This window comes from Psychrobacter sp. 1044, from assembly GCF_904846525.1.
Classification (GTDB): Bacteria; Pseudomonadota; Gammaproteobacteria; order Pseudomonadales; family Moraxellaceae; genus Psychrobacter.
Map to the genome: position 1 here is coordinate 1 of NZ_CAJHAZ010000004.1, position 115,343 is coordinate 115,343.

Annotated in this window: 93 protein-coding genes and 2 tRNA genes (1 of these 95 running past the window's edge); 67 read left to right on the top strand and 28 right to left on the bottom strand. The window is 43.3% G+C overall.

What is annotated here, in order from left to right; genetic code table 11:
• Window positions 1-228 precede the first annotated feature (228 nt).
• The 4 genes from JMX82_RS03535 to JMX82_RS03550 all read left to right on the top strand — a co-directional run bounded on the left by JMX82_RS03535 (window position 229) and on the right by JMX82_RS03550 (window position 2,972).
• On the top strand, window positions 229-1,182 hold the full coding sequence (locus JMX82_RS03535) for a toll/interleukin-1 receptor domain-containing protein (protein ID WP_201539504.1): 954 nt from the start codon (window positions 229-231) through the stop codon (window positions 1,180-1,182).
• Between the two features lie 102 nt (window positions 1,183-1,284).
• Window positions 1,285-1,695, top strand: coding sequence for an OsmC family protein (locus JMX82_RS03540; protein WP_201539505.1), 411 nt, complete (start codon window positions 1,285-1,287; stop codon window positions 1,693-1,695).
• A gap of 84 nt (window positions 1,696-1,779) precedes the next feature.
• Window positions 1,780-2,244 (top strand): flavodoxin family protein, encoded by a 465-nt coding sequence (locus tag JMX82_RS03545; RefSeq protein ID WP_201539506.1) that lies wholly within the window; start codon window positions 1,780-1,782, stop codon window positions 2,242-2,244.
• 74 nt (window positions 2,245-2,318) lie between these two features.
• Window positions 2,319-2,972, top strand: a complete 654-nt coding sequence (locus JMX82_RS03550) for a DUF938 domain-containing protein (RefSeq protein WP_201539507.1) — start codon at window positions 2,319-2,321, stop codon at window positions 2,970-2,972.
• A 94-nt stretch (window positions 2,973-3,066) separates the two neighbouring features.
• Here JMX82_RS03550 and ppc read toward each other — a convergent pair whose 3' ends face one another.
• Complete coding sequence (gene ppc, locus JMX82_RS03555; RefSeq protein ID WP_201539508.1) at window positions 3,067-5,856, bottom strand: phosphoenolpyruvate carboxylase; 2,790 nt, start codon at window positions 5,854-5,856, stop codon at window positions 3,067-3,069.
• A gap of 94 nt (window positions 5,857-5,950) precedes the next feature.
• Window positions 5,951-6,742, bottom strand: a complete 792-nt coding sequence (locus JMX82_RS03560) for a dienelactone hydrolase family protein (RefSeq protein ID WP_201539509.1) — start codon at window positions 6,740-6,742, stop codon at window positions 5,951-5,953.
• A gap of 312 nt (window positions 6,743-7,054) precedes the next feature.
• Here JMX82_RS03560 and JMX82_RS03565 point away from each other — a divergent pair, with 312 nt between their 5' ends.
• Window positions 7,055-9,142 (top strand): catalase, encoded by a 2,088-nt coding sequence (locus tag JMX82_RS03565; RefSeq protein ID WP_201539510.1) that lies wholly within the window; start codon window positions 7,055-7,057, stop codon window positions 9,140-9,142.
• 212 nt (window positions 9,143-9,354) lie between these two features.
• The gene (locus JMX82_RS03570; RefSeq protein WP_201539511.1) at window positions 9,355-10,143 is read left to right on the top strand and encodes an MBL fold metallo-hydrolase; all 789 of its coding nucleotides are present in this window, start codon (window positions 9,355-9,357) and stop codon (window positions 10,141-10,143) included.
• Between the two features lie 63 nt (window positions 10,144-10,206).
• On the opposite strand, the gene JMX82_RS03575 is transcribed toward JMX82_RS03570, so the two are convergent.
• From JMX82_RS03575 to JMX82_RS03590, 4 genes are all read right to left on the bottom strand, one after another.
• A tRNA-Lys gene (locus JMX82_RS03575) sits at window positions 10,207-10,282 on the bottom strand.
• A 160-nt stretch (window positions 10,283-10,442) separates the two neighbouring features.
• Window positions 10,443-10,518, bottom strand: a tRNA-Lys gene (locus tag JMX82_RS03580).
• A 334-nt stretch (window positions 10,519-10,852) separates the two neighbouring features.
• Window positions 10,853-12,802 carry a MacB family efflux pump subunit gene (locus JMX82_RS03585; RefSeq protein WP_227676310.1) on the bottom strand — a complete coding sequence of 650 codons (1,950 nt, stop codon included), beginning with the start codon at window positions 12,800-12,802 and terminating at the stop codon, window positions 10,853-10,855.
• A gap of 192 nt (window positions 12,803-12,994) precedes the next feature.
• A complete protein-coding gene (locus JMX82_RS03590; RefSeq protein ID WP_201539513.1) occupies window positions 12,995-14,335 on the bottom strand; it encodes an efflux RND transporter periplasmic adaptor subunit in 1,341 nt (446 codons plus the stop codon).
• A 153-nt stretch (window positions 14,336-14,488) separates the two neighbouring features.
• On the opposite strand from JMX82_RS03590, the gene JMX82_RS03595 reads away from it, so the two are divergent.
• Window positions 14,489-14,902 (top strand): Imm63 family immunity protein, encoded by a 414-nt coding sequence (locus JMX82_RS03595; RefSeq protein WP_201539514.1) that lies wholly within the window; start codon window positions 14,489-14,491, stop codon window positions 14,900-14,902.
• Between the two features lie 45 nt (window positions 14,903-14,947).
• On the opposite strand, the gene holA is transcribed toward JMX82_RS03595, so the two are convergent.
• The 3 genes from holA to leuS form a co-directional block, all read right to left on the bottom strand.
• On the bottom strand, window positions 14,948-16,021 hold the full coding sequence (gene holA / locus JMX82_RS03600) for a DNA polymerase III subunit delta (protein WP_201539515.1): 1,074 nt from the start codon (window positions 16,019-16,021) through the stop codon (window positions 14,948-14,950).
• Between the two features lie 58 nt (window positions 16,022-16,079).
• Window positions 16,080-16,799, bottom strand: a complete 720-nt coding sequence (locus JMX82_RS03605; RefSeq protein ID WP_227676280.1) for a hypothetical protein — start codon at window positions 16,797-16,799, stop codon at window positions 16,080-16,082.
• A gap of 73 nt (window positions 16,800-16,872) precedes the next feature.
• Window positions 16,873-19,560: a leucine--tRNA ligase gene (gene leuS / locus JMX82_RS03610; protein ID WP_201539516.1), complete on the bottom strand. Its 2,688-nt coding sequence runs from the start codon at window positions 19,558-19,560 to the stop codon at window positions 16,873-16,875.
• 226 nt (window positions 19,561-19,786) lie between these two features.
• Between leuS and JMX82_RS03615 the strand changes: the two genes are divergently transcribed.
• Window positions 19,787-20,158, top strand: a complete 372-nt coding sequence (locus JMX82_RS03615; protein ID WP_201539517.1) for a Spx/MgsR family RNA polymerase-binding regulatory protein — start codon at window positions 19,787-19,789, stop codon at window positions 20,156-20,158.
• Window positions 20,159-20,189: 31 nt separating this feature from the next.
• On the opposite strand, the gene JMX82_RS03620 is transcribed toward JMX82_RS03615, so the two are convergent.
• From JMX82_RS03620 to JMX82_RS03645, 6 genes are all read right to left on the bottom strand, one after another.
• Window positions 20,190-20,423: a hypothetical protein gene (locus tag JMX82_RS03620; protein ID WP_193007142.1), complete on the bottom strand. Its 234-nt coding sequence runs from the start codon at window positions 20,421-20,423 to the stop codon at window positions 20,190-20,192.
• A gap of 12 nt (window positions 20,424-20,435) precedes the next feature.
• The gene (gene argB, locus JMX82_RS03625; protein ID WP_055124537.1) at window positions 20,436-21,350 is read right to left on the bottom strand and encodes an acetylglutamate kinase; all 915 of its coding nucleotides are present in this window, start codon (window positions 21,348-21,350) and stop codon (window positions 20,436-20,438) included.
• Between the two features lie 82 nt (window positions 21,351-21,432).
• Window positions 21,433-23,211, bottom strand: a complete 1,779-nt coding sequence (locus tag JMX82_RS03630) for a phosphomannomutase/phosphoglucomutase (protein WP_201539518.1) — start codon at window positions 23,209-23,211, stop codon at window positions 21,433-21,435.
• Window positions 23,212-23,301: 90 nt separating this feature from the next.
• Window positions 23,302-23,766 carry a dUTP diphosphatase gene (gene dut, locus JMX82_RS03635; protein WP_045444733.1) on the bottom strand — a complete coding sequence of 155 codons (465 nt, stop codon included), beginning with the start codon at window positions 23,764-23,766 and terminating at the stop codon, window positions 23,302-23,304.
• Window positions 23,767-23,891: 125 nt separating this feature from the next.
• Window positions 23,892-25,295 carry a magnesium transporter gene (mgtE, locus tag JMX82_RS03640; RefSeq protein ID WP_083475673.1) on the bottom strand — a complete coding sequence of 468 codons (1,404 nt, stop codon included), beginning with the start codon at window positions 25,293-25,295 and terminating at the stop codon, window positions 23,892-23,894.
• A gap of 112 nt (window positions 25,296-25,407) precedes the next feature.
• Window positions 25,408-27,441, bottom strand: a complete 2,034-nt coding sequence (locus JMX82_RS03645; protein WP_201539519.1) for a UvrD-helicase domain-containing protein — start codon at window positions 27,439-27,441, stop codon at window positions 25,408-25,410.
• 901 nt (window positions 27,442-28,342) lie between these two features.
• On the opposite strand from JMX82_RS03645, the gene ndhC reads away from it, so the two are divergent.
• The 14 genes from ndhC (at window position 28,343) to JMX82_RS03715 (ending at window position 45,784) form a co-directional block, all read left to right on the top strand.
• Window positions 28,343-28,966 carry an NADH-quinone oxidoreductase subunit A gene (gene ndhC, locus JMX82_RS03650; protein ID WP_055124534.1) on the top strand — a complete coding sequence of 208 codons (624 nt, stop codon included), beginning with the start codon at window positions 28,343-28,345 and terminating at the stop codon, window positions 28,964-28,966.
• Window positions 28,967-29,086: 120 nt separating this feature from the next.
• Window positions 29,087-29,755 (top strand): NuoB/complex I 20 kDa subunit family protein, encoded by a 669-nt coding sequence (locus JMX82_RS03655; RefSeq protein WP_201539520.1) that lies wholly within the window; start codon window positions 29,087-29,089, stop codon window positions 29,753-29,755.
• Window positions 29,756-30,001: 246 nt separating this feature from the next.
• Window positions 30,002-31,777: an NADH-quinone oxidoreductase subunit C/D gene (nuoC, locus tag JMX82_RS03660; RefSeq protein ID WP_201539521.1), complete on the top strand. Its 1,776-nt coding sequence runs from the start codon at window positions 30,002-30,004 to the stop codon at window positions 31,775-31,777.
• A gap of 172 nt (window positions 31,778-31,949) precedes the next feature.
• Complete coding sequence (nuoE, locus tag JMX82_RS03665; RefSeq protein WP_109592522.1) at window positions 31,950-32,459, top strand: NADH-quinone oxidoreductase subunit NuoE; 510 nt, start codon at window positions 31,950-31,952, stop codon at window positions 32,457-32,459.
• Complete coding sequence (gene nuoF / locus JMX82_RS03670; RefSeq protein WP_201539522.1) at window positions 32,456-33,880, top strand: NADH-quinone oxidoreductase subunit NuoF; 1,425 nt, start codon at window positions 32,456-32,458, stop codon at window positions 33,878-33,880. The genes nuoE and nuoF overlap by 4 nt, the downstream gene beginning before the upstream one ends.
• A 10-nt stretch (window positions 33,881-33,890) precedes the next feature.
• On the top strand, window positions 33,891-36,971 hold the full coding sequence (gene nuoG / locus JMX82_RS03675; RefSeq protein ID WP_201539523.1) for an NADH-quinone oxidoreductase subunit NuoG: 3,081 nt from the start codon (window positions 33,891-33,893) through the stop codon (window positions 36,969-36,971).
• A 52-nt stretch (window positions 36,972-37,023) separates the two neighbouring features.
• On the top strand, window positions 37,024-38,016 hold the full coding sequence (nuoH, locus tag JMX82_RS03680) for an NADH-quinone oxidoreductase subunit NuoH (RefSeq protein WP_045445151.1): 993 nt from the start codon (window positions 37,024-37,026) through the stop codon (window positions 38,014-38,016).
• A gap of 55 nt (window positions 38,017-38,071) precedes the next feature.
• Window positions 38,072-38,620 carry an NADH-quinone oxidoreductase subunit NuoI gene (nuoI, locus tag JMX82_RS03685; protein WP_045444743.1) on the top strand — a complete coding sequence of 183 codons (549 nt, stop codon included), beginning with the start codon at window positions 38,072-38,074 and terminating at the stop codon, window positions 38,618-38,620.
• Window positions 38,617-39,363 (top strand): NADH-quinone oxidoreductase subunit J, encoded by a 747-nt coding sequence (gene nuoJ, locus JMX82_RS03690; RefSeq protein ID WP_201539524.1) that lies wholly within the window; start codon window positions 38,617-38,619, stop codon window positions 39,361-39,363. The genes nuoI and nuoJ overlap by 4 nt, the downstream gene beginning before the upstream one ends.
• A gap of 98 nt (window positions 39,364-39,461) precedes the next feature.
• Window positions 39,462-39,770, top strand: coding sequence for an NADH-quinone oxidoreductase subunit NuoK (nuoK, locus tag JMX82_RS03695; protein ID WP_045445153.1), 309 nt, complete (start codon window positions 39,462-39,464; stop codon window positions 39,768-39,770).
• Between the two features lie 4 nt (window positions 39,771-39,774).
• Window positions 39,775-41,649: an NADH-quinone oxidoreductase subunit L gene (gene nuoL, locus JMX82_RS03700; protein WP_060490575.1), complete on the top strand. Its 1,875-nt coding sequence runs from the start codon at window positions 39,775-39,777 to the stop codon at window positions 41,647-41,649.
• Between the two features lies 1 nt (window position 41,650).
• The gene (nuoM, locus tag JMX82_RS03705) at window positions 41,651-43,276 is read left to right on the top strand and encodes an NADH-quinone oxidoreductase subunit M (RefSeq protein WP_201539525.1); all 1,626 of its coding nucleotides are present in this window, start codon (window positions 41,651-41,653) and stop codon (window positions 43,274-43,276) included.
• Window positions 43,277-43,279: 3 nt separating this feature from the next.
• On the top strand, window positions 43,280-44,758 hold the full coding sequence (gene nuoN / locus JMX82_RS03710) for an NADH-quinone oxidoreductase subunit NuoN (RefSeq protein ID WP_193007134.1): 1,479 nt from the start codon (window positions 43,280-43,282) through the stop codon (window positions 44,756-44,758).
• A gap of 183 nt (window positions 44,759-44,941) precedes the next feature.
• Window positions 44,942-45,784, top strand: coding sequence for a ferredoxin--NADP reductase (locus JMX82_RS03715; RefSeq protein WP_201539526.1), 843 nt, complete (start codon window positions 44,942-44,944; stop codon window positions 45,782-45,784).
• A gap of 141 nt (window positions 45,785-45,925) precedes the next feature.
• Here JMX82_RS03715 and JMX82_RS03720 read toward each other — a convergent pair whose 3' ends face one another.
• Window positions 45,926-46,705 (bottom strand): hypothetical protein, encoded by a 780-nt coding sequence (locus JMX82_RS03720; RefSeq protein WP_201539527.1) that lies wholly within the window; start codon window positions 46,703-46,705, stop codon window positions 45,926-45,928.
• 532 nt (window positions 46,706-47,237) lie between these two features.
• Here JMX82_RS03720 and JMX82_RS03725 point away from each other — a divergent pair.
• Window positions 47,238-48,122: an energy transducer TonB gene (locus JMX82_RS03725; RefSeq protein ID WP_201539528.1), complete on the top strand. Its 885-nt coding sequence runs from the start codon at window positions 47,238-47,240 to the stop codon at window positions 48,120-48,122.
• A gap of 165 nt (window positions 48,123-48,287) precedes the next feature.
• A complete protein-coding gene (locus JMX82_RS03730; protein WP_045451667.1) occupies window positions 48,288-49,163 on the top strand; it encodes a mechanosensitive ion channel family protein in 876 nt (291 codons plus the stop codon).
• A gap of 16 nt (window positions 49,164-49,179) precedes the next feature.
• Here JMX82_RS03730 and ybeY read toward each other — a convergent pair whose 3' ends face one another.
• Window positions 49,180-49,794: an rRNA maturation RNase YbeY gene (ybeY, locus tag JMX82_RS03735; protein WP_201539529.1), complete on the bottom strand. Its 615-nt coding sequence runs from the start codon at window positions 49,792-49,794 to the stop codon at window positions 49,180-49,182.
• Between the two features lie 152 nt (window positions 49,795-49,946).
• Window positions 49,947-51,041, bottom strand: a complete 1,095-nt coding sequence (locus JMX82_RS03740; RefSeq protein ID WP_201539617.1) for a PhoH family protein — start codon at window positions 51,039-51,041, stop codon at window positions 49,947-49,949.
• A 632-nt stretch (window positions 51,042-51,673) separates the two neighbouring features.
• On the opposite strand from JMX82_RS03740, the gene JMX82_RS03745 reads away from it, so the two are divergent.
• The 6 genes from JMX82_RS03745 (at window position 51,674) to JMX82_RS03770 (ending at window position 59,005) form a co-directional block, all read left to right on the top strand.
• Window positions 51,674-52,981, top strand: coding sequence for an FAD-dependent monooxygenase (locus tag JMX82_RS03745; RefSeq protein WP_227676283.1), 1,308 nt, complete (start codon window positions 51,674-51,676; stop codon window positions 52,979-52,981).
• Window positions 52,982-53,054: 73 nt separating this feature from the next.
• Entirely contained in the window at window positions 53,055-54,323 is a 1,269-nt protein-coding gene (locus JMX82_RS03750; protein ID WP_201539530.1) for an FAD-dependent monooxygenase, read from the top strand.
• Between the two features lie 38 nt (window positions 54,324-54,361).
• A complete protein-coding gene (locus JMX82_RS03755; RefSeq protein ID WP_201539531.1) occupies window positions 54,362-55,081 on the top strand; it encodes an OmpA family protein in 720 nt (239 codons plus the stop codon).
• Between the two features lie 12 nt (window positions 55,082-55,093).
• Entirely contained in the window at window positions 55,094-55,750 is a 657-nt protein-coding gene (locus JMX82_RS03760; protein WP_201539532.1) for an OmpA family protein, read from the top strand.
• 60 nt (window positions 55,751-55,810) lie between these two features.
• Window positions 55,811-57,007 carry a hypothetical protein gene (locus JMX82_RS03765; RefSeq protein ID WP_201539533.1) on the top strand — a complete coding sequence of 399 codons (1,197 nt, stop codon included), beginning with the start codon at window positions 55,811-55,813 and terminating at the stop codon, window positions 57,005-57,007.
• 81 nt (window positions 57,008-57,088) lie between these two features.
• Window positions 57,089-59,005 carry a DUF262 domain-containing protein gene (locus JMX82_RS03770; protein WP_201539534.1) on the top strand — a complete coding sequence of 639 codons (1,917 nt, stop codon included), beginning with the start codon at window positions 57,089-57,091 and terminating at the stop codon, window positions 59,003-59,005.
• Between the two features lie 96 nt (window positions 59,006-59,101).
• Here the strand turns inward: JMX82_RS03770 and JMX82_RS03775 are convergent, their stop codons facing one another.
• On the bottom strand, window positions 59,102-60,013 hold the full coding sequence (locus tag JMX82_RS03775) for a lysine exporter LysO family protein (RefSeq protein ID WP_201539535.1): 912 nt from the start codon (window positions 60,011-60,013) through the stop codon (window positions 59,102-59,104).
• A 269-nt stretch (window positions 60,014-60,282) separates the two neighbouring features.
• Between JMX82_RS03775 and JMX82_RS03780 the strand changes: the two genes are divergently transcribed.
• The 3 genes from JMX82_RS03780 to JMX82_RS03790 are packed head-to-tail and all read left to right on the top strand — an operon-like array spanning window position 60,283 to window position 65,134.
• Entirely contained in the window at window positions 60,283-63,078 is a 2,796-nt protein-coding gene (locus tag JMX82_RS03780) for an alpha/beta fold hydrolase (protein ID WP_201539536.1), read from the top strand.
• Window positions 63,079-63,092: 14 nt separating this feature from the next.
• Complete coding sequence (locus JMX82_RS03785; RefSeq protein ID WP_201539537.1) at window positions 63,093-64,298, top strand: patatin-like phospholipase family protein; 1,206 nt, start codon at window positions 63,093-63,095, stop codon at window positions 64,296-64,298.
• An 8-nt stretch (window positions 64,299-64,306) separates the two neighbouring features.
• Window positions 64,307-65,134, top strand: coding sequence for an SDR family NAD(P)-dependent oxidoreductase (locus tag JMX82_RS03790; RefSeq protein WP_201539538.1), 828 nt, complete (start codon window positions 64,307-64,309; stop codon window positions 65,132-65,134).
• A 7-nt stretch (window positions 65,135-65,141) separates the two neighbouring features.
• Here JMX82_RS03790 and JMX82_RS03795 read toward each other — a convergent pair whose 3' ends face one another.
• The 3 genes from JMX82_RS03795 to nadA form a co-directional block, all read right to left on the bottom strand.
• Entirely contained in the window at window positions 65,142-66,035 is an 894-nt protein-coding gene (locus tag JMX82_RS03795; RefSeq protein ID WP_201539539.1) for a phosphatidate cytidylyltransferase, read from the bottom strand.
• A 77-nt stretch (window positions 66,036-66,112) separates the two neighbouring features.
• Entirely contained in the window at window positions 66,113-68,029 is a 1,917-nt protein-coding gene (nadB, locus tag JMX82_RS03800) for an L-aspartate oxidase (RefSeq protein ID WP_201539540.1), read from the bottom strand.
• Between the two features lies 1 nt (window position 68,030).
• On the bottom strand, window positions 68,031-69,170 hold the full coding sequence (nadA, locus tag JMX82_RS03805) for a quinolinate synthase NadA (protein ID WP_201539541.1): 1,140 nt from the start codon (window positions 69,168-69,170) through the stop codon (window positions 68,031-68,033).
• Window positions 69,171-69,455: 285 nt separating this feature from the next.
• Here nadA and JMX82_RS14215 point away from each other — a divergent pair, with 285 nt between their 5' ends.
• The 4 genes from JMX82_RS14215 (at window position 69,456) to JMX82_RS03825 (ending at window position 74,172) form a co-directional block, all read left to right on the top strand.
• Entirely contained in the window at window positions 69,456-70,544 is a 1,089-nt protein-coding gene (locus tag JMX82_RS14215) for an NUDIX hydrolase (protein ID WP_227676284.1), read from the top strand.
• A gap of 170 nt (window positions 70,545-70,714) precedes the next feature.
• Window positions 70,715-71,575 (top strand): carboxylating nicotinate-nucleotide diphosphorylase, encoded by an 861-nt coding sequence (gene nadC, locus JMX82_RS03815; protein ID WP_201539542.1) that lies wholly within the window; start codon window positions 70,715-70,717, stop codon window positions 71,573-71,575.
• Between the two features lie 278 nt (window positions 71,576-71,853).
• Window positions 71,854-72,495, top strand: coding sequence for a MarC family protein (locus JMX82_RS03820; RefSeq protein WP_083475671.1), 642 nt, complete (start codon window positions 71,854-71,856; stop codon window positions 72,493-72,495).
• 294 nt (window positions 72,496-72,789) lie between these two features.
• Complete coding sequence (locus tag JMX82_RS03825) at window positions 72,790-74,172, top strand: NAD(P)-binding domain-containing protein (RefSeq protein WP_109592572.1); 1,383 nt, start codon at window positions 72,790-72,792, stop codon at window positions 74,170-74,172.
• A gap of 134 nt (window positions 74,173-74,306) precedes the next feature.
• Here JMX82_RS03825 and JMX82_RS03830 read toward each other — a convergent pair whose 3' ends face one another.
• A complete protein-coding gene (locus JMX82_RS03830) occupies window positions 74,307-74,909 on the bottom strand; it encodes a LysE/ArgO family amino acid transporter (RefSeq protein WP_201539543.1) in 603 nt (200 codons plus the stop codon).
• Between the two features lie 167 nt (window positions 74,910-75,076).
• Between JMX82_RS03830 and JMX82_RS03835 the strand changes: the two genes are divergently transcribed.
• From JMX82_RS03835 to JMX82_RS03845, 3 genes are all read left to right on the top strand, one after another.
• Window positions 75,077-75,820, top strand: a complete 744-nt coding sequence (locus JMX82_RS03835; RefSeq protein ID WP_201539544.1) for a hypothetical protein — start codon at window positions 75,077-75,079, stop codon at window positions 75,818-75,820.
• Between the two features lie 239 nt (window positions 75,821-76,059).
• Window positions 76,060-76,749: a hypothetical protein gene (locus JMX82_RS03840; protein ID WP_201539545.1), complete on the top strand. Its 690-nt coding sequence runs from the start codon at window positions 76,060-76,062 to the stop codon at window positions 76,747-76,749.
• 40 nt (window positions 76,750-76,789) lie between these two features.
• Entirely contained in the window at window positions 76,790-77,347 is a 558-nt protein-coding gene (locus tag JMX82_RS03845) for a hypothetical protein (RefSeq protein WP_201539546.1), read from the top strand.
• 145 nt (window positions 77,348-77,492) lie between these two features.
• On the opposite strand, the gene rluB is transcribed toward JMX82_RS03845, so the two are convergent.
• The gene (gene rluB, locus JMX82_RS03850; RefSeq protein WP_201502936.1) at window positions 77,493-78,440 is read right to left on the bottom strand and encodes a 23S rRNA pseudouridine(2605) synthase RluB; all 948 of its coding nucleotides are present in this window, start codon (window positions 78,438-78,440) and stop codon (window positions 77,493-77,495) included.
• A 589-nt stretch (window positions 78,441-79,029) separates the two neighbouring features.
• Here rluB and JMX82_RS03855 point away from each other — a divergent pair.
• From JMX82_RS03855 to JMX82_RS03935, 17 genes are all read left to right on the top strand, one after another.
• Window positions 79,030-80,121 carry a polysaccharide biosynthesis/export family protein gene (locus tag JMX82_RS03855; protein ID WP_201539547.1) on the top strand — a complete coding sequence of 364 codons (1,092 nt, stop codon included), beginning with the start codon at window positions 79,030-79,032 and terminating at the stop codon, window positions 80,119-80,121.
• Window positions 80,122-80,130: 9 nt separating this feature from the next.
• On the top strand, window positions 80,131-80,607 hold the full coding sequence (locus JMX82_RS03860; protein WP_201539548.1) for a low molecular weight protein-tyrosine-phosphatase: 477 nt from the start codon (window positions 80,131-80,133) through the stop codon (window positions 80,605-80,607).
• A gap of 31 nt (window positions 80,608-80,638) precedes the next feature.
• The gene (locus tag JMX82_RS03865) at window positions 80,639-82,900 is read left to right on the top strand and encodes a polysaccharide biosynthesis tyrosine autokinase (RefSeq protein ID WP_227676290.1); all 2,262 of its coding nucleotides are present in this window, start codon (window positions 80,639-80,641) and stop codon (window positions 82,898-82,900) included.
• Between the two features lie 49 nt (window positions 82,901-82,949).
• The gene (locus JMX82_RS03870) at window positions 82,950-84,953 is read left to right on the top strand and encodes a nucleoside-diphosphate sugar epimerase/dehydratase (RefSeq protein ID WP_201539550.1); all 2,004 of its coding nucleotides are present in this window, start codon (window positions 82,950-82,952) and stop codon (window positions 84,951-84,953) included.
• 66 nt (window positions 84,954-85,019) lie between these two features.
• Window positions 85,020-86,336, top strand: a complete 1,317-nt coding sequence (locus JMX82_RS03875; RefSeq protein WP_201539551.1) for a lipopolysaccharide biosynthesis protein — start codon at window positions 85,020-85,022, stop codon at window positions 86,334-86,336.
• A 69-nt stretch (window positions 86,337-86,405) separates the two neighbouring features.
• Complete coding sequence (locus tag JMX82_RS03880) at window positions 86,406-87,422, top strand: glycosyltransferase family 2 protein (protein WP_201539552.1); 1,017 nt, start codon at window positions 86,406-86,408, stop codon at window positions 87,420-87,422.
• A complete protein-coding gene (locus tag JMX82_RS03885) occupies window positions 87,415-88,605 on the top strand; it encodes a hypothetical protein (RefSeq protein ID WP_201539553.1) in 1,191 nt (396 codons plus the stop codon). The genes JMX82_RS03880 and JMX82_RS03885 overlap by 8 nt, the downstream gene beginning before the upstream one ends.
• A 13-nt stretch (window positions 88,606-88,618) precedes the next feature.
• Window positions 88,619-89,701 (top strand): polysaccharide pyruvyl transferase family protein, encoded by a 1,083-nt coding sequence (locus JMX82_RS03890; RefSeq protein WP_201539554.1) that lies wholly within the window; start codon window positions 88,619-88,621, stop codon window positions 89,699-89,701.
• Entirely contained in the window at window positions 89,698-90,711 is a 1,014-nt protein-coding gene (locus tag JMX82_RS03895; RefSeq protein WP_201539555.1) for a glycosyltransferase family 2 protein, read from the top strand. The genes JMX82_RS03890 and JMX82_RS03895 overlap by 4 nt, the downstream gene beginning before the upstream one ends.
• Before the next feature lie 46 nt (window positions 90,712-90,757).
• A complete protein-coding gene (locus JMX82_RS03900) occupies window positions 90,758-91,852 on the top strand; it encodes a glycosyltransferase (RefSeq protein WP_227676292.1) in 1,095 nt (364 codons plus the stop codon).
• Window positions 91,853-92,035: 183 nt separating this feature from the next.
• The gene (locus JMX82_RS03905; RefSeq protein WP_201539556.1) at window positions 92,036-93,076 is read left to right on the top strand and encodes an EpsG family protein; all 1,041 of its coding nucleotides are present in this window, start codon (window positions 92,036-92,038) and stop codon (window positions 93,074-93,076) included.
• Window positions 93,076-93,939: a glycosyltransferase family 2 protein gene (locus tag JMX82_RS03910; RefSeq protein ID WP_201539557.1), complete on the top strand. Its 864-nt coding sequence runs from the start codon at window positions 93,076-93,078 to the stop codon at window positions 93,937-93,939. The genes JMX82_RS03905 and JMX82_RS03910 overlap by 1 nt, the downstream gene beginning before the upstream one ends.
• A gap of 56 nt (window positions 93,940-93,995) precedes the next feature.
• On the top strand, window positions 93,996-95,165 hold the full coding sequence (locus JMX82_RS03915; protein ID WP_201539558.1) for a glycosyltransferase: 1,170 nt from the start codon (window positions 93,996-93,998) through the stop codon (window positions 95,163-95,165).
• Entirely contained in the window at window positions 95,162-95,773 is a 612-nt protein-coding gene (locus tag JMX82_RS03920; protein WP_201539559.1) for a sugar transferase, read from the top strand. Before JMX82_RS03915 ends, JMX82_RS03920 begins: the two co-directional genes overlap by 4 nt.
• 10 nt (window positions 95,774-95,783) lie before the next feature.
• Window positions 95,784-96,983 carry a DegT/DnrJ/EryC1/StrS family aminotransferase gene (locus tag JMX82_RS03925; RefSeq protein WP_201539560.1) on the top strand — a complete coding sequence of 400 codons (1,200 nt, stop codon included), beginning with the start codon at window positions 95,784-95,786 and terminating at the stop codon, window positions 96,981-96,983.
• 311 nt (window positions 96,984-97,294) lie between these two features.
• Window positions 97,295-98,173 carry a bifunctional methylenetetrahydrofolate dehydrogenase/methenyltetrahydrofolate cyclohydrolase FolD gene (folD, locus tag JMX82_RS03930; protein WP_201539561.1) on the top strand — a complete coding sequence of 293 codons (879 nt, stop codon included), beginning with the start codon at window positions 97,295-97,297 and terminating at the stop codon, window positions 98,171-98,173.
• 99 nt (window positions 98,174-98,272) lie between these two features.
• Complete coding sequence (locus tag JMX82_RS03935; RefSeq protein WP_045451736.1) at window positions 98,273-98,791, top strand: phosphate-starvation-inducible protein PsiE; 519 nt, start codon at window positions 98,273-98,275, stop codon at window positions 98,789-98,791.
• Window positions 98,792-98,873: 82 nt separating this feature from the next.
• Here the strand turns inward: JMX82_RS03935 and JMX82_RS03940 are convergent, their stop codons facing one another.
• From JMX82_RS03940 to JMX82_RS03955, 4 genes are all read right to left on the bottom strand, one after another.
• Window positions 98,874-100,340 (bottom strand): di-heme oxidoredictase family protein, encoded by a 1,467-nt coding sequence (locus JMX82_RS03940; RefSeq protein WP_201539562.1) that lies wholly within the window; start codon window positions 100,338-100,340, stop codon window positions 98,874-98,876.
• A gap of 234 nt (window positions 100,341-100,574) precedes the next feature.
• Window positions 100,575-102,353 (bottom strand): chromosome condensation regulator RCC1, encoded by a 1,779-nt coding sequence (locus tag JMX82_RS03945; RefSeq protein WP_227676294.1) that lies wholly within the window; start codon window positions 102,351-102,353, stop codon window positions 100,575-100,577.
• A gap of 222 nt (window positions 102,354-102,575) precedes the next feature.
• Window positions 102,576-103,790, bottom strand: coding sequence for a magnesium/cobalt transporter CorA (gene corA, locus JMX82_RS03950; protein ID WP_201539563.1), 1,215 nt, complete (start codon window positions 103,788-103,790; stop codon window positions 102,576-102,578).
• Between the two features lie 74 nt (window positions 103,791-103,864).
• The gene (locus JMX82_RS03955; RefSeq protein WP_045451983.1) at window positions 103,865-104,254 is read right to left on the bottom strand and encodes a DUF2237 family protein; all 390 of its coding nucleotides are present in this window, start codon (window positions 104,252-104,254) and stop codon (window positions 103,865-103,867) included.
• Between the two features lie 479 nt (window positions 104,255-104,733).
• On the opposite strand from JMX82_RS03955, the gene JMX82_RS03960 reads away from it, so the two are divergent.
• The 10 genes from JMX82_RS03960 to JMX82_RS04005 all read left to right on the top strand — a co-directional run.
• Window positions 104,734-106,041, top strand: coding sequence for an ATP phosphoribosyltransferase regulatory subunit (locus JMX82_RS03960; RefSeq protein ID WP_201539564.1), 1,308 nt, complete (start codon window positions 104,734-104,736; stop codon window positions 106,039-106,041).
• 138 nt (window positions 106,042-106,179) lie between these two features.
• Window positions 106,180-107,469 carry an adenylosuccinate synthase gene (locus JMX82_RS03965; protein ID WP_045444847.1) on the top strand — a complete coding sequence of 430 codons (1,290 nt, stop codon included), beginning with the start codon at window positions 106,180-106,182 and terminating at the stop codon, window positions 107,467-107,469.
• Window positions 107,470-107,790: 321 nt separating this feature from the next.
• Entirely contained in the window at window positions 107,791-108,207 is a 417-nt protein-coding gene (locus JMX82_RS03970) for a lysozyme inhibitor LprI family protein (protein ID WP_060490620.1), read from the top strand.
• Between the two features lie 440 nt (window positions 108,208-108,647).
• Window positions 108,648-109,079: a nucleoside-diphosphate kinase gene (gene ndk, locus JMX82_RS03975; protein ID WP_201539565.1), complete on the top strand. Its 432-nt coding sequence runs from the start codon at window positions 108,648-108,650 to the stop codon at window positions 109,077-109,079.
• A gap of 331 nt (window positions 109,080-109,410) precedes the next feature.
• The gene (gene rlmN, locus JMX82_RS03980) at window positions 109,411-110,652 is read left to right on the top strand and encodes a 23S rRNA (adenine(2503)-C(2))-methyltransferase RlmN (protein WP_060490621.1); all 1,242 of its coding nucleotides are present in this window, start codon (window positions 109,411-109,413) and stop codon (window positions 110,650-110,652) included.
• Between the two features lie 213 nt (window positions 110,653-110,865).
• Complete coding sequence (gene pilW / locus JMX82_RS03985; protein ID WP_227676298.1) at window positions 110,866-111,816, top strand: type IV pilus biogenesis/stability protein PilW; 951 nt, start codon at window positions 110,866-110,868, stop codon at window positions 111,814-111,816.
• Window positions 111,813-112,625: a helix-turn-helix domain-containing protein gene (locus JMX82_RS03990; protein ID WP_109591647.1), complete on the top strand. Its 813-nt coding sequence runs from the start codon at window positions 111,813-111,815 to the stop codon at window positions 112,623-112,625. The genes pilW and JMX82_RS03990 overlap by 4 nt, the downstream gene beginning before the upstream one ends.
• Window positions 112,626-112,758: 133 nt before the next feature.
• On the top strand, window positions 112,759-113,874 hold the full coding sequence (gene ispG / locus JMX82_RS03995) for a flavodoxin-dependent (E)-4-hydroxy-3-methylbut-2-enyl-diphosphate synthase (protein ID WP_201539566.1): 1,116 nt from the start codon (window positions 112,759-112,761) through the stop codon (window positions 113,872-113,874).
• Window positions 113,875-113,938: 64 nt separating this feature from the next.
• Complete coding sequence (gene hisS / locus JMX82_RS04000) at window positions 113,939-115,228, top strand: histidine--tRNA ligase (RefSeq protein ID WP_201539567.1); 1,290 nt, start codon at window positions 113,939-113,941, stop codon at window positions 115,226-115,228.
• A gap of 55 nt (window positions 115,229-115,283) precedes the next feature.
• Window positions 115,284-115,343 carry the 5' end (the start) of a YfgM family protein gene (locus JMX82_RS04005; protein WP_201539568.1) on the top strand. It continues 726 nt past the right edge of the window, so only the first 60 of its 786 coding nucleotides appear in the window; the start codon lies at window positions 115,284-115,286; the stop codon falls past the right edge of the window.

Sequence of the window (115,343 nt, forward strand, 5' to 3'; positions counted from 1 at the left end):
AGAAGTGAAACATCATTGCGCCAATGGTAGTGTGGATTCGTCCATGTGAGAGTAGGTCATCGTCAGCTCTCTATTCTAAAGTAACCCCCTTCTGCATAAGCAGAAGGGGGTTTTCTTTTGGCTGCGGTTAGTGTGCTAATCTAAATTTCCAGATATTTTTTGCATATCTTCAATAAAGATATATTATGGTACGAGATTTCTATCTTAAATTAAAAACTAGGAGTAGTGATGTCTTGGACTGATTATACTAGAGCTAAACATTTTGGTAATGGCATCTTTTTGCCTTATTCTGATTTGATAGCTGATATTGCTTTTAACCTTGATAACCTACTCTCTACAAACCCTATTTTAGCTCATAACGTAATACCTATTCCAAATAGAGATATAGTATTAGTTAAAGGAAAGAAAATATCCTTATTAGCTTTTTCATCCAACGCATATAGACATTTACCATTATTTCAAACTTATGAATGGGAGGATTTTCTTAGCATAGATGAAGAGCTCTTCATCAAGGATCATCCAAGTATAATTATAGACTCTTTAGTTTTAAATGCTGATAATTTGTATGATTTTCTATCAAAAAATTATTCAATGTTAGATCCAATTTTAATTATGTTTCCTTCTGTTTTTCAAGCACCTAAAGATAGTGTAGAAGAACGAATCAAGATTGACATTACTTATAAAATAGCTCAATCCATTCTAGACAAAGAAATTAAAAATTATGAGGAAAAAAAGGAAATGGAAAACAATACAGAAGTATTTTTAAGTCATAAATCAAACGATAAATCTCTAGTTAGAGAAATAGCTTTAACATTATCATCTATTGGGTATAGTCCATGGTTAGACGAGGATAAGATGAAGGCTGGTGCAAATTTAGAACGTTCTATACGCAGTGGGTTTGAAAACTCTTGTGCTGCAGTCTTTTTTATAACTCCAAACTTCAAAGACGAAGGTTATCTCGCTTCAGAGATAGATTATGCAATTGCTGAAAAAAGAGAGAAAGGCGACAAGTTTGTTATTATAACCCTACTTATTCCTGATGATAAAGGTAGTTATGGAGAGGTTCCTAAATTATTAAAATCATACGTATGGAAAGAGATTGAACCTATACAAGCTATAAGAACTATTGTAGAAGCTTTACCTATAAAGCTTAATAAAGTTAGTTGGAAAAGTGATTTATAAAAAATAAAGTATGAAATTAATTGAAGTTCTAATAAGAAAAGCAAAATATAATATTCTTATTAAGAATTTTTTAACTATAATTATTTTATATAAAGGAAGAATATGACAACATCAAAAGTCACCTATCAAGGCGATTTGCGTACCACTGCCATACACTTGCAATCAAACAATGAAATCATTACCGATGCGCCAGTTGATAATCAGGGCAAGGGCGAAGCGTTTTCACCGACTGATTTATTGGCAACTAGCTTAGCCAGTTGTATGTTGACGATTATCGGTATCAAAGCTCGTGATATGGATATCGATATTTCAGGCACTACAGCTGAAGTGACCAAAATAATGGCTGCTGATCCAAGACGAGTCAGTGAAGTACATGTTGTTATTACTTTTAATCAACCATTAGATGATAAAACGCAAAAGATATTCTATAACACCGCGCTTACTTGTCCAGTTGCGAAAAGTATCCATCCTGATATCATTCAAAAAGTGACTATTCATTCCAGAAGCCATTAATTCTAAGAGCTTTTAATTCTAAGAACTACTGATTCCAAGAATTGTTAATTCCAAAAACCAGTGACCTTTATAAGGATGGTTGAGATGGCTAGCAAAACCTTACTTATTGTTGCGCATGCGCCATCACCTAATACTAAGAAGTTGGCGCAAGCGGCTTATTATGGTGCCAATCATCCTGAGTTAGACATTAATGTCATATTGAAGTCACCGCAAGATACCCAGCCTGAAGATGTATTGGCAGCTGACGCACTATTATTAGGAACGACTGAAAATCTAGCATATATGGCAGGGCTGACCAAAGACTTTTTTGATCGTTGTTATTATCCTGTGCTAGAAGAGAAGCAAGGCATGCCATTTGCACTATACATTCGTGCAGGACATGATGGTACGGGTACTAAGCTTGCTATCAAGACGATTACTACTGGATTGCGCTGGTCATGGATTCAAGAGGCGCTGATTTTGCAAGGTGATTGGCACGAAAATTTTACTGAGCAAGTCGAAGAGCTTGCGATGACACTGGCAGCTGGGGTAGAAGCGGGTATTTATTAGTTTTTTCGACGCTTTGCTTGTCGCCATTATTAATATCAAAGCTACAGTAATGAAGATATATAAGGATATTAGCAGTGTTGAATGATGATTTAGATAATAGCCAATCGATTGCTCCTGCTGGCATAGCATTTTCTCAAGCGTGTGAAAATAATAAACAGCCGATTTTAGAAGTTTTACAGCAAGAGTTGCAAGATTCTATTCATGTGTTAGAGGTTGGGTCGGGTACGGGTCAGCATAGTGTGTATTTCGCACCAAGATTGACTCATTTAACATGGCAGACTAGTGATATGTTTGTCAATCACGCCACCATCAATGCTTGGCATGCTGATTATCCTGCCCCTAATTTATATGCACCGCTTACTTTTGATGTATCGCGTGATTCAGTGCCAGTCAATGAGGTTGCCGATGCGCCTTATGATGCAGTATTTACCGCCAATAGCTTGCATATTATGTCGTGGACTTTAGTAGCTAAATTATTCCAATTGGTCGGTGATATGCTACCTTTAAATGGTAAATTCATCGTTTATGGCCCATTTAACGAAAATGGCAGTTATAGCAGCGCAAGCAATCGTCAGTTTGACCATAGCTTGCGCCAGCGCGATGCTAACAGTGGCATCCGTCATTTAGAAGATGTTATAGATTTGGCAAATGCACATCATTTAATGTTAAGTAAGCGTTATGAGATGCCATCTAACAATCAAATATTAGTATTCGAAAAACTCTATTAACGTAAAAAACTGAGTTAATTCACTGTGATAACACCATGAGTTAACTCAGCTTTATGTAAGTTCGAATGCGTAAAGACCAACCTATTTATAAATACTAACCCGTATTGCGTAGCCCTGCTGCCAAAGCATTGATACTACGAATTAATGCATCTTCGACAGCAAGTCTATCATTATTTTCCAGATTGTCATTGCCAGTGTTATCAGATTGGCGCATACGTTTGAGTAGCTCAATCTGAATATAGTTAATAGGGTCTAAATAGGCGTTACGCCATTCCAATGAATGAGCTAAGTCTTGTTGGTTTGAGAGTAAAGACGCTTGTGCTAGCAAGGAATTGAGACCTGCGTGCGTCAGTTCATGCTCATCAATCACTGCCTGCATGACTTGCTCACGCAAGCTTTCGTCTTTACACAGTTGACTGTATGCACGGGCGATATTCATCTCGGATTTTGTAAAAGCCATTTCGATATTACTGATAAAGACATTGAAAAATGGCCAGTTTTTATTCATCTCTTTCATTAACGCTTCGTCTTTTTTGACGCTATCTAAAGCACTGCCCACGCCATACCAAGCGGGAAGGGTAAAGCGCGCCAATGACCAGCCAAATACCCACGGTATCGCCCGAATCGTCGATTTGCTCGGCAGTCCTTTTTTACGGTGAGCAGGACGCGAGCCAATATTGAGCAATGAAATCTCTTGTACTGGTGTGGCCTCAGAATAAAACTGATAGAAGCCCTCTGTATTATCCGTCAGCTCTCGATATTGCTGTTCGCCTGCATCTGCCAAATCAGCAAACAACGCTTCATAGCTATCTAGCTGTTTGGGTTGTTCGACAAATCGTGACGAGCTGGCTTTTAGCGCCCCCGTGATTCCCATGGTTAATTCAAATACGGCAGTATCTGGATTGGCATACTTGGCGTAAAGTACTTCGCCTTGTTCGGTGAATTTGATCTGTCCATGTAAAGTGCCAGCAGGCTGAGCAGCGATGGCTTGATGGGTTGAGCCACCACCACGACTGACGGAACCACCACGACCATGGAACAGGCGGGTGGTGATACCATATTGATTGGCGATATCGGTGATGGTTTGCTGGGCACTATATAACTGCCAAGCGGAGGTAATAATGCCGCCGTCTTTAGAAGAGTCTGAGTAGCCAAGCATAATCTCTTGAATGTTTCCTGAGTGCTCAAGTAGCTCCCGATACAGCGGATTGTCCAACACCATTGGCATAATCTTATCGATATTTTTTAAATCTTCGATGGTTTCAAACAGTGGCGCAACCGGTAGGGCAGAAAATAAATGCCCATTCTTATCAATACCCGATAAGCCTGCAAAACGCATCAGTAGCAGCACCTCTAATAGCTGACTGGCGTTGTTGGTCATCGAAATTACATAGCTACCAAAAGTATCGTCGCCGACCAGTTTGCGCAGTTTAGCGACAGAATTCATCAGAGCAAGCTGTTCATGTGTTTGCGCGCTTAAATTGTCGGTATAAATCAGCGGTGCACCGGGCTTTTCTAGCAAACGCGTTAGCCATTGTTGGCGCTCTGTTTCGCTGAGGGTGTGATAGTCGGGCAGATTCGAGGCGCTAGCAAAAATATCTGCAATAACTTCGCCGTGATAGCCTGAATCTTGACGAATATCCAGCGCAGCCAAATGAAAGCCGCAGGTTTTGACTAGGCGAATGGTATCAAGCAGTAAGCCTTCGCCATGTGCTTTGTCATGAGTATTGACACTTTTGCGAATGAGTCGTAAATCATCTAGCAAGGCCGTCGGTGTTGAGTAAGCATCTTGTGCAGCCTCGCCATCTGTGCCTTGGCTTTGGATATGCTGGTTGGTCGCTTTTATTTTAGCCAGAATAATGGATAGCAGTCTTCGGTACGGCTCATTATTGTAATCATCAGGATTGTAGCAAAAGACTTTTTGATCGAGTGTGCTGTAGTCTTTGATACGGGTATAAATCTCTGGCGCGATATCGACGATAGTATCGCTATGAATCAGCTCACGACGCAATTTTCTGACTAATACTTGGTAATGGCGTAGCACGGTATTGGCATGCATCAATACCGCCATTTCAGTGGTTTCGTGGGTGACGAATGGATTGCCATCTCTATCGCCGCCAATCCAAGAGCCAAAACTGACAAAGGCGGGTAAAGGGTAGTCGATTAACTCAGGATAGATATCGACGATAGCGTCTTTTATATTACGATATACTTTGGGAATGGCAGTGAATAAGCTGGCATCAAAATAGTGTAAGCCGTTGTTTATTTCATCATAAACCAAAGGTTTTCGGCTGCGAACTTCGTCTGATGACCATAGCAAATCAATGGTTTCAGCCGTCTTTTGCTTAGCTTGCATAAAGGCTAGGCTACCTTCGGGATAGTCGCTCATGGCATCGGTATGCTCATAGAGGGTCTGCAAAATATTCATGGTGGTGCGTCTACGGGCTTCGGTAGGATGAGCCGTAAAAACAGGAATAAATTTAAGGTGATCAATAAGCTCTTTGATTTGCGCAGGTTCGATTTGCCGCTCACGGCATTCTAACAAGGTGCGGCGAAAGGATCCTTCCCAGCTTTGATTGGACTGAGCACGCATAGTACGGCGTTGCTCACGCAGATAGTTTTCTTCCGTTAAATTGGCGAGGAAAAAGTAAATAGAGAATGCGCGAATGACGTTTTTTAAGGTTTGATTGTCTAATGAGGCAATAAGATCGATCAGCTGCTGTTTGTGTGCTGGATTATACTCACGGCGCTCCTGAATAAAGCCTTTGCGTAATGTTTCGATAGTACGTAGGGTGTCCTCCCCAGATTGGCGAGAAATGGCCTCACCTAAAAATGCGCCTAACAATCTAACACGCGCACGCAATACGTCGTTTTTCAATAACATAATTGGCTTCCTTGGCTTTTAATCGACTCATTTATCAATGAGATAGGCTGGTTAATAATTAAGGGTCGCTGTTCTTATAGGATATGAATTAAAGTTATTTATATTCATTTGCTAAAAAATCCAAATAGCGTTTCCACGAGCGCTCATCGGCACGTGCATCATATCTATCACTGCCGAACACGCTAAAGGCATGTGGTGCACCACTATATGTCACCATCTCATGCGGTACGTTGGCGGCTTCTAATGTCTTACCCAAATTGGCGAAGCTCTCTAGAGAGACAGATTCATCAGCAGAGCCATGGAATACTAAGATTTCTCCAGTTGTCTTGTCATAACTTTGACCTGTTGGAATATCAAAGGCACCATGGAAGGGTACAAACGCTTTTTGCTCAAATCCTGAGCGCGCCAGCTCCAGAGCAACGGTACCGCCAAAACAATATCCCATAGTAGTGCCTTTACGCACATCATTACCTTGTAGTCTTCCAGCATTCAACGCACCTTGAAGTATGCGGCGCATTTTATTGCGATCATCGTATAACTCGCCAGTTAAGCGTTTGTTTTCTTCAATAGAAGTAGGGCGAACGCCTTGCCCGAACATGTCTGCTGCCAATACGTTGTAGCCCTCGCCTGCTAACATGTCAGCACGTTTGCGCTCATAGTCTGTCAATCCATCCCAATCATGAATGAGTAGGATAAAAGGCGCATTCGCTTTGTCGGCTTTGGCGTAATAGCCTTCGTATGCTTGATCATCCACGGTATAGGTAATATTTTTGGTCGTAATAGCGGCAGCTGTTTGGCTAAAAGTGAGTGCCATTAGTCCGATTGACGCACCCATTAGCAATGAGTGATAAGGTTTTTTGGACGTAGTCTTTAAAGTTGATAACATGGTAGGTCGCCTTATAATTGTATAAAAAAGATAAATAGTTGGCTAAAACCATGCCCATTTTATTTATCAACTGTTTTAATGCTTCCTAAGAGCATACCTTAAAAAATCACTACATGACAAGAATCTATCGTCAACGTTAAAGCTCTCTTTAAATACGCTGAAATTACGGCTTTATCACGGCTTCAAACTTTAACCAAATATCAACAAGGAGTGCCATGAATTAGTCATATTTTTTGGCTAACATTAAAGGTAGCTCTATACAAAGGTTCTAAAGAAATAGAGCTTACTTTTACTTACTAGCTAGGATGCATAATGAAAAATAATATTGATCATACTGACCCCGCTAAAGATATGAATACGGAACGTGGCAATGGCGGTGAGACTCACCAGCGCGCAGGGGATGACACTAAAGTGCTAACGACCCAACAAGGTGTCGTCATCTCTGACAATCAAAATTCTCTAAAAGCAGGCGCACGTGGGCCAACCTTATTAGAGGACTTTGTATTACGGGAAAAAATTCATCATTTTGACCATGAGCGTATTCCTGAGCGTATCGTCCATGCGCGTGGTAGTGCTGCACACGGTTATTTTGAGCTGACAGAATCATTAGAAGAATATACCACGGCGAAAATTTTGACCGAGACGGATAAGCAGACGCCTTTATTTACCCGTTTTTCTACGGTTACTGGTAATAAAGGCTCAAAAGATACGCCACGTGATGTGCGTGGTTTTGCCGTAAAGATTTATACCGAAGAAGGCAATTGGGACATCGTTGGTAACAACATGCCGATTTTCTTTATTCAAGATGCGATGAAGTTTCCAGACCTCATTCATGCGGTCAAACCAGAGCCTGATCGTGGCTTTCCGCAAGCCGCTTCGGCGCACGATACCTTTTGGGACTTTGTGTCATTAAGTCCCGAGACCATGCATAATTTAATTTGGTTGATGAGTGATCGTGCACTACCACGCAGTTTACGTATGATGGAAGGCTTTGGTATTCACAGCTATCGTTTAATCAACAAAGAAGGCAAGAGTACCTTTGTCCGTTTCCATTGGAAACCTGTACTCGGTGTACAATCGACCACATGGGATGAAGCTGTGAAAATCTCGGGCGCTGATCCTGACTACCATCGCCGCGACTTGTTTGAGTCAATCAATAATGGTGACTACCCTGAATGGGAGTTTGGCGTACAGTTATTCACCGAAGAAGAAGCCAATGCATTCCCGTTTGACCATCTCGATGCGACCAAACTTATTCCAGAAGAGCTAGTACCTGTAAAAGTCGTGGGTAAGATGGTACTTAACCGCTATCCTGATAACTTCTTTGCTGAGACTGAGCAAGTGGCCTTCTGTCCGTCGCATTTGCCACCTGGTATCGATTTCAGTAATGATCCGTTGTTACAAGGTCGCTTGTTCAGCTATCTAGACACGCAGTTATCACGTCTAGGGTCGCCAAACTTTTCGCAGCTGCCTATCAATGCGCCAAAATGCCCGTTTGCGAACAATCAGCAAGATGGCCATATGCAGATGCAAGTACCTAAAACTCGTGTGCTCTATGAGCCGCAGAGCTTAGATCCTACTAGACCTCGCGAAAGTGCCAAGCGCGGTTTTAATTCGTTCCATGAGCAATTAGATGATGGCGTAAAAGGTCGCGTGCGTGATGAGAGCTTTGCTGATCATTATAGTCAGCCGCGTATGTTCTATCGTAGCCAGACTGCTACTGAGCAAGCGCATATTGCCACGGCTTATGCATTTGAGCTCGGTAAAGTCGATACCGCACATGTCCGTGCTCGCACATTGAGTCATTTGATTCATATCGATGAAGACTTGGCCAATCGTGTGGCAACTGCGCTAGGTATGGAATTGCCAGAGCCTGCGGATGCCGCTGCTCCTGTACAGGATATGGCGACATCGAAAGCAGTACAAACGATTGGTCTAACGCCTAAGAGTTTAAAAGGCCGTTTGATTGGTATCTTGGTCGCTGAAGGCTCTAAGCATAGTGAAATCAAAAAGTTCGAAGAGGCGGCAAAAGTGCAGGGTGCTAGCGTGAAAATCGTTGCGCCCAATAAAGAAGTTGTCTTAGATGACGACACTCGCATACAAGCAGATGAGCGTCTCGCTGGCGGTCCATCAGTGATGTTTGACGCTGTTGTTAGTATCATTATGCCAGACCAAGCTAAAAAGCTAGCAAAAGACAGCTCAGCATTAGATTGGTTCAACGATGCGTATGGTCATTGTAAAGCGATTGCTTATTGCGGGGCGACTGACGAATTTATCTTGAGTAAATTACCTATCGAAAAAGACAGCTTCGTGACGCCACTGGCTGATTTGGATACTTTTATTGAGAATGCTAAATCTCGTCTGTGGGAACGTGAGCCAAAGGTTCGTGATTTGGCGTAGTTTTTTTAGACCTCTAATAAAGAACTCAGCCTTAGCGCTGGGTTTTTTTATTGTAAGTTTTATAAAAAAGCAATTTATAGTCACAAGCGTTCACTCAAAGTCATTACAAGTTGAATGGTGGGCGTTATACTAAATCCTATTAAGGCGTGTTAAAAGCGTCTCCTATAGTAGGGATACTATAACAGTGAGCAATCATGTAGCAGGGAATGCAAATGAGTTTATGTGAAATTGTACGTTTAGAAGGATATATCCAAAGTACTTATCTTGCGGTATATCCAGATAAAATTATGCTGCTGGACGGTGGTTGCCGCCCTGATGTAGCGATGGTATTAGAGTATATTAGAACGACGTTACAGCGACCAATCAGCGATCTAAAAGTCGTCGTGGTGACCCATATGCATCCTGATCATGCAGGCGGCGCTCATCAATTTAGAAAAGAGACGGGCTGTATCATTGTTTCGGCAGAAAAAAAGCGTCAATGGTATCGCGGTATCGGTGGGCATGCCATGCATTTTGTGGACATAAATCTTGCGCATTATGTGGCAAGGCGTCAAGGTCGCTCCCTTAAAAACCTGTATTATCCCGCTCATCTTACACCTGATATGACCGTTAAAGATGGGGATAGTGTGCCGAAATTTGATGAATGGCAAGTGCTGGAAACACCCGGACATACAGATCGTGACTTGTCTCTATTTCATGTACCAAGTCGGCAAGTCTATACGGCCGACCTCATTATCAAACTGCGTCATAAGTTTGTGGCGCCTTTTCCTATTTATGATCCTAAAGTCTATATTCAGTCACTACAAAGAATAAAGGCGTTAAAACCTTCTATGGTTATGATGGCACATGGGCGTGAGCTGGCAATAGATGCAGAAACGTTTGATATGCTGATTACGCAAGCACCCAAGCATCCACGGACGATCAAAGACACGATTAAGCATAAGCTACTGTGGCGAAAAGACGCTGATTTCACTATTTTTAAACGAAACCGTAAAAAATAAAGTGAAATTTTAAACAAAAAAAAGCCCAGTCACTATTAATATAATGACTGGGTTTTCTAAATATGGTGGGCCGACCGCGACTCGAACGCGGGACCAATTGATTAAAAGTCAACTGCTCTACCAACTGAGCTATCGGCCCTGAAGAGTGTATAAAAAAAGCATGGCTTTTTTAACTCTGCAAGTGAATTTACAGCTTCGTAAATTCGGTGAAGTTTTCTAAAAGAAAGCTTCTTAAACTTTGTTACTTATTATGCCAATACCTGATAGGGCAATGTACATAACAAGCATAATACTAAATATGGTGGGCCGACCGCGACTCGAACGCGGGACCAATTGATTAAAAGTCAACTGCTCTACCAACTGAGCTATCGGCCCTGAAGAGTGTATAAAAAAAGCATGGCTTTTTTAACTCTGCAAGATAAATTTCCTTAAAGGCAAACTTATTAAAACTAGACATCTAAAAAATGTCTTTAAACTTAATTTTTAATATTAGGTCAATTAACATTAAAAGAGGCATTAAGTTTGTTTCAACGTTTAAAGAATTTCTATCCCTAAACGTGAGAGCACATTATATACACTATCAGCACAATTACAACCCCGTAATATAAAAAAAGTGTAATTAAAGTAAAAAATATGCATTTTATTGACGTTTATCAGTGAATTTAAAGGAAATGCCGTATTCGACTGTCTGATATTTGGCAAATAGCGGTTAATCTCTAGAAAGTGCTTCAACAGGATCTAACTTGGCGGCGTTACGTGCTGGTAAAAAGCCGAAGACAACGCCAATCAAGGTTGAACAAATAAAAGCAGCAATGATAGAAGTTGGTGAGTAAATCACTTTAAAGCTATCACCAGAAAAATTATTAATGATTTCACCGATAGCAAACGCTACTCCAATACCTAATAAGCCGCCCAAAATACAGACGAGTACGGCTTCTATCAAAAACTGCTGCATGATATCGTTTTGACGAGCCCCAACAGCCATACGTACACCAATTTCATTAGTACGTTCCGTGACCGATACTAGCATAATATTCATCACACCAATACCACCAACGATCAATGAGATGACAGCAACCGATGAGATGAGCAGTGTCATAGTACCTGTAGTTGATTCAATGGTCTGACGAATAGAGTCTGAGTTAATAATATTAAAATCATCTTTACCATGGCGACCTTCTATTATGTCGGAAATAGCTGACTCAGCTACACTAGATGAGACACTATCATCTAACAGTGCTATAAAACTATCAATATTTGCACTACCAGTTATACGTGACATCACAGTGGTATAAGGCATATATATGACAGGTGTCGTGCTACTTGGTCCAAAGCCACCGTCGCTTGCCTCAAGGACGCCAACCACGCGTCCAGGCACACTACCGATGAGTATGACTTCGCCGATAGGGTTATCTATATCTGCAAAAAAAGCACTCTTGGCATTGTCATCGATAATAATATCTTGACTGCGAAGGTCGATACTTTGCGAATCGAAACCTTGACCTAATGCCAGCGTCTCACCAGTGACCTCTAGATAATACTCACCAACACCATTGATGGTCGAGTCTTCCTGCACGCTGCGATAGCGTACACTAGAGCTGGTATTGACTTGAGGGCTCACATTGATAACATACGGTTGACTGCTGACCGCTTCTGCATCTTCTGGTGTGAGGTTGTCGTCATTATATTTACGTCGCGGGTCGCCTCTAGGGTAGCCGTCATTCACTGTTATAGTATTGGTTCCTAGCGAGCTAATATTTGCGAGAATTTGCTGCTGAGAGCCTTGACCAAGACCAACGATAGACACAACCGCAGCGATACCGATGATAATACCTAACATAGTCAGCAAGGTGCGCATCTTGTGTGCACGCATGGCAAGTAAGGACATTTTAAAAGCTTCGAGCAAACGATCCACAAAACTGCCAAAGGCACTTTTACGATGTCCACCAAGGATAGATTCTGGGTGTTGAGTTGTCGGTTTATAATGCTCAGTTTTATAATCAGCAATGACGTAGCCATCTTTTAACTCAATAACCCGTTCGGCTTGGGCGGCAAGTTTTGGATCATGAGTGACCATGATAATAGTATGACCTTTAGCATTTAGATCATGCAAGATCGCCATCACATCTTCGCCAGATTTGCTATCTAGCGCGCCAGTTGGCTCATCAGCTAAGATGACATCGCCACCATTCATCAGAGCGCGAGCAACAGAAACACGCTGTTGTTGGCCGCCTGAGAGCTGGCTAGGACGATTATTTACCTTTTCACCAAGACCTAGATCAGTCAAGAGCTTTTCTGCGCGATTGATTCGTGCCTCAGTGTTCATACCAGCATATACGGCAGGGACGGCAACGTTATCTTTAGCGCTAATGTCACCAAGCAGGTGGTAGCGCTGAAAGATAAAGCCAAAATGCTCTCGGCGTAACTCAGCCAATTCATCTGCCTCTAGCTTGTTTGCTGATTGGCCATAAATCTTATAGTCACCTGCTGTCGCCTGATCTAAGCAACCCAAGATATTCATTAGGGTAGACTTACCAGAGCCAGATTGCCCGATAATCGCGACCATTTCACCTTGATTAATCGTTAAATTAACCTCGTGCAATACGCGAATGGTTTGCTCGCCGGCAGCAAACTCTCGAATAATACCCGACAGCTCCATAATTGGCTTGTCAGCGGTAGCTGCAGTATCATTCGGTGAGTTGGTTTCTATCGAAGCGCTAGTGCTGTCAGTCGGCTGTTTAGTAGATTGAGATATAGTCATAGCAATGTCTTTAATCAAAGATAGTGAGTGTCGTAAGAAAAGGGCTAAGTTGCTCAAGCCCTTTTATCGTTAACATAGTCAAAGAATTAATTACATCCTTGGAGTACCACCAGGTATACGAGTACGACCACCACCTTTACCTGAAGCATTGGCACTACCTTCGCCGATGATGACTTGCTCACCTTCCTTCACACCACTCAAAATTTGCGCATTTACTCGGTTATCAATGCCCACTTCTACTGTGCGAGGTTCTACTGTGCCGTCATCATTTAGTACGCGTACAACCTTGCTGGTTTTTGCTTGACCTTCAGTTTGATTTCTCGCGGGTCTTTCTTGTATGGCTGCTGATGGCACAAGCAACGCTTCTTTGGCTTGATCGATGATGATATAAATCTGGGCGGTCATATCAATACGAAATAATCGCTCAGGGTTAGCTACTTCTACGTAGCCAACATAGTAGATTGCAGAATCGGTTGAGCTGGTCTTGCTAATTTCCTCAGGTGCCGGCTCAATAGCTGTCAGTGTCGCATCATACTGCTTGTCTGGATTACCGATGATATTAAAGTAGGCGGGCATACCAGCATTGACATTGATAACATCGGCTTCGGAGATTTGTGCGTTGATTCTAACAGTAGACAAATCTGCTAAAGTTACGATGGTCGGGGCTGTTTGATTGGCATTGACCGTCGTGCCTTGCTCTGTGGTCACTGAGACGACAGTACCTGATATTGGTGCGCGAATCGTTGTATAGCTAAGGTCTTCTTGAGCCGTTGCGACATTGGTTTGAGACTTTCGTAATGCTGCTTGTTGGCTATTAATGTTTGCAGTGGCTGTTGCAATGGCGGCTTGTGCCGTATCAATAGCAGCGCGTGCATTGGCGACCGCTGCCTGCGCTGTTTGAACTTTTGTTGCCTGTGTATCGTAATCCTGTTGTGATATCGCATCGATAGCGAGTAGTCCTTGCAGGCGTGAAAAATCAGACTGTGCTTGTTTAAGCTCAGACTGACGGCTGGCAAGATCAGCATAGGCACTTTTTAGACTAGCTTGTTTGCTTAACGACTCTGCTTGCGCACTTTGTAGCGCGGCTTCGCTTTGCTCAAGACTGGCTTGTTCATTGCTCAGGCTGTTCTTCTGAGTCACTTGATCAATCTGTGCAATCAAATCGCCTTGTTTCACCTCGTCACCCACTTCTACATAGAGGTTTGTGACCTCACCAGAAACCTGTGCACCGACATCAACGGTATTAAGTGCTTTAACTTTACCTGATGCCATGACATTATTTTCGATATCACCAACCTCAACAGGTGCGGTTAAATAACTGGGTTTTTCTTCTTCTGGTTTTAAAAAAGTATAGGCCAAAGCCCCTAATGCTACGATGATTAAGGCGATGACACCCCATTTGATAGCAGACTTTTTGCTTATTTTTCGCATAACAACAATCCAGTCACAATTAAATCAAGTGTAGATATAGTAGAGACTTCACCTGCAAAAGGGAACGGAAATTAGTTTACGAAAGGTTAAGAAGTTCAGCAGTAGAGATAAGGCAGACTATATTATGGAAATAATAAACAAAGGAAGAATGTAATGTTAAACCATCAGCAAATTCAAAAAATAATTAACGATTATAGTAAAAAGATAGGGCTAAATATTGATGATGTTATTTTAAGAGATATGCCTTCTGGATTTGGTGAGCCACACTTGGAGATAAGCGGTGGCTATTACCACTATGTAATATGTGAGCGCGGTAGTGAGTTATCTAGAGAATCTTTTTTAGATGTAGATGATTTCATTTATGAGTTTTTTGAGATGGTAACGTCTAGGGTAGCAGGCGAGTATGAGCAAGAGAATAGTGTCATGAGTGAAGATCAAAGAGTTATACGCTTTAATAAGCAAATTGAACTTATAACGCAGCTAAATCATGAATGGGGTAGAAAAAAAGAAGCAGATATAACAGAAACTTTAAAAAACTTTCCTTATTCAGTTAATAACAGAACTTAGGATAAGAAAACTTGGCTAAATAAGTTATTGAATTTTTTCAACCAATCAAACGGCAAACAGCCGCTTACCTGATAACTCAAGCGCTGCCTGCAATAATAACTCCCACGCTGGCTGACGCACGAGTCCTTTGATGGCTTGGTCACATTTATAAAGCAGGGCAGGCCATTCAGCCGTTTGAGTTTTTGACTGGCGACGGCATGCTTGCTGGTACAACCCTTGTTTGCTACGCCAAATGCCTAGGCTTTGTGGGTCTTGCCCATCCATCAATTGCATAATTTGCCGCATGTCTTTACTAACCGCCCATAATACCAAGGTGGTTGGCTCGTCGGTGGCTTTCAGCTGAAACATGATTTTAGCGACTTGCGTGCTGTTACCGGCAAGCATGGCATCCGATAAATCAAAGACGCTAAACTGTGCATCACTGACCAACGCAGCTTGTAGATCCTTAATGTCTAAGGCAACATTGTTTGGAAGTTGTGTAGAGTGCTCAGTCTGTTGACTAGCCTCAATATTCTTAGCGACTAACTGCGGCGCAAATAAGTAGGAGAGCCGCCATAAGGTCTGATAAGCGCTTAGCAGATGGTGCTCAGTATGCGACATAAGTAGCTGCCACGCCTCTTGCGATAGCCGTAAACCAAACTGCTGAGCCTGTATTTGTAATAGCTGCTGTCGTTGCTGCTCATTATATAAATTGCAATCAATGACATGACCATATTGAGCAAATGGCGTAAACCACTTGCTGCTTTGCGCTCGTTTGTCTTGCTTGGGCGTGAGCCATAATAAACTATGACTGTGCGTCCCTGTTTGAGCTTCAACGGCAAAGCGCTCAAGCTCAGTGATGACCGCCTTGTCAGGCTTATGATTACCCGTCACGATGAGTGCACTGGCATCATCAAATAAAGACTGGCTACCAAGCTCTGACAATACTTCTTGCCAGCTCTTGACCGATATCAGCTCAATACGCTTGATCGCGTAATTCTGCGCGCGCCAATGTGGTCGCAGGGCATCGATGAGCCATTGACTGAGTAGTGGCTCATCACCATGCGCCAGCCACAAGCCCGCGACTGCAACGGAAGGCTGTAGTAGCTTTGGGTAGGCTTGTATAAAGGTATCTTGCATAGGGTAATAAGTACACAGATTGATGAAAATAAACGTGGAATGTGTTGCGCATTATAAACTATGGGTTTGGCACCACCACCGCGATCGATGTTGAGCCATTACCGCTTTGCACAGATTGTCTGACTCCAGAAGAGCTGATCTTTGGTAGGGAGATGGCGACATATTGATCAGTAATTCGGCGTGCCAAACTGTCATAGAGCCAGTCACGAATTTGATCGCCTTGCTGATCATCAGTGCTCACCGATGCTTCATTATATTGATAGCTACGCTCGACTTGGATGGGGTTGCTTAGCGTAATTGGTTTACCATTTTCCATCGTCTGATAGCTAACATCTGCTGAAAGTACCAAACGGATCTCTGTCAAGACACCGACCAGCTCATAACGCTTAAAACGGACGTTATTGATGGTGATAGCGGCAATGGGTTCAGCACTTGCTTGTTTGTTATTGTTCGCAACATCAGCTGCTGTCATGTTGTCAATGACATCAACACCTAAAGTTTTTAGGCGTCTTGTCAATGGCAGCTTAAGCGGAAATGAGGTGCGATTGTCTTCGAGAATCACGGCTGTTTTGGCGACATCAAGCAGCATTGGTGCGTCATAGCCACGTAATTGAAAGCCGCAGCCACTAATAGCTGCCGTTGCACCTAGTAGCGTAAACATTGGCAGGGCAGTCAGAAAAGCCGCCGCCAGTTTTTGTCCGTTTGATTTTTTAGCAAAAGCGTCTTTTTTGCTTAAGCTGGCTTTGGGGGACTGACCTGCTCGATATTTATACGACATAATCGCTATCCTAATATTATAAAAAGGCTCAGACTATTCATTAAACTAATAAAAAGTACTGAGCCTAAAAAATCTAGCCTACCACCACGATGTTTACCAGCTTATTAGGGACGACGATTTCTTTTTTGATGTCGCCAGTCAAGAATTTTGCCACACTTTCCATTGAACGTGCTTGTGCTTTTAGCTGTTCTGGATCGCTATTTGGGGCTACATCCATTTTACCGCGCATTTTACCATTGACCTGTACTACCATCGTGATCATATCTTGTACCAGAGCGCTTTTATCAACTTCTGGATAATTCAAGGTAATGGTATCTAAACCCAATTGCTCAAGTAAATGTTCACCAATGTGCGGCGCATATACGGATAGCATAATCAGCAGATCCGTCAATGCCTCATGCTGTACCTGTAGGTCTTGCTTGCTATTGGCCTTAAAGCCAGTCAGCTCGTTGGCAAGCTCCATCAAACTTGATACAGGCGTGTTCAATGCCAAACGATCACCCAAATCACTATCAATTTTAGCAATGGTTTCATGAGTTTTACGGCGTAAGTTTTTGGCTTCTTTTCTTAAGCCATCAGTGCTCAAAGCTTCATTGTTCAGCGTCTCGACGCTTAAGTTCGCGGCAGTAAGCGCTTGCATGTGTTCAGCAGCAATACGCCATACTTTTTTGACGAAGTTATAAGGGCCTTTGAGCGCATCATCTGACCATTCTAGCGTTTGATCCGCAGGTGCGGTGAAGAGCGTATAGAGACGAACGGTATCAGCGCCGTATTTATCGATGGTAATTTGCGGATCGACACCGTTATTTTTTGACTTAGACATTTTTTCGATTTTGCCAATGGTCACAGGCTGCCCATCAGATTTTAAGATGGCTTTAATCGGCTGACCTCGTTCGTCATAGTCGATATCAATGTCTTCTGCAAAATAGTAAGTGGTACTGCCATCCGCATTTAGGCGATAGAATGTCCCTGCCAATACCATGCCTTGCGTCATCAAATTAGCAAACGGCTCATTTCCTGACACCAAGTCTTCATCACGCATCAGTTTATGGAAGAAGCGTGCATAAAGTAGATGCATTACCGCGTGCTCAACACCGCCGATGTATTGATCGACAGGCAGCCACTTATTGGCGGCAGATTTATTGACCATGCTTTGCGCATCATTTGGGCTTGCAAAGCGTGCATAGTACCAGCTTGATTCCACAAAGGTATCAAAGGTATCAGTCTCGCGCTCAGCAGGATTACCGCATTTAGGACATGTCGTATTGACAAACTCTGGAATGTTTTTTAATGGATTTCCACGGCCATCAGGAACGACATCAGTCGGTAAGACAACGGGCAAATCTTGCTCTTCGACAGGTACGGTACCGCAATGCTCACAGTTTACCATTGGGATAGGACAGCCCCAATAACGCTGGCGAGAAACCCCCCAATCACGGAGACGGTATTGGATTTTTTTCTTAGCAAGCTCTTGTGGTTCTAGTTTGGTCAGCATCGCTTCAAATGCTTGCTCAAAGTCTAGCCCGTCAAATTCGCCTGAATTGACCAAAGTATTGCGTTCGGTATAAGCGCGATTAATCTCAGTATCGTTCGCCTTTGCATCTGCTTCTAACGTATCGAAATAGCCGACAGGGATATCGATGACTTGTTTGATGGGTAAGCTGTATTTAATCGCAAACTCATAATCACGCTCATCATGAGCAGGGACAGCCATCACCGCGCCTGAGCCGTAGCTCATGAGTACATAGTTGGCAACCCATACTGGCACTTCTTCGCCAGTGAGTGGGTGCGTGACCGTAAGACCAGTAGCCATACCGATTTTTTCAGCTTTAGCTAGGTCTGCTTCTGCAACTGAGCCTTTTTTGCAAAGCGCACAGAATTGCGCAATCGCTTCATCATGCTCAGCCGCATACTGCGCTAGCGGATGTTCGGCTGCGACCGCCACATAAGTCACACCCATCAAAGTATCAGGGCGAGTAGTGAACACATCTAACGTATTGGTCTCGCCAGCAAGCTCATAAGGGAAGTGTACTTCCATGCCTGCGCTGCGACCAATCCAGTTGCGCTGCATGGTCAATACTTCTGATGGCCAGTGACCTTCTAGCTGATCCAAATCATCGAGCAATTCGTCAGCATAATCAGTGATATTAAAGTAATACATCGGAATGTCGCGCTTTTCGACCGCAGCGCCACTACGCCAGCCTTTACCATCGATGACTTGCTCGTTGGCTAAGACGGTATTATCAACAGGATCCCAGTTGACGGTCGAAAGCTTTTTGTAGACCAAGCCTTTTTTGTATAGCTGTAAAAACAACCATTGCTCCCACTGATAATACTCAGGGCTGCAAGTAGCAAATTCACGTGACCAGTCAATAGACAAACCCAGTAATTTAAGCTGCGCGCGCATGCTGTCAATATTGGCAAACGTCCATTTGGCAGGTGGCGTCTGATTAGCAATCGCCGCGTTTTCTGCTGGCAAGCCAAAACCATCCCAGCCCATAGGCTGCATGACTTCATAGCCCTTGAGGCGATAGTAACGGCTCAGTACATCAGAGATGGTATAGTTACGCACGTGACCCATATGCAGCTTACCGCTTGGGTAAGGGAACATCGACAGCATATAGCGACTTGGCTTATCGCTTGGCTCATTGCTCACTTCAAAGCGTTTGTCAGTTGCCCATTTGGCTTGCTGCGCCGCTTCTATCGCTTGTGGGTTATAATGATTGTTTTCAGCTTGGTCAGATGTCACAGTATTGCTCATAGTTGGCTCGAGATTGATTAATACGAATAAATTGGGTGAAATTTCACAATGCCATAGCATAGCGTAATTTGGCGAAAATTGCGACGATATGATAGGGCGTTTACGCATGACGAAGAATACAAATTTGAAAATTTGAGCGGGTTTTTAATGTTTTGGCTATCATAAACCAAATACCCATAGGCTTAGGTATAATAAACAGAATAATGATCATTGATTTGGAGTTTTTATGACCATCACTATTTACGGTATCAAATCTTGTAGCACCATGAAAAAAGCCTTTGCTAAGCTTGATGATCTAGGCGTTAGCTATGAATTTCATGATTATAAAAAACAAGGTATCGATAAAGATAGCGTTAAGCGTTGGGTAGATGAATTAGGCATCGATAGAGTGCTTAATAAGCGCGGTACGACATGGCGCAAACTAGACGATAGTCAGAAACAAGAGGCGGACAGAGATGTGGATAAAGCCATTGATTTGCTCGTAGAAAATACCAGCATGATTAAGCGTCCGATCGTTGAAGGTGAGCTGACTGATAAAAATAAGAATATATTACTATGCGGTTATGATGAAGCTGAGTTTGATAAAGTTTTTTCGTAAAAGAATACGGCTACCATCAATAAAGCCCGAGCTAAAAACCTCTTAGCTCGGGCTTTATAACACCTAAAAGAAACCAAATCACACTTGCGAGCCATATAAGCAAGACGTAAAAGCGAATTTGTTCGGCATTCCAATCTAGTGCAAACCATTCAATGAGGAAAAATGACTTCCACCCTTCTATCCATTTTGCGCCACCATAGCCAATAATCCACCAGCAATACAGGCTTTCTAAGATAAAAAGTAGACACCAAAGCCACAATGCCATGATTTACTCCTGCTACTCTGCTAATGATGAGCCTAAATCACGACTGATTAATGTACCAACTCCTTCATTGGTAAAAATCTCTAACAGCGTGGCATGAGGCACGCGACCATCGACGATCACCGCGCTTTTTACGCCGCTACGTACCGCATCAAGTGCACATTGGATTTTGGGAATCATACCGCCTGAGATAGTGCCATCTTCAATGAGGCTGTCGACTTTCTTTGGCGTGAGTCCAGTCACGACTTCGCCGTCACGACCCAGCACACCTTTGATATTGGTCAATAGCATTAATTTCTCAGCTTGTAAAAATTCCGCTACTTTACCTGCAACCAAGTCGGCATTGATATTGTACGTATTGCCTTCGCTATCGACCCCAAGTGGCGCGATGACGGGAATGAAGTCAGAGGCAATGAGCATGTTAATCACATCTTTATTGACACTGACCACATCACCGACAAACCCTAAATCGACGGGCACAGCAATCCCATCTGCGCCAATTTTTTCCATCATCAGTTTTTTGGCTAGGATTAAATTGGCATCTTTACCCGTCAAACCGATAGCGCGACCACCGTGCTTGTTGATTAAGCTAACAATAGATTTGTTGACGCTACCACCTAAGACCATCTCGACGATATCCATGGTGCTTTTATCGGTGACGCGCATACCATCGATACGGTCTGACTGACGCCCCAACTCTTTTAATAAATTATCCACTTGTGGACCACCGCCATGCACGACCACAGGATGAATGCCAACAGTTTTTAACAAAACGATGTCGCGGGCAAATGAGCTCTCAAGCGCAGGATCCGTCATCGCATTGCCGCCGTATTTGACCACGATAAGCTTATCGACAAAGCGTTGGATATAAGGCAGCGCTGTGGTCAATACTTCAGCAGTGTTTTTGGCATCATCTAAATTAAGCGTCATTATAAACTCCTAAGTTATGGTATTAAAAAGTCATATTTTTATTTGACAGCAACTACTTTGACGGTAACTATTTTGATCAAAACTATTCGGCAGGAATAGCGACAATTTGTTCCGCCAGTTTTTTATCAAGTGGGCGACATAAAGCGGCAAATTTTGCTTGGATGTCGCGTAAGTCTTCTATGCTATCACCAGCAAAGCGTGCGGTAAGATTGTGACTGGTATTTGATTGGCGGAGCACCCCAAAACCATGGGCGAAATCTAAACGCACGCCATCAATACAGCTCAGCTTCGTCCCCACTGGCAATAAGCATTTGGCTTGCTTGGACGTCATATATTGCCGACTCATCGAACAACGGCAAAGCGATGGCTGGCTAGTAGCTATCCAATGGTCACCAGAATCTTTTGCTACAGTCGCTTCCACGAGCTGACGTAAATACTGACAAAATTTTGTCAGCTGTACGACGAGAGCATCGTCTTTTTTAAGGGTTTTAGGCATCGGCAAATAATGATCCGCTGTACTGACCATAGCAGGCAATTGCTCTGTAATATCAGTCAGAGATTTTTTACCGTGAGCATCGTAAGCCGCTAGCCAATGCAGCAATCGCAAGGCCGCGTACATGGCATCATCATAGATAATAAAGCGGCTATCGTTAAATATGAAATGCCCTGACAATTCACCCGCAAAGACAATTTGACCAGCAGAATGCTGCATCTGTCGGCGCATAAAGCTGCTGCCCGTTTTACTGAGCACAGGTGTTGCGCCAAGCTCAGACAAGAGATTCGGTAGATGATGGGAGCATTTAATATCAAAAAGGATTTGAGAGGGCAGTTGTGAATGGCCTGGGCTTTTAGAACAAAGCGTTTCAGGGTGTTCGTTCAGCGCCACTTGCGCTAATAAATATAACAAGTGATCGGGCGTGACAACTTTACCGCTATTATCGACGATCATTAAGCGGTCGCCATCGCCATCAAAAGCGATACCTATATCTGCTTGATGTTGACGCACACTTCGCTGTAATTGTTTGAGACGGTGGGGTTCAGTGGGATCAGGATTGCCAGAGGGAAAACTGCCATCTGCGAGGTCATTAATCATGATGACCTGCTGGCAAAAATGCTCAAATAAACGCTGGGCGATATTACTGGTCGCGCCATGCATACAATCTATGACCACCACCACATCAAGGGTGCCAGATGGTTGTTGGTTATCTTTGAGAAGTGGTTTATTACAGGGATGGATTTGCTTAAAAACTTGAGCGATAGCCTCAATATAAGTCGTCGCGACTTGTGCATCAGATAAATTGAAAGGTTGATTACAAATAGATCTAGCAATTGTATTTTTCAGCGTATTTTGAGCATCAATCTGTGCTTGAGCGTGATTGAGGTGACAGGCATAGTTAGCCCGTGTTTTTTGCCAAAGCAACTGAATCTCTTCATGACTCGGAGATTGATGATTGACCAGCCATTTGATACCTAAAATATCTTTAGCAGAATGACTGGCGGTGACGATAATGCCATGACCCGAGTATTGCTCTGCCCAAAAAACCATCATGGGGGTAGTGATTAACCCCAGCTGGATAACCTGTAGGCCATATTCAGTCAGTATATCAGCCAATCTCTGAGCGATAATATCACTACCGAGACGCACATCATAACCAAGCACAATGACGGTTCTTTTACGGTCGATACTTGGTTTTGGCAGGGAGGCTTTGACAGGAGCTGCGGTTGAGTTGCAATCTGCGACACTATAAAGCTGAGCAAATGCCTTGCCCAATGCTTGAATAAAGTCAGTGGTAAAATGCTGGCGTGAACCACGAATATCATAAGCACGAAATAAGCATTGCTGCGCAGCAAAAGACGGCATCGCTTACTCTCCTTATGGCGTGATTCACGTGATGGTGATTTTGTGATGACTAAAATACAATTAACATGGTAAATCAGTAATGATAACTGATTATTGGCGGCCTGAATGTCCAAAGCCGCCCGCACCGCGTGCACTGGTATCACTAAACTCTGATACCACTTCAAACTCAGGGCGGGCAACGGGTACGACGACATATTGTGCCATACGTTCCGCAGGATTCAACACAAAGTCTTCATTACTACGATTCCAAATACTGACCATCAGCTCACCTTGATAATCGGCATCAATCAAGCCAACCAAATTACCCAAGACGATACCGTGCTTATGACCAAGACCTGAGCGCGGTAAAATCATCCCTGCAAAGTTAGGATCTTGGATATAAACCGCCAAACCAGTACCAATTAAATGCGTGGCACCTGCTTTAATCGTCAATGGCTCATCAATACAAGCGCGCAAGTCGATACCAGCGCTGCCATCAGTGGCGCGTGTCGGTAACGAGAACGCTTTATCTTCAGTAATTTTAGGGTTTAATACTTTAACTTGTACAGCTTGCATAACGCACTCACTTAACGGTTGGATAGTTTCTAAATAATATTGCTTCTAAATAATATTGCTTCTAAATAATATAATTTCTAAACTATATGATTCTAAATAATATAGTTTTAACGTTGGCTATGTGATTATAGTATCAACACACTCGCCAAACCTAAGAATGACATAAAGCCGACGATATCTGTCACGGTGGTTAAAATAACCGAGGCGGATAGGGCAGGGTCAATATTCATGCGTTTTAGGAGCAGTGGAATACTAATGCCCGAAACGTTAGCAGCAGTCATATTAATGGCAATGGCAAAACCAATGACGGCACTGATTTTAATGTCATGAAACCATAGTTGGGCAATAATCGCCATGATTATCGCCCATATGATACCGTTTATCGCGCCAACCCACAGCTCTTTATTTAATAACCATAAACGGTTGGAACCACCGATTTGACCCATCGCCATACCGCGAATGACGACAGTTAATGTCTGAGACCCGGCAATACCGCCCATACTCGCAACCACAGGCATGAGTATCGCCAGCGCCACCACTTTTGCCAGTACCGCCTCGAACTGACCAATCACAGCGGCAGCCAATAAGGCGGTACACAAGTTAATGCCTAGCCAAATACTGCGGCTTTTGGCACTGGTTAAAATAGGCGCAAACAGCTCTTCATCTTGGCTGACACCTGCGAGATTTTTCATGGTGCTATCGACATCATCTTGGATAATTTCCATGATGTCCTCGCCATTTAACTGACCGACCAACTCACCATGGCTATTAATAACGGGGGCAAAACGAATATCCTCTGAGCGAAAAATCGCTGCGGCATCTTGAATGTCTAAGCGATCGTTAATAGTAATGGCGTTATCAATCAATTCTGAGACTAAGGTAGTTTGATCATGTTTAATCAAATCGACCAGACTGAGCAGCCCGAGTAATTGTTGGCTTTGATCGACGACCAGCAGCTCTTGGCTTTCATCATCGAGCAAATCGTCATTTTCTCGTAGCCAGTTCTGTACTTCTGCAAGGGTGATATCATCCCTGATCTGAATGAGGTCAGGATCCATATAACGACCGACTTCCCAGTCAGCATAGGTGTCAAGCTTGTTGACCTGCACTCGGATGTCTTCATCCAAGGTTGCCATGACCGAGGTACGCACACTTTCGGTGACAGTATCTAAAATCTCAGAGATGTCTTGCGCATCAAGGTCTTGAGTAAATAAGGAAATATCTTTCGATGAGACGTTTTCTAACAGCGGCTGGCGTGTATCAAACTCTAACTCGGCAAGCACTTCGCCTTTGATGTTTTCTGGTACTTGTGCCCAAATCAATAAGCGATTTTGGCTAGGGAACGATTCTAATAGGCTCGCAATCTCATATTTGGACTGCTTTTCTAAAAACTCAGTAATCGCCTCGTAAGCCTTGTCAGCAACCAAACTTTGCAGGTATAGAAGCTTATATTCGCCGCTATACTCTGCCGGATTATAATCTCCCTGTAGCGTAGATGGTCGTTCCTGATCAGGCATAGGGGTAGGCATAAAGGTTCCAAAGTTTTTAAAAAGTATAAATAATAACAAACACTAAAATGTCGAATAAGTGCTAATTTCTCATGTCGCTAACTGGTGATGCTCTCAAGCGCTGAGCCAAACGCTAACGATTACCCAATAAAGCGCGAATATTAGCCAAGTATTCATCAGCAACGGCTTCAGGGTCTTTAGTCGCTTTTTTCTTTTTTGCCTTGGCTGGCCAGTCGATATGCTCTTCTGGTAACTCATCTAAAAAGCGCGATTCAGAGGTGACACGCATCTGACCGCCCGCACGGCGCTGAGTCGCTAGTGTCAATGTCAGCTCTCGACGCGCACGAGTAATGCCCACATACATCAAGCGCCGTTCTTCTTCGACCGTCTCGCTTAGGATGGAATTGCGGTGCGGTAGCATTTCTTCTTCAAGCCCCATGATATACACAAAATCAAATTCCAAACCTTTTGCTGCATGCAAGGTCATCAAGTTAACCTTGTTGGTGTTTTCTTCTTCTTGCTGTTGCTCAAGCATATCCAGCAACACCAGCTTACGAATGATGGTATCAATGGTGCGATCTTCGTCTTCTTCGGCGCGATTAATCAGTGATTGAATACTAGTGTAGAGCATATCAATATTATCGATACGGTTTTTTTCTTGTTGCGGGGTTTTGGCGTCGCTACGCACAAAGTCGATATAACCCGTTTCATCAATCATTTGGCGGACGATAGGCACAGGGTCAGGATGCTGATCGAGCTCACGCGTATAATGTTCAATAAACTCACCGAACTCCTTTATCGTACCATAAGCCTTCGATGGCAAAACATGCGCGAGCCCTGCATGCGTACAAGAAGCGAGTAGCGAGATGCTATGCTCTTGTGAAAATAAGCCTAACTTCTCTAGCGTTGCTGGCCCCATTCCACGCTTAGGCGTATTGATAATACGTAAAAACGCACTGTCGTCTTCAGGGTTAAGAATCAAACGCAGATAGCCCATGATGTCTTTAATTTCACTACGTGCAAAGAACGACTGACCACCCGACAACTTATAAGGCACTTGCAGTTGACGCAACTGCGCCTCTAGCATGCGTGCCTGAAAGTTACTGCGATAAAGAACGGCATATTGCTCCCACTCATTACCGAAACGCAGTTTATGAGTGACAATCTCTTTTGCCACACGCTCAGACTCATCATCATCATTACGACAGTTAATAATGCGAATTTTTTCACCTTGACCTTTATCTGACCAGAGTTTCTTCTCAAATAAATGCTCGTTATTGGTAATAACGGCATTGGCAGAGGTCAAAATACGCGTGGTCGAGCGATAGTTTTGCTCAAGCATGACGATTTTGAGTTTTGGGAAATCTTCTTTGAGTAGCGCCATGTTTTCCGGTTTTGCACCGCGCCACGCATAGATAGATTGATCGTCATCGCCCACGACGGTAAAACGCCCTTGCGGTCCGACTAAGTATTTAATCATCTCATACTGGGCGGTGTTGGTATCTTGATATTCATCGACCAATAAATAGCGTATACGGTTTTGCCATTTATCACGCAGCTCTCTGTTTTCACGTAATATCTTGGTCGGCAGGACAATCAAATCATCGAAATCAACGGCGTTATAAGCACGCAAATTGCGCTCATATAAGGCATAGAGGTTGGCGAAGATCATGTCTTCTGGATCGTCTAAGGTTTCCATCGCCTTATCCGGCTCAATCAGATCGTTTTTCCAGTCAGAAATCATTTTAATGGCTTTACCGACCAATTCACGACTTTCAGCGCCGCTTAAATTGTCACGCATCATCAGCTCCATCAGCAAACGCTTACTGTCGTCGCTGTCCATGATGGAGAAGTTACCTTTGAGCGGGGTATGAATCAGCTCATAACGCAAAAACTGTAGCCCAAATTGGTGAAAGGTAGACACCGTTAGCCCGCGAGTTTTTTCACTCGGCAGCAATTTACTGACACGGGCTTTCATCTCGCGCGCCGCTTTATTGGTAAAGGTCACCGCGGTAATACGCTCGGCTGGCATGTTGCATTCTTCGATTAGATACGCAATCTTGCGGGTAATCACCGATGTCTTACCGGAGCCGGCACCTGCTAGCACAAGCAATGGACCGGATACGTAAAGCATCGCTTCTTGTTGTTTGGGATTAAGTTGACTCATAAGGTGACCTGTAAGACAAAAGCAAAAAGAAAGCAAAAAAGGCGAGTGTTGATATCAAGCGTTGCTCAGTGAGATAAAAACGGCACGTATGAGGCAGATCGATAGCGCAAGATGGCAACATAGCATTATAGTTTGTTGCGTCATCTCGATATCAAAACATGGCGTCGATAAGGTTAATCAACCTATCCGCTAATCACGCTCATGACCGTTAATATTTTGTGACAATTAATCGAGAGCGCCATCGTTAAAACAGCCGCTGATACTACCATGCAATTAGGCGGGTTATTATAAAGCAAAAACCGTCACATTGGGGAGGAGTTCAAGGATCGGCACCCAGTAAAAAAGCGTTAATTTTTCGTGACTTATACTATATATACTAGCGTCCACTCAAAAATGTGGATTTAGGCTTAATATAAGGTAACGTCTATATCATAATTCATGGTAAAAAAAACATGTTTCTTTCACCTATAAAGTGACCGTTCAATACAGTTAAAAACTAGCTTTTAGGCACTGATATGCGTATAGTACGTAAATAATTTATGCCAGTTGTCTCGTCATTGTTGACCACGTGTAATGAGCTATTAAATCAATTAAATAAACTATCGAATATGATATTGATTTAATACGTTGATCTTACGTTGTTAGAAGATGCGTTAGGCGACCAGCCTTTCTCCGTTATATATCGGAGTATCTATAGTTGGTCATGTCTGACATCGTCGTCAATAAGCTTGATAATTGGTTATTACCAGCACAGTATCTATATGAGCCATTGAGTTATTAAGACCCAATGGCAGTTACTTTGTGTTTTCGTCTGCGTTATGCCAGTCGCTATTACCACTCTATAGTTTGTGAGTATGCGCGCTGCGCTTGACACTCGATTGGGTGAGGAGCACGTATTATCATGTCTGCTTTTAATTGGTCAGCCATTGCTTTTATCTTAGCCGCCATTGGGCTAGTGGTCTTTATGCTGGTTGTGCCGCGTTTGCTTGGCGGTCGCTCTCAGGGCTCACAAAAAGAAGAAGTATTTGAAGCGGGTGTTGTCGGAGCTGGCAACGCCCGTATTCGTTTGTCTGCCAAATTCTATTTGGTGGCAATCTTCTTCGTTATCTTTGATTTAGAAGCGCTATATTTGTACGCTTATGCCGTTTCAGTACGTGAAGCAGGCTGGCTGGGCTTCGCTGCTGCCGCGATATTCATTACCATCTTGATTATAGGCTTGGTATACGAGCTCAGTCTGGGTGCGATGAATTGGGCACCATCGGACAAGCGCCGCAAGCAACCACGTCTATATGCAGCTCCGGCAGGTTTTAATTTGGCAGATATTACGCAGTTTGATGGCGTCGATGAGCTGATGGTCGATCCAACTGGCAAGATACCAGCCCAGTCTTCAGGGCAGATTAACGTCTCGAACAATATCGAGACTAATCGCCGTCACTTGCAAAATATCGATCATATTAATACTACTGGTAATGTGACTTCCATGGATTTTGCCACATCTGCACAACAAGACAAAGTCAAACGCTAATCGCTTTTGACGGTCTTGTGGCACGTTACTGCAAAATGGTCGCTTATTAATAATAGAAGTTAAGGGGATAGCGGAAGCAAGATGATTGCTGCGCTTCGCCTAATATAAAGGTTGTATGTTATGAAATACACATTAACAAAAGCCAACCCTGGTGCAGATATCTATCCTGCACAGACCAGTCAAACGGTCAATGACCCAATCGAAGACGAAGTGAATAAAAACGTCTTTATGGGTCGTCTCGAAGACCTCGTCCATTCAACAGCAAACTGGGGGCGCAAGCACTCACTTTGGCCATTTAACTTTGGTACTTCTTGCTGTTATGTCGAATATGCCACCACCCTAACTGCCGTTCATGATTTGTCACGTTTTGGTGCCGAAGTTATCCGCGCGTCGCCCCGTCAGGCAGATGTGATGATCGTCGCTGGTACTTGTTTTGTCAAAATGGCACCGGTTATTCAGCGCCTTTATGAGCAAATGCTTGAGCCAAAATGGGTTATCTCGATGGGTGCCTGTGCCAATTCGGGCGGTATGTATGATATCTATTCGGTCGTGCAAGGCGTGGATAAAATTATTCCTGTTGATGTCTATGTGCCCGGTTGTCCGCCGCGTCCAGAAGCGTTGATCCAAGGCTTAATGTTGCTGCAAGAGTCGATTACTAAAGAGCGTCGCCCGCTAGGTATTCATGTCAATGATCAGGGTATCTATCAGCCACAAATGACGCCTGAGCGTGACCGTAAGCAAGCAGATCGTATCGCTGTGAAAAACTTGCGTAGCCCAGACAGTATTTAATCAGCGAGCCTGTAGCCAAACTGCATTTGATAAATAGCATATTAGGCATAAATTATTTGGTTATATCATGTTTTAGTTTGGCTCAATCATACACAATCCGTAAAAGTGCTCAGTACGCATATATTCATCGTAGTTCGCTTATGTTTAGCGTAGTTCAGTTATGATTAACATGGTTCAGTTATGATTAACATAGCTCGGTTAGGCTCAACATAGCTCAATGATGATTAATGAAGGAATACATCATTCATGGTCACGGTAGTTGAAAACATAGATCCTAATATTAAGCCTATTCCAGCGGTTATCACCGAGCTGGAGCAGAAGTATGCCGGTAAGTTTGTCGTGCAACACACTGTGGATGAGATTCCAACGGTTTGGGTGGCACGTGCTGATTTGCTCGACGTTCTTTTATTCTTGCGTAAATTACCCCAGCCATACGTCATGCTATTTGACTTGTCAGCGATAGATGAGCGTCTGCGTCAGCATCGCCAAGGGTTGCCTGACAGTGACTTTACAGTGTTTTATCACCTAATGTCGCTTGAGCGTAATAGTGATGTGCGTATTAAAGTCGCGCTGAGTGAAGACGATGTCAATGTACCGAGCGCTACGCAGATTTGGCCAAATGCCAACTGGTACGAGCGTGAAGTGTGGGACATGTTCGGTATTGTCTTTACCGGTCATCCGCATTTGACCCGTATTCTATTACCAAAATACTGGGAAGGTCATCCACTGCGTAAAGAGTATCATGCTCGTGCGACTGAGTTTACTCCATATTTCTTGAATACCGCCAAGCAGCAGTACGAGCAAGAAAACTTGCGTTTTGTCCCAGAAGAATGGGGCATGAAACGCTCAGGTCGTGATGAAGACTTTATGTTCTTGAACATCGGTCCTAACCATCCCTCTGCTCACGGTGCTTTTAGACTTGTGCTACAGCTCGATGGTGAAGAAGTCGTCGATTGTATCCCTGATATCGGTTATCACCATCGCGGTGCAGAAAAAATGGCTGAGCGTCAAACTTGGCACTCATTTATTCCTTATACCGACCGTATCGATTATCTCGGCGGTGTGATGAATGAGCTGCCGTACATCATGTCGGTCGAAAAGCTGGCTGGGATTACGATTCCACCGCGCGCTGAGACTATCCGCGTGATGATGAGTGAGTTTTTCCGTATTACCAATAACTTGCTATTCGTTGGTACGTTCATTCAGGATGCGGGTGGCATGACCCCTGTATTCTATATGTTTACCGATCGCCAAAAAGCTTACGACGTCATCGAAGCCGTGACTGGCTATCGTATGCATCCTGCTTGGTTCCGTATCGGCGGTACGGCTGCTGATCTACCACGTGGCTGGCAGCGTCTGGTTCGCGAATTCTTGGATTGGATGCCAAAACGCTTGGACGAATATGTCAAAGCGGCATTGCAAAATAGCGTGCTCAAAGGCCGCACCCAAGGCGTTGCTCAGTATAATGCTAAGCAAGCATTAGCGTGGGGCGTCACTGGTGCAGGTCTGCGCGCGACAGGCGTTGACTTCGATTTGCGTAAAGCACGTCCATACATGGGCTATGAGAATTACGACTTTGAAGTGCCAGTCGGTTATAACGGTGATGCTTATGATCGCTGTATGGTAAAAGTCGAAGAGATGCGTCAGTCGCTACGTATTATTCGCCAGTGCATGGATAACATGCCACAAGGCCCTTATAAAGCCGATCATCCACTAGCGGTACCACCGCCAAAAGACCGTACCTTAAACGATATTGAAACCTTGATTAATCACTTTATCTCAGTATCTTGGGGTCCTGTGATGCCAGCGGGCGAGTGTACGACGATTGTAGAAGCGACCAAAGGGTTGAACAGCTATTACATCACATCGGATAAGGCGACGATGAGCTATCGTACCCGTATTCGTACGCCGACATTTGCGCATTTGCAGCAGATGCCATCGGTGATTAATGGCTCGCTCGTCTCTGATGCCATTATGTATTTGGCATCGATTGATATTGTAATGGCTGACTGTGATCGCTAATACTTTAGTCTAATGCTTTGATCAGAAAATTATTGTTATTAAAGAAATACGTTTATCAATATATCATTGCCAAATGGCACACCAAAATGCTGATATCTTGCCATATAGCGACACTTATAAGACTGTCGCTATTAGCTGATAAAGCGTGATGAGTGAGGACAGATAGAAGACTATGAAAATTGTTTCCGACAAAATGCCAAAAGTAGATGTGGCAAGCATTCTCACTAGCGAGGAAATTGCGGCTATTCATGAGTTTATGCACCATTACCCACAAGCACGTGCTGCTTCGCTCGATGCGCTAAAGATTGTGCAAAAGCGCAACGGCTGGGTCGATGACGCACAAGTGAATGCCATTGCCAATATTCTAGACATTCCGATGTCAGATATGGACGGGGTTGCTACTTTCTTTAACCGTATTTATCGTCAGCCTGTCGGTCGCCACGTCATCCTTATCTGTGATTCAGTGGCTTGTTTTTTGACAGGCTATGAGGCGTTATCGTCTGAAATCAGATCGCAGCTGGGTATTGAGTATGGTCAGACAACGGCTGATGGTCGTTTTACGCTATTGCCAATTTGCTGCTTAGGTAACTGTGATAAAGGCCCTGCTGTGTTGATTGACGAAGACACGTATGGTCCTGTTCAGCCTGAAGAAGTCACGCAATTATTGGAGCTATACGCATGAGATTAACGCTTTCAGAGCAGATTGCTCAACGTAGTCAAGGCAAAGCGCCAAGCCAGCTCAATGAGCAGCGCATTCCAATTTATGGTGATAAAGCAACAGCGACTAGCGAAACCAAACCGTTAACATGGCGTCTAGCACACCATGATGCCGTACTAGATTTGACCACCTATGAGTCGTTAAAAGGCTTTGATGGCTTAAAGCAAGCTTTGAGTCAATCGCCCAAAGCAGTCGGTGACATGATTAAAGCTGCTAACGTTAGAGGTCGCGGCGGTGCAGGTTTTAATGCTGGTTTGAAATGGACATTTATGTCACCGCCAGATGGTCTACCACGTTATCTCATCTGTAATGCTGATGAAATGGAGCCGGGCACCTTTAAAGATCGCCTATTGATGGAGCGCCTACCGTTTCAGTTAATTGAAGGTATGTTGATTACCGCGCATGCGATTGGTGCAACTGACGGGTATATCTTTATCCGTGGTGAGTACATCTTGGCCGCTGAACGTTTGGTCGCTGCTATCGAAGAATGCTTGGCCAATAATCTAATGGGCAAGAATATTTTAGGCTCAGATTTTAGTTTTAATCTGCATGTGCATACTGGCGCTGGACGTTATATTTGCGGTGAAGAAACCGCATTGATTAACTGCTTGGAAGGTCGCCGTGCCAACCCACGTACCAAGCCGCCTTTCCCGCAAATATCTGGTGCATGGGGTCGTCCAACGGTTGTCAATAACGTTGAGACCTTGTGTAACATGCCAGCCATCTTGAACCATGGTGTTGAATGGTATCAGTCATTATCTAACATCAAAGGCAAGAGCCAGACACCGGGTACCAAACTGTTTGGCTGCTCAGGTTTAGTCAATGACCCAGGTCTGTGGGAGTTACCGTTTGGTTATACGGCACGCGAAATCATTGAAGATTTAGCGGGTGGTATGATCGAAGGTAAAACCCTCAAAGCTTGGCTACCGGGCGGTGCCTCTACTGACTTTTTAACCACTGAGCATTTAGATGTGGTGGTGGATTTTGACACCATTCAAAAAGCAGGTAGCCGTATGGGTACTGGGCTAATTATGGTCGTGGATGAAACACAAGATATGGTGCCACTCGTTCGTAATCTCGAGATTTTCTTCCAACGCGAATCCTGCGGTTGGTGTACGCCATGCCGTGACGGTCTGCCTTGGGGTGTCAAATTGCTTACTGCTATCAATGATGGTGAAGGGCAAGTCGGCGATGTGGAAAAGCTAGAAGGCCTTACGCGTGACTTATGGATTGGTAAAACTTTCTGTGCACATGCGCCGGGTGCGATGGAACCACTGATGAGTGCGATTAAATATTTCCGTCCAGAGTTTGATCAAAAAATCGCGCAGGCGGTTGGTGTCGATGTCATTGATGCGGCAGCCAATCAACAGCCAGAAGTGAAATAAGGAGAGCGGCATGGCAGTCATACATATTGATGGAACCACTGTCGAAGTAGATAGCGCAGATAACTTGCTACAAGCCTGCTTATCACTCGGCATTGATGTGCCGTATTTTTGTTATCATCCAGCCCTTGGCTCAGTAGGCTCGTGCCGTCAGTGCGCGGTCAAGCAATTCCAAAACAAAGAAGATATGGAAGCAGGTCGCGGCCGTCTTGTGATGTCATGTATGGTCGCTCCGGGCGATGACATGTATATCTCTGTCACTGACGATGAAGCCAAAGCATTCCGCAAGTCGATGGTTGAGTTACTGATGACCAACCATCCACATGACTGTCCAACTTGCGAAGAGGGCGGACATTGCCATTTGCAAGACATGACCTATATGTCAGGTCATAGCCGTCGTCGTTATCGCTTTACCAAACGCACGCATCATAACCAAGAGCTTGGCCCATTCATCGCGCATGAGATGAACCGCTGTATCGCTTGCTATCGCTGTGTCCGTTTTTATAAAGACTACGCAGGCGGCGAAGATTTGGGTGTTTACGGCTCAAACAATCGCGTTTACTTTGGCCGTGATAAAGATGGCCAGTTCGAAAGCGAATTCTCAGGTAACTTAACGGAAGTATGCCCAACGGGTGTCTTTACCGATAAAACGCATTCTGAGCGCTACAACCGTAAATGGGACATGCAGTATGCGCCAAGCATCTGTCATGGTTGCTCAGCAGGTTGTAATATCTCACCGGGTGAGCGTTATGGTGAATTGCGCCGTATTGAAAACCGCTATAATGGTGAAGTAAACCGCTATTTCTTATGTGACCGTGGCCGCTTTGGTTATGGCTATGTCAATCGTGACGATCGCCCAACCCAAGCGCTTGAGCGTATCAACGATAAGCATGTCAAAATCAATATTGACTACGCACTTGATGAAACCATCAAGCGTATCAAAGATAAAAAAGTCATCGGTATTGGCTCACCGCGCGCCAGTCTAGAAACCAACTTTGCGCTAAAAAATCTCGTTGGCTTTGATAAGTTTTCAACGGGTCTCAATCATCAGCAGCAAGCACTGGTCAATAAATGCATCGAAGTATTAAGTACTGATGGTATTTATAACCCTAGCATGACTGATATCGAAAGTTATGATGCGGTGTTGGTATTGGGTGAAGATATCACCCAAACTTCATCACGTGTCGCGTTGTCAGTACGCCAAGCGGCAAAAAATGAAGGCCTGAAAATGGCAGCGGCGTTGCAAACGCAGCCGTGGCTTGCAGAGCCTGTTAAACGTATTGCTCAAGATGCGTTAAGCCCAGTTTATGTCATCGACGTGGTACAGACTAAGCTAGAAGACATCAGTAAAGTCAGTGTCGTAGCAACGCCTGAAGACATCACTAAACTTGGCTTTAAAGTCGCTGATGAAATTGCCAATTTCGCTGATGATTTCGCAGAAATCGCAGATCCACAAGCAGCTGAGCAAGATGTCGATACTGCTACTAGTACTAATGCCAGTACTGAGACTGACGGTATGCAAGCATTAGCGAAGCAAATCGCTTATGACTTGATTCAAGCGGATAAGCCACTGGTCATCTCGGGTAGCAGCTTATCGTCTACCGTATTGATCGAAGCAGCGGCGCAGATTACTCAAGCATTGACCCAAAAACGCTCAGCCATTAAAGCGACTGAACAGCAGCAAGTGGACACGTATAATGCTCAAGTCCGTGATGAGCAAGCGCAAATAGAAGATAAAGAGCTATCTGCTAAACCAAACAAACCTGAAACCGGTGTTGATACAGAAACTCAAGACAATGTAGAACGCGCTCCTGCTAAAAAACTTGAGCTGAAAGAAGTAAACAATAAGTATCATGCACAAGCAGGTATCTACTTAACAGTTACCGATGCCAATAGCATGGGTGTTTGCATGCTTGGAGGTCAATCAGTAGAAGAGCTGCTGGCCACTGATTTTGATGTGGTTATCGTTGCTGAAAATCAGCTGACTGATGCCATCGATGCCAATAAATTAACGCAGCTATTATCTGATAAAACCGTCATTGCGCTAGATCATCAGCTACTTGATTGGCACAAAGATGTCGATATTGTATTACCTGCGGCTAGTTTTGCAGAAGCAGACGGTACGTTGATATCGGCTGAAGGTCGTGCACAGCGTTTCTTCCAAGTTTACGACAACGAATACTATCATCCAATGAGCAGTATTAAAGAGGGCTGGCGCTGGTTACATGCCGTGCATAGCAGCATCGAGGGTCGTGATGTTGATTGGACGCAGCTAGATGACGTCATCAATGCATTGATCGCCACGCATCCTAAGCTTGCGGGTATTAAAAATGCTGCTCCTGATGCCGATTACCGTATGACGGGTCTTAAAATTGCTCGTCAGCCGCGTCGCTATTCAGGTCGTACCGCTATGCGTGCACCGATATCTGTGCATGAGCCGATGCAGCCAAAAGATTTAGACACCGGTTTGACTTTCTCAATGGAAGGTTATAGTGGTAAAGAAACGCCAAGCTCAATGATTCCTTTTGCCAATGCGGCAGGCTGGAACTCACCGCAAGCGTGGAACAAGTATCAAGACAAGGTCGGTGGTCATCTAAAAAATGGCGACCCAGGTGTGCGCATGTTCGATCAGCTAGCACGTTTAGAAACACGTCAATATGTTGCACCAGATGCTATGTCTGCGACGACGACCGATATGCAGCAAGGACAAGCCAAACTGGTGCCTATCAATAATATTTATGCCAGCTCTATGATGGCGTCACGTAGCCCAGTGGTTGCGGAGCAACTGCCTGTTGCTGCATGGCGTATCGGGATGGATGATGCTAAGGACTGGAACATCGCTAATGGCGATTACTTAGCGATTGAAGTCGATAAGCAACAAATTACCTTACCAGTACAGATTGTCGGTTATTTAGCAGAAGGCTGTATCGGTTACCCAGTTGGGCAGGTGAGTATTATTCATCCATCAATGCCAGCGTCGGTTCGCAAAGTGGATGCACCAGTGACGATGATGGGTAGCATGGCTAACGATATGATGAACAATAACGATGCTGCGCAAATGAACACAGCACCGACCACCACACAGGAGGTGTAATATGCAAGTTACCCGTATTATCCCTGATGTGCCAAGCTTCTTGGCTGGTAGCATGAGCTTTGATGCTTGGTCCATTTTATTTATGGTCGGGCAATCACTGGTCATCTTCTTGGTCGTGGTTATGGTTGCCGCTATGATGATTGTCTATGAGCGCCGCATGCTAGCACTCTGGCAAGACCGTTACGGTCCAAACCGCGTCGGACCCTTTGGTTCGTTGCAGCTGGTTGCTGATATGCTCAAAATCTTCTTTAAAGAAGATTGGACGCCGAACTTTACCGATAAGTTTATGTTTACCTTGGCACCTGCGGTCGCGATGTTTACCGCATTGGCCTCATTTGCCATTATTCCTATCTCGCCGACGCTTGGCGTGGCTGATTGGGACATTGGTATTCTGTTCTTCTTTGCGATGGCAGGTATTGCCGTCTATGCAGTGATGTTCGGTGGTTGGGCCTCTGCCAATAAATTCTCGCTACTGGGTGGTTTGCGCTCTGCTGCACAAACGATCAGTTATGAAGTCTTCTTGGGCTTATCACTGATGGGCGTAGTCGCATTGACAGGCTCATTTAACTTGCGCGCCATTGTTGAGGCGCAAATCGACGGCTGGTATATCATTCCGCAGTTTTTTGGCTTTTTGACCTTTGTCGTTGCTGGTGTTGCAGTCACCCATAGACATCCATTTGATCAGCCAGAAGCAGAACAAGAGCTGGCTGAAGGCTATCATGTTGAATATTCTGGCATGAAGTTCGGTATGTTCTTTATTGGCGAATATGTCAACGTTGTCCTGATTTCTGCCCTGATGACGTGCTTATTCTTTGGTGGTTGGTTGGCACCTTTTAATTTAGATATTCCATTTATTCCACCAGCTTTTTGGTTCATGATTAAAACGCTGTTCTTTATGACCATGTTTATTTTGGCTCGAGGCTCACTCATGCGTCCGCGTTATGATCAAGTGATGAACTTTGGCTGGAAAGTTTGTCTGCCAGTAACGTTGATTAATCTGTTGGTTACTGCTGCGGTCATTTTGATCTTTTCCCCAACGTTATAGTCATCACTAGCCATCATTGATGAACTAGGGTAAAGCTGATAAGGATAATAATCCCATGTTTACTACCATAAAAAAGACCGTCATTGGACTATTTACCATTGTCCGCAGCATGTGGATGGTCAATAGTCATGCGCTCAGACCGCGTGACACCATCCTTTATCCTGAGGTGCCGGTACCTGTGCCGCCGCGTTTTCGTGGACGTATTGTCCTAACGCGTGACCCTGATGGAGACGAGCGCTGTGTGGCTTGTAACTTGTGTGCGGTGGCATGCCCGGTAGGGTGTATCTCCTTACAAAAAGCGGAACGTGAAGACGGTCGTTGGTATCCAGAGTTTTTTCGAATTAACTTTTCGCGCTGTATTTTTTGTGGCTTGTGTGAAGAGGCGTGTCCAACGACAGCCATTCAAATGACGCCTGACTTTGAGTTGGGTGAATATAAGCGCCAAGACTTGGTCTATGAAAAAGAGCATTTGCTCATTTCAGGGCCGGGTAAATATCCTGATTATAACTATTATCGTGTGACGGGTATGGCGGTAGCGGACAAACCAAAAGGCGCAGCACAAAACGAAGCTGCACCGATTGATCTAAGGAGCTTGCTACCATGATGAATATTTTGAACCATCCTGAACTGGCTGGGTTTTATTCGCTTGCAGCAGTGGCCATATTTGCCAGTCTGCGCGTCGTGACTCAAGCCAATCCAGTGCATGCTATCTTATCGATGATTGTGTCATTACTGGCAATCGCAGGGATATTTTTTGTACTAGGCGCGCCATTTGCTGGTGCGTTAGAGATTGTTGTCTATGCCGGTGCTATTATGGTGCTATTTGTTTTTGTCATCATGATGCTTAATTTAGGCATGAGCAATGATGAGCGTGAAGAGCGCTGGCTTGATGCGGGCACTTGGGCGCTACCGACAGGGTTAACGATTATTATCGCGGTTGTGCTGTATGCGATGATTGGTATGGGTCATGACGAAGCGGCAATGATTGGTGGCTCGACAATATCTGCCAAAGCAGTGGGTACGGTGCTATTTACTAAATATGTGATGTTGATAGAAGTGGCTGCATTGCTACTGTTGGCAGCCTTGGTCGCCGCGTATCATTTGGGTAAAGAGTCTATCGCTGATGAGGTTACTGTTAATGCAAACCACAGTAATGATAGTCAAGGATCTAATGCTAATGTTGCGAGTATCAAACACTACGATAATCACGGCATGCCTATAGATGCTGACGCGGCGAAAATGGCAGAACCTTACGAATATAAAGATGTTGACCCGCATGACTATGTAAGTATGAATGTAGGTACGCAGCTGGGTGTGAATAAAGTCACGCGCAAGGAGTCAGACTAATGGTACTAGCAGCGAGCGTGGCACAAGATGTGTCAAACGTGCCGTTTGCCCACGAGGTAGCGGGCTTAGTACAGCCTGTTGCTGAGGCGCAGAATGTACTGGGCATGATACCCATGAGCCATGGACTGATTTTGGCAGGTATCTTATTTGCCATTGGTCTGTGCGGCGTCATGGTACGACGTAACTTCCTATTTATGCTAATGAGCCTTGAGATCATGATGAATGCAACAGCATTAGCATTTGTGGTAGCAGGTAGTCGTTGGGTCGATCCAGATGGACAGATTATGTTTATCTTTATTTTGACCTTGGCAGCAGCAGAGGCCGCCATTGGTTTGGCAATATTATTGCGGTTTTATCATCAGCGTGGGCATCTCGATGTCGACAGCGCCAATGAGATGAAAGGATGATGTCATGAGTTTATTACCATTAACCTTTATATTCCCGCTCGTTGGCTTTTTGATTTTAGCCTTTATGCGCGACAAGCTAACAGAGCAGGTGGCAGCGATTGTCGGTGTCGGTAGTATGCTGTTATCAGCACTATGCACGTTAATCGTTAGTTATACTTTTTTAACCAATAATCCAGCAGGAACGGTCATAGAGATTCCGCTTTGGACATGGTTCCAAGTCGGAGATTTTGCTCCAAGTTTCGGTCTGAGCTTTGATGGTTTGGCACTGACGATGACGGGTGTCATCACTGGGATTGGCTTTTTAATCCATCTCTTTGCCGCTTGGTATATGAAAGGTGACACTGGATTTGCCCGTTTCTTTAGCTATATGAACTTGTTCGTCGCCAGCATGTTATTGCTAGTATTAGCAGATAACTTGTTCTTGCTTTATCTTGGCTGGGAAGGCGTTGGTATCTGTTCGTACTTACTGATCGGTTTTTATTACCATGACCGCGCCAATGGTCTTGCAGCGATGAAAGCCTTTACGGTGACGCGCGTAGGTGATGTATTCTTAGCCTTCGGTCTGTTTTTATTATTCCGCGAATTCGGTACGCTTAATATTCAAGAGATTATTACCCGTGCGCCAGAAGTATTCGATATCAACAATCCAACGATGATGTTGACAACCATGATGTTAGTTGGCGGCGCGATGGGTAAATCAGCGCAGCTGCCATTACATACATGGCTGGCTGATGCGATGGCAGGTCCGACGCCAGTATCAGCGCTTATTCATGCGGCAACGATGGTCACGGCAGGTGTTTATTTAATCGCTCGCTTACATCCATTGTTTGAGCTGACGCCTGGTATTTTATTATATTGGGTCGGTGGTGTAGGGGCGTTGACGTTGGTCGTTGCTGGATTCTGTGCACTGGCACAGACCGACATCAAACGTATTCTTGCTTACTCAACCATGAGCCAAATTGGCTATATGTTCTTAGCACTCGGCGTTGGCGCGTGGCAGGGCGCAATCTTCCATTTGATGACTCATGCTTTCTTTAAAGCCCTGTTATTCTTATCATCAGGTGCAGTCATTCTTGCGGTACACCATGAGCAAAACATCTTTAAGATGGGCGGTCTACGTAAAAAGATACCGTTGGTATTTTGGTGCTATATCGTTGGTGGCGGTGCACTTGCGGCAATACCTTGGGTCACCGTTGGCTTTTATTCTAAAGAAGCGATTCTTTGGGAGAGTTATGCAACCGGTCATATGGTCTTATTCTATATGGGTGTATTCGGTGCTTTCTTAACCGCGCTTTATACCTTCCGTATGATTTGGATTATCTTCTTTGGTGAAGAGAAAACGCACGCGCATAAGTTATCTGGTGTGTCGTATTGGCTGCCACTTAGTGTGTTGCTCGTATTATCAACGGCAGTGGGCGCATTTATTACCCCGCCATTACAAGGCGTCTTGCCAGAGAGTGTTGGGCATTTATTGGAAGTCGCTGGTCAAGCGCATGGTAAGCATACGGCTGAGTTTATCGCCATGGGTGCGATGGCAGCAGGCTTGATATTAGCGGCGCTATTATATGTGGTGGATAAAGGTCGCATGCTCACCCGCTTTAAGCACTCACGTGTTGGTGGGGCGCTATATCACTGGTGTTATCATGGTCTAGGTTTTGATGCGCTATACGATGTAATTTTTGTAAAACCCTTTTTGTTCATCGGCCGCTTATTTAAAGCCGACCCTATCGATAAAGCGTGGCTCGTCTTGCCTAAGCTGGCATCTGCTGGTAATAAGGTATTGTCTGCGACGCAAACTGGGTCACTTCGAGGTTACGCTGCAAGCTTTGGCTTGGGCATGGCTGTATTACTAGTGCTGGTAATGATGACGGTGGTATAAGATGATTGAGTTACAACAAACGTGGATGCTACCAGCATTAATTGCAATTCCCTTTATTGCCGGGTTGTTATGTTGGTTGGTCGAGCGCTTTAATAAACGTCTGCCGCGCTGGATTGCTCTAATCGGTATGACGTTGACCTTTGTATTATCGCTAGTGATGTGGCAATACGGCGACTTTAGTGGCATGAGTAAGCAAGTCATTGCGCCAGACGCTGCTGTGCCTTGGGTCGCTGAATTTAGTGTGCCTTGGATACCGAGCTTTGGTATTAGCTTCCATTTAGCGATGGATGGCTTGTCACTGATGATGGTGGCGTTGACAGGATTGCTCGGTATTGCTGCAGTGGCTTGTTCGTGGAATGAGATTCAGCGTCGAGTCGGCTTTTTTCATCTCAACCTTTTGTGGAGCTTGGGCGGCGTCATTGGTGTTTTCTTAGCCATTGATCTGTTCTTGTTCTTCTTCTTTTGGGAGATGATGCTGGTTCCTATCTACTTCTTGATCGCTATTTGGGGTCATGATGTGGTTGGCAAAACCAAGGAATACGCAGCGACTAAGTTCTTTATTTATACCCAAGCGTCTGGGCTTATTATGCTGGTCGGTATTTTGATATTGGTCATTATCAGCTACGCTCAAAAAGGGGTGGTCAGCTTTAATTATAATGATTTGCTCGGTACGTCACTTGGCGGCTGGGAATATCCGATCATGCTGTGCTTCTTTATTGGCTTTGCCGTTAAGCTGCCGATTATTCCGTTCCATGGCTGGTTGCCAGATGCGCACGCACAAGCCCCAACGGCAGGTTCAGTGGATTTGGCAGGGGTGCTAATTAAAACCGCCGCATATGGTTTGATTCGTTTTGTGTTGCCGTTATTCCCAGCAGCATCACAAGATTTTGCGCCGATTGCCATGACCTTGGGTACGATTGGTATCTTTTATGGCGCATGGCTCGCCTTTATGCAGACCGATATGAAGCGTCTACTGGCTTATACCAGTATCTCGCATATGGGCTTTGTGGTATTGGCAATTTATGCTGGAACCTTACTCAGCTTGCAAGGTCTGATGATTCAGATGTTAGCGCACGGCTTAAGCTCAGCAGCGCTATTCATCATGGCAGGGCAGTTATATGAGCGTCTACATACGCGTGATTTGACCTTGATGGGTGGTATGTGGGGTCAGTTCCGTTACTACGCACCGATACTGATGTTCTTCTGTGCGGCATTGCTCGGTATTCCGGGGACAGGTAATTTCATTGGCGAGTTCATGATTTTATTTGGTGCTTTTGCTCAGTATCCAGTATTTGTGGTCTTTGCAACATTCAGTCTGGTACTAGCAGGGCTATACTCGCTTATTTTGATTCACCGTGCATTATTTGGCAAAAATAATATCGAAGCAGTCGCCATGCAAGAAACCAAAGCACATGGTTTGCCTACGCGTCCATTAAAAGATTTGGGCAAGCGTGAGTTGTCATTGTTATTGATGCTCGCTGCAGGCTTGGTATGGCTTGGTCTATATCCACAGCCGTTCCTTGATACCTCAAGTCATGCGATGCAGTGGATCAATAACGCTTATATATACAGTCAAGTCACACAAGTAGATGCGTCGCAACTGCTTGATGCAATGGAGGCACGTTAAGTCATGAATGATATTACGATGAATGATTTGATGGGATTGTTGCCTTATGCGCCAATCATTGCCGTCGTTATTACGGTATTGGTGGTCATGATTGCCATCGCAATTAAACGCTCACATATGGTGACTGGTACGATAACGGTCGTCGGCTTAAATATTGGTCTGTTTACCCTCATTGGGCAAATGACAGGTATGGTGAATAGCGGTACTCTCGTGCCAAATGCTGAGCAGTTATTCGTTATTGATAACTTTGCTCAGTTTAATATGGTGATTATTTTTATCTGTGCATTGGCTTGCTGTACGTTATCTTATGCGTATTTAGCCAACCTCAAAGATAATAAAGAAGAGCTATATTTGCTCATGTTGCTATCGACGATTGGTGCTTTACTGATGGTCAGTGCTCAGCATTTAGCGTCATTCTTTATGAGCTTAGAGATGCTGTCTATACCGCTATACGGCATGCTGTCATATACCTATATGCGCAACCGCTCGCTTGAGTCAGGGCTGAAATACTTGGTGCTGTCAGCGACGGCATCGGCGACATTACTCATGGGTATGGCATTTATCTATGCCGAAGTAGGCTCGCTCGCCTTTAAGCCAATCAGTATGGTATTGGGTGATGTTTTTGAGTCGCCACTTCTGATACTTGGTGCGGCGATGATGATGTTCGGTATCGCCTTCAAACTCTCTGCTGCGCCGTTTCATATGTGGACACCAGATGTATACGAAGGCGCTCCAGCACCAATCGCTACTTTTTTAGCATCGGTATCAAAAGTAGCTATGATGGGCTTGGCGGTTCGTTTCTTAATCGATACGTCTTTATTGGCCTTGCCATCGGTGCAAATGCTGTTAATGGTCATGGCAACTTTATCTATCTTAGTCGGTAACTTATTAGCAGTACGTCAAACCAGCCTCAAACGCCTATTGGGTTATTCATCCATTGCCCATATGGGTTATGTGTTGATTGTCATCGTCAGTATCGGCGCGGCAGCGGATAGTATCTCTAGTATGTATATGGCGGTTTATGCATTAACCTCTATCGGTGCCTTTGGCGTTGTAACCTTGATGTCGAGCCCTTATCGTTTATCTGGTGAGGCTGATGAGCTGACCCATTATCAAGGGCTGTTTTGGCGTCGTCCCGTATTGACTGCGGTTATGACTATTATGATGTTGTCATTGGCGGGTATTCCGTTGACGGCTGGCTTTATTACCAAGCTATTTGCGATATTGGCAGCGGTACAAGGAACCAATTGGTTCTTGGCAGCGATGATTATCTTGGGTAGTGCGATCGGCTTATTCTATTACTTGCGCGTGATGCTCACCCTCTTTAAACGTCCGAAACAGTTCATTGAGTTTGACGTTTCTAGCCAATGGGCGATGCGTACTGGCGGGATTATGGTTATTGCGGTGACCGCGATGATTATCTTCTTTGGTATCTTGCCAAACAGCATGATTGAATGGGCAAGTCTGGCACGTATTTGGTAAATAGCAAAAGGGTAAGTAGGGGTATGCTGATACCGCTGCTTATCTGTTATTACGGTCAGAAACCCAAGATGCGCCAGCTTTGTGATAAGCTTGGCGCATCTTTTATTTTGTGTCGTTTAAAGTCTTGATAAAAATAATGATTACTAAAAATAATGATTACTAAAAAGTGAGTCGATAATTCTTATGAGTGATAATATTCAGACAGTAACTGTGCTTAGTAAGACCACGTGGACGCCAAACCTATTTAGCTTCACTGTCAGCCGTCCTGATAGCTTTAAGTTTACTGCGGGTCAATTTGTGCGTTTGGGCGTCAATCCCAGTCAATTAAAATATTATAAACAGCAGCGTGCAGCAGGTAATGCCGTTGCTAATGAAGAACAGAATGAAAAACTAAACGAAGACATCTTTCGGGCTTATTCCATCGTCTCTTCACCTTTTGATGAGGTGCTAGAGTTCTTCTCTATCGTAATTCCTGATGGTGCATTTACCTCGCAATTGCAACATCTAGAAGTCGGCGACGAGCTACTGCTTAATACCATGCCGTTTGGTTTTTTGACGTTAGCACGTTATCAAAAACCGTTACCAAAAGATTTATGGTTACTGGCGACTGGAACAGGCTTAGCGCCTTTCTTGTCAATGCTACAAGATTTGCAGACGTGGGAAGATTACGAGCACATCATATTGGCCTATAGCGCGCGCTCGATAGAAGAGCTTGCCTATATCGACAAGATCGAAAGCTTGCAAGAAGACTTTGGTTCTCTGGTTGACAATCCTGCAAAACTAATCTTTGTTCCCATCGTTACCCGTGAGCCTATCGAAGGCGCCCTGACAGAGCGCTTGCCCAAGCTGCTGCTAGATGGTACGCTGCAAGAGCGCGCAGGGATTGCCTTAGATATTGATAGCACGCACGTCATGTTATGTGGTAATCCAGACATGGTGGAAGACACCAAAGAAGCGCTCAAGACTTTAGGTTTGGTGATGAATCGTCGCGGCGAGGGCAATATTGCTGTAGAAAATTACTGGTAGTTGCATGATTGATGACGGCACGCTTTAGAAGCCAGTGAAAATTTGCTCGATAAAAAAGCGCTGACCCTAAAAGACAATAATAGTCTCTAAGTGTCAGCGCTTTTTTGCTAAGTAAAAAACGTCATTTGTATACTGAGGGGTTTATACCTGACTCGGTTCGGTCGCATCATCTATTGGGTTAATAGGGCCTTGCATCAGCTCAGGCTCATCATCATCGCCGATAATATCTTCGTTACTGCTGGCAGCCAATAAATCACGATAATTGATTTGAGTTTTCAAAATCATTTGCTCTTCTTCAAGCTCGCCATAGTTGACTTGAACTTTATGCAAAGTGCTCATGATTTTTTTGTTCTTTTTTAACCAACGATTGATATCAACGTAGATAACCTCGTCTTTTGCACGGGCGATATTGATATAAGAGAGAATAAAGCCTAATGGGTCTTTTTTCAGAATAGTGTGATAAAACCAAATAAACAGTTTGATACCTTGGCGCTTAATAAACGACTCACAACGTAGATTTAGCACATCAGTATAAGTCTGTTGACCAAAGACAAATCGCTGGACGTTACGATCGAGCTGTACATGAATCAAACTAAAATTACTCGCCACCTCTGCATAAATGCCACCAGCATCGACCGTACAGTATAAGCGGAACCAGTCATCATGCATCTCAACACGTAGCTCTAAGATGGCTTTTACATTATCAGTGACGAACTTCTGTAGCGCATCATTGACATAGATCTGTGCCACTGGCAGCGACAACTCATCTTCGAATTTATCAGTCGTTCTATGATATATCTGTTTGATTGATTGGGTAAGGCGCTCCCAACCATCGCTAAATGATTCGTCGAAACGATAGCCCATATTTTCAAAAAATTCATCAAAATTGTCTGAATTATCCCTGTTATCAAAATCACTCAAACTTATTATCCTTATAATTATAGGGGAGGTAGCTGACTCAATGGCATAAAGAGCGACTGATTAAAAAATGACAGACAGACTGACTGTTCTTTAATGAAAGCTGGCGAGTGGTCATTACATGCGTTTTTGCTTAACCAGCAATAATCTGCCCTGTCTATTTACGCCTGTTTAACCCGCCCTAATGACACAAAAATTATAAAACAGTATATAACAAATATGATGGCTTCAAAATGGACACATGGGTTTTGTCGCAAATCATTTAATTGGCAATGCTTATATGTTCAAAATACGGTCTAGCGATGACATATCCGCATTGGTTTTATATCATTTTTGCTGGTTCAACTCGTCAATAAATTGACCAAAGGAGATAAATCATGTGTGAGTGGATTAAAATGAGTCGGCAACGGTTGTGCTAGCGACAGAATTCTATGTCATGTTATGATAGCGCCAGCATAAATCCTGCTCATTATCATAACGCTTATTACTTGCTGTCTTGTATTTATAAGCTCATATTCATAAGCTGAGACCCATTGTGGCCTATATCAAAGATTCACAAAGCTATCATTTTTCCGCGCAAGCACCTAAGCGGGATGTTAGTTTACCGGTGGCCATCGTTATCGCTGTGGCCGTACACGCCATTATTATTTTTGGTATAGGCTTTTCGATGGGCAAAGATCCTGCAGCAATGATGCAAGATGTAGCAAAAGCGCTAACCGACAATATGCAGCCAAATGAAGACGCCCACTTTATTGCTAATGCTTCCCAAGAAGGTGGCGGCACAGTGGAGGAGCAATTAAGACAAGAGAACGACCAAATCAGTCCATTGTCTGCTGAGCAAATAAGTGAGACGCAAGATGTGATTAGCCTGCAGCGTCAAGTACGCCAGCAGCATTATCAAGAAAGCTATCTGCGTACCACCTTAAGCTGGCGTCAAGCGAGCGTGGAGTCTGATAATAATAGCAAGCAAGCACAAGATGATATGATGGCGCAAGAAGAGCGTCTGCGTAAACAAATTGCTACTTTAGAGACACAGCTGTCTCAACGTCAGCAAGTTTATGCAACCAAATCAAAAGTCGTGACGGTCGATAGCAATTCGACCACGCTCGGTGCTGCAGATTATATTAATACCTTCCGTGAGCATATCGAACGCATTGGGAATTTGCATTATCCCATGCAGGCGCGGGCGCAAAAAATCAATGGCGAAGTTCGCCTGATGGTTATTATCAGTAGTGATGGTAATGTTAAAGCCATACGTCTGCTTGAAAGCTCCAACTCCACATTATTAGATGAAGCAGCAAAGCAATCGGTACGCCAAGCAGCGCCCTTTGGTAAATTCACCAAAGACATGGGCGATATCGTCGAATTGCGTCTGATACGCACTTTTCTTTATAGTGATAAAGTCACTGTCACCTATTAGAGCATGTTGAATATTCGCAATCAGCAGTGCCTATTTGTGAATATCAAACACGCCCTAAGCGAATTCAATATATAGATGATGAGCGTTAGCTACGCTGCAAACAGATAAGATACCAATATTTATAACAAACGAATACCACACACCGCTATAAAATAAAGAGTCAGTATGGAATTTTTAGGTTTTACAATAGATGTTGCCAACTTAACCAGTAACGCATTAAGCTTGGTCATTAAAGTTGCGCTAGCGATATTAATATTCGTCGTAGGTCGCTGGCTTGCCAAAAAGGCAGTCACCGTTGCTCACAAAATGATGTTGCGTAGTCGCTTAGATGATACCGTTGCGAACTTTTTAGGTCGCTTAATCTATGGGGTGCTACTGGTCGTGGTTGCGTTAGCTGCTTTGAGTAAGGTTGGCGTACAGACCACCTCAGTCGTCGCTATATTGGGCGGTGCTGCAGTAGCCATTGGTCTGTCACTAAAAGATCAGTTGTCTAACTTTGCCGCTGGCATCATGATTGTGACGTTTCGCCCCTTTGTGCGCGGCGATTATGTGCAAATCAGTAGCTACACAGGAACCGTAACAGAAATCACTTTGGTAAATACCCACCTGACGACGATAAACAATCACGATATCATTATCCCAAATAGTGATATTACGACTTCAGCTGTGACGAACTATACGGCGCTACCCAACCGCCGTGTCGATATCACGGTTGGTATTGGCTATGATGCCGATATCAAAACTGCCAAAAACGTGATGCTGAATTTGGCAAAAAATAATCCGTTGGCCTTTACTGACCCTGAACCTATCGTACGTGTCACCAATTTGGGTGATAACTCAGTAGACTTGACGCTCAATATTTGGACAACCAATGCTGACTGGTGGACCATGCAGTGTGATTTGCTGGAGCAATTCAAATACGCCTTGGATGATGAAAAAATCGACATTCCATTCCCGCAGCGTAATGTCCATGTCAAAGGACTGGATCAGATGATTAATCAGATGAGTCAAGCACAAAAGCTACCGATGACCAAAGATTAGTCGCTAAAAATTCGAACTAAGTATAAGGGTTTGGAAGGCTGAGACCTGCTAAAATCTCAATTTCAAACCGTTCCATCTCATCTTGCTCGGCTTGTCCAAGCTCATGATCAAAACCCAATAAGTGCAGCACACCATGTATCAGTAAATGGCTAATGTGCTGTGCGGTTGTCTTTTCTTGTTCTGCGGCTTCACGTACTATGACGCCATGACAGATGACCAGCTCACCGAGGGGTAGCGTTGGCATCAGCTCAATAATTGCGGCTGGCAGATCACTTGGATAAGATAAAATATTGGTCGCATAATCCTTACCGCGTGCTTCCAGATTTAATGCCTGACCCTCAATTTCATCGGTAATGTATATGTCTAATACTTTAGATTTTTCTTGCCATAGCTCAGGGTCGATATCTACAAAATAGGGTAGCGTTAGACCTTCTTTAATGCGCTCATCGATATAATCCAACGCTGCCATCATCACAGACTGTAAGTGCTTACGATCATAAAAAGTGTCCAGTATGTCATCATCAATACTACTGGTGGCACTGATATCAAGTGCTGCCAAACTGGCATCATCGCCAGCACGCTCATTTGCATCATGGTTGTCAAAACTGTTGTTACCCTTCTCTTGGCTCATGCCATTATCCTTTTACTTTATTGTAAGATGGTGTGCTTTATCATCTGATAGAACTTATGACTAAACCTAAAAAGCTCTCGTCGTAAAAAGCCGGATTACTGATAGTAATCCGGCTTTGCATTTTTATAACATTAAGTAGCAGGCTAGACCGTTTATAGCTTGGCTGCAGCATTAGCAACAACTTGTTTACGCTCTTGCTCTTTTCTGCGCTCAAACTTACGCTTTTCTTCTAACGCTACTTGTTCTTCATCATAAACATCGTAGGCTTCTACAATTTTCTGTACCAATTGATGACGTACCACATCTTTTGAATCAAACTTGGTGATATGAATTTCTTCAATACCACTTAAGATTTCCATTGCTTGCGCTAAGCCTGACTTGTGACCACGTGGCAAATCGACCTGTGTAATATCACCTGTAATTACTGCTCGTGAACCGAAACCCAAACGGGTCAAAAACATTTTCATCTGTTCAGGCGTGGTGTTTTGCGCTTCATCTAAGATGACAAACGAGTTGTTTAACGTACGACCGCGCATATAGGCAAGGGGTGCGATTTCGATGACTTGTTTTTCAATCAGCTTGCCCACTTTTTCAACGCCGATCATCTCATATAGCGCATCATATAATGGACGCAAGTAGGGATCGATTTTTTGCGTCAAGTCACCTGGCAGAAAGCCCAGTTTTTCACCAGCTTCTACCGCCGGACGCACCAATAAAATCCGCTCAATCTCATTACGCTCAAGCATATCCACGGCGCAAGCCACGGCTAAATAGGTCTTACCCGTACCAGCAGGACCAATACCGAATGAGACATCAGAGTTCAGTACGTTTTGGACGTAGGTCTGCTGATTGCCACCGCGAGGAATGATACGACCTTTACGCGTGCGTAAGCTAACTGGCGTAAACTCGTGAGCTGATTCTAAGTCCGCCTCAGCGTCTGCATTATCCTTGGCTTCTTGCTCATCAGCTTCCATATCTTCATCACGAGAAATGCTCGATTGGATAATAAGATGTAGCTCCGCTGCACTAATGTCCTTGGTATTCTGTGCCTCATCTACCAGTTTATAAATAATACGTTCACCGCGCTCGACATTCGATATGTCGCCACTCAAACAGAAGTCACCTTGACGCTGCATGATTTTGATATCGAGGCGTTGTTGGATATATTTCATGTGGTTGTTGTATTCACCAAGCACGGTTTTGAGCTGTGCGGGTGTCAATGATTCAAACTTTATACGGCGGCTCATGGAATCAGTCAAGCGATTATCCTTTTATTATGTACCCCAATGCTATGATTTGGTTTTGATGGCATTGCGGGTTTAAGAGATAAAATGGTCGGTCGTTATGGTCTTGGCTTTACGTTATAGAGATAGAAATGACGTAGAATTATTATTCGTTTTAGGAGTGGTGATAAGTAACGGTCTTGCCTTTATTATGGTCGATAGATTTTAAATTTCAAGCCATACGTCGAACAGATGCCACTGTTTTTGTACGACGATTGCAACCGCTTTTCGACTTTGATATTTTTATGTCCATTTTTGAGCGGGTTATGACATTACAAATAACGTTTAGAGCGTGACGAAATCAAGCGTTTCAGGTATACGTTTTGGCTACTGTTAAGGCGACAGAGTTGGAGGCGATTTGTGGTAATCTATGGGTGATGTCATAGTGCTTTATCGCTGAGTTTAAAATATGAATAAAATGATGAAGGCTGATGAAAGCTGACGAAGGTTAGGACCTATTACGCATTCGACTAAGGCTATGCCGATGTGTGAATGTTAAATATTCCCTAAAAAATTAAAAGAATTCTAGCGATCATTCATCGCTTATAGTGCGTGCGCCCAACAGCGTAAAATAGACATGAAAATTAGGAATGATAATGCAAAATACTGATGTAAATTTATCGAATGCTAAAAAAAAGTGTGAACATAAACAGGCAGCTACTGAGCAGCAAGTCCTCATCGCTGGCGGTGGTCATGTGGGATTGTCATTTGCACTGTTACTAGCGCATCATGGTATTGCTAGCACGTTATTAGAAAAAAACAGTTATCCAACCATCAGTCCAAATGATGACAGCAATCGCAGCCATTATTTAGATAGCCGCAATACAGCACTGTCACGTCGTACGGTACAGATCTATCAAGAGATTGGGTTATGGGATGAGTTGCAAAGTCATGCTTGTCGTATCGATGCGGTGCAGATTAGTGAGCAAGGCAGCTTTGGGCGTGCACAATTAAATAAAGCTGAAGAGCGGGTCGAGTCATTTGGACAAGTGATGGAAAATGCGTGGCTCGGACGTAAGCTTTTATTAGCTGCGCAGCAAGAGCCATTAATCACTTTGATTGATAATGCCAATGTCATCGCCGTGATGCAACAAGCGGATGGGGTGACACTCAGCTTTAACTATTATGGTGAAGAGGAACATGAGCAGCAATTGCAAGCCAGCGTGTTGGTTGCTTGTGATGGTCGCGATTCGACGGTACGTCAATTATTAAATATTGGCACGACGACTTATGATTATCAGCAAACCGCTATCGTCGGTGTGGTAGAAACTGACAAGCCACACGCACATGTGGCGATAGAGCGTTTTAGTCCAGCAGGGCCACTAGCGGTGTTACCACTGACCGATCCAGAAGGCGATGGAAATGACGACTATCAAAATGGTCATAGACGCTCAGTAGTTTGGGTCTGCCCAAAAGGTGAGGAAAATAAATATTTAGCTGATGATGCCCATTTCTTAGTGACATTGCAGCAAGCCTTTGGTGAGCGTGCGGGCACTTTTGTCGCTGCTGGTCGCCGCGGCGCTTATCCACTGACACGCGTGCTGGCAGACAAGCAAGTAGAGGGTCGCTGTGTCATCATGGGTAATGCTGCTCATACCTTGCACCCTGTCGCTGGTCAAGGTTTTAACCTTTGTATGCGCGATGCCCATGTGCTGGCACAAATGATGAGCGCGCAAGTGCTAAAGGGCGAAGACATCGGCGATACGCAACTGTTAAAACGCTATGAGAAAGCACGTCTAAGCGATCAAAAACGCGTCATTCGCTTCTGTGATGCCGTGGTACATGGTTTTACCCATCCTAATCCAGCCATCAAGTTGGCAAGGAATGTGGCCTTGGTTGCCTTTGATAAACTGCCAAATATTAAGCCACTAGTCGCTAACTACGCGATGGGATTAAAGTCTTAGTTTGCCATATCACGGTATATTAACAGTCTAGACCAATGTTCTATACGATTGCACTTAACTGTAGGAATAACTTATGAAGAATAATCATACGCTGATTATCGGTAGCGGTATTGTTGGGGCAACGCTTGCTTTACAGTTGGCGCAAGCAAAAATGCCCGTGACGTTAATTGATGCTCGCTCTGCACGTGATGACTCAGAATGGCAACAGGTGCTTGGCAAGCGGGATGCGCGCGTTTATGCCTTGAGTCTTGCCAGTATTAACTTACTTAAAGACGTGGGCGCATGGCAAAAGATAGCAGCATCAGAGCGTAAAGCGGACTACTCGCAAATGCAGGTGTGGCAACTAAACGGCATGGGCGAGCTATTATTTGGTGACAGTGTTGATAATCATCCTAACAGTCATTTACCGCAAATACTCGGTAGCATGGTCGAGCCTGCCGTCATTGAGCATGCGTTATGGCAACGCCTGTATGAAGATGATGTCAGTGACTATCTAACCATTATCGCGGGGCAAAAAGTCACAAACATGGATTGGTTAGGTGCAGATCAAGGCTACCATGTGACTTTAGATGATCATACTGCTATAGCAGCGGCTCTGCTGGTTGGTGCCGATGGTCGTGGCTCATTTGTGCGCCAGCAAGCAGCCATTGGACTGGATACACTTGATTATAATCAAACCGCTATTTGCTGTGCGATTCACACCGAAAAACCGCATCAAGCGACTGCGCGCCAAGCAATGCTGCCCACAGGTACGCTGGCGTTATTGCCGCTCGCTGATATCACTGATGCAGATAAAGCCAACCCACAACATTGGCAGTCGATTGTATGGACGTTGCCACGCAATCAAGCATTGGCGTTGATAGAGGAGGACGCGCGCATCATTGCTGATAAATTGGCTGTTGCCAGTAACTATGAGCTAGGTGCTATCACTCAAATTGAGTCAATCGCTAGCTTTCCACTGACCGCGCAACAAGCGAAAAGCTACGTCGCAGATAATTTGGTCTTAATCGGTGATGCGGCGCATGGTGTCCACCCCTTAGCGGGTCAAGGGTTGAATTTAGGCATGCTCGATGTACAGGTCTTAAGCGAGCAATTGGCACATGATTTTGAACGTAGTGGTGGAACCAGTTGGGGCAGCAATCAAACATTGCGTAGCTACGAGCGTTTGCGCCGTCCACATAATAGCCTGATGATGCATAGCTTTTCCGCGCTTAATTGGCTATTTGCAGGGTCACTTGCACAGATGCGTCCTATTCAACAAATTCGTAATGAAGGTATGTATCGTGTTGGCAAAATTAAGCCATTAATGAGACTGTTTGCTAAGCAGGCGAGTGGGGTTTAAGGTTTGAATCAAGTTATTAACTAAACTAAGGATGGCGTATGAAGACTCAGTCATGGATGGCGATAGCCATCGTAATAGCTAGTTTTATTTTAGCCTCCTGCCAATCTACACCTAAAAATAATACAATAGATAAAAATGTAGACAACACACCTAAAGTATTGATAGAGCCACTTGCAGATACAGACAATGACAGCGTGCCCGATGAACTTGATAACTGTCCTAACACTGCTGAAGGGGTCAAGGTTGATCCCTATGGTTGTCCAGTGGCGGTCAATTTGATTGGGTCACTAGTAATGGATATTCGAGTCTATTTCACCTCAGATAGCCTTACCCTAACCAACGAAGCTTATTTAACTGAAGTACAAAAGGTCGCTGAAAAAACGCGTAACAACCCTAATTTAGTTACCATTTTATCAGGCCATATCTCCAAAGCTGAAACTGAAAACCGTCAATCCACTAACGCCACGCCTAATAATAGGCGCTTAGCGAGTAATCGCGTGAAATTAGTCAAAGATTATTTAGTAGAGCAAGGGATTGTTGCTGATAAAATTTTGGCGTTTGATTGCAGGGATAAAATTCAGCTTGGTGTTAATAATGAAGGTGCTAATATTGAAACTGAAAAGCATGCTGCTGAAATGTCATTGTTGAATCAAAGAGTTTTTGGGGCGGTAATAGAAGCTGATAAAGCATATTCTAGGAATTACCCTGATGAGCAGCATTCTTTGAAGCATTATAAAGAAGTCTGTCAGCAGCTTTAGAAGAAATAATTTATGAATACGCTATTGAGAAGTATGCTTGTTGTTTTAATCAGCGTCTTAACGCTATCCGCATGTCAAACCGCTGACTTGTCTAAGCAAACAAGCCAAACTATTAAGATGCCAAATATAACGGTTAGTTTAGATAGCGACGGCGTGCCTGATGATTTAGATCAATGCCCAAATACGACAGAGAACGTGGTAGTGGACGAAAAAGGTTGTCCTGAGATTACAAGTCTTATTGGTATGCCTCCACTGATGGAGTATCGTGCTTTTTTTACCAAGGACAGCAGTGAGCTATTGCCACAGTATCATGATGAGCTTGATAGAGTAGCAGAACAGATGAATAACTATGATACGGCTACTATAAAAATTGAAGCTCATGTCTCGAAGGATGAGGTCAATAAAGCTTCTACCTCAATGTTGCAATCAAACTCACTGGCTAAGAATAGAGCACTCATTGTTAAAAACTACCTAGTTTTAAATCACAAAATCGAGTCTAGTCGTCTGACTACTCTCGATTGCGGTATTAAAGGTTCTATTGCACCTTCTGATACAGAGGAAGGCAGATCTATGAATCGTAGAGTTTATAGCTTAGTAACTGATTTAAAAAACTACAAAGCTAATTATCATCAAAATGACCTATGCTCAAACAGGTGTATCGAGTTTTAGTTTTTGTCATTTATTAATAAATAACCATAAAATAAAAATAACTACTCGAAGGCAAATCTCATGCTTATCCCTAAATACTGGGCGCAACACAAACAGCGCTTTGAATCGCTAGAAACGTCTAGTAACCCTTCCAAGCAAGCCACTATCAAACGTTATGGTTGGTCAGATATCAGCCAAATGGAAGCGCTATCCCATGCTAAATTGCGAGTCAATGACGCCCATGAGCGCTGGCTGGCAGGTGAAGATATCTTACGTCGTGAGCGCAAGGAAGAGTATAACGAAGGCAACGGCATTCCTATCCGTGAACAAATTGTCTCCGAGCATTCTTTCCCAGAGACTAAATTAACTAATAATAGCGCAACCGCAACGCAGCTTATCGTCACGCGTAACAGCTACGGTGCCCAAGTGGCTAACGTCGATAATATTGCCATTATCGATGTTGATAATGATGATTTATTGCGTCATATCTATCCTGATGATTATAACCATCATGGCTTTATGCCTGCCTTTCTCGTTAATCAAAGCAATCCCGCCAGCAAAATTAAAATTTGGTTTTTTGTTATTGTCTTTATACTTATTGCCAGTGTCATCGCTTGGCTAGGACTATCATGGTTGTGGTTATTGGCTGTTATGATTGGTGCGACCGTCTATTTGTGGCAACAAGCTAGTGTTAAAGACAAGGCCCGCGCGCAAAAATATGCCGATGACGCCGCCTCGTTACTGCCCTATATGACGGATTTAATCAAAAAACGTGTTGTTAATCATCCTACCGAATGCTTTCGTTTATATCAAACGCCAGCAGGCTTTCGTATTATCGCCACTCACGATGTTGTATCGCCAAGTGATAGCGTGGTCGAAGAATGGTTTGAGTATTTCCATGCGGATACCAATTATGTTCGTCTATGTCAGGTGCAGCAATGCTTTCGTGCGCGTCTCACTTCCAAACCATGGCGCATGAATGAGGTTAAAGATAAGAAGTTAGCTAAAGATATCCCTGCTAAGGACTTTTGGTTTGGCTCCGAGAACACAGATATAGATAGTAGCATTGAGCAACGTCAAGATGAGTTAAAAGCGCGTAAGCAGTGGATTGTTGACTATGATCGTTTTACCCAAGGCTATCGTGCTTGTCATTATGTCGAGAGTTTTTCTGGTAAAGAAACGATTGATAGAAATACAGCAGCTACGCAAGCTATTGATGCTTTTATCGAGTGGCATGATAGAGTTTGTCAGGTGGAAAAAAATCTAGAGATGGCTTGATAGGAAGTTTAATTCTAATTTATTTTCGAAAATGTTTTAAATTTATTTTATATTATTAACAACTAGAGGAAAGACCGATAAATGGAAGCACATGCTCGTAATCTAGAACGTATATTTGATAGTACTGTCTCTTATCAAATACCGTTATTTCAACGTCCTTACGTTTGGACAGAAGATAAAAACTGGTGTCATTTATGGGAGGATATAGTTGATGTCGCCGACCGTTATCTAGCGAATGAGAACTGTCGTAGCCATTTCTTAGGAGCAGTAGTATTAGAGCGTGATAACAATGCTACTGGTTCTATTGAGACTAGACAGGTTATTGATGGTCAACAACGCTTTACTACCTTACAGATAATGATGATTGCTATTAGAGACCTTTGTGAAAAGCACAGTAATACTAAGCTTTACGACAGATTTGATGGTTTAGTGAGTAATAAGCGTAGCAAGGTTGATTTGGATCAAGAAGCTTATAAAATTTGGCCTACCAACAGTGATCGTCCCGCTTTTGAGGTTGTACATCAACTGAGTCATTATGACGTAGAACAGTTAGCACAGCTCGATGACAAGATTAAGAATAGTCAAATATTTAAAGCTTATCAATATTTTACTAAGGTTTTAGAGGCATGGTTTGTAGAGCGTGATAATGTTGAAAATTGCTTAGATGCACTATGGCAAGTAGTACGTGAGTATTTACAAATTGTTGTCATTGATTTGCATTCGCAAGATGAAGCGCAGGTTATTTTTGAGACACTAAATGCCCGTGGTACACAGCTGTTACCCGCAGATTTGATTAAGAATTTTTTGTTTCGCAAAGTTGTTGGATCAGATAAAGAAGTAGAGCATCTATATACTGAGTATTGGCTCGCTTTTGATAGCGATTTTTGGCGTGAAGAGGTAAGTCAAGGGCGAACTAAACGTCCACGAATAGATTGGTTTTTACAAAATTACTTAAGCTTAATGCTACAAGATGACATTAAAGTATCGCATCTATTTGATTCATTTAAGGCCTATGTTAACGATACAGAAGATAATTATGATAAATTTAATAATCAATTTTTTAAGCATCCTAAGAGTACGACTGAGCATCTAATTGCTCTGAAGCAGTTCGCCAAGTTTTATCAAACCATTACTCAGCCTAAAGATGAAAGATTAGCTCTGTTTTTATATCGATTAGAGGCCGTAGATACGGCGACTGTTTATCCATTATTGTTATTGGCAACGATATTATGGCAGAGTCAACCTAATGAGTTACATAATTTTCTAAGCATTTTGGAATCATACTTAGTTAGAAGAATGGTTTGTGGGATGACTAGTAAGAACTATAACCGCTACTTTACAGACGCCATAAAAGATATATATCGAACCAAAAAAGAGTCTGATATTCCTATAAACGCAAAAGATGTACATACCATCTTATCTAAAAGTGATAGTGATAGTTCGCGGATGCCTGATGATATCGAGCTGAAATCTCAGTTGTTACAACGTCCAATGTATGGCCGTATCGCACAATATAAACTTAGGATGGTATTAGAGGCAATAGATGGTGCTTCACATCATTCCAAAGCTGAATTCATGCCAATTCAGAAAAACCTTACTATTGAACATATCTTACCTGAGAAATGGGAAAAGCACTGGCCACTAGAAAAAGAAGGTAAGTCAGCAGAAGATATTCTAGAACAAGAATCACGTAGGAATACGTTAAAAAATACGATTGGTAATTTAACACTAGTCACAAATAGCTTAAATCCTGCTATTTCTAACGGTTCATGGCAGACAAAGCGCCCAGAGATACTTAAGTATAGTAAATCTAATTTAAACCGTTATTTTCAACCAGAAACTGAGGATAACTTAAGTGTATGGAATGAAGATAAAATCCTTGAGCGCGCAGATATATTAGCTGATTTGTTTATTCAAGTGTGGCGTGCACCTTTGGCTAAGCTAAGTGAGACGTTTGATTATTCTATGGATAAAGTTTATTTTGCTATTGATGTTTAATAATTGGATATTAATATAATTGGCAGCGCAGGATAAAAGCTCTCTAGTGGGCTCACGTTAAACTCTATTAAAAAAGTTTAACGTGAGCCCTTATATTTAACCCAACGCCGAAAACACCACCATCAAAACAGGCGAGACAATATTAATAATAAAGCCAAAACTAATCGCTAAAGGCACTACTTTTAGACCACCTGATTGCTGAATAATTGGTAAGGTAAAGTCTAAGCTCGTCGCGCCGCCAAGCCCGACTGCTGCTGATGGATATTTACGCATAAACACGGGAATAAATATCAATGCAAAAAACTCACGCACTAAGTCATTAAATAGCGCGACACTGCCCCAAACCGCGCCATAAGCATCAGTCATCACAATCGCTGATAACGAATACCAACCAAATCCTGACGCCAGTGCCAAGCCTTTGGTCCACGATACCTCACTGAACATCAGCGCAAATATCAAGCCACCAACCAATACAGCTAGTGTAAAGATGACACTCATCTCAACGCCGCGCTTATTCAGCAGCACTTCTTTTAGCGTAATACCTGAGCCTTTTAAGCCAATGCCGACCAACAAAATTAATATCATCAGCATCACCGTCATCGTATTTTCAGGCGGCATATAATTGTCTGGTAAGAAATAACCAATCACCATGCCAATGACCATACAAACGACTTGAGCGAGGCTACCACGGATACTTACGCGATGTTCTTTAGATTTTACGCTGGGTTTTTTGGCATGCCATGGACGCAGTCGGTCAAATAACATCAGGGCAAATAAACCACTGCCAATTGTCAAAATCGATAGTATGGTCACATATAGCGCAATTTCGCCTATCTGACTGCCAAGTCCTTCAACTTGTGACAGCTCGATACCAATCAGCGCTAAGATGATGAATACCAGATAAGATAAGCCTTTATCTGCAAGCTTTGTCATGGTTGGATGAGAAGGAATGGCAAAGCCAATAAACATTGGCATTAATACCAGAACAAGGGTAACTAGGCTTTGCATGGTGATTGGCTCGCGGCATTTTCAAAGGCATTTTTAAGAAGCTGGAAATTGTATCACATGAAACGATCAATGCTGCCATGAGCGGCTAAGATTCCTTGTAAAAGCCGACTGTTTAACGACCAAATATTCAGCATTAAGATAAAATCGTGAATAACTAAGCCGCAAGTCAGGATTTCATTCATGATAATTTGACTGCTAACAACGCTTAAGTATTTACCTGACCAACTTTTGTTGCTACATTAATAGACTTACTATATTTGGCTTGCCTCATGTCGCTATATCAGCTCAAGTCTCAGTTTCAAGATCAGCTGCGCCCAATAAGTGATGCGTTGGTTGAGCAAAAGGTGACTGCCAATCAAGTGACGGTGTCAGCCGTAGTACTGAGCCTTGGTACGGCCTATATGATTGCCAAACCCGCAACTGAGCAACAGGCATTGTGGTTGCTGTTACCTTCATCACTGTTTGTGCGTATGGCACTCAATGCTATCGATGGCATGATGGCGCGTGAGCATGGGCAAGCCTCAAGGCTTGGTGCAGTGCTCAATGAAGTGGGTGATATCGTGGCTGATACGGCGCTTATCGTAAGTTTAGCTCCGCATGTTGCTAATGGTAATTTACAAGCGTCGGCAGTCAATTCACCAAACCGTATATCAATCCATCAGCGTCATATTGTCGGTCTGATTGCGCTTAGTATAAGCACTGAGTTACTAGGTATTACCAGTAATACGATGTTAGACATTAGAGCAAACCAAGGGCCTTTAGGCAAAAGCGATCGTGCTTTTTTACTAGGTTTGCTTGGCGCTTTTATGGCGACTAAAGCACCGACCGCGCTATCGCATATCAAAGTGGGTCCGCTATTGATACTGACAGAGGCGCTGCTACTAAAAACCTGCTTGAATCGCCTGCGTTATATGGCAGATTTATACTTGATGCGTAAACCACCTGTACTTCGTTTAAATCACTCAGAAACTCTTGAGTTAATACCAGAGCCATCGTACAAATCTATTTTTCCGCTTGGTTACCAAGAGAATGTTGGTCAACCCAATACGCTATTTTTCGATGCTGTTTCGTCAAATTATTCTTTATTAAGCTATCCTCTATCAAATTTTTCTTCATTAAATGCCCCTTTATCAAATCTTGCTATTAAAACTTCCTTTTTGGAGCCTAAGACAATGCCGACCACCCCTCTCGATAGTCATGAAAAAGTGGAGCAGGTTAGCGATACGCTCAATTTATCGTCTTCCAAATTGATAAGTGGTGAAAGTTGCTATAACGCTTACGATGGCACGGCGATTTATTATCGCTATTGGTTAACGACACCTTTAGAGAATATCAAACAAGCCGGTCAGCAGCACACACAACAGCGCCAAGTCATTCTGTTACATCGTGGTCATGAGCATTCTGGACGCTTAGCAGAACTTGGTGAACAATTTGCCATGGCAGGCTATCAAGTATTTGCTTGGGATGCGCGCGGTAATGGGCGCTCGGGTGGTATCAAAGATCATGCCGAGAGTGTCACCAAGCTTGAGCGCGATTTAGACGGTTTTGTACAATTGGTTATCGGGCAAACGGGCATTGCTATCGAGGATACCTTAATCGTCGCCAGTAGTATCGGTGCGGTACTCGCCGCAGCATGGGTACATGATTATGCACCCAATATTCGTGGGATGATATTGGGTACGCCAGCGTTGAGTATTCGCTTGTACATGCCATTTGCGATACCGTCGCTAAAGGTGGCTCGCGCGCTTGGACTGATGTCACGCGTGAGCAGTTACGTCAAAGCGCAAGTATTGACTCATGATAAAGACGCGCAGCAAGCTTACAATGCCGATCCACTGATTTCTAATAGCATTTCAACTGATCTGCTTATCGATACTCATGCAACCGGTCAACGCTTGCTTGATGATGCTAGCGCTATTACTGTACCGACGTTTATATTATGTGCAGGTAAAGATTACGTGGTCGATAAGCAGGCAGAGCGCGATTTTTATGAGGCGATTAATACGACTAATAAACGCTGGCAATTATATCCAGACAGCTATCATGCGATTTTTCATGAGACCAATAAGGCAGACGTCTTCGCAGATTGTATCGAGTTCGCAGATCAGGTATTCAGTACCGATGTTAAAGCGCCTGATTTAAGCTTGGCGCATCTGAATAGTGCCAGTAAAGATAAGGTGGATCGTTTAGCGATTAAACCCTTTAACCCAAGTTTTGCCATCACTCGATTTGCCATGCAAAAATTTGGTCATGTCAGCGATGCTATTGCTACAGGACTGGAGCATGGCTTTGATTCGGGTCATTCGCTCGATCACGTTTATTATAATCAGCCGAGTGGTCAAAATAAATTTGGTCAAGCAGTCGATAAGTTTTACTTGAGCAATATTGGTTGGCAAGGAATTCGTATTCGCCGAGAGCATATATTAGAACTCGCACGTGAGGCGTTGGCTGATCTCAAACTTATCAATCAAAACGTTACTGACTCATACCAATCAAAATTGCTAGACATTGCCAGTGGTCATGGATTTTATGCCTTTGATTTATTGACAGAGTTTGAAGATTTGCATGCTGAGCTACGTGATTACGAGATGCATAATATCCAAGCATTGCAAGCCAAAGCAGAGCAGTTAGAGATTACTAATCGAGTTATCACTTGTCAAAAAGATGCGTTTGACCCTGCCAGTTATTCTAATATGCAGAAGAGAAGTGCCAATGCTAAAAGTCTTGATGATAAAAAATTCGATATTGCTATCGCCTCTGGCGTGTTTGAATTGTTTTCTGACAATACACTACCAGCGACGGCATTAGCAGGCATTTATGACAGTTTAAAATCTGATGGTTATTTACTTTATACCAATCAGCCGTGGCATCCTGAACAGGAATTCATTAGCAAAACCTTAAACAATCATCGCGGCAGTAGTTGGGTGATGCGCTGTCGCTCGCAAGCGGAAATGGATCAATTGGTTGAAAATGCTGGCTTTAAAAAAGTCGCCATGCGTATCGATCGCTTTGGTATTTTTACCGTGTCATTAGCGATTAAAATTACAACAACCAATGATAAGTGATAGATGAATAATCAATGAGTAATAACAGCATAAAGCCTTATCAGCGCGTGCAGCTTTTTTCAGGGGGCGGCGCACGTTTTGGCTATTATTTGGGCAGCTATGCGGCATTGGTGGCTCATGATTTGAAGCCGGATATGATTGTTGGCACTTGCGGTGGTAGTCTGTCGGCTTATTTGGTTAATTTAGCGCCTGATCCTAAGGATTTGCAAGATCTCATGTGCAGTCGTGAGTTGTACCGTACCATCACTGCAATCAGACATGTCACGCCAGACGAAGCCAATAGACGTTTAAAAATACGTTATATGATGCAGGCGCTTAAACGCTGGCGCTTGTCACGACAGGTTTCTAACCGCCAAAAACGGCAAGAAGCAGATAACTATGAGCGACTACTAGATGAGCTGCAGCAGTTAGCGATGTTTCGAGTCGATAACGAAGGACAATGGCTTGACGAGTTGTCCCATTTTTCTCCCAAGCATAGTCATAATTCGTTTAATACCGCCGCGCCAGAGATAGCCATTATCGCTAGCCGACTGTATCAAGCACCCAATCAAACGCTTAATCAAATGCCTACTGCTGATAGTTCTGTTTATGATGAGTTTAAGCTGCAAGAGTTGCTATTTGCGCCACCGCGTTTGGCAGCATCGGAGTATTTTGATGAAATACTTAACTCACCTGTGCATACGTTTGCTAATGGGCGTATTCATCAGTCAGTAAATGTCGTAAAGCAGTGGGAATTCAATCCAGCGGTTCGTGCTTCTATGGCAGATATGTATTATCTACCGCCAACACATATTGAAACGCTTGGCTGGTGCTTGGGCGGAGTGATTAATCTGACACCGATTGAGCTGGCGTGTCAACTGGGACAGACGGTATTTGCAGAGACCAAGGCAGGTTATGATTCTTATCTTGCTGCACCTGCGATTCAGCGCGTTTTTGGTTTTGACCCAAATGAGCGCTTGGCACAAGTGCATGGTTATCAGCCAATGGAAACGTCATCACTTATGAAGTCAGAAAGAAATAGCCATCAATTGCACTGGTTGCCCTTTGCAGATAATGGTCAGAAGTTGGCAGGACAGAATGTACAAAAACGTTTTGATGTTAAGCAAATGACGGTTGAACTCATTCACAGTGACTATGATGGCTTTTTGCAGCAAATGCAGGCGCAATGGCAGTATGGCTATCAGCGTACGGCTGACTATATACAGCAGCATGAGCTATGAACTCTAAAATGAAAAACATCACACAGTCGACTTCAACTCATAAGCCATCACATATTGTCGTTTTTGGCGGTACGAGTGGACTTGGCTTGGCGTTGGCGCTGCATCATCAGGCACTTGGCTGGCAAGTGAGCGTGGTTGGTCATAGCGTAGAGAAGATAGCCCATATTAATAGTCAGCATCCTGACATTGTTACTCACTGCTGTGATTTAACCGATAGCGCGCAAACACAAACGTTGGTAGATAACTTGTCAGATATTAGTTTTCAAAGAGTAATTTATAGCGCGGGTAGTTACACCAATGAGCGTATTCATCAGCTAAACCAGGCAGACAGCGATAAAATGTTAGCAATTAATTTGCAAGCGTTCGAGCAGGTTTTTAGGTGGGCGAGTGAGCAGTTAAAGCACCAAAGCAGGCTTCAGAATCAATCACTGGATTTCGAAAAGAATGATAGACCAAGCCTCATTTGCATCGCTTCTATCGCAGGCATCATGGATTATCCTTATGCCAGTCTTTATGCCAAAAGCAAACGCGCCATGATTGCGACTGCAAGCGCTTATCGAGCGGCACTTGCGCCGTATCATATCCAAGTCAACTGCATCGCCTCAGGTTATATCGATACTCAAGCATTACGCGATTTGAATGACGGCGATGCCAGTCATAAGCCCTTTATAATGACGACACAAACAGCAATTGGCCATATCATGCAAGCGATTGATGATGATATTGAGCTGGCCATATTTCCACGCTCCATGCGCTATATTACTCGGGCGCTCAATCATTTGCCTAAGCCTGTGATTAGCTGGATATTACGCAGTAAATTGGATAAAACGACTTGATAATAAGTTACCCAAGCAGCCAATAAAACAAGGTAAATAGCGGCACGCCAATGAGCAAGCTATCTACTCTGTCTAATACGCCGCCATGTCCGGCGAGCATCGTACCCGTGTCTTTCACCCCATGCTGACGTTTAAAGGCGGATTCTAATAAATCTCCAGCGATACCACTGACCGCTAAGCCGTAAGCGGCTAATAAGCAAATCCACCAATTAAAAGGCATGAGCCAAATGCCTAATAGCGTTGCCAATATCGCCGCTAGCATACTGCCGAAAAGAGCGCCTTCGATACTTTTATTCGGGCTAATAGTTGGGGCAAGACCACGCGTAAACAGCTTGTGACCAAGTAATCGTCCACATAAATACTGGGCAATATCATTAAATTGACTGGCGAATAACACAAAAAACAAAACGCCATACTGCTCACGCTGCCAGATTAATTGTTGTAAAGCAATGAGACTGACAATCATTGTGATAAAAGCAAAGCTAAAGATTAGGTCTAACCGATTTAGACGCGTATAAGCTGGAGTAGAATGGGAAGAGGTTTGGCTAAAAGGCAATGTCTTGGGTTGTAGACCGCGCGCTTGCAGTTTCTCAATCAGCACAGACTTGCTTTGTAGACACCATAAGCGTTTGATCTCATAGCAGCCACGCAGACCAATTAAAACGAAAAAAGCGATGAGCAACCACTGGTAGGGGTAGGTAGGAGGCTGTGAGGGTTGGCTATTATCCGTTATCTTAGCGATAACATAACACGCGCAAAGCGCCGCTAACATGAGCCACCATGAGCGCGCGATTAAATAGATTTTCGGTAAGCGCTGACGTAAGCTAGGTAGGGAAAGTATCGCCCAAACTGAACTGACGACTAACATTAGAATAATCACAAACCATGAATCAGAAGCCATGTTTTTAGCACTTTGAGGTCAATAGAAAACGGTGAATTACCGTTTTTCATGGCTAAAGTGGTAGCTTCCAATTGCTGTTAGATGTTAGCAACTGTATTTACCATTCTAGCCTCTGTGTCATCGATTATAGGCTGAAGCAGCCAATCAATGCCACCCTCTCTGCTGCCTGTTTTGTCAGCTTCTCTCAACTTCGATAATGGCGCAATCACACTGGTTCGAGGTGTGGATGCCAAATGCGGATAGTCTTGACGATAGTGACCACCGCGACTCTCATAACGCTGATAAGCTGACTGAATAACCAACGTGGCTAATTGTAATTGTCGTGCTAATTGAAATAGTGTCAGCTCATTAGCAGTGATAGTGCCATCTAAAGTACTCATACTGGACTGATTTAACCTAGTTTTTTCAAGCCACTGTTGCCATTGCTGTATCTGTATTAATATTTGCTCTAATGATTCGGCAGTTCGAGTGATACCCATATAAGAGGTCATTAAAACTTTTAATTCTGTGACTATTTTGCCAGCATAATCATGGGTAATGATATCAGTGTCATCACAATGAGATAAATTAAATAGAATGGTAGGAGAAGAAGGAAGCTTAATAGCTTGAATATCTTTAAGCGTTGGTGCTGTCCAAATGGCAGTTGCTAATAAGTTCGAGTGATCATAACTGGTAACGTGATTTAGATTTTCTAATGCTTTTAAGTATCGCGGTAAGTCAGCAGCGATATTGCGCCCAACGACTACGCATTCTAAAAGTGAATTACTTGCTAAGCGATTCGCACCATGCAAACCTGTATAGGCAACTTCGCCAGCTGCATAAAGCCCTGTCACATCGGTTACACCATTGGCGTCAGTAACCACGCCACCGCAACTATAATGCGCAGTCGGGGCAACGGGGATAGGTTCCCTAGTCATATCAATGCCGAGGTTGAATAATGTTTGATAAATCTGTGGGAAATGCTCCCGTAAAAATTGGTCTGGCAAATGACTGACATCTAAATGTACGTAGCCAAGTCCGTTATTACTGATCTGCTCAGCGATGGCGCGAGCGACTATATCGCGTGGTGCCAATTCTGCCCGTTCATCAATTTCCAACATAAAGCGCGCACCGGTTTGCGGGCAGGTCAGCCGCCCACCTTCACCGCGTAGTGCTTCCGATATTAAAAAACTACTGTCTGCCACTGCTAAGCCCGTCGGATGAAATTGGATAAATTCTAAATTTGCTAAGCGGCAGCCCGCTTGCAGTGCCATCATAACCCCATCGCCGACACAGACATTTGGTGCACTGGCACGCTTAAATAATTGACCCATGCCACCACTAGCCAGTACGACTGCGCGACTATAAAAAGTCAGTTGTCGTTGATTATTATGATCGAAAACTTGTGCCCCTTGGCATTGCTTATTTGGATTGGCACTGTTTGTTAAAAGGCTCAGCGCTTCATGATAAGGTGAAATAGTGATATTGGCAGCGTTTTTCGCCTTTATAGTCAAGGCTTCCATAATGTGTCGACCAGTCGCATCATCCGCATGTGCGACCCGCCTGCAACCATGCCCGCCTTCTTTGGTTAAATGTAAGTCGGCAGTTTGTAGTTCAGTCTGTAGTTTGGTGACAGGTTTTGCATTATCTTCTTGCGGTATTTGGGTAAAAGGCACACCTTGCTCACACAGCCATTGCACTGCCTGTTGCCCGGCACTTAAAATGCTGCTGGTATTATTAGCATCGCATAACCCTGCGCCAGCGATTAGGGTATCGGCAATATGGTCAGCGACAGAGTCCTCTTTATCCAAGCTTGCCGCGATGCCACCTTGGGCATAATGACTGGAGCAAATCTCTAAGGCGGCTTTGCTCAATACAGTAATATTCAGCGATTTTGGTAATGCTAGAGCTGTGCTTAAGCCCGCTAATCCCGCGCCAATGATAAGTACGTCAGTTTGTACCATAGCAGCAGGGCTATCGAGACCTAATGATTCCGCTGTCAATGCCGCGCTCATATTAGGCAGCCCCGACATTGGCAAACAGCTCACGGTCTTTGACAATATCACCGCTCGCTGTCACACGTTGCTTTTGCGCTTCGGCAAAATCAAGCATACGTTGCAAGGGCTTTTTAGCTGCGATTGCTAGCTCAGGCGCCATCAAAACTTCACCGCTGCGCTGCGTCAAGCACTGTTCAATACCTTTTAGACCATTCATTGCCATCCATGGGCAAAACGCGCAACTCTTACAACTGGCGCTTTCACCTGCAGTAGGTGCAGCCAAAAAACGCTTATTTGGCGAGCGCTTTTGCATTTCGTGCAAAATACCCAAATCGGTGGCGACAATAAAGGTATCGGCATCCATCTCATGAGTCGATTGCAACAGCTTACTGGTCGAGCCAACCACATCGGCGAGCGCCACCACGCTATCAGGGGATTCAGGATGCACCAATACTTTGGCATTTGGGTGTTCCTTTTTAAGTTGCATGAGCTCAGTTGCTTTAAATTCATTATGTACCAGGCACGAGCCTTGCCAAAGCAGCATATCTGCGCCAGTTTCTTTAGCAATATATTTACCTAAATGGCGATCAGGACCCCAGATGATTTTCTCATCATTAGCATGCAAATGGCGAATGATGTCGATGCCAACCGATGACGTCACCACCCAATCGGCACGGGCTTTGACGGCGGCGCTAGTATTGGCGTAAACCACGACTGTACGCTCAGGGTGAGCATCACAAAATGCGGAAAACTCGTCAGCAGGGCAGCCCAAATCAAGCGAGCATTCCGCTTCCAAGTCTGGCATCAGCACTGTTTTTTCCATACTTAAAATTTTCGCCGACTCACCCATAAAGCGGACGCCAGCGACCACTAAGGTCTGGGCGCTATGCGCTTGCCCAAAGCGTGCCATCTCCAGCGAATCACCCACGCAACCGCCCGTTGCCAATGCCAAATCCTGAATAAAGGGGTCGACATAATAATGGGCGACCAATACTGCATTATGCGCATTTAATAGCTGTTTGATATTTTCTTCAACTGCAAGCCGTTCAGCACGCGGCAAGTCTGCTGGCATTTTAGCTTTGGCATATTCAATATTCATTTGAGTGGCAATGCGATTGTCATTACTCATGATGGGCGCGTCGTAAGGATAAGTTTTCATAGATGCAAACCTTTTAGGCAGTAACGACAATCAATATGCCGCTAAAAATCAGTCAATTAATATCGCTGGCTAGTCAGATGTTTTAATTATGCTCATTTTGAGCATAAATACAAGTATTTTTTATACATTTATGATTTGTACATTTATGATTTATAAAGACTCATTTTATATAATTACAACCACGAACTATGATAATCGTTGATTCAAGCTATACTGAGCAAATGGTCAACAGCTTAGCAGTTGAGCTTTATTTAATAATTAAAATAAAAGGTAATCACTAAAGTCATGACGTTGTCTTATTCACACGCGCATCAGCAAGGTAGTGGCACCACAGAAGTCGTGGCCGTGCTAGTCGCCATTACTGAGCATACCGCTCGGGTCTTAACCGTTGATCAAGGAAAGCTGTTACCCAATGGTCCATTGATGCCGTTGCATCGCTCATTGCAAGCGGGTGTGCGCCAATGGGTTGAGGAACAAACACAGCAACCACTTGGTTATTTGGAGCAACTCTATACCTTTGTCGATACCAATAGGCGCAACGTTGATGGTCACGCATTGGTCTACGTGAGCTATTTGGGACTGGTGCAAGAGACACAAACGCAGCAGCTACAAAGCCAAGCATTGTGGCGTGATTGGTATGATTACTTTCCTTGGGAAAATCATTTGGATGGCATACCTAGCATCATTATGAATAATATTGTGCCAGCATTACTGAGCTGGGCAGATAGCGCTAAAGATTCAGGCATTCAGCAGCGCCGCCGTCAGCGTATTGGTTTATGTTGGGGTGTAAGTGAAGCGCTCTTAGTGGGTAATATGACCACAAGTGAAAATGCGGATAATGAATACACAGCCTATGAGCATTATGAAAATAGAGAGTGGGTCGCTGAGCATGTGTTACTGCGCTATGAGATGCTGTATGAAGCGGGACTGATACCGGAAGCACCAAACTATCCACCCAGCTATTCAATGAATCATCAAAGCGTTCATCAAAGTGCTCACCAACCGAGCCATCAGAATAAGCTACCTGAAAACTGGTCACAGCTCATCGGTGTGCCGATGTATTATGATCATCGCCGAGTGATTGCAACGGCTATTTCAAGGCTGCGTGCCAAAATTGAATACCGACCGCTTATTTTTGGCTTGATGCCAGATGTATTTACCTTGTCACAATTACAACAAAGCGTAGAAGCGCTCTCAGGAGTGCGCTTGCACAAGCAAAATTTCCGTCGTTTGCTAGATTCACAAAAACTTGTGATGGAGACAGGACAGAGTAGTAACGCCCAACGTGGTCGTCCTGCCAAGCTTTATCGCTTTCGTCATGATATTGAACTACAAAGCTTATTGATGGATAGTAAGTTGCCTAAGCGTAAATAGGCGTCAATATACTACCTTGCCATCTTTATTTTGATGATTATAAAACCCTATCGGCTGCACAAAATGATGACGGTTCCTTGCGAGGCTGTTAACTTTACGCTATATTTATGCTCATTTTGAGTTTAATTACATTAGCATATATGAACGCCACGTTTATTTAAGGGTTAAAGATGATAGTTAAAAAAGAACCAGCATTGGATGACGTATCGCTTAGACCTTTGGTTGAAGCTGCGCTAACTGAAGATTTGGGCAGACGCGGAGATGTCACATCACAAGCCACCATTCCAGCCAATATGCAAGCGAAGCTAGAGATTAAAGCGCGGCAAGCAGGCGTGATATGTGGTATGGATTTGGCACGTTTATCGTTTGCTATGGTTGATCCTCAGATTGAGTTTGTGGCTCAAGTTGCTGATGGTGAATGGGTTGACGCGGGTACAGTCTTGGCTAGTGTGCGTGGTAATGCGCGCCATTTACTGACAGCAGAACGTACCGCGCTCAATTTTATGACCCACTTGAGTGGCATTGCGACAGATACCAGAAAAATTGTAGATAGTGTGGCAGAGTATCCTGCGCAAATTACTTGTACACGTAAGACCGTTCCAGGCTTGCGCATTGTACAAAAGTACGCGGTACGCTGCGGCGGCGGACGCAACCATCGTTTGGGACTGGATGATGCTATTTTAATCAAAGACAATCATATTGCCATCGCTGGTGATATAAAGACTGCGATTAAACAAGCACAAAACTTCGCTGGGCATTTAATTCCCATCGAAGTAGAAGTCGATACTTTAGCGCAATTAGCGCAGGCACTAGACGCTGGCGTGAGCTTGGTGCTATTAGATAATATGTCCCCTGAAATACTAGCGCAGGCAGTAACGATGTGTAAAGGTCGCGCGAGAACAGAAGCTTCAGGTGGTATTACTCCTGAAACGGTACAAGCAGCAGCAAAAACGGGTGTTGATTTTATTGCCATGGGTTATTTGACGCACAGTACCACGGCATTAGATATCGGTCTTGATTTTAGCGCATAATTTTCAATATGGCTGTCTTCACATACCTGTTTTAGCGATTAAGCTTTATGAGGTTATTTACCCGCCAAATAGTGGCTGATAGGTCAATGTTTAGCCTCTATTTTCGTTGATAGTATGCTGCCAGAAAGGTAAGCAAAGTTAATGATTTAATTAGCTTATCTGCCTATGATACAATATAAGCTACAAAGTTATTGTTAACCATCTATTGGGTCATCGTTGCACTCGCACGATGACCTTATCTTTTTGCCCGATTTGACTAATAGACAAGCGAGCGCTCAGTGAATACTGAAATCATCAAGATAATCTTAGCCTTTATGGTACTGATTAATCCCTTTAGCGCTTTGACGTTATTTTTGGATTTGACCCGTGGTTATTCGATGAATAATCGACGCAAAGTGGCGCGTGTTGCTTGTTTGACGATTTTTATCACTATTAGTTTCTTTACGGTAGCAGGCGAGACATTACTAAAAGCACTTGGTATTTCTATTGGCTCGTTTCAGCTGGCAGGTGGTATCTTGGTGTTTTTGATTGCTCTTAATATGATGAATGGCGACGGTAATCCCGTGAAGCCCGATCAAGAAAACTTCGATGTTGACCATGTACAAGACGCGCCGCCCACCATGGCTGCAGCGGTTGTGCCTATCGCTATTCCAATGATGATTGGACCGGGCGGTATTTCGACGGTGATTATTTATTCTTCACAAGTCTCTGGTATTTTGCAAGTATCTGCCATATTGATTGCTGGTTTATTTATCAGTCTGTTTTGTTATCTAGCACTGATGGCGGCAGGTCGTATCAGTCGCTTGCTGGGTGATACTGGATTGAACATCATGAGCCGAATTATGGGGATGTTATTGGCGGCAGTTTCTATCGAAATTATCGTTAATGGCTTACGCACTTTATTTCCTGATTTAGTGTAATGACGCTGCTACCTTATGTTTGTCCGTCAATTTTTTTGATTTATTCCTCAATGGGCGTGTTGAATATTCAACCCTAGCACTGACAGTGCCGATTTATGCATGTTTAATACGCCCTAATGAAAAGTACGTGCTAACCCATATCAAATTTAAAAATCAAAAATTCGGTTAGAAGCCATTTCTTGAGAATCGTCATATCTTAAGCTATGGCCAATTAATCACCAAAAGTATTCGAAGAAACACCATTCATAAAAATATGTTACAGTGGACAGACAACTATTATCATAGGAGTTAGTCTTGAGTAATAAAAGAATTGCTATTTTAGGTGCAGGTCCAAGTGGTTTAGCACAATTACGCGCTTTTGAAGCGGCTCGTTTGGCTGGCGCAAAGAACTTACCTGAGATAGTGTGTTATGAAAAGCAAAACGCTATTGGTGGCATGTGGAACTATAGCTGGCGCACAGGATTAGACAGAAATGGTGAGCCTGTTCACGGTAGTATGTACCGTTATTTGTGGTCCAATGGTCCCAAAGAGTGCTTAGAATTTGCTGATTATTCGTTTGACGAGCATTTTGGTGAAGCGATCCCCTCGTACCCACCGCGTGAAGTCCTAAAAGATTACATTATGGGGCGTATCGATAAACAAGATATCCAAAAATACATCCGCTTTGAATGCCCAGTACGTTGGGTGTCATTTGATGATGAGACGCAAAAATTCACCGTGACGGTGATGAATCATAAAACCAATGAGCAAGAAGTGGAAGAGTTTGATTATGTCGTCGTGGCGACGGGTCATTTCTCCACGCCAAACATGCCTTATTTTGAAGGGTTAGAAGCTTTCCCCGGTCGCATTCTGCACGCGCATGATTTTCGTGACGCATTAGAATTCAAAGACGAAGATATTTTGCTCATCGGCAGTAGTTATTCAGCCGAAGACATTGGCACGCAGTGTTATAAGTATGGTACCAAATCAGTCACTATCAGCTATCGCACGCAAGCGCTTGGCTATGACTGGCCAGAGGGCATCAAAGAAGTGCCTTTGGTCACCCATTTTGAAGAAGATGTGGCGCATTTTGCCGATGGTAGCAGCCAAAAATTTGATGCCATTATTATGTGTACCGGTTATCTGTTTCATTTCCCCTTTATGCCCGATGAGTTACGTCTGCAAACGCATAACTGCTTATATCCAGCCAACTTGCACAAAGGGATTTTCTGGCAGCCAAACCCAAAGCTCATTTATTTAGGTATGCAGGATCAGTATTTCACCTTTAATATGTTTGACGCTCAAGCATGGTATGCACGTGATGTGATGATGGGCGATATCGAATTGCCTGAATTGGTACACCGTGAAGCAGATGAGAAAAAGTGGTTGGCAACTTATGCGAAGTGCGTGACGGTCAGTGATTCAATCGACTTTCAAGCCGCTTATATTCGTGATTTAACCAATGCGACCGATTATCCAGAATTTGCAGTTGAAAAACAGGGTGAAATCTTAAAAGAGTGGCAAAAAGACAAAGCCGATAATATTATGACCTTTAGAGAAAAGGCGTATCGCTCTACGTTAACAGGCACGCTATCGCCTGAGTTGCCAGAGCCTTGGTTGGACGTCCTTGATGACTCGCTTGAGCATTTTTTGAACTTAACCTTCGTTAAGCCTAAAAAGCGTAAAAAAGTATCGTAAATAGTAAAAGTTTCAGATTTCAAAAAGCCAAACGCATTTATACAAGGTGTTTGGATTTTTTTGTACTTATACTTATATTTAGGAGCTGTGTTAACGGTTTAGCCTATCACCTATTTTTGCCTTTATCGCTGTTTTTAACTTCGGTACAGATGCCACGCCAAATACAACATGAGTATCCCTACCAAAGCATCGAGTATATTCCACGCTTTTGGTTTGGCAAATAATGGTTTGAGTAATCGCGCCCCATAACCTAACGCAAAAAAGAAAAAGAATGAGGCGCTGACTGCACCGACTGCAAATGCCAGCTTACTACTAGCACCCGTTGAAACCATGCCAACGAGTACCAATGTATCTAAGTAGACGTGTGGGTTGAGCCAAGTAAAGCCAAAACATAATAGCAGGGCTTTTTTTAAGCTGGTGACGACTTGTCCCTCGACGGTGAGTGCATGTGTGACGCGCACACTGGCATATAAGCTCTGCAATCCATAGCCTAGCAAGAATATGACGCCAGCGAATTTTGCGATATTGACCACTTGCGGATATTGCGCCGTGACTGCGCCAAAACCGCCAACGCCAGCAGAGATTAACAGCGCATCACTGACTGCGCAAAATAAGCAGACAAAAAATATGTGCTCACGTTTGAGCCCTTGTTTGAGTACAAAGGCGTTTTGTGAGCCAATCGCGATGATGAGCGATAGCCCAAGTAAGAATCCAGAGGTGTAGTCAGTCGCATTCATAATAGTGTGCTTAGCAGGGGGCGGATGAGAGGTGTTGACATTTTGCTTACTGGCAGCGCGGTAAAAAGCTGTTAAGATACGCTATTGGATAAATCTATGCAATACGAGCGCAATAAGCGTGCACGGGACGAGGGGCAAGGTAGGTCATGGTGGTAAGTCTGACAAGAATGCTAAAGTCATTTGGGCAAGCTCAAGATGACCTGCCAACGCTAGCAGCCAAAAATGCTCAGGAGATGGCTATCAGTCAAGATATAGAGGTGACTGATAATAATAGTAAAAACAATGATAAAAACGATCAAGCTGTCAGTCAGCGTTCTGTACTGACGCCGCCTGAGCGCAGCGAACGTATTTGTGATGCTTTGGCGCAAGTGAGTGATATCAGAACGCCGACACCATTGACTGATCGCTACCTGTCCAATCGCGCTCAGATGCGCCCGACCAATAGACCACCTTTTGACCCCGATACTTTATGGTATCTCAAACATGGACGCTGCCCTATTATGACTGAGCTTGTTGATGTGGTCGATGAAGCCACCCTAAACGCCATGCCCATCGAGGCGGTTGCGATACTAGACCGTATCAATGGTAAGTTAAAACGCTATCGTGAGTGGAGCAGTGAGCTCAATGAGCAGCAACAACAGCAGCATAATGAACGCCAATTTGTCATCGATAAGCTGGTGTCAGAGAGCATTCCAGAAGCCCTACATCATTACGAGCAATTACAGCGTTTTAGCCCGCACCGTACCAAAAACAGTATGGTGCAAGGAAAAATGACGGCAGGTGACATGCTGACGGATTTGTTTTTAGAGATTGATTATGAGCTTGATGAATTGTTAGATGAGCTGCATCAAACGGTGATGAATCGTTTGGCTTCAACGCACCGTTATGTCAAAAGCCGGACAAAAAGTTAATTACTAATAGATAATGGCTGTTAATTGGCATTATAAAATTAACATAATTCAGAGCTGTGATTGAATTGGGGACACGCCCTAACACGGTTTTCACACAAGCGACGCAATGCATAACAATATAGGGCTTTAATAGAGCCTTATTTTTTTGTTTAATAATAACTATCTATCTTATTTAAAATAATAAGAAATTTACCAAGCCATTTAGCCAAGCCATTTTATTCAACAATTAGGATACTCTAATGACTCAAGTTACTGCGATGTTTGTCATGTTCATTTTATATGGAGTGTTACCAGTAGCTGGGTTATATCTGGGGTATCGTGGTATCAAAAAAATGGCTGCGCCTAAAATGCTTGAGTACAAATCGATGCCGCAATTGGGTTACATCCCAGAAAAAAGCTTGCCTGTTGAAGTCAGAACAGCACTCGACCAAATCAATGAAAAAGGGGAGAAGCTGCGGGTCATTTATGGCGATACCAATAATGATGGCAAGATAGACGATAAAGACACGGTCAATGAAACCTACATTATGATTCAAAATTTAATGGACAGACATGTGCCACTTGCTGTGACTGACTATCGCCGCTTGCACGACTTAGATGTGGGGGATGGCGCGCGCGCTGACACGACCAAAATCAAGCACTCTAATGTGACTGGAAAAGAAGCGCTATTAGATGTATTGCGTACCATTAATACTCAGTTTGATGATTTACTGAATGCCTCTTATCACCAAGATGGTCAAAAGCTGCTGGCGACCAACCGCTATCTACAAAAACGCTTTAATAATCCTGCTGCTACTGCAGATATGCAAAAGCTCGATAGCAATGTTAGTAGTGTCAGTAGTGCTAATACCGATATAGAAATTAAAGCGATTGAAAATCCAACTGGCGCAACTGGTAAGAATGTGAGTGCTGAGAATATTAAACTGTAAAGGCAAAGTGGTGTGATTAAACGATGAAGAGTAGGGGTATATGAGCATCTTAATAGGCATTGGCATTGTAACGACCGTTACCACCTTCTATTTGGGTAAAAAAGGCTGGCATGCGCTGCATAAAGCGGTCGGTATTTCGCCAGGTGTACTCACTTATCAGGATTATGATGCACCGTTGTCATTGTCCAAACTCAGTTGGCAGCAACTAAATTTACATAAAAAACACCTGAAAGATTTGTCAGAGCCACAGCTGCGCCAATTAAAACGTATCGATGAAAAAGTAACCCGCTATCAAGCGTATCAAAAATCACTACAAGCTCAGCATAAAACGCCTGCCGTAACCGAGCAGCAGTTTGTATTGAATAAGATGTTGCACACTCGACTGCCTGAAATGCTTGCCAGTCATCATCATCTAGCGAATATTAATATAAGCACTGACAATGCGGATAATGAAAAAAAGGCGGAAGCCAATCAGTTATTACAGCAGGTATTTAATAATATTGAGCAGCGTCTAGATAGATTATTAGAACAAATGGAAAGTCAGCAGTTGCAAGAGCTACGAGTAATGAGGAATTATATTAATAGCCACGATAGCTAAATATAAGTCGTCAGGTTGATAGCTACCTTTTATATTATTTCTATAAAAAAAGCTGCCAATGATTATTCATCATTGGCAGCTTTTTTGTGGTCTACTTTAAAACTATTGAAGATTCAAAGTCACACTACATTTTACATTCAGGCGATTAACGCTTGTCGTTGCGGTCACGAGTATTGCGCGTACCACGGCTGGCAGGGCTAGCACTGCTTTTAGGCTTCGCGCTGCTGTTGCGATTGTCGCTACCACTGCGGCTATCGCTACGACTGTCAGTAGCGCGACGCGCTTTAAGCGGCTTGCTTCTGATACGCTCTTGCTTCTCTTTCGCTGCGCCATGCAGACCCGTACCATAACGAGGACGCAAGCTCACTAAATCAGTCAACGTATTGATATCTTTTCTGTCGAGTTCTAAGAAACGACCAGTACGTAGCTCTTTTGGTAGAGCAATCGTACCGTAACGCGTGCGTAGTAGACGGCTTACTTTCAGGCCTTGTGATTCAAACAAACGACGCACTTCGCGATTACGACCTTCTTTTAGTTGGACGTGATACCACTTGTTGACGCCTTCACCACCGCCTTCTTTGATATCTTCAAACTTTGCAATGCCATCTTCTAGCATAACGCCAGCCGTTAATGCACGTGCAATTTCAGGCGTGACTTCACCCAATACACGGACTGCATATTCACGAGTCACTTCGCCAGACGGATGCATCAAGCGATGCGCCATCTCACCATCATTGGTAAACAATAATAGCCCAGTTGAATTGATGTCCAAGCGACCAACCATCACCCAGCGATCATGAGTCAGTTTTGGTAAACGCTCAAAAACGGTTGGACGGCCTTCTGGATCTTTAGCAGAGCAGACTTCGCCTTCAGGTTTGTAGTAAGCGATAACACGGCGACGCTTCTCGTTTTCAGAGGTGTATTTAATCTGACGACCGTCAACGCGAATCTCATCGCCTTGTTCGACGCGATCACCAATGGTCGCAGGTCCGTTATTAACAGTAACACGCCCTGATTTTATGACTTCTTCCATTTGACGGCGTGAGCCAAGACCCATACGGGCGAGGGCTTTCTGTAATTTTTCATCTTTCATAATCATGTCCTTGAGTCGGTGGGTTTACATTTCTCAATGTAAAAAATGGGATTGACTATTCTACGCTATTTTGATGACTTTAGCACGCAAACCAGTATCTACAAAAGGTATCAATTTATCGTTTTACATTAATAAAAGAAAGTTTGCTAAATTAAAAGAGATTTCTAAAATAAAAGTTGATTAGGCTGTTATAAAAGTAAGATATTTGCACACAAATGCTTATATTTGTTTTTTAATAAAACAGTGGTTTCTTTGAATGTTATTAAGATCAGTTAAGCAGCATAACCAATACCGAATTTCTATTTTCGGCAGCATGAACCCTAAAAAATACTGCTAACACCTTTTAATATGTCCTCCTATTTAGATTTTTCTGTCTTTTTGTTTTTATCGATATGAGCTATACGCCTTTTTTGAAAAGGGTTTACCTAAAATAAATTAACTAAGAAAACTGTTCTTACATCAATGTTTATAAATATTGCGTTATGTATAGTTTAGGTGTATATTCAATAAATACATCCTTTTTTATGAATATATTGGCAGCAGCAAGGCACTTATTTTTGATTCACGAATATAAATATGAGTAACTGTTATGGTTTATAAATATTTCATTTCTGTACAAAAGCGCTCCTTAATACCGAGTGCGTCTTGCTTATTGCTGACAGTATTGCTCAGCAGTTGCACCATAAATTCAGGACTTCAGTCTGGAAAATTACCCGAGTCAGGGACATTCACTGCAGAAAACGGTCTACAATTCTATATTCAACCTTTGAGTTTGGCTAATCTACCACCTAAAGAAGCCGTCATCCTTGATCGAGATTTATATCATTTAGTAAAAACATCTGGGCGTGTCAGCTATGGCATTGCTAAAGGGGATGTTCTCAATATTATCCTGACCAGTTATCCAGATATTAATGCCTCAACGTCTAGTCTGACCGTTGACCAGCAAGGGTTTATACAATTCCCCTTAATAGGGAGAGTCAAAGCCAGTGGTCTCAGTGTGCCGCAGTTCACTGCCACTTTGCAAAGCAAGCTCCAACGCTATCTCAAATACTCAGATCCTCAGGTCAAAATCATCAACTACCGTGGTAGTAAGTTTTTCGTGGATGGTGAGGTCAAGCAGTCTGGTGAGTTTGTTATCGCAGATGTGCCCATCTCAGTATATGGCGCTATTTCTATGGCGGGTGGTACGACTGATACGGGTGATTCAAACCATATCGTATTAAACCGTCAAGGCAAAAGTTACAAGCTCGGTATCCAATCATTAAATCAAATGGGGCTGTCTGCCAATCAAATATACTTACAAGACGGCGATGCTATTCATGTCAATAGCCAAAGCCGCAATAAGGTCTATGTATTGGGAGAATTTGGCAAAATTGAGCCCGTTGCTATTCCTGAGCAAGGGCTGAGCCTAGCGCATGTACTAGGTGAGTCAAATGGGTTGAATTCTAATACGGCCAACGCCGCCAAAGTATATATCGTTCGGGATAATTCAAAGTATCAATATACCAATATTTATTATGTCGACATGCAGAGCATCACAAGCTTTGCCTTGGCCAGTCGTTTTGACATGCAAGCCAATGACATTCTTTATGTTGATCCAACTGGCTTGGCGCGCTGGAATCGTATTATTAGCGCCATACTGCCTTCAACATCAGCAATCAATGTGATTTCAGGGATATAGGAGTCAGTCATGGGAGCGTTTGATCAGGTCTTGGTCGTTTGTGTTGGCAATATATGCCGCAGCCCGATGGCCGCTGCCATATTAACGGCATATTACCCAGAAAAGCACATTGACTCTGCTGGTTTGTCAGCGCTCGTAGGTCACGCAGCTGATGCCAAAGCGGTTGCATTGATGGCCACTCATAATATAGACATCAGTGCTCATATCGCCAAGCAAATTGATGAAGCATTAGTCAGTCAGTCAGATTTAATTTTGACGATGACAACCAGCCAAACCAAATGGATTGAAAATCAGTGGCCGCACTGTCGCGGAAAAACCTTTCGAATAGGGCATTGGCTTGATAAAGATATTGCTGACCCTTATCAGCAGGATGACTCAGCATTTGAGAAGAGTAGACAAGATATTATCGCTAGTCTTGAACAATGGACTGACAAGATTAGCGACGCGCCATCGATTAGAGCGTTGAAGTTCAGCGAATGCTATTAAACGATCAACATTGAGCGATGAGTATATGGTTATGAATAATATGGATTCAAAAGACCTATCAACGTCTACGGGCGAAAAAAACAATGACGACATCGATTTAATGGCGCTGGTTTTAGTATTGTTACGCGGTTGGAAAATCATTGCTCTCATGGCGATATTGGGGCTTTTACTAGGGCTTTTGTATACCCGCTATGTGAATCCCATCTATAAATCAGATGCGCTGATACAGATTGAAGAAAATACTCAAGGAATAGAGGCACTTGGCGCGAGTATCTCAGATTTGGTCGGTGCAGAAGTCAGCAAAGCGGAGACAGAAGCAGAGCTGATACGATCACGTATGATATTGGAGCCAGTGGTTGAGCTATTGCACCTGCGCATTAAACTAACAGATCCCAATATTGGTCATCTTGATAGAATAAAAAGCAATCGTACTTACACGCAATTAAACACACCGGATGATGTGTCACTTGATACCGAAAATGGCATAGTGAAAGTCCGCCAATTTGATGTATCACCAGCGTACTTAAACCAACCTTTCACACTAACAAAATCTGCTACAGGGTTTGTTTTGAGCAATGGGTTTGATGAATTCAAAGGTCAGCTTGGTCAGGCGCATCAGTTCAAAGGGTTGGACGGTCAGATTAATATCACTGTCACAGAGTTACCTGCTGATGGTTACCCAATTAATATTAGTAAGCAGACGATAAAGGCTGCGACTGACGCTATCAACGGCGCCTTATCCGTTGAAGAAAAAGGTCAAAAAACGGGGATCATTCAGCTGTCGATGACGGGTCCCAACCAAGAGCAAATCACGACTATACTCAATCAGATCGTCCGATCTTACGTCGATCAAAATCAATCTCGCGGTTCTGAAGAAACGACTAAAACACTTGCCTTTATGGAAACGCAGATCCCTCTATTAAAAGAAAAATTAGAGACTTCTGAGGCACTGTTTAATGACTTTCGTAAAAAATATGGCACGATTGATGTGGGTAAAGAAGCCGAGTTGTTATTGAATGAGAAGTCCCGCATCGATGAGCAGCTCAATGAGCTTAAACTCAAAAAAGCAGACCTAACCACTTATTATACCGAAGAACATCCACTGGTCATCCAAATTAATGAACAGCTCAAAGTGCTCAATAATAGAACAAGAGAGATAGATAATACCATTGCAGGTCTACCTGAAATACAGCGAGAGTTTCTAAAGCTATCAGAAGATACGGCAATCAATCGAGAAATCTATCTGACGCTGCTCAAAAATTATGAGCAACTTAAAATCGTCAAGGCTGGTCAAATCGGCTATGCCCGTATTATCGATTCACCGACCAGTACCTTTAATGCCATTGCACCAAATAAACTACAAATCCTGATGCTGACCACATTGATAGGCATGATGTTTGGGGTGATGCTGGTGCTCTTGAAGAACCTTGTTAGAAATGTCGTAAAAGATCCAGAGCATTTAGAGGTCACAACGGGCATCCCTGTCATTGCAACGATTCCACGCTCACCCTTACTGTCGAGGTTGAGTAAAAAGAAGAATACCACCCCTCGCATTCTCGCTCATGTTGATCACAGTAGTTTGAGTTATGAGGCGATCAAAAGTTTAAGAACCAATTTGATGTTTGGTATGCCAATGGGGACAGCGATCGGGCAGCCCGCGCAAGTCATATTGATTACTGGGGAGAGCCCTGGTGTGGGCAAGTCGTTTATCGCTGCCAATTTATCAGAGGTATTTGCCCAGCTCAACAAAAAAGTCTTGGTCATCGATGGTGACATGCGCTTAGGTGAGCTGCATAAAATGTTTAATATGAGCCAACATGATGGTCTTGCCGATTATTTGTTGCAGGATAAAAAGCATTTTTCTCCGATTGATGGTACTCAATCAGATAGTGAGGTTCCTAGCTTAGGGGTCGAAAGCTTTATTCATCCCACTGGTATGGAGTTGATTGATTTCATACCGCGCGGACGGCAGCCGCATAATCCTACCTCTTTATTGATGGGCGAAAAATTCAATCATTTGATGGCAGAATTAAAGACTCAATACGATTATATTGTCATCGACTCACCCCCGATATTGGCGGCGTCAGATGCTATGGTACTTGCGCAACATGCAGACAAAGTACTCATCGTTACGAAGTTTAATCATTCAATAGAGGGGCAACTGGTTTATGCGATCAAGCAAATGAATAAAGCCAATGTACAAGTAGATGGCATTATTCTCAATGATGTACAGCAGGGTCTTATGGATAAATATAGCTACCATTATCATTATGCCTATGGAGATAACCGCTAGTTTGCGTGGTTGTCGCTCATAAGCAAACCAACTTAATTGGGTGGATATTATGTTTATAAAAACAGAGTCAAACAATGCTTATCAATCGTCCAGTGGTTTTAATCAATGGTCGAAGCGTGTGGCTCTGTATTTATTGTCATTACCACGCCTGACTAAAAGCACCCTCTTATTTAGTATAGATTTTGCCATGTCGATCTTTTGCCTATTATTGGCATTAATGCTACGACAAGGCTATGTGGCCTCTCATATCAGTCTTGCAGCATTGGTCTTTTATGCATTCGTGCCGGTTGCTAGCTTATATCTTATTGGTTTTTATCGCAGCGCCTCTCGAGGGTTTTTTGATGCAGTGATGGGTCGTGTGCTGCAACTGTTTTTTTTACTTATTATTGTTTATCAAGTCATCATTTATTTGAGTCCATCAGCGACGATACCGCGCTCAGCCCCCGTTATATTTTTATTTTTATTTTTTATTTGGCTGTGGAATAGTAGGCTCATGATCCGCGCGTTACTGAAACGTCTACAGGGTACAGGTCAAAGCCGTCGTCCAGATGTCTGTTGTGACAACGTGATTATCTATGGTGCAGGAGAAGCTGGTCGAGAGTTGCTAGAAAGTTTGAGGCATTCTTATCAGTACAATGTGGTGGCATATATCGATGATGATCCGCAGCTTACTGGGGCTTATTTACATGGCAAACAAATATATGCGGCTCACGCGCTTCCGTGGTTGATAGAAAAACTCAATGTGGCGCAGGTGATTTTAGCCATGCCCTCTATGAGCCGTGCTCGTAAAAAACAGATTATGGACAGTCTGTCAGGTATCTCCGTTAAGATAAAAGACTTGCCAAGCTTACGTGAGCTTGCTGATGAGATAGTAACCGTCAGTCATATACGACCCGTTGACATACTAGATGTGCTCGAACGAGAAACGGTCGAACCTGTTGCGGAGTTGCTACAAAAAAACATCACGGGCAAAAACGTTCTCGTTACCGGGGCAGGTGGTTCAATAGGTAGTGAGCTTTGTCGGCAAATCATCAAAAATAAACCTAAATGCTTAGTGCTATATGAACAGTCTGAGTATGCTTTATACACCATAGATCAAGAACTTGGTAATCTAAAAACAGCGAATGCTGATTATCAAAATATTGAGATTGTTAGCATTATCGGCAGTGTCAGTAACGAAAAAAAATTAATCAATATATTCGAAAAAAACCATATAAAAACGATTTATCACGCTGCAGCCTATAAGCATGTGCCTATTGTTGAGTCCAATCCCTTTGAGGGCACCATCAATAATACCAAAGGCACCTACCATTGTGCCCGTGCTGCGATACAGGCTCGCGTTGAGACTTTTGTGCTGATTTCTACTGACAAAGCTGTGCGACCTACCAATGTCATGGGGGCGTCCAAACGCTTGGCTGAGCTGGTCTGCCAAGGATTGAGCCAAAGTAATAGTCAGACTTGTTTTAGCATGGTGCGTTTTGGCAATGTTTTAGGGTCATCAGGCTCTGTGGTGCCGTTATTTACCAAACAGATTGAGCAAGGCGGTCCGATCACCATCACCCATCCAGACATCACGCGCTATTTTATGACGATTCCAGAAGCGGCCAGTTTGGTTATTCAGGCAGGTGCGATGGCATTCGGTGGTGAAGTGTTTGTGCTTGATATGGGCGCGCCCGTCAAAATTGTTGATCTGGCAAAACGTATGATTCGTTTGACAGGTTGTGAGCTAAAAGATGATAGCAATCCCAATGGCGATATCGAAATCGTATTTACTGGCTTGAGACCGGGTGAAAAGCTCTACGAGGAGTTAATCATTGGTGAAGACAATATCGAACCTACTTTTCATCCATTGATTATGCAAGCAATGGAGCACAGCTTTCCTTTACAAGATATCGAAAATATTTTATTTGAATTTGCAGAAAAAGCAAAGCAGCAGGATGTGGTCTGGCTGAAAACACAGTTTAAGTTTTTTGTCGAAGGTTACCGAGAAGGATCTGATAAAGATGTCGAGGTAGAGAAAGTAGATACCACACTGACCAATGAAATGGGTTAATAGAGAGAGGCGCGCTGTCATAAATTCCTTATAAGTTCTGTGAGGTACTAAATTGGACAATATGTCATGAGCTCTGGAGTATTTTCATCGATACAGAGCACAATAAACAGGTTGAAAACCAGTCATTTTGTGCGAGATGTGGTCATGGTTGGTGGCGGTATTGCTGCTGGGCAGGCCATCGCCATGATTTTTATGCCATTTCTCACAAGACTATACAGACCTGAGGATTTCGGTATTGCTGCTGCCTTTACTGCTATCGTCAGCATTATTACGCCGATTGCCACTATGGGCTATGCAAATGCAATCGTGATGCCAGACAGTGACGAGGATGCTGCGGCAATTGCTCGATTGTCTATATTACTTAGTCTGGTGATAGCCGTTTTCTCATTCATTGTTGTTTATGTCGGCAAGTTTCATTTGGCAAGTTGGATGGGTATGGAAAGCACGCCAAACATGCTATATCTCATACCATTAACGCTATTAGTCGGTGCTTTTCTTTCTGTCGCTGATCAGTCTGCTATTAGAGTGGGCTTATTTAAAGCGAAAGCTCGGGCTTATGTGGAAAGCAAGTTTTTAACAGATAGCAGTAAGCTGATAGGCGGTATGATAGCACCTTCAGGGATGTTACTTATTTTATTGACGATAGCAGGGCAGCTCACAAACTTTATCATGCAGATGCTTCGTGTACCTAGAGTAGGTGTATTAAATGTCCGTCATTGGTTTGGTACTAAGGGTGTTCGACATGCCGCCATATCACAGCGTGATTTTGCGATATATCGTATGCCACAAAGTATCCTGAATGCGGCTTCAGTGGGGTTGCCAACTATCTTGTTAGCGTCATTATTTAGTGCCTCTTCTGCAGGGCAGTATTCGTTGGCTGTTCTTGTGCTTGGTGCACCCGCGATGCTGTTAGGTCAGGCGGTTGGAGAGGTTTTCTATCCTAAAATTACGCGTGCCATCAGAGCAAATTCACCTGAGGCTTATCAATTTTTATTAAAAGTGACGTTGGTTTTATTGGTGGTAGGTATTGTGCCATTCGGTACAGTGTTCGTTTTTGGCGATTATCTTTTTTCTTTAGTGTTCGGTGCAGAATGGGCATTAGCAGGTAGTTATTCGCAGTGGCTGTCTATTTGGCTTTTGACCAGCTTAGTGTCTGGTGCAAGCACTGCGGCATTGCCAGCATTACGTTTACAGCGATTCCTTTTGATTCGAGAAGTGTTTGCAGTGGTATTTCGTGCTGCAGCGCTGTATGTAGGTTTTTACGTTTTTGAGTCAGATATGATAGCCATTGCCCTTTTCTCATTTGTTGGGGTTTTGCTCAGTTTATCTATCATTTATGTCGCTTTTCGGCGTCTTGTTCATATCGATGAAGTGGAGCGGTAGGTACGTTTTTTGACTGCTTTGAATGTCACAAAGGATATGTATGAGAAGTCTCAACTTGAGAGGCTCACTATGATTTCAGTTATTATCGCTGCATTTAATGCCGCTGCTACTATTGATCGTTGTATTAATAGTATTGACGTTGCGAAAAAGAGTCACGACATTGAGCTGATAGTCATTGACGATGGTTCTAAAGATAATACTGCTAGCCTATTGCATAGCTGGTCAAATGCTAGGACATGGATTATGGTGAAATATCAAAAAAATGCAGGCGTGGCAGAGGCTCGTAATACTGGGCTCGATATCGCAACCGGCAATTACATCGTTTTTATAGACGCGGATGACACCATTGATGATTGGTATTTTGATTTTGTCTTTGATCAAGCTGTTGATCGAGATGTTGAGATGTTGGCATTTGGTCATAAACGCATGATGCTGGATGGCTCTGTTATTGAGCGTCCTAATAGTGCGGCAGAATACTCACGGCAAGATATCGAGATGCTACAACTGAGAGTGACAGAGAATAGACATATATATTGGTACGCCTGCACCAAGGTGTATAGCAAAAACTTAATCGCAGAGCTGCGTTTCGATAGCGACGTCAAATTTGGTGAGGATGGTATTTTTAATATCGCATGTCTAAGCAAAGCGAATCGTTTATCGGTGCTGCCAGACTGTCCATACAACTACTATGAAAATGCGACCTCTATAACAAGCTCACAATATAAATCAGGGCTTTTGGAATCCATTGAAGCGGACTATACAGCCAGAGTCAAGATACATGATTGGTCGATCAGTGCTACTGAAAAGCAAGTGCTATTATCGGACTTTGCTCGTAGTTATGTCGAGCATATGCTGCCATATTTACTTAATAATTTGGCGCATATCGATATGAAAAAGCGTCGTGCAGAGCTGGTTAAAATACGCCAGTCTTTTGTTTATCAGAACTGTTTGCCGCATTATTATCAACGATATCCTGCACGTGGCATTCGTGTATTGATTTTATGTTTTTCACGGCGTTGGTATGTTATGACGCTGGTTTTTCTTCAACTGTCTTGGTCTAAAGCAAAGGTGAAAAAATATGCTTAATATTGATTTGTTGCCTCAGCCTTTACGCAGTGATGAAAAGGGTCAAAAGCGCTGTTGTTTACTGCAACAGACAACAGCTAGCGGGCAAATGACTGAGAAGGCATTGTGGTTTTTATATCCAGCGAACTTGCCAATGCCAGAAGACGATGATTGTGATGCTTATTTACTGGCCACATTGTTGCCCGCGATGCAGATGCGAGCAGCCATTCATGTGCATGGTAGCGTGTCGCATGAGCTATTAGCCAACCTGACAGAGCTACAGTATGTTTGGAATAAGTGGTTGCCAGAGCGTTATTTTTTGATTGATATACAAGTTGATCGTATTAGAGAGAGCGACGTACAAGTAGATGGTGCGATTGCTGCATTTTCTGGTGGCGTTGATGCTCAGTTTACCGCTTATCGTCATGCGACAGGCAGAGCAGGATACGCCACACGAAATATTAAAGCAGGGGTTTTTGTGCATGGCTTTGATATACCTTTAGAGGATACAAAAGGCTTTGCCAGTGCAGCAAAAACAGCGGCAAACACACTCGCAGATATCAATATTGAGCTATTGCCAGTTGAGACAAATATTCGCACGCTTTGGTCTATCAACTGGGAAGACTATCATGCTGCTGCTATCGCTTCGGTCTTATGTGGCTTAAAACGATATGCAGGCATTGGACTCATTGGTAGTGGTGATTCTTATGATGTATTAATTAGTCCTTGGGGCTCACACCCAATCACTGACCCGCTGCTAAGTTCTGGCGACTTTAGACTCATTCATGATGGTGCAGGCTTTAGTCGGTCAGAGAAGCTTCAAGCACTTGCAGAATGGCCATTGGGTATAGAGAATTTACGTGTCTGTTGGGCTGGAGATAAGCATGATAGCAACTGCGGTCGCTGTGAAAAATGTGTTAGGACGCGTCTCAATTTTTTGGTTGCAGGTATAGATAACCCTCAATGTTTTAGCGAGCCCATGGACTCATCACTTTTTAAATCAATGGCTATAAAGGGCAGGGCTGTCAGCATAGATTGGAAGTTAATTCGTCATGAGATGATTAAAACGGGTAGAGGTCTTGAATGGCTGCCATACATTGAAAAAGCACTCAAACGTAAACCACCCCCTAACTTGAATAGATTGTTTCCTGTTGGCTCAAGGCGTCGTATGTGGGTGAAGAAGCTGTTAATGAGAAACAAATAAGGGAGCATTAAAAATGAATATTGCTGCTATAAAAAAGCTCATACCACTCAAACTAAAGAAACATTTAGCCGCTTATATGGGGGCGAGAGGTTTACCGTTACCAACTGGTAAACGGTGCTTTATTTTTCTTGCCGCTGACTATGGCAATATTGGTGATATTGCTATTTCTCACGCGCAAAAGCAGTATTTGCAACGTGTGCTGACGGATTATGATGTTGTTAGTGTTGCTATCAGTCAAACCAGATTTGTGCTCAATTCAATTAAACAGCAAATAAAAGAGACGGATATCGTCACTATCATCGGCGGCGGTAATATGGGTGGCACGTATCCTGATATTGAGGAGCTGCGCCAATTAGTCATCAAGTCATTTCCTGCCAATCGAATCGTTTGTTTTCCTCAGACACTAGATTGGAATGATTCTATTCAATCTAAACGTGCCTTGCAGCGTATTGTGAAAGTTTACGCCAAGCATCCAGATATACGTGTTTTTGCCAGAGAGTCGATAACAGCGGCAAAAATCATCGAGCTTTTTGCTGAGTACAGTAATGTGCATATTGGTCTCGTACCAGATATTGTGATGAGCGCGAATGCAACAGTGCTGGGTACGACAGATTGCTTAGCGCCTTCAGGTATTTTGCGCTGCTTACGAGATGACAAAGAAGCCGCATTATCAGCTGAGCAATACGCCATGATAGACAAAGCCTTAGCAGATACTGGCTATCAAATTGAAAAGACCGATACACACGCTGGTGGTTCGCAACTCGATGAGGCACATTGCACAAAATTACTGACGGACAAGCTTAGTCAATTCCGTGCTGCAAAATTGGTCGTGACTGACCGGCTGCATGGCATGATTTTATGTTTGCTATCGGGTACGCCGTGCTTGGTACTCCCGAACGCCAATCATAAGATAAGACAGACGCAGTTGGACTGGTTAGGCGGTCATCCAAGGCTGGTGTTTTTAGAATTGGAAGAGATTGCTGATATTGCAACATTCATCGATAGCCTTTTGTCTGTGCCTCACGGTACGATGGATGAGTCTCCAGTTGATATAGCTGAGTACGATGACCTAAAAAAAGCGTTAGTAGCGATATGACGACTATCGAAACGCCATTAGTAAGTATCATCGTACCAGTGTATAACGTTGCGTCATATATCGATGCTTGTTTGGCATCCATCAAGCAGCAGACTTATCAGAATATTGAAATTATCGTTGTAGAAGATTGCTCCACTGATGATTCAAAACAAGCACTTGCGTCACATCTTATGGATGAACGCATCAAAGTCATTCAGCATCATAAAAACAGTGGTCTTTCTACGGCACGTAATACTGGTATCAAGTCTGCGATAGGCGAATACATGATGTTCGTTGATTCTGATGACACTATAGACCCCCGCTTGGTGGCAGCGTGTGTGGATTGTGCGCTCAGCACGAATGCAGAGGTCGTGACGTATGGCTTTACGCCATTCAAAGATGGCATCACAGAGACAGATCTGCCGTATCCGGCTAGCAATTTAGCATTTGAGGCAACCAAAATAGACGGCTTATATTTTAGCTTACCGCATTTTGCATGGCTCAAATTTATTAAATCTAGCGCAGTGCGGTCGGCCTCGTTACAGTTCCCAGTGGGTCTGTACTACGAAGACTGGCCTTTTCATTGGCATCTTGGCTTAGCTACTAATATTAAATATCACCTGCCCATTGATTTTTATCTATACAGACAGCGCGGCACGTCGATCACAGGGTCAACAGATAAAAAACTATTAGACCTTTTCGTTATCCACGCAGAAGTCATTAGTTTAGTAGAGGACTATCAAGCGGATGAGGTTAAAAAAACACTCGCCAATAAAATTAAACAAAGTCATTGGAGTATCCTTACTCGTATAGATAATGACTATTTAGCAGCTGCATTGGCACAAGCTAAAAAAGCAGATAAAACGTTACGACTAAAAGGTTATAAGAGCGATTTGACCGTAAGACATATACTGATTAGTAATATCGTACGTATGCCGACTCAAGTTGCCTTGCTGATGTTACAGGTGCTTCGTCAAGCGCTAGGCAAAAGAGCAAGGGTTAAAGGTCAAGAGAAAGCAGATTCAGAATAGTTTTAAAAAATACGTTTGGTTTTATGGCTTCTTAATAGGTAAAGAGATGACTATTCAGAGAGTGCTGCACATCGTGGGGAAAATGGATCGGGCTGGGGCAGAGACCATGCTCATGAGTCTATATCGCCATATAGATTATAGCCAGATGCAGTTTGATTTTATCACCTTTACCGACGAGGTCGGTGACTATGATGCTGAAATAATAGCGCTGGGCGGTAGGATTATACCGATTTTAGCGGATCATTCATTAGCGCGTATGTGGAAGCTTAAAAAATTCCTCAAACAACACCCTGACTATCAAATCGTTCATGCTCATATGCTATTAAACAATGCTTTTCATCTGCTGGCTGCCAAAGGTGCTGGCGTGCCGCATCGCATTTCACATTCTCATAGCACCAGTAATGGTAAAACCAATATTGTTAAAAAAATATATGAACAGTGGGCATTCATTACCAATCGTAAATTGGCCACGAATAAAATGAGTTGCGGTGAACAAGCGGCAAATTACCTATTTGGCAGCATAAAAGACGTGTGGCTATTGCCCAATGCTGTTGACATACAGCAGATGATGACAGTCGCTAACCAATCAAGACAGTATATCGACCAAGAATTTGGCGATGAGGGGCTAAAAATCATCCAAGTTGGTCGTCTAAATGAGGTTAAAAACCATCAGTTTTCTTTAGAGATCGCTGAGCAGTTAAAAAAACGTCAAATCGCTTTTACCTTATACATTGTTGGACAAGGTTCATTGGATATGAGGCTCAGGCAACAAGTAGCAGATAAGTCACTCCTAGATACGGTCAAGTTTTTGGGGATGCGTACGGATATCACAGAATTAATGGCCAGCGCCGACTATATGATTATGCCTTCGTTACACGAGGGTTTCCCTGTCGTCTTGGTCGAGAGCCAAACAGTTGGGTTAAAGGCGTTGGTTTCTGACCAAGTATCACCTGAAGTAGATTTAGGACTTGGATTAGTACAGTTTTTACCGATTCACTCAGCCAAGGATTGGGTTGATTGCTTATTAGCGTCTAAACAGCCAAAACCCAATGAAAAAGACATAACCGCAGCGCTGAATTTATATGGATTTAGTGCTGCTACCAACGCGCAAACACTAATGCAAAAGTACTTGAGTATGTGACGGAGTGGTTGCTTCTTATTTATATTCGTTTCAAGGTAGTTTGGACGGAATGAGAAAAAAATCGAGGTAGATAGGCTATAGTTATATAGGTACTGGACGGTACAAAAGACACTAGACGGTGTAAACCTGCCACCATATCCGATTTATATAAGATTGACGACATCTACTTTTATAGAGGGTTAAATGCTTCCATACCTGCTGGTTCTTAGCCTTGTTATTTTTTGGATCGTACTGGAGAAAAAATCTCTCAATCGTACGTCTTTTTGGCTGCCGCTAATTATATTGACATTGTTTGCAGGCCTTCGTAGCTACCGAGTCGGTACGGATACAGGAAACTATACGAGAAATTTCAACAGTCAATTGAATGCCGAGTACTTTAGGTTCAACGAAGACATTGAGTTCGGTTATCAGTTATTAGAGTATGCGTTATTACGTATGACCACTCATTATTTTTGGCTGCTTGCTATTACCAGTTTAATTATTGTCTATTGCTATCTTAGAGTGATTAAAAAATACAGCGTAAATTATTGGTTTTCCGTATTTTTATTTATTACATTAGGCGTTTATACTTTTTCTTTTAATGGACTACGTCAAGGATTGGCAATGGCGATCTTTACCTTGGCCATTCCTTATCTGTTAGAAAAACGATTTATTCCATACCTGTTGATTTGTGCAATTGCTTCATTATTCCATGTAACTGCATTGTTTATGATTCCATTTTATTTTATCGTTAATTTAAGAGTAAAGCCCTTATATAAGATTTTGGCAACATTTTTAGGATCGCTATTAGTGAGTGGGGTATTGGTCGCTTATATTTCTTCTACTAACGATAGATACGAGGGTTATGCGAAAGCATCCGATGAAGCAGGCGGGTTTTTAACGCTTGGTTTTTATACGGCTATCATGATTTTAATCATCTTGGTCAGTTATCTGTATAAAATTAAAGACAAAGATTTTCAAAGATTAATAACATTTTACGCATCAGGCGTGGTTTTTATCATACCGTTAGCGATGTTGGGAACCAGTCCTTCAGGTCCTCAAAGGCTGCTTGCTTATTTTACATGGACATTGGTTTTGATACTGCCTATGATTTTAAAAAGAATCAATAATATTTATTTATATATAGCGAGTATCGTTATTTTTCTCATGTATTTTGTCTTGACGACATCGAGATTTAGTAACTTGAGTCCGTATATTATCAATCCGATATTTGAGGTTTTCTAATGAAAAATCAGACATATATATCTATTGGTATTCCCATTTATAATGCTGAAGCGTACTTGGAAGATGCTATCAAATCCATATTGGCTCAAACGCATGAGTTATGGGAGCTTATATTGATCGACGATGGCTCTACTGATGCGTCATTGGCCATCGCCAAGCGTTTTGAAGAGTCTGACCATAGAATAAAGGTCATTGCTGATGGCATAAACAAAAAACTGCCTGCTCGATTAAATCAGCTTATTGAAGAAGCGAACTATGATTATATAGCGCGCATGGATGCCGATGATCTCATTCATCCGGATAGACTAGCGATTCAATTAAGTTTTTTAGAAAAAAATCCAGATTATGATCTAGTTTCTACAGGTGTCGTGTCTATTGATAATTTTAATAAAGTTTATGGTTGTCGTCATGTCGATCAAATTTATACAGAATTTAAAGAAATAGCCGCGGCTTATCCTATTGTACATGCTGCTGTTTTGGCAAAAAAGAGTTGGTATGAACGAAATAAATATAATGAAAAATATCCAAGGTCTGAAGATTATGATTTGTGGTGTAGAGCTATCTCAAATCAAGATTTAAATTTAGCGGTATTGCCTGATTTATTATACTATTATAGAGAAGAAGGAAATTTATCACTATCTAAAATAACGAGGTCATACAAAGACAGTTTTAAAACGTACTGTGAATATAAAGGAAACAGTTATTTAGGTTCTTTAAAATTATCAGCAAAACTGACAACAGTTACTTTTTTAGATTCGATAGGATTATTACAAAAGATAGCCAATAAAAGAAATAAGTTAACAATATCTGACACGCTAAGAAGTCATCATCAGTCAGTGATAAATAGTATTTGTGCTAAATAATATTATTTATAAAATGTCACTGATAAAATAATATAAAAAAATATTGAGGTGCTGAAATGACATTAAAGATATGCTTTCTAATGACAGATGCGGTGTCATTTAATGTGCTATATCGTGATCAGCTTGAATACATTAGAGACCATGCGGATGTTGATATCACCTTAATATGCGGTGGCGATAAACAGCAGTTAGATATTTTACGTGAGCGCAAAATAGGCAAGGTGATTAATTTAAATTTTCAGCGTAAGCCATCTTTGTTTAAAGATGCTCAGTCGCTCGCGCTTTTAACCCGTTATATGCTATCGAATCGTTTTGATGTGGTGGTTTATTTAACGCCTAAAGCCTTGTTGTTAGGGAGTATCGCAAGTGCTGTTACATTGCAAAAGAGACGAATTGCTTTTAGCGTGGGTAGAGCCTATGAGAATTTCTCAGGTTTAAAAAAGAGGGTATTTCAGGGTCTGGATATATTAAGCTTTGGCTTATCTCACGAGGTTTTATTTGTTTCTGAATCTTTGCTCAGCGTATGCTTAGCAGAAAATATCCTCAAAAAAAGTAAGGCAACTGTCATTGATAATGGCTCATTTAACGGCATCGATACTGATTTGCTGCAACCTGTGGCTCAGCTAGAAAAAGAGGCATTAAGAAAGAAGTACAAAGTACCTGGAAATACCTTTGTGATTTGCGTGGTAGGACGAGTTTGTGATGATAAAGGCTTCAAAGATATTGAGTATATATCCGAAAAACTAAGAGAAGAAAACGTCTACTTTATGTTCATAGGAGACTGTGAAGACGACGTAGGGAAAACAGCCGTTGAAGAAGTCGTCAAAGATAATAGAGGTGTATATATACCAGCCAACCCAAATGTGCACGAGGTTTTTCAGTGTGCTGATTTACATTTATTTTTGAGCTATCGTGAAGGGTTTGGCAGTGTCGCTATTGAAGCAGCAAGTTGCGCCGTTCCAACCTTTGCCTATGATGTCGTTGGTGTAAAAGATAGTGTCAAAGAAGGTGTCAGTGGTCGAAAATTCAATTTTAAGGATATGTCGTCTGTCGCCGAAGCGATCAGTGCTGCTGCTACTGATAAGGAATTTGAAAAGAGATATCCTGATGCAAGAAACTGGGCCATTGCAAATTTTGAACGCAAGCAATTGTGGCAAAGTTATTTAAGTTTTTATTTACGTAATAGGGATGACCGCGTAAACGACAAAAGGCGGGCTGAAAAATGATAAATCGACTATTTGACATCACGGCGGCCACGGCGGCCTTGGTAATATTATCTCCTGTTTATGCTATTACGGCTTATAAAGTCAAAAAAAACTTAGGCTCACCAGTGATATTTAAACAAACTCGCCCTGGTCTAAATGGCAAGCCGTTTGAGATGATTAAGTTTCGCTCGATGAAAGATGCGATCGATACAGAGGGTAATCCTTTAGAGGATGATGAGCGTTTGACGGCATTTGGTAAGACCTTGCGTAATAGTAGTCTCGATGAGCTGCCTGAACTATGGAATGTGATTAAAGGTGATATGAGTTTGGTGGGGCCGCGACCATTATTGATGGAATATCTGCCGCTATATAATGATGAGCAAGCGCGTCGCCACCGTGTACGTCCGGGTATTACGGGATATGCACAAGTTAATGGTCGTAATACGATTGGTTGGCATGAAAAATTTACGCTCGACACATGGTATGTCGATCATCAGTCATTATGGTTAGATATTAAGATTTTGATTAAAACAGTAAAAAAAGTCATTATCAAAGATGGTATTAGTGCTGATGGTGAAGCGACCATGAGTAAATTCACAGGTAATAGCGTCGATAAAAACGCGCTTTGATGAGGAACGCATGCTAAATACTCCTTTTTCACCTTGGCCTAGTTTTACTCAGCAAGAAGCGGATGCGGTCAGTCAAGTATTGCTATCCAACAAGGTCAATTATTGGACAGGGCAAGAATGCCGTCAGTTTGAAGAGGAATTCGCTGACTGGGCGGGTAGCAAATACGCGATTGCATTGGGCAACGGAACTTTGGCATTGGACGCGGCATTGCAGGCACTTGGTATAGGTGTGGGTGATGAAGTTATCGTGACGCCGCGCACTTTTATTGCCAGTATCTCCTCAGTGGTTAATGCAGGCGCGACGCCCATTTTTGCGGATGTTGATGAGGCGACAGGGAATATCACTCCAGAGTCGATAGCGGCGGTATTGACGGACAAAACTAAAGGCATCGTCTGTGTACATTTGGCAGGTTGGCCCTGTGATATGGATGGCATTATGGCATTGGCAGATCAGCATCATTTATATGTCATTGAAGACTGTGCACAAGCGCATGGTGCACGCTATAAAGGTCGCAGCGTTGGTAGTATCGGTCATATTGGCGCGTGGAGTTTTTGCCAAGATAAGATCATGACCACAGGCGGCGAGGGCGGCATGGTCACCACCGATGACGAGCAGTTATGGCGAAAAATGTGGGCGTATAAAGATCATGGCAAAAGCTATGCGGCGGTCTATGAGACCGAGCAGCTGCCCGGCTATAATTGGCTACATGAGAGCTTTGGCACCAACTGGCGCATGACCGAGATTCAAGGCGTGATTGGGCGTATTCAATTGGCACATATGAGTGACTGGATAGCGAAGCGCCGTGCTAATGCTCAAGCGATATTAGAGGCATGTGCTAAATGGGAAGAAAAAGGCTATCTATCGGTGCCGACATTAGAGCAGACCTCTCAGTTTCCAAACTCTAATCATGCCTATTATAAATTGTATGTTTATGTGCAACCAAATAATCTAGCTGAGGGCTGGACACGTGATCGCATCATTGAAGAAATAAATGCGCTGGGCGTGCCTTGCTATTCAGGGTCTGCCTCAGAGGTATATTTAGAAAAAGCATTCGATGATACAGGCTTGCGTCCAGAAAACAGACTGCCAATAGCAAAACAGTTGGGAGAGACCAGCTTAATGTTTTTGGTTCATCCTACCTTAACCACTGCCGAAATCGCGCAAACGGTAAATGCAATCGATCGCGTATTTGCTTTAATGATTCAGTGATGTGAGAATATCGCTTATTAAGGCGTGTTGATTATTTATAAGTAGTTGCAGCTATTGGCTTTTATTTTTGATTGGACTTTCTTTCAAAACAGTAAAGGTTGTCAAGGTTGCATCGGCAGTGGCATGATATTGCTGGATTGGCGAGTGATAGAAACTTATAAGTATCCAAGTCTTATCTCACGCTAGGATTTTTTAGCCCAGACAGGTACAATATCAGTCTTAATCATACATTGATCAAGCATAAGACAGGCATGCAAGTAGTTGCGGGCGCTGTCTTTCTTTTTTTTATCGCACCCTCTATTGGAGTTACTATGTCAACTGCCCAAGGATCTGCTACCGTTTTGGACGGTAAAGCACTTGCTAAACAAATAGAACAGCAACTGAGTACGCGTGTAGACGCTATCAAGAATAAAACAGGACGTACCCCAAGCTTAGCGACGATATTGGTCGGCGACGATCCCGCTTCTGCGACTTATGTACGTATGAAAGGTAATGCTTGTAAACGTGTCGGCATGGATTCTATACGCGTTGAGATGCCAAGTGCGACGACCACTGAAGAGCTGATGACGAAAATAGATGAACTCAATAGCAATCCAGACGTCCATGGTATTTTGCTGCAGCACCCAGTACCTGCACATATCGATGAGCGTGCTTGCTTTGAGCAGATTGACTTGGCAAAAGACGTTGATGGTGTGACCTGTCTTGGCTTTGGTCGTATGGCGATGCAGCAATCTGCTTATGGTTCATGTACCCCACAAGGCATCATGCACTTATTAGAGCATCATAATATTGAGCTTGCTGGTAAGGAAGCCGTAGTTGTAGGTCGCAGTGCCATCTTGGGTAAACCAATGGCGATGATGCTATTGAATGCCAACTGTACGGTAACGATTTGCCATTCAAGAACGCAAGATTTAGAGTCGCATATTAAGCGTGCGGATATCGTGGTTGGGGCAGTGGGCGTGCCTGAGCTGATCAAAGCTGATTGGATCAAAGCGGGCGCTGTGGTTATCGATGCAGGCTTTCATCCAACGGATAATGGCGGCGTCGGTGATATTGAGTTGCAAGGCGTAGAAAATATCGCCAGTGCTTATACGCCTGTACCGGGCGGCGTGGGTCCAATGACCATTAATACCCTTATTCGCCAAACGGTTGATGCTGCTGAAAAATCTGCCGGTTTGAATATCGGCTAAAAAGAGAGTCATACGAATACTGATTGCCGATAAATAAGGGGCCTGAGGTAATATATACTCAGGCTAAATCAACCACATCTCAGTTGATAGGACCTAAACATGGCTAAAAAAAACGTAGGTGTTCATGAGCGACTACAAGGTATCGGTAGAGAGTTTGTCGATGTCTGTCATTACGTTATTTTATTTCTAATCAGTGTGGTTGTCGTTTGGACCGCTGGCAAAGAGTTCGTTGGTATTGTTCAAAAAGGCTCAGCGGATTTAAAAGACATATTGATGTTGTTTATTTATCTTGAGCTGCTGGCCATGATAGGTATTTATTTTAAAACCCATCGTCTGCCGGTACAGTTTTTGATATTTATCGCGATTACTGCTTTATCACGACATTTGGTGGTTGATGTACAGGCGGTCTCAGACTATTTCCATTTATGGCTGCTGGCGACAATTTCTGTGGCCATTATGCTATTGAGCGGTTCTATCGTAGTATTAACTTGGACAGCAAAAACGTTTGGCCGTCCAGAGGACAATCTTGATAAACAGCATGCAAACTTAACGATTAAAGCGCTGTTACCTGATAATGCTCAAGCGCCTGATAGTCATACCAAGCATCGCCGTGAATAACTATTAAATAGCAGCATAAAAAAGGGTTACCACTGGTAGCCCTTTTTTGCCTTCTTAAATCTCACATTTTATTGTTTGAGTGTTAAATGCCCTTTAAAAAGGTCATTAATGTTTGTTTTTGCGTGGCGGATAACTGTGTAAAGCGCGTCTTTGTACCTTCTGCTTCACCACCATGCCAGAGTATCGCTTCAGTCAAGCTGCTGGCACGACCATCATGCAAAAACCGCGCTTCTGGATCACGTGCCACAATGCCAATTCCCCACAATGGCGGTGTACGCCACTCAAAGCTTTCTGCATTTTTCTCTTTCACGCTGTCATCTAGTCCAGCGCCCATATCATGCAGTAATAAATCAGTATAAGGATAAATGTTTTGCTGTGATAGGAGCGGGAAGCGATCACTATTGCCTGTTTTTTGTTTGGGTGTGTGACAGCCAGCACAGCCGACTTGCGCAAACAGTTGCGCTCCTTTATTAAAATCTGATAAATCGTCTATTCGTCTTTCAGGTACGGCAAGGGCGGTCATAAAATCGGTCACAGCGTCTAGACTGCTGTCTGAGACTTCTGGAGAGCCGCCATTCGCTGCTGTCCAGCAAATAGGCTGATTCACTGTACAGTTAGGATCCATAAATACCGAGGTGGTCAAACCCATATCTTGCGACATTGCATTGGCGTTTTGGGTACGCAGGCTTGAGTTAATCGCCTTCCATCCAAAGCGGCCAATGCGCTGCTGTTTGCCATCTTGTACCCAATGTACGCGGCCACTGATACCGTCTTGATTGTTATCATCAGGGTCAGCTGCCGCAATGATATGCGCTTCAGGAATGAGGTCGAGCAAGCCCATGCCGACCAATTGCGGTGAGATACGTCCGCTAATTGCTGTATTTCCTAAGGGTTGATTAGGGTCAGTTGGAGTAAAGCTAAACTGTATGCCAGCAGGCTTGTCATTTTGACTGGGCATTGCTGCGTAGCGCATGCTCCCTTCGGGATTGATACTTGTGGCAATACTTTGATGCTGCATCTGTTCACCGTAATAAGCATGTGGCAGGCCTTGCTTATTACCCAACCGGAATAAAATCGCATCACTTAGCTGACCATTGGCTGCATAAATGGGTTTGCGACCTTCAGCGCTATGGCATTGGGTACAGGCATTGGCATTTAACAGTGGCCCCACACCATCGAACAGTACGCGACCCTCATTTGCTGGTGTCCACTCTGTGATAAATAACTCACGTCCAGGTGATACCCCGCCTAAAGCGCTGCTCGGTAGATTGGGCATGATTTGCAAAAAAGGCTGTGATCCATTGGCGGCAATCGTAGCACTGCCACCTGCTGGCTGCCAGTTGGTATCGATTTCTGGAGTGTCAGGAGTAGTGGGTGGGTTGGGTGCGTTAGTATTGCCATCATTACTGGAATTATTTGAATCATCTGAGCCACCACAAGCAGTGAGCAGCAGCGCGATACTTACACTGAGTAGTGTGTTACGTATGATGGGAAGTGATGTATACAGTGAAGAATTTGATATGGTTGACGAGTTTGATCGTAAAAACATGGGCTGACCTGAAATGGCTAGAATATAAGGGGCTAGGGTGTATCTTCATCGTCAGCCTATTTAGAGGGCTGTCGATTTAATTGAGGATATCCTGAGGATTATGCGATAAGCTACCGCGCAATAGTTAGGCGTATTGACTTAAACAAGCAGCATAAACGAGACTGCTTGTTTGAGAATTTTATGATAGGAAATTCAACCAACTATGCACTGTTCGCTTCGTCATGCTTAAAGCACTTATAGCTGACTAGGTAAAGCAACTGGGATAGGGTTATTGTACATCCAAATATGAGTGGTGTCTTTGTTGCCGAGTGAGCCTTCAAAGCTCCAGCCCCACGTAAATAAATGACCAGCTTTCAGCGTATTATTATCTTGATCAAACGATTTTTCATGAGCAATCAGATGCATGGCACCCATGGCCATATTATCGATATTCTTTAGATTCGGCAGCTTATTGGTTGGTTCATCTAGGTCGTTGTAAATGGTCTTGCCTGCGCCATTTGTCTCCCCAAACATGCCCCATGCATAGAGAATACCATCCGTTGTTGATGAGCCATTATTAGTGGCGACATTATCCAGTAACGCATAGCTGGCATTGCCATTGGCATAGACGCGGCGAACTTCTTTATCTGTAAACCAAGGCAGTTTGGTCGGTGAGGTAATGACATCTGCCCATGCCTTTTCGCTGCCATTAAATGTCTCACCATTGTAGCCCAATTGACTAGTGGCATTTAACCCCCAACCATACACTGCGTCTTTATTGGTCAATGCTAAGATATGGTCTTTGCCAGCCGTCAATTGGGTCACTTTTTCTACATCTATAACGGGTTGGTCGTCAGCTCTTTGAGTGGCGTTATCTGTCTTAGCAGTAATGGCGTTATTAATCGTTTCATTAATGACATGAATACGTACAGGGGTTGTATTGACGTTGATACATTTGGTTGTAGTGTTACAGACTTTGCCTTTGCCAAGGTTGGCGTAAGCATCGCTGCCCCAACCCCAAACCTGACCTTTGTCATCTAAGGCATAAGAGCTATTGCCACTGACAACCACCTGCACGATATGTCCTGCCTCTGTGGCTGCTGTAAAGTCAACTTTGACAGGGGTGCTGCTATCGGTGCTGGTATTATTACCGAGCTGACCATACCCATTGGCACCAAAGGCCCAAACCGTACCCTCTTCGGTCAATACCAAGTTATGGCTATAGCCGGGTGCGACCATGACGGCGTTTTCGATACCTTCGATCGCGCTGATATCCAAACGACAGTCAGCAGTCTTGCTACAATCATTACGACCCCCATCACCGCGACCCAGCTGCCCGTATTTGTCTTCGCCCCAACTATAAACTTGACCATTTTGAGCAATAGCGAGTGAATGATTTTGATTAAAGCCAATAGATAACAAATCTTTTGGTGCGCTGTTCATTAGCATCGGCGTGTCTGGATGTCCCATAATATCGCTGATTTTTGTGGTCAGACCGAGTCCTGTCTGACCATAGTTGTTGCGACCCCAACCATATAGCTGACCATCACGCAGGGCAGCGGTATGCGAACCACCTGCCGCTATGGTATCGCCTACGTAGATGATTTTGGTTGAGCGCATGATATTACCGGCATTGTCTGTGGCTTCTAAGACAATGGTATTGCTACCTAGCGTTAATAAAATACGATCATCAAAATAACCATCAGCATCTAGCGTTAGCGCTTGGGCTGATTCGTTATTATGCATATAAGTCAATGATTTGACGCCGCTGCTATCTTGTACTTGTCCTGAGACAAATACCGCTGCAACCGCGCTATAGCCATCAGTAAAGTTGCTATCAGTGGTTAGTAGTGGCGGTGTCCCATCTATGATAGCAGTGGCTGTGTCGGAATCACTGCCACAAGCAGTAAGAATCAAGGCTGCGGTAACGACCGCGACAGCTTGAGTAAGACGGGATAAACGTATAAAAACCTCGATAGATGCAAATTGACAATATGTCAGTACGCCAGCCGTAAAATAACAAAACCGTCCCATACAAATCCGACGGTTGTAGGGTTTGTGCTATTGACTGAGTCAATCATATATGATGGCATTGGAATAATAGAAATGGCGGCAAGAGTTTAGCAATAATAAATGTGAATAGTATTACAAATAAGAATTATTATCAATAATAAAGTGGAAAAACAGCACCATGAAGGATGCTGTTTTTAAAAGCTGAACGCTGACTATCAATGAAACATCAACTATAAATTTTGGTTATAACCATTTAAGCCTTTTAAAATTGTAATATAAATAGCCACATAATGACCCAATGATGAGCATGATGACAAAGTAGGAATATTGCCAATGCAGCTCGGGCATAAAATCAAAGTTCATCCCATAGATACCTGCAATGGCCGTCGGTACAGCTAAAATACCTGCCCAAGCAGCAAGCTTACGCACCACCTCGTTCTGTCCCATATTAACCATGGCCATATAGGTATTCATGACCACACTCAGCATCTCATTCAGACCATTAATGGCGTCTAATGAGTGTAGCAAATGGTCATTGACGTCGCGAAAGTAGGGCTTAGCGGCCTGAGAAAAACCAGAGACCATCTCGCTTTTTTTATGATTGATAAAAAAACTACAGATATCTTGTACTGGCAAAATAATCGCCCGCATATGTACGAGTTGCGATTTGAGCTCATAAAGGTTTTTTAATGTACCTTTATCAAACTCATAGGTAAACACGTAACGTTCTTGCTCACGCAAATAGCGACCTAAACGATCGGTAATCGGCATATAATTATCCACGATAAAATCGAGAATAGCATGCAGTACAAATATCGGCCCCATACGCAGCTTTTCAGGGCGACGATGACAATGCTCACGGACAGGTGCGTAGGAGTTTGATGGACCATTACGGATGGTAATCAGGTAGTTTTTGCCCATAAATATCGCGGTGGTACCATAGCGAATGACATTGTCCTCAAGCTTAGCGGTACGCAATACCACAAACACCATGTCATTGTCGTAGTTCTCAACTTTGGCACGTTGATGATCGGCGAAAGCATCTTCGATTGCCAGTTCATGTAGCCCAAAGGCTTCTTTGACTTTGACCATGGTTTCTAGGCTTGGATCATAGAGACCAAGCCAAATAAACTGACCATTATTATTTAATGCACGACTAACATCGTTTAGCGCCAATTTATCGAGATTTTCACCCGTTTTACGTGAGTAAGCATAGCAATTGACGACTTCATCGGCACTGGAAGAGTCAATATCTTCATAGCGTTCAGAGTCAGGATCGTAGACCGTCATGGTCTCGATGGTGTCCTCAGTGGTGGTATCAGCATCGCCATAGATATAGCTGTCGTCATTGTCTAGATAGAGATGTTCATCATTCATATCGGCGTAAATACGATTGATATTAGAGTTAGGTGCAATACGCGCGGTTTTTTTGATCAACTGGTCGTTATTGTTTTCCATACACCCTCCCTTTATAAAGTAAAAAACGTGTCACAATCAGAACTTATAATGATTGTTATTAATAATGATCGTTATTAAAGGGCGTAACTTTTCAAAGTATCAATATCGACCAAGCTCAATAAGCTTTCGTGGCAAGCTTCTAGTTTGATTTGCGGGGCAATATCAAAGTCCAAAGCTTCAACCCAGCGTAACGCACAAATGCACCAATAATCACCAGGCTTGAGGCCAGAAAATCCATACTCAGGTAGCGGCGTAATCAAATCATTGCCGCGACTGGCAGAAAAGTTCAAAAACTCGCTGGTCATCTTGGCGCAGACGGTGTGTTGACCAACGTCATGGTTGCCAGTATGACAAAATCCATTACGGTAATAACCAGTAATAGGGTCAAAGCAGCAGCTGGCAAGTGCCGTACCTAAGACATTGGCTTGATTGTTGGCAGGGTTTGGATGGTAATCAGATGACATAAGGCTTCCGAGATAAAAATATGGCTTAGTGTACCATGAGTCGGTATCGAAGGCGTTGTTCTCACTTTGCTCATTATTTTCTTTGTGATATAAAATGATGGTAACCATTTTTGAGTCAACGATTACTTATATAGTCTACAGATAACCTTCATAGATTAAGTGCTAATAAGACGTAATTAGATAGTAATTGTGGCTAATTGTCACTAGGCGAACCTTGGCTGCTATGCTAAACTAAAGCGTAAAGTGCCTTGATTATTTAACGCCGTTTATTAGCGCATAAAGATACTCGTCTTATCATTCTAACTTATACTTATTACTCACCCTTTTGCGGCTACCTAGTTTGTTTATAAATAATTGGGTCAATGATGTTGCGCGTTAAAAATAAAAATGCTTGGCGTCAATGCAATTGTAAATATAACCTTTAAGTACCGCATCAGTACCGCGTTTTTGGTAAGCGATACGCCAAACAAGGATTTATTGTGTCTGTCAGTTCTGATTCTGCAAAACTTGCCCAGTTAAATACGACTAATGAAGCGGCGCCTCAGCCTGCTGAAAACACTGCTACCTCTACTAACATGCCATATTTGAACAACTTTGCCAGCGACGTTGCCAATAGCTGGTTGCTGCCTGATGGGGTGGTAGATGTGCTGTTCGAAGATGCGCGTAAGCAAGAAGTGCTTAGGTATCAGCTGACTCAGCAACTTATTGGTCATGGTTATCAGTTGGTCAATCCACCAATGATTGAATTTACTGAGTCATTGTTGAGTGGTGCCTCAGAAGATTTAAAGCGTCAAACTTTCAAGATTATCGATCAGCTAACGGGTCGCTTGATGGGTCTGCGTGCGGATATTACCCCGCAGATTTTGCGTATTGATGCGCATCATGGCGGCACAGGTATTGCACGTTATTGCTATGCAGGTGATGTGATTCATACCTTGCCATCAGGGCTATTTGGCTCACGTACGCCTTTGCAGCTCGGCGCTGAAATATTTGGCTGTGCTTCACTTGCCGCAGATATTGAGCTGATAGATGTGTTGTTTGGCATGATAAATAAGCTAAATATGAGTGCGACGCTGCATATAGACTTGGGTCACGTGGCGATATTTAAGCGTCTGGCAGAGTTGGCAGAGTTGTCTGATAATGACACTGAGCAACTCATGCATTTATATGCCAATAAAAATCTACCAGAGCTAAAGCGTGTCTGCCAGTTATTGTCAATGGGTGATGATTTTTATGCATTAGCACGTTTTGGTCATGATATTACCAATCTATTGGCGAGATTGTCAGAGACTGCACAGCAGGACACGCAAGTCGCGACTGCTATCAATGAATTACAACGCTTAAAAACACATCTACAAGACCAGTGGCAATGCCCTGTGAGTATCGATGTGACGGAATTATCAGGCTATCATTACCACACGGGTATCGTATTCAACGGCTATATCAATAGTGAGACGCAACCTCTGGTACGTGGCGGTCGTTTCGATGGTATGCAAAGCGGCAACCAGTTAGCAATCAATCAGCCACGTGAAGCCACGGGCTTCAGTATGGATGTCAGTCGTTTGCTTGCACACACGCAGCTTGAGGCACCAATCATCGTATTGGTCGACTATGAAGCCTTGAGCAGTGCAAACCAAGAACAGAGACAGATACTGCTACAGCAGGTTGAGAGTTTACGTGAGCAAGGCTATCGCGTCACCATGCCATTGAATGCAGAAGATCGTCCCTCTGATATGACGCATCTTTTGAGCTTTACAGATAATCATTGGCAGTTACAAAGTATTTAAGCATTAGTTTTTAATATTAATATTAATATTAGTATTATTACCATTTTTTAACGTCTTTAAAATCAAGATAACGAAAGTTATCACAGGTTTTAAACCGTTATTGCACACACCTCAATACATTAAAGGTAAGGACTGATCATGGGTAAGAATGTCGTAGTTTTGGGTAGCCAATGGGGCGATGAAGGTAAAGGTAAAATCGTCGATTTACTAACCGAAAAAGCTTCAGCAGTTGCACGTTTTCAAGGCGGACATAACGCTGGTCACACGTTAGTTGTCGATGGCAAAACCACCATCCTACATTTAATCCCATCAGGTATTTTACGTGAAGGCGTTACCTGCTTCATCGGTAACGGCGTGGTGTTAGCACCTGACGCATTATTGAAAGAGATGAAAGAGCTAGAAGACAACAACGTACCAGTACGTGAGCGTCTGCGTATCTCTCCAAACTGCCCACTTATCATGCCGTATCATGTGGCACTTGACCAAGCACGTGAAGCAAAACGCGGTACTGGGAAAATTGGTACGACAGGTCGCGGAATTGGACCTGCTTATGAAGATAAAGTAGCCCGCCGTGCCATCAAGCTTGCTGACTTGTTCCGTGATGATTTAGAAGAAAAACTCCGCAACTTAATCGAATATCATAACTTCCAATTGACTCAATATTATAAAGTTGAAGCGATTGATTTTGATGAGACACTTAAGCTTTGCCAAGAGTGGAAAGAAGAGATTAAAGGCATGGTTACTGATGTGACCGAAGACCTTAATCAATTGCGTTTGGCTGGTAAGAACCTTATGTTTGAAGGCGCGCAAGGTACATTGCTTGATATCGATCATGGTACATATCCGTTTGTGACCAGCTCAAGCGTAACTGCTGGCGGCGTGTCTACTGGTACAGGTATAGGTCCATTGTACTTAGATTACGTACTTGGTATCACTAAAGCTTATACTACCCGTGTCGGTAGTGGTCCATTCCCAACTGAACTATTTGATGATGTTGGTGCGCATTTGGCTAAAGTCGGTCATGAATTTGGTGCGACCACTGGTCGTGCGCGTCGCTGTGGTTGGTTCGATGCGGAAGCATTACGCCGTGCAGTGGTACTGAACTCTATGTCAGGTATCTGCTTAACTAAGCTTGACGTATTAGATGGTCTTGAAGAGCTACTAATCGGTGTGGGTTATAACTTGCCTGAGACTGAATGTGCAGGTGCACACGATGCTGAATTCTATGAGTCAGTCACGCCTAAGTATGAGACGATGCAAGGGTGGAGTGAGTCAACCGTTGGTATCACTAACTATGATGAACTTCCAGAAAATGCGAAAAAATATATCAAACGTATCGAAGCGTTGATTGGTTGCCCAGTTGATATTATCTCAACCGGTCCTGATCGCGAAGAGACAATCGTATTGCGTGACCCGTATGATGCTTAGTCTTTACTAGAAAGTTGCTTAAATCGCTTTTAGTATTAATAAAAAATCCCAGTGCTGAGCATTGGGATTTTTTTATGAGTAATGTCTTATAGGTAAATTCTCATCATTTTTTATTATGCTAACTACTATTAATGCCAAGTGATAAAAAATGTTAATCACTATTAATTTCTAACGATAAAAAATCAAGATATCTGGCAATTGAATAAATTGAGATAAGAAAAAATAGTATAAAAGAGAGAATTGCTAACATTATTCTGGTTTAATTGGTATATTATGTCATAAATGAATGTAATTTTATCAATATATAAAAAGGAAAACGTGATGAAAGCGACTATTATCAAGCACTCTATAGGCAAAACAGCTTTAGCGCTGCTAACGTCTGCGGCTTTTATGTTTCCTATGCTGTCATGGGGCGCGCAAAACTGTGACAAACCCAACAATGATTTTGATGATTTATATTGCTTAACGAAAGTATATTTAGAAGCGGATAAAGAGCTGAATAATTCTTATGCAAAATTGGCTAAGCAGTTAAATAGCCAGCAAAAATCCAAACTCAAACGTGGACAATTGGCGTGGATACGCGAGCGTAATGACCAATGTAGTTATAATAATGATGAAGGATTTTTTGTTAATATGGGCTGTGCGACTCGGGTGACAACTGAGCGAGTGAACTTCTTAAATGATCGTGTGCGTGAATGTAGCGCTGGCAGTTGCCGCGACAGCCGCTTAGGCGAGTAGTTGTTTTTTAGTATTGCTTGAAAGCAGTGACCTTCATAGCTGCGTATTAACAAAAATCCCTTAGCATTATATGCTGAGGGATTTTTGTTGGTAACACTTACATAGAGTTTTCGCCAAGTTGGTTTTATGCTCATCAATGACAAAGATAGTTAGTGATGAGATACGTAGGGTAAGAATCTGCTATTGATGAATGCTCACTTTGTCTTAAGATAAGCTGCGGTCATAAATTTACTTTTATGCAAGGTGCGGTCATAAATTAACCCTATCATTTATAGCGCTAATCATTATAATAGGCAGCAATCCTGTGTTGGCGCTCATATTATCGCATTGATAGACCATGAGATTATTTAAATCTGCCTAAGTCAACATTGCGGCCAAAGATAAAACAAAGCATTTACCATCTCATTTTTATCGAATTCATTAATTATTAGGAGCTTTTCATGGCTAACGAACGTACTTTATCTATCATCAAACCTGACGCAGTCGCTGGCAACAACATCGGCGCTATCTACGATCGTTTTGAAAAATCAGGTCTAAAAATTGTTGCCGCTAAAATGATGCAACTTGATGATAAAAAAGCGGGTGGTTTTTACGCTGAGCACGCTGAGCGTCCATTCTACAAAGATCTAGTGTCATTTATGACTTCAGGTCCAGTATTGGTATCTGTACTAGAAGGCGAAAATGCGATCGCTAAGCATCGTGATATCATGGGCGCTACTAACCCAAAAGACGCCGCTGAAGGCACTATTCGTGCTGACTTCGCTAGCAGCATCGATGAAAACGCGGTTCATGGTTCAGATTCAGCTGAATCAGCAGCACGTGAAATCAGCTACTTTTTCAATGAAGAAGAAGTGTGTGCACGTACGCGTTAATAGCAGTATTTATTAATAGCCACTGTTATAAATAATAGTACTGATTAATAATTAGTGTGGCAAGACGGCTTATATCTTTTGGTATAAGCCGTTTTAGCTATTATAATAGTCTGACTATGCATTGAGATTTTAGTGTTGAAATTTTAACTTTTCTCCCTCATTATTGGTTTTATATAGCGTTATCAATCCTTTATCAGCATATTACTTTCAGTTTTTGGTAAAAAATGCGCTCATAACGGATTGCTCATGCACTCATATATTGAGTACGTCTGCAACACCCATCTCAACAATTGTATCGCTCATACCAGTAGATGCAAAAAGGTTATTTATTATGTCAACTGCTCAAACTCCTATTCAAACTGACGTCCAACATGTACCTGCTAAGACTACTAAGAGTATAAAATTAGTAGACGAGGCGCAGGCGAAAACCAATCTACTAGGTATGACACAAGCGCAGCTGGCGGAATACTTTAAGAGTATTGGTGAAAAGCCGTTTCGCTCGACGCAAGTCATTAAGTGGATATATCAGCAGGGTGTCACTGATTTTGAGCAAATGACCAATCTGAGTAAATCTTTGCGTGATAAATTATCAGCCAATGCCTGCGTCATTCCGCCAAAAGTGATTCATCGTCAATATAGTGATGACGGCACGCGTAAATGGGTATTTGAAGTCACGGGTGGCTCTTTGGTCGAGACCGTATTGATTCCCGCAGATGACAGTAAATTAAACGGTCGCAAAACCTTGTGTGTCTCTTCGCAAGTAGGCTGTGCGCTGGACTGTAGCTTTTGTAGTACCGGTAAGCAAGGCTTTGAGCGCGATTTAACAGCGGCTGAAATTCTTGGACAATTATGGGTGGCAAATGCCTCTTATATGACCGATGAAAATGACAGTTTAGAAAATGTTGACCATAGTTTATGGGAAAACAACGTCACCAACGTCGTCATGATGGGCATGGGCGAGCCGTTATTAAACTATCGTCCCGTTGTCAGCTCGATGGAATTGATGCTCAGTGACCACGCTTATGGTTTATCAAAACGCCGTGTCACGCTATCTACCTCAGGTGTGGTTCCTAAGATGTATGAGTTGGCACAGGAGCTTGACGTCGCTTTAGCGATTTCATTGCACGCACCAAATGACGAGCTGCGTAATGAATTAGTGCCGATCAATAAAAAATATCCATTAGAGCAGCTCATGGCGGCAGCGAGAAATTACGTTTTTGAAGTCAATCCGCGCCACAAAAAACACGTGACTATTGAATATGTGATGCTAGATGGTGTCAATGATAGTAATGAGCATGCTGAGCAATTGGTCGCATTATTGGGCGATTTACCGAGTAAGATTAACTTGATACCATTTAACCCGTTCCCTCATGCAAATTATGATAAGTCGAGTAATAATCGTATTCATGCCTTTAGCAATATATTAAGTGAAGCAGGTTTTGTTTGTACCATACGTCAAACACGCGGTGATGATATTGATGCGGCATGTGGTCAATTGGTTGGGCAAGTGGCTGACAGAACCCGTCGTTCAGCCGCGTGGCAGCAAAGCATCAAGGATCGTGAAAGTGTTTAGTATGATGGTCATATAAATGGTGAATAGACATTTTCGATGTAGCATCGTATTTGTCTTTTATCTGTCGCAATGGTAATAAAAATGTAGCAATAACGATTAGTTTGGATGTGCACAGCAATTAATGACAACTAAATTGTACTTATGCGGGCTAAATCTATTAAACTGATGCCTCGAGGATCGAACGCATTGAATCACAGTTTTATGATGGCGGCTATGATGACTTCTAGAAATTCTTGTCAGTTCAATTATCAAAAAATATTTTCTCAGACTTATAAGCGATTGAGTACAGCGAATGGACTAGGGGCTATTGACCCAGTAGCGATGTCGAAGCGTACGGTATTAGTGATGGCATTGGTAGGGCTGCTGCTCACTGGTTGTCAAAGCACGCCGACCAATGATTTGACAAACATCGCGGCTTATCAAACGTCTACGCGACCCAATGACAATCGTAACTTAGATCAACAAGAAATTGCTCGCGTGCGCACTTCACTTGCCGCACAATATATCCGCAAAAATGAGCTTGATACCGCTCAGCGCCAACTCGAAAAAGCCTTTGCTGCCGATAGCCGTTACGCGCCAGCCTATGATATGATGGGCGTTTTGCTGCAGCAAGAGGGCAGTCGACTCAATCTCGAAAAAGCCGATCAGTATTTTAAAAAAGCGATTACGCTTGATAAAGATTTTGAGCAAGCCCACAATAACTATGGCGTTTATTTGTCACAAATGAAGCGCTATCGTGAGGCGGCAGAGCAGTTTGAGATTGCGGGTTCAGCATTAGGTTACGAAGGTCGTATTGGTGCGCTAGAGAATCTAGGGCGCACTTACTTACAGCTAGGGGATCGCAGTGCGGCTGCTAAAGCATTTTTACGGGCACTTGATGGCAATCGTAATAGTATTATTGCCCATATCGAGTTGGTCGATTTATTGCTTGAGCAGCAACGTGTTCCACAGGCTCAAAGGCTTTATGATGAAACCTTGGTACTGGTACAAGGGCAGGGCATTAGCCCGCGCTTGCTATTACAAGGTATCAAATTGGCCGCTGCACAAAATAACATAACGACGCGCCAGCAATTGGCACAGCAGCTTTTATCTGCTTATCCTTTAAGTGATGAAGCAAAACAACTTAAGACTTGGCTTAACAATCCAGAGGCACCATGGAAATGACCACCCCATCATTAAACACTCAATCTAACGCTCAGGGATCATTTGGTGCCGTGTTGCAGCAAGCCCGTAAAAATAAGCAAATCAGCTTAGACGAGGTAGCTGCCGAGTTATTTATTTTAAAGCGTCATTTGCAAGCGCTTGAAAATGAAAATTTTTCGGAGATGCCGCAAGCTGCTTTTGCCCGTGGGTTTGCCATCAATTATGCTAAGTTTTTGGGTTTGGATCCTGTAAAAATAGCAACCAGCTTTGATGCCGCTTATCCTACGGAGCTGAAAGCAAAGTCAGTGAATAACACGGATACGCCACTGCGTCCAATGGGCACATTGCAACGTGATACGCACAATCGTATTCGTTTTAACCCACTACTGATCATCGCCGTTATTGGTGTCATTATTTTAGCGATTTTCTTATTTCGCATGGTGAGTAATGCAAGTAAAGAGAATACCGAGCAGCCAGTATCGACGGTCGAAGACGTCTCAGCGATAGAGCAAGCGCAAGGTGCGGCAATCAATACTGATGAGATGGGCGTTGGTGCCTCTGGCTCTGCTCTAAACTTGGGCGGCGATGCAAGTCCAGCGTCTTTAGATGTCAAACTGACGGATACTGCCGTCGTGAGTATTACTGATGCCTCTGGTAGTAGTTTAATGAGTGGCTCGCAGACATCTGGGGATTATAAACTGTCAGGTACGCCGCCGTTTAATGTACAAATTGATAATGTCGATAATGTCAGCATAATGCTTAACCAAGAAGCGGTTGCGCTAAATACTTATGCAACGGATAAGCAAGCCAATTTTGAGTTAGCGCCTTAACTTTTTAAGCGGCTAATTTTGAATGCTAGTCTTATCGACTGCTGTACAAGATTTATTTTTAAAAGTTGCTATCTGCAAGCTATTATAAGTGTGTTTTTTCTGCGTTTTTTCGCTCTAACTGAAGGGTTTGTCTATGTCAACGTCAGCGCCTATTAACCGTCGCCTTACCAAAAAAATATATGTCGGTGATGTCGCGATTGGTGGTGATGCGCCGATTAGTGTGCAGAGTATGACCAATACAGATACTTGCGATGTGGCAGCAACTGTCGCTCAAATCGAACGCTGCGTTAAAGCTGGTGCGGATTTGATGCGGGTGTCGACGCCAACGATGGATACGGTCAAAGCTTTTGGCGAAATTCGTAAGTTGGTCAGTGTGCCTTTGATTGCAGATGTGCATTTCGACCACAAGATTGCGTTAGCAGTTGCCGAAGCAGGGGCTGACTGTCTGCGTATTAATCCAGGTAACATCGGTAGCGATGCCAAAGTACGTGAAGTGGTCGCCTGTGCCAAACATTACAACATCCCTATTCGTATCGGTGTCAATGCAGGCTCGCTCGAAAAAGACATTCAGCGCAAATATACCGAGCCAACTGGCGAGGCGATGCTTGAATCAGCCATGCGCCATATTGATATATTAGATCGTCTAAATTTTGATCAATATAAAGTATCGGTTAAAGCCAGCAATGTGTTTTTGACCTTGGATGCGTATCGCCTGATTTCTGCCCAAATTGATAATCCGCTGCATTTAGGCGTCACCGAGGCAGGCGTTTATCGTACGGGCGCGGTTAAATCCGCGATTGCACTTGGCGGTTTATTATTAGATGGCATCGGTGATACCATCCGTATCTCACTGGCGGCAGAGCCTGAAGAAGAAATTAAAATCGGCTTTGATATTTTAAAATCGCTCAATATACGTTCTAATGGTGTCAACTTTATTGCGTGCCCAAGCTGCTCGCGCCAAGAGTTTGATGTGATTCGAGTTATGACGGCTTTAGAGTCGCGCTTAGAAGACATTCGTGAACCAATGAACCTGTCTGTGATCGGCTGTAAAGTAAATGGTCCTGGTGAAGCGAAAGAGGCCGATATTGGCATTGTTGGTGCCGCACCAAGATCCTTGGTATATCGTATGGGCGAAAAAAGCCATCTTATCGATACCGACAATTTGGTCGATGAAATAGAAGGCATGGTACGCGCACATGCCGAAGATTTGGCTAAAAAACGTGAGAATGAGATTATCCGCGTAAAATAAAACACTATTATGAGCAAAAAATAAAAGAGACACTTGTTAAAATTTTTAAGGATACGAGCGTACCATGATTAAAGCTATCAAAGGGTTTAATGATATTTTGCCTGATCAGTCCGCAAAATGGCTGCATTTAGAAGCGATATTGGCTGAAGTGCTGGGCAGATACGGCTTTGAGCATATTCGTTTGCCAATCGTTGAGCAAACCGATTTGTTTGCGCGTGCCATTGGTGGCGCGACTGATATTGTCGAAAAAGAGATGTATAGCTTTACCGATAAGTCTGAGCCACCAACGCCGTTGGCTCTACGCCCTGAAGGTACGGCAGGTGCAGTACGTGCTGTGATTGAGCACAACTTGCTGCGCGGTGATACGCCTAAGTTATGGTATATCGGTCCAATGTTTCGCTATGAGCGTCCACAAAAAGGTCGTTATCGTCAATTTCATCAAATAGGTGTTGAAAGCTTTGGTAGTGCCTTACCAGACGCTGACGCTGAGCTGATCGCCATGACTCATTTGATGTGGCAAGAGCTGGGTCTAAAAGATGAGATGCGTTTAGAGCTAAACAGTCTGGGCGAAATTGATGAGCGTCATGCTTATCGCGAAGCATTGGTTGCTTATTTAACCGATAAAAAAGATCAGCTGGATGAAGACAGCAAGCGCCGCTTGACCACCAATCCGCTACGTATTTTAGACAGTAAAGAAGCCAGTACCCAAGCTCTATTGGTAGATGCGCCTAAGCTTGCTGACTTTTTAGGTGAAGAAAGCGTGGCGCATTTTGAGCAAGTACAAGCCTATTTAACAGAGCTGGGTATTAATTTTGAGATCAATCCACACTTAGTACGCGGTCTTGATTATTACAACAAAACGGTTTTTGAGTGGGTGACCGACAAGCTTGGTAGCCAAGCGACTGTTTGTGCAGGCGGCCGTTATGATGGTTTGATTGGGCAACTAAAATCCATCGGTACTGATGGCAATAAGCCAGTAAAATCTGAGCCTGCTGTTGGATTTGCCATGGGGCTTGAGCGTTTATTACTGTTAATGAAAGCGGTTGCGCCAATTGCTGATGTTCCCGCTTGTGATGTCTTTGTGGTTGCCCATCCAGAGGTTTATAGTGCTGGTATTGGCTATGCTCAACGTCTACGCTATAGTCGCCCAGACATTCGGGTGAAAATGGCGAGTGCGACGAGCCTAAAAGCGCAAATGAAGAAAGCCGATAAGTCAGGTGCTGCATTGACCGTTATTATTGCGCAGCAAGAGCTGGATGATAATACCCTCAGCGTTAAAGACATGCAGACGGGCGAACAACAGACGGTTGCGACAGATTGGCTGTCGAGCAAAGAAAATTTTATCCGTCAGTAATCGATTGCGGTTTTAGCATTAGCAATTTCATAACACTTTTATCAGGTAAACATATATGGCTCTGACACCCAATTCGCCGAATGCAGACAATTCAATGCAAGCGTTAAGGCAGTAT

What these genes read in the sequence shown, in the direction of transcription:
- JMX82_RS03535 (WP_201539504.1), top strand. Translation starts at nt 229, where the DNA reads ATGTCTTGGACTGATTATACTAGAGCTAAACATTTTGGTAATGGCATC.
- JMX82_RS03540 (WP_201539505.1), top strand. Translation starts at nt 1,285, where the DNA reads ATGACAACATCAAAAGTCACCTATCAAGGCGATTTGCGTACCACTGCC.
- JMX82_RS03545 (WP_201539506.1), top strand. Translation starts at nt 1,780, where the DNA reads ATGGCTAGCAAAACCTTACTTATTGTTGCGCATGCGCCATCACCTAAT.
- ppc (WP_201539508.1), bottom strand. Translation starts at nt 5,856, where the DNA reads ATGTTATTGAAAAACGACGTATTGCGTGCGCGTGTTAGATTGTTAGGC.
- JMX82_RS03560 (WP_201539509.1), bottom strand. Translation starts at nt 6,742, where the DNA reads ATGTTATCAACTTTAAAGACTACGTCCAAAAAACCTTATCACTCATTG.
- JMX82_RS03565 (WP_201539510.1), top strand. Translation starts at nt 7,055, where the DNA reads ATGAAAAATAATATTGATCATACTGACCCCGCTAAAGATATGAATACG.
- JMX82_RS03570 (WP_201539511.1), top strand. Translation starts at nt 9,355, where the DNA reads ATGAGTTTATGTGAAATTGTACGTTTAGAAGGATATATCCAAAGTACT.
- JMX82_RS03585 (WP_227676310.1), bottom strand. Translation starts at nt 12,802, where the DNA reads ATGGAGCTGTCGGGTATTATTCGAGAGTTTGCTGCCGGCGAGCAAACC.
- JMX82_RS03590 (WP_201539513.1), bottom strand. Translation starts at nt 14,335, where the DNA reads ATGCGAAAAATAAGCAAAAAGTCTGCTATCAAATGGGGTGTCATCGCC.
- JMX82_RS03595 (WP_201539514.1), top strand. Translation starts at nt 14,489, where the DNA reads ATGTTAAACCATCAGCAAATTCAAAAAATAATTAACGATTATAGTAAA.
- holA (WP_201539515.1), bottom strand. Translation starts at nt 16,021, where the DNA reads ATGCAAGATACCTTTATACAAGCCTACCCAAAGCTACTACAGCCTTCC.
- JMX82_RS03605 (WP_227676280.1), bottom strand. Translation starts at nt 16,799, where the DNA reads ATGTCGTATAAATATCGAGCAGGTCAGTCCCCCAAAGCCAGCTTAAGC.
- leuS (WP_201539516.1), bottom strand. Translation starts at nt 19,560, where the DNA reads ATGAGCAATACTGTGACATCTGACCAAGCTGAAAACAATCATTATAAC.
- JMX82_RS03615 (WP_201539517.1), top strand. Translation starts at nt 19,787, where the DNA reads ATGACCATCACTATTTACGGTATCAAATCTTGTAGCACCATGAAAAAA.
- JMX82_RS03620 (WP_193007142.1), bottom strand. Translation starts at nt 20,423, where the DNA reads ATGGCATTGTGGCTTTGGTGTCTACTTTTTATCTTAGAAAGCCTGTAT.
- argB (WP_055124537.1), bottom strand. Translation starts at nt 21,350, where the DNA reads ATGACGCTTAATTTAGATGATGCCAAAAACACTGCTGAAGTATTGACC.
- JMX82_RS03630 (WP_201539518.1), bottom strand. Translation starts at nt 23,211, where the DNA reads ATGCCGTCTTTTGCTGCGCAGCAATGCTTATTTCGTGCTTATGATATT.
- dut (WP_045444733.1), bottom strand. Translation starts at nt 23,766, where the DNA reads ATGCAAGCTGTACAAGTTAAAGTATTAAACCCTAAAATTACTGAAGAT.
- mgtE (WP_083475673.1), bottom strand. Translation starts at nt 25,295, where the DNA reads ATGCCTACCCCTATGCCTGATCAGGAACGACCATCTACGCTACAGGGA.
- JMX82_RS03645 (WP_201539519.1), bottom strand. Translation starts at nt 27,441, where the DNA reads ATGAGTCAACTTAATCCCAAACAACAAGAAGCGATGCTTTACGTATCC.
- ndhC (WP_055124534.1), top strand. Translation starts at nt 28,343, where the DNA reads ATGTCTGCTTTTAATTGGTCAGCCATTGCTTTTATCTTAGCCGCCATT.
- JMX82_RS03655 (WP_201539520.1), top strand. Translation starts at nt 29,087, where the DNA reads ATGAAATACACATTAACAAAAGCCAACCCTGGTGCAGATATCTATCCT.
- nuoC (WP_201539521.1), top strand. Translation starts at nt 30,002, where the DNA reads ATGGTCACGGTAGTTGAAAACATAGATCCTAATATTAAGCCTATTCCA.
- nuoE (WP_109592522.1), top strand. Translation starts at nt 31,950, where the DNA reads ATGAAAATTGTTTCCGACAAAATGCCAAAAGTAGATGTGGCAAGCATT.
- nuoF (WP_201539522.1), top strand. Translation starts at nt 32,456, where the DNA reads ATGAGATTAACGCTTTCAGAGCAGATTGCTCAACGTAGTCAAGGCAAA.
- nuoG (WP_201539523.1), top strand. Translation starts at nt 33,891, where the DNA reads ATGGCAGTCATACATATTGATGGAACCACTGTCGAAGTAGATAGCGCA.
- nuoH (WP_045445151.1), top strand. Translation starts at nt 37,024, where the DNA reads ATGAGCTTTGATGCTTGGTCCATTTTATTTATGGTCGGGCAATCACTG.
- nuoI (WP_045444743.1), top strand. Translation starts at nt 38,072, where the DNA reads ATGTTTACTACCATAAAAAAGACCGTCATTGGACTATTTACCATTGTC.
- nuoJ (WP_201539524.1), top strand. Translation starts at nt 38,617, where the DNA reads ATGATGAATATTTTGAACCATCCTGAACTGGCTGGGTTTTATTCGCTT.
- nuoL (WP_060490575.1), top strand. Translation starts at nt 39,775, where the DNA reads ATGAGTTTATTACCATTAACCTTTATATTCCCGCTCGTTGGCTTTTTG.
- nuoM (WP_201539525.1), top strand. Translation starts at nt 41,651, where the DNA reads ATGATTGAGTTACAACAAACGTGGATGCTACCAGCATTAATTGCAATT.
- nuoN (WP_193007134.1), top strand. Translation starts at nt 43,280, where the DNA reads ATGAATGATATTACGATGAATGATTTGATGGGATTGTTGCCTTATGCG.
- JMX82_RS03715 (WP_201539526.1), top strand. Translation starts at nt 44,942, where the DNA reads ATGAGTGATAATATTCAGACAGTAACTGTGCTTAGTAAGACCACGTGG.
- JMX82_RS03730 (WP_045451667.1), top strand. Translation starts at nt 48,288, where the DNA reads ATGGAATTTTTAGGTTTTACAATAGATGTTGCCAACTTAACCAGTAAC.
- ybeY (WP_201539529.1), bottom strand. Translation starts at nt 49,794, where the DNA reads ATGAGCCAAGAGAAGGGTAACAACAGTTTTGACAACCATGATGCAAAT.
- JMX82_RS03740 (WP_201539617.1), bottom strand. Translation starts at nt 51,041, where the DNA reads ATGAGCCGCCGTATAAAGTTTGAATCATTGACACCCGCACAGCTCAAA.
- JMX82_RS03745 (WP_227676283.1), top strand. Translation starts at nt 51,674, where the DNA reads ATGCAAAATACTGATGTAAATTTATCGAATGCTAAAAAAAAGTGTGAA.
- JMX82_RS03750 (WP_201539530.1), top strand. Translation starts at nt 53,055, where the DNA reads ATGAAGAATAATCATACGCTGATTATCGGTAGCGGTATTGTTGGGGCA.
- JMX82_RS03755 (WP_201539531.1), top strand. Translation starts at nt 54,362, where the DNA reads ATGAAGACTCAGTCATGGATGGCGATAGCCATCGTAATAGCTAGTTTT.
- JMX82_RS03760 (WP_201539532.1), top strand. Translation starts at nt 55,094, where the DNA reads ATGAATACGCTATTGAGAAGTATGCTTGTTGTTTTAATCAGCGTCTTA.
- JMX82_RS03765 (WP_201539533.1), top strand. Translation starts at nt 55,811, where the DNA reads ATGCTTATCCCTAAATACTGGGCGCAACACAAACAGCGCTTTGAATCG.
- JMX82_RS03770 (WP_201539534.1), top strand. Translation starts at nt 57,089, where the DNA reads ATGGAAGCACATGCTCGTAATCTAGAACGTATATTTGATAGTACTGTC.
- JMX82_RS03775 (WP_201539535.1), bottom strand. Translation starts at nt 60,013, where the DNA reads ATGCAAAGCCTAGTTACCCTTGTTCTGGTATTAATGCCAATGTTTATT.
- JMX82_RS03780 (WP_201539536.1), top strand. Translation starts at nt 60,283, where the DNA reads ATGTCGCTATATCAGCTCAAGTCTCAGTTTCAAGATCAGCTGCGCCCA.
- JMX82_RS03785 (WP_201539537.1), top strand. Translation starts at nt 63,093, where the DNA reads ATGAGTAATAACAGCATAAAGCCTTATCAGCGCGTGCAGCTTTTTTCA.
- JMX82_RS03790 (WP_201539538.1), top strand. Translation starts at nt 64,307, where the DNA reads ATGAAAAACATCACACAGTCGACTTCAACTCATAAGCCATCACATATT.
- JMX82_RS03795 (WP_201539539.1), bottom strand. Translation starts at nt 66,035, where the DNA reads ATGGCTTCTGATTCATGGTTTGTGATTATTCTAATGTTAGTCGTCAGT.
- nadB (WP_201539540.1), bottom strand. Translation starts at nt 68,029, where the DNA reads ATGAGCGCGGCATTGACAGCGGAATCATTAGGTCTCGATAGCCCTGCT.
- nadA (WP_201539541.1), bottom strand. Translation starts at nt 69,170, where the DNA reads ATGAAAACTTATCCTTACGACGCGCCCATCATGAGTAATGACAATCGC.
- JMX82_RS14215 (WP_227676284.1), top strand. Translation starts at nt 69,456, where the DNA reads ATGACGTTGTCTTATTCACACGCGCATCAGCAAGGTAGTGGCACCACA.
- nadC (WP_201539542.1), top strand. Translation starts at nt 70,715, where the DNA reads ATGATAGTTAAAAAAGAACCAGCATTGGATGACGTATCGCTTAGACCT.
- JMX82_RS03830 (WP_201539543.1), bottom strand. Translation starts at nt 74,909, where the DNA reads ATGAATGCGACTGACTACACCTCTGGATTCTTACTTGGGCTATCGCTC.
- JMX82_RS03835 (WP_201539544.1), top strand. Translation starts at nt 75,077, where the DNA reads ATGCTAAAGTCATTTGGGCAAGCTCAAGATGACCTGCCAACGCTAGCA.
- JMX82_RS03840 (WP_201539545.1), top strand. Translation starts at nt 76,060, where the DNA reads ATGACTCAAGTTACTGCGATGTTTGTCATGTTCATTTTATATGGAGTG.
- JMX82_RS03845 (WP_201539546.1), top strand. Translation starts at nt 76,790, where the DNA reads ATGAGCATCTTAATAGGCATTGGCATTGTAACGACCGTTACCACCTTC.
- rluB (WP_201502936.1), bottom strand. Translation starts at nt 78,440, where the DNA reads ATGAAAGATGAAAAATTACAGAAAGCCCTCGCCCGTATGGGTCTTGGC.
- JMX82_RS03855 (WP_201539547.1), top strand. Translation starts at nt 79,030, where the DNA reads ATGGTTTATAAATATTTCATTTCTGTACAAAAGCGCTCCTTAATACCG.
- JMX82_RS03860 (WP_201539548.1), top strand. Translation starts at nt 80,131, where the DNA reads ATGGGAGCGTTTGATCAGGTCTTGGTCGTTTGTGTTGGCAATATATGC.
- JMX82_RS03865 (WP_227676290.1), top strand. Translation starts at nt 80,639, where the DNA reads ATGAATAATATGGATTCAAAAGACCTATCAACGTCTACGGGCGAAAAA.
- JMX82_RS03870 (WP_201539550.1), top strand. Translation starts at nt 82,950, where the DNA reads ATGTTTATAAAAACAGAGTCAAACAATGCTTATCAATCGTCCAGTGGT.
- JMX82_RS03875 (WP_201539551.1), top strand. Translation starts at nt 85,020, where the DNA reads ATGAGCTCTGGAGTATTTTCATCGATACAGAGCACAATAAACAGGTTG.
- JMX82_RS03880 (WP_201539552.1), top strand. Translation starts at nt 86,406, where the DNA reads ATGATTTCAGTTATTATCGCTGCATTTAATGCCGCTGCTACTATTGAT.
- JMX82_RS03885 (WP_201539553.1), top strand. Translation starts at nt 87,415, where the DNA reads ATGCTTAATATTGATTTGTTGCCTCAGCCTTTACGCAGTGATGAAAAG.
- JMX82_RS03890 (WP_201539554.1), top strand. Translation starts at nt 88,619, where the DNA reads ATGAATATTGCTGCTATAAAAAAGCTCATACCACTCAAACTAAAGAAA.
- JMX82_RS03895 (WP_201539555.1), top strand. Translation starts at nt 89,698, where the DNA reads ATGACGACTATCGAAACGCCATTAGTAAGTATCATCGTACCAGTGTAT.
- JMX82_RS03900 (WP_227676292.1), top strand. Translation starts at nt 90,758, where the DNA reads ATGACTATTCAGAGAGTGCTGCACATCGTGGGGAAAATGGATCGGGCT.
- JMX82_RS03905 (WP_201539556.1), top strand. Translation starts at nt 92,036, where the DNA reads ATGCTTCCATACCTGCTGGTTCTTAGCCTTGTTATTTTTTGGATCGTA.
- JMX82_RS03910 (WP_201539557.1), top strand. Translation starts at nt 93,076, where the DNA reads ATGAAAAATCAGACATATATATCTATTGGTATTCCCATTTATAATGCT.
- JMX82_RS03915 (WP_201539558.1), top strand. Translation starts at nt 93,996, where the DNA reads ATGACATTAAAGATATGCTTTCTAATGACAGATGCGGTGTCATTTAAT.
- JMX82_RS03920 (WP_201539559.1), top strand. Translation starts at nt 95,162, where the DNA reads ATGATAAATCGACTATTTGACATCACGGCGGCCACGGCGGCCTTGGTA.
- JMX82_RS03925 (WP_201539560.1), top strand. Translation starts at nt 95,784, where the DNA reads ATGCTAAATACTCCTTTTTCACCTTGGCCTAGTTTTACTCAGCAAGAA.
- folD (WP_201539561.1), top strand. Translation starts at nt 97,295, where the DNA reads ATGTCAACTGCCCAAGGATCTGCTACCGTTTTGGACGGTAAAGCACTT.
- JMX82_RS03935 (WP_045451736.1), top strand. Translation starts at nt 98,273, where the DNA reads ATGGCTAAAAAAAACGTAGGTGTTCATGAGCGACTACAAGGTATCGGT.
- JMX82_RS03940 (WP_201539562.1), bottom strand. Translation starts at nt 100,340, where the DNA reads ATGTTTTTACGATCAAACTCGTCAACCATATCAAATTCTTCACTGTAT.
- JMX82_RS03945 (WP_227676294.1), bottom strand. Translation starts at nt 102,353, where the DNA reads ATGGGACGGTTTTGTTATTTTACGGCTGGCGTACTGACATATTGTCAA.
- corA (WP_201539563.1), bottom strand. Translation starts at nt 103,790, where the DNA reads ATGGAAAACAATAACGACCAGTTGATCAAAAAAACCGCGCGTATTGCA.
- JMX82_RS03955 (WP_045451983.1), bottom strand. Translation starts at nt 104,254, where the DNA reads ATGTCATCTGATTACCATCCAAACCCTGCCAACAATCAAGCCAATGTC.
- JMX82_RS03965 (WP_045444847.1), top strand. Translation starts at nt 106,180, where the DNA reads ATGGGTAAGAATGTCGTAGTTTTGGGTAGCCAATGGGGCGATGAAGGT.
- JMX82_RS03970 (WP_060490620.1), top strand. Translation starts at nt 107,791, where the DNA reads ATGAAAGCGACTATTATCAAGCACTCTATAGGCAAAACAGCTTTAGCG.
- ndk (WP_201539565.1), top strand. Translation starts at nt 108,648, where the DNA reads ATGGCTAACGAACGTACTTTATCTATCATCAAACCTGACGCAGTCGCT.
- rlmN (WP_060490621.1), top strand. Translation starts at nt 109,411, where the DNA reads ATGTCAACTGCTCAAACTCCTATTCAAACTGACGTCCAACATGTACCT.
- pilW (WP_227676298.1), top strand. Translation starts at nt 110,866, where the DNA reads ATGATGACTTCTAGAAATTCTTGTCAGTTCAATTATCAAAAAATATTT.
- JMX82_RS03990 (WP_109591647.1), top strand. Translation starts at nt 111,813, where the DNA reads ATGACCACCCCATCATTAAACACTCAATCTAACGCTCAGGGATCATTT.
- ispG (WP_201539566.1), top strand. Translation starts at nt 112,759, where the DNA reads ATGTCAACGTCAGCGCCTATTAACCGTCGCCTTACCAAAAAAATATAT.
- hisS (WP_201539567.1), top strand. Translation starts at nt 113,939, where the DNA reads ATGATTAAAGCTATCAAAGGGTTTAATGATATTTTGCCTGATCAGTCC.